The sequence below is a fragment of the Bradyrhizobium sp. cf659 genome (assembly GCF_900113725.1).
GTDB lineage: Bacteria > Pseudomonadota > Alphaproteobacteria > Rhizobiales > Xanthobacteraceae > Bradyrhizobium.
This window is the reverse complement of sequence record NZ_FOQJ01000008.1, coordinates 56,928-170,226: the sequence shown is the minus strand read 5'-3', so window position 1 is coordinate 170,226 and position 113,299 is coordinate 56,928. Positions and strand designations below refer to the sequence as shown.

Sequence of the window (113,299 nt, the reverse complement as noted above, 5' to 3'; positions counted from 1 at the left end):
CCGACGAGGTCGCCACCGCCTGATGAATTGGGCGACCGTAAAAGGTCATCAGCAGGTTGGAGAACAGGCCGCCACCGATGCCCATCAGCGTCGACAGGATGCCGACGCAGAAGCCGTAGACGCGCATCAACGGGCCCCTCGGCAGATCGTCGCCGAGCTTCCAGGTCTCGCGCGCGAAGATGAGCCGCACGGCAGCCGACCAGGCGACACAGACGAACACGATCTTGAACAGCCGCTCCGGCGCGTAGCGCGCGACCACGCTGCCGGCGGCGACGCCGATCACGATCGGCAGCCACCAGACGCGCAGGATCGCCATGTCGACGGCGCCGCGCCTGTAGTGCGCCTGGAACGAACGGATCGAGGTCGGGATGATCACCGCGAGCGAGGTGCCGACGCAGAACGGCATGCGTACCTCGAGCGGCACGCCGGCAATTCGGAAGCACTCGTAGAACACGGGCACGAGAATCGCGCCGCCGCCGATGCCGAACACACCGGCCAGGAATCCCGAGAGCGCGCCGGTTGCGATCAGCAGCAGCGCGAGTTCGACGATCTCCTTGATATCAAGTCCCGCCATCAGCACGTCCAAAGCCTGGTCTCGAGGACAGCGATAGACCCTTTCGTATTGCGCTACTATCGGCGAAGCTGGGCAGAGTATCTTGCTGAAAACGGAAGGATGGCCATGGACCAGCTCGCGGCAATGGCGACCTTTATCCGGGCTGTCGACACCGGCAGCCTGTCCGCGGCGGCGCGGTCATTGCCGAGCTCGCTGACGGCGGTGAGCCGGCAGATTTCGGCGCTCGAGCAGCACTTCGGCACGCGCCTGCTGGTACGTACGACGCGGCAGTTGGCGCTCACGGACGACGGCCGCATGCTCTACGAACGCGCCAGATCGATCCTCGGCGAGGTCAAGGAGATCGAGGAGGCGCTGGCGGGAAGCCGCCGCGAGCCGTCGGGACGCCTGCGCGTGAGTGCGCCGACATTGATGGGGCGCCTGCTGATCGCACCGCTGCTGGGCGACTTCCTGCGCGCCTGTCCTTCGCTGTCAGTCGATCTGCTGCTGGTCGATCGCAACGTCAACTTGATCGAGGAAGACATTCATCTGGCGCTTCGCGTCGGGCGCATTCCCGATTCCCAGATGGTGACGCGGAAACTCGCGGAGGTGCAGATGATCCATTGCGCCTCGCCTGGCTACCTCGCACAGCGCGGCGAGCCGCAGAGCCCGTCCGATCTGCCGCAGCATGATTGCCTGGTGTTCTCCGATGCGCCCGGCGCAGCGACCTGGCGATTCGGCCGCGACGCGAAGGGCGGATCGAGAATCCGGATAGCGGGACGGCTCTGGATCAACAGTCTCGACGCGCTCGCCACCGCCGCAGAGAACGGCGCCGGCATCGTCCGCGTGCCGTCATGGCAGGTCGAAAGGCAACTTGCCGAGGGGCGCTTGCGTCGTCTGCTGCGTGAGCATGAACCTGCCCCGGCTCCGCTCCATGCGCTCTATCAGCCGTCGCGCCTGGGGTCGGCGAAAATTCGCGCTTTCATCGATTTCCTGGTCGAGCGGTGGCGCGGGAGCGATCCCCTCGGCCGGTGATTCCTCCGGCGGGGTGGGATGCAGGCCGCGCATATCCACCCGTCATGCGAAAAATCGGTGCGCGTGGCGGAAATTGGAAGTGGCTCGTCGGCCATGCGAGCCGGCTCGGGGCGTCATGAACTGACTGGTTCGAACCGTGGCTGGCCCGCGACGGCCTAGAGCCGTTCCAATAGTAATTTCAATGCGCCTCAGGCGCCGCCGCAAAGGGTGAACTTATATTCTATTCTTGGTCGGCACACCATCGCTCTGGTATACCAAGCCCCTGATTGGCCTTGTTTCATCAACGCTGTAGCGCTGAACCACGGTTCGATTTATGGCGATTTGGTGATTGCGCAGGCCAAATCGACTCCGTAAATAGAGCCGACCTTTCGCGATCCCCGCGCGCCCCCTGCTGGGCCGCTACACAACATCAAAGCCCATGACCGCACGGATCGAACGACCGCTTTCACCACACATGCAAGTCTACCGCTGGACGTTGACGATGGCGCTGTCCATCGTCCATCGCGCCACCGGTATCGCCCTCTATGTCGGAACCCTGCTGCTGGCCTGGTGGCTGATCGCAGCGGCCTCCGGCCCCGCCGCCTATTCCCATGTCCAGGCCTTCACCGGCAGCATCATCGGCCGGCTGATCGTGTTCGGCTACACCTGGGCGCTGATGCACCATATGCTGAGTGGCATCCGGCACTTCATCTGGGACCTCGGCTACGGCTTCAAGGCCAATGAGCGCGAGGCCCTGACCTGGGGCGCGCTGATCGGCGGCATCGTGCTGACGGTGCTGATCTGGATCATCGCCATCGCGATCGGAGGTGGACGATGAACGCATCCGATACGCCGAAGCGCAGCATGCGCACCCCGCTTGGCCGCGTCCGCAATCTCGGCGCCGCCCATTCCGGCACGTCCGACTTCTGGCGCCAGCGCATCACCGCCGTCGCCATGACGCTGCTGATGATCCCGGCGCTGGTGATCGTCATGATGCTGCTCCGCAGCAACCATGCCGGCGCCGCGCAGATTCTCGGCTCGCTGCCAATCGCCGTGGTCCTGCTGCTCTTCATCTTCGCCAGCACCTGGCACATGAAGATCGGCATGCAGGTGGTGATCGAAGACTACGTCCACAACGAGAAGCTGAAGCTCACGGCGATCATGCTCAACAACTTCTTCTCGATCGCCGTGGCACTCGCCTCGACCTACGCGATCCTGAAACTTTCATCCGGAGTGTAACCCATGGCCAACGAGACGAATGGCAAGGGCAACGGCGCTCCCGCCACCAACGGAAAAGCCTACCCCATCGAAGACCACACCTATGACGTCGTCGTGGTCGGCGCCGGCGGCGCGGGCCTGCGTGCCGTGGTCGGCTGCAGCGAGGCGGGCCTGCGCACGGCCTGCATCACCAAGGTGTTTCCGACCCGCTCGCATACGGTCGCGGCGCAAGGCGGCATCTCCGCCTCGCTCGGCAACATGCACAAGGACGACTGGCGCTGGCACATGTACGACACCGTGAAGGGGTCGGACTGGCTCGGCGACCAGGACGCGATCGAATACATGGTGCGCAACGCGCCCGAAGCCGTCTACGAGCTCGAGCATTGGGGCGTACCGTTCTCGCGCACCGAGGACGGCAAGATCTACCAGCGTCCGTTCGGCGGCATGACCATGGACTTCGGCAAGGGCCAGGCGCAGCGCACCTGCGCGGCCGCCGACCGTACCGGTCACGCCATGCTGCACACGATGTACGGCCAGTCGCTGCGCCATGCGGCAGAATTCTTCATCGAGTTCTTTGCCATCGACCTGATCATGGACGACCAGGGCGCCTGCCGCGGTGTGATCGCGCTGAAGCTCGATGACGGCACGCTGCATCGCTTCCGCGCCCAGACCACGATTCTCGCGACCGGCGGCTATGGCCGCGCCTACGCCTCCTGCACCTCGGCGCACACCTGCACCGGCGACGGCGGCGGCATGGTGCTGCGTGCCGGCCTGCCGCTCCAGGACATGGAGTTCGTGCAGTTCCACCCGACCGGCATCTACGGCGCGGGCTGCCTCGTCACCGAGGGTGCGCGCGGCGAAGGCGGCTATCTGGTCAATTCCGAGGGTGAGCGCTTCATGGAGCGTTACGCACCGTCCGCCAAGGATCTCGCCTCGCGCGACGTCGTCTCGCGCGCGATGACCATCGAGATCCGCGAAGGCCGCGGCGTCGGCAAGAAGAAGGACCACATCTTCCTGCATCTCGACCATCTCGATCCCGCGGTGCTGGCCGAGCGGCTGCCCGGCATCTCCGAGTCCGCAAAGATCTTCGCCAATGTCGACGTGACGCGCGAGCCGATCCCGATCGTGCCGACCACGCACTATAACATGGGCGGCATCCCGACGAACTATCACGGCGAAGTGCTGACCAAGAGGAATGGCGACGACAATGCCGTGGTTCCCGGCCTGATGGCGCTGGGCGAAGCAGCCTGCGTCTCCGTGCATGGCGCCAACCGCCTCGGCTCCAACTCGCTGATCGACCTCGTGGTGTTCGGCCGCGCCGCGGCGCTGCGCTGCGCCGAGAAGCTGACGCCCAACGCCGAGCAGCCGGAGCTGCCGGCGAACTCGGCGGAAAAGGCGCTCGGCCGTCTCGACCATTACCGCTACGCCTCCGGCGGCACGCCGACCGCAAAGCTGCGCGAAGGCATGCAGCACGTGATGCAGAATAACTGCGCTGTGTTCCGCACCGGCGAAGTCCTGAGCGAAGGCCAGAACCTGATCGAGAAGGTCCACAGCGGCATCACCGACATCGCAGTGTCCGACCGTTCGCTGGTGTGGAATTCGGACCTCGTCGAGACGCTGGAGTTCGACAATCTGATCGCGCAGGCGGTGGTGACGATGAACTCGGCCGCCAACCGCACCGAGAGCCGCGGCGCCCACGCCCGCGAGGATTTTTCCGAGCGCGACGACAAGAACTGGATGAAGCACACGCTGGCCTGGCTGGACGATGCCGGCAAGGTCAAGATCGAGTACCGCCCGGTTCACGACTACACCATGACCAACGACGTGCAATACATCCCGCCCAAGGCGCGCGTGTATTGATCGAACAGTAGCCGTCATTCCGGGGCGATGCGCAGCATCGAACCCGGAATCTCGAGATTCCGGGCCTGGTCCTTCGGACCATCCCGGAACGACGAAAGGTTAGAGAAATGGTTGAATTCGCACTTCCGAAGAACTCCAAGATCACCGGCGGCAAGACCTGGCCGAAGCCCGCGGGCGCGACCGAGATTCGCGAGTTTCGCGTCTATCGCTGGAATCCTGACGACGGCAAGAATCCGAGCGTCGACACCTATTACGTCGACACCAATGATTGCGGTCCGATGGTGCTGGACGGCCTGATCTGGATCAAGAACAACATCGACCCGTCGCTGACCTTCCGCCGCTCCTGCCGCGAAGGCGTCTGCGGCTCCTGCGCCATGAACATCGACGGCCAGAACACCCTGGCCTGCACCCGCTCGATGCACGACGTGAAGGACGGCGCGGTGAAGATCAATCCGCTGCCGCACCAGCCGGTCGTGAAGGATCTCGTCCCCGACCTCACCAATTTCTACGCGCAGTACGCCTCGGTCGAGCCGTGGCTGAAGACGACCTCGCCGACGCCGCAGAAGGAATGGCGCCAGAGCCACGAGGACCGCGAGAAGCTCGACGGCCTCTACGAGTGCATCCTCTGCGCCTGCTGCTCGACCTCGTGCCCGAGCTATTGGTGGAATAGCGAGCGCTATCTCGGCCCCGCCGCGCTGCTCCAGGCCAACCGCTGGGTCTCCGATTCGCGGGACGAAGCGACCGGCGAGCGGCTCGACAATCTCGAGGACCCGTTCCGGCTCTACCGCTGCCACACCATCATGAACTGCGCCAAGGCCTGCCCGAAGGGCCTCAACCCGGCGGAAGCCATCGCCGAGCTCAAGCTCAAGATGGTCGAGCGGCAGATCTAGACGCCATTCACGCTTCGATCCCCGGCCGAGATGGCCGGGGCCTTCTGCGGCCTGCGTCAATTTGAGTAGATTTTTTTACCACCCCGCGCCGCGGGCGATTCCCGGGGAATACAACCACCGGTTCCCGTCATAAGCGACTTCCTTCCCAGCGGGAAATTCAGTTAAGCTCAGGTCCGGGGACCGGAGCGACTGTGCAGGGTGCGCAACGCAATTCGCTGAAGCTGTTGCAGTGGATGATGGCGGCATCCCTGGCATTGCCGATTGCTCTGTTCGCGATCGCCGCCACGATCTCCTACACATCGACAAAAGATATCGCCGACCGGGAGATCGAGCGCACGCTCGATGTTGCGCATGAGCATGCGCTCAAAGTGTTCGAGACGATCGACCGGAGTCTTGCCGAGCTCAACGAGGTCGTGCGCGGCCTCCCCGACGACCTCATCCGCACGCGCGAACCGGCGCTGCACCGCCGCCTGAAGCGGCTGGCCGATTCGCTGCCGCAGCTCAAATCGGCCTGGATCTTCGATGCGGACGGAAAGGCGCTGGTCAACAGCCTCGTCTCGCCGCCGCCGGAGCTGAGCTTTACGGACCGCGACTACTACTACGCCCATGTCGACCAGACCATCGGCACGTTCATCGGCACGCCCCTGACGCCGCGTCCGCCGTATCAGGGCGCCCGCTTCTTCGGCGTGAGCCGCCGCCGCGACTCCGACGACGGCAGCTTCATCGGCGTGATCCAGGCCTCCGTCCTGCCGGAATATTTCGAGAGTTTTTACGCCAGGATCGGCTCCGATCCCGGCAGCTTCTTCGCGATGGGCCGCGCCGACGGCGTGGTGCTGGCGCATTTTCCGCGGCTCGACCGCGACCTCCGGCTCGATCCAGGCGGGCCGGTCGGCCGCCAGATCGCCGCTCACCCCGCGCACGGACTCATGACCATCGCCTGGCCGTCGGACGGGATCGAGCGGCGCGTCGGCTACAAGCGCATCGCCGAATATCCGATCTATGTCAGCGCGGGGTTCGAGACCTCGGCGATCCGCGCGCGCTGGTTCGCCACCATGGGCCAGCATCTGGTGTTCGGCATTCCCGCGACCGCACTGCTGTTTCTGCTGCTCGCTTTCGCCTTCCGGCGCACCCAGCATCTCCAGACGGAGGCAGCAAAGCGGCGCGAGGCCGAGGAGGCGCTCAAGCACAGCCAGCGCCTGGAGGCGCTGGGCCAGCTCACCGGCGGCGTTGCGCACGACTTCAACAACCTGCTGACCGTGATCCGCGCCTCCGTCGACCTGCTGAACCGGCCGCAACTGACGGAGGAGCGGCGGCAGCGCTACATGACCGCGATCGCGGATGCGGTCGCGCGCGCCGCCAGGCTGACGTCGCAGCTCCTCGCCTTCGCGCGGCGCCAGACCCTGAAACCGGAGGTGTTCGACGTCGGCGAGCGGATGCAGTCGCTGCACGACATGCTCGCCACGCTGCTGGGCCCCGCGATCGAGATCACGACGCGGCTGCCGGCGGAGCCGTGCCTCGTCAATGCCGATGCCAGCCAGTTCGAGACGGCGCTGATCAACATGGCGACCAATGCGCGCGATGCCATGCAGGGCAAGGGCCGGATCAGCTTCAAGGTCGAGGCGGCGACGACCGTTCCGGACACGCTGGCGTATCTTCCGGGCAGTCGTGGCTTCGTCAGCGTCGTCGTCAGCGATACCGGAATCGGCATTCCGGCCGCGCGACTCGGGCGCGTCTTCGAGCCGTTCTTCACCACCAAGCAGGTCGGCCATGGCACTGGTCTTGGCCTTTCCCAGGTGTTTGGCTTTGCCCGGCAATCCGGCGGCGAGGTGACGGTCACGAGCGAAGTCGGCCAGGGCAGCACCTTCTCGCTCTATCTGCCGCGCGTGCCGGCGAACCTGCTGCCGCAGCAGCAGGCACCGAACACGGCACCGGCGGTGCCGGGCAGCGGCATGTCGGTGCTGGTAGTCGAGGACAATATCGAGCTCGCCAATTTCGCCGCCGATGGACTCACCGAGCTCGGCTACAGCATCACCCTGGTCGACAATGCCGCCGACGCGCTCGCCGAGCTGGTCGTGGATACGGATCGCTTCGACGTCGTGTTCTCCGACGTGGTCATGCCCGGAATGACCGGGCTCGAACTGGCGCGGGCGGTCCGCGATCGCGACATCGGTGTGCCGGTCGTGCTGACCACCGGCTACAGCGAGGCGCTGACGCAGGAAGGCAGCCACGGTTTCGATCTCGTGCAGAAGCCCTATTCGATCGAGGAGCTGTCGCAGATCCTCCACAGAGCCGCGCGGGTGCGCGATGGCGCGGCCGAATAGCCCAGTCCCGGAACCGCAGGGAACCGACTGATTTCCCTTGCGTTGTCCGGCCATGCAGAAACCGGCCGGGAAGCGCGAGCAGGGCAAGAAGCCGCCCATCGTCGAAATCGAGGGCGAGACTGGCGAGGAAGTGGCTCCGCCGCCGCCCGAAGTGCTCGAACCCGATCCCGAGCTGTCACCTGAAGAGGCCGAGCAGGCCCGCAAGGATTATCTGCTGACCCGCTTCTGGATCAGCGCGCGTGGCTTCTGGGGCCGCAAGGGTGACCGCCTCGCCTGGCCGTTCTCGATCGGCCTCGGCATGCTGATCGTCCTCACCGTCGGCTTCCAGTACGGCATCAATGTCTGGAATCGCGCGATCTTCGACGCGATCGAGAAGCGCGATGCGACCAGCGTGTTTCATCTCACCGCGGTGTTCTTTCCGCTTGCGATCGGCAGCATCGCGCTCGGCGTGGCGCAGGTGTTCGCCCGCATGGGCATCCAGCGGCGCTGGCGGGCATGGCTCACGGCGAGCGTGCTGACGCGGTGGCTCGCCAACGGCCGCTACTACCAGCTCAACCTCGTCGGCGGCGACCACCAGAATCCCGAATACCGGATCGCGGAGGATCTGCGCGTCGCGACCGATTCGCCGGTCGATTTCCTCGCCGGCGTCACCTCGGCACTGCTGTCGGCAGTGACCTTCATCGTCGTGCTCTGGACCATCGGCGGCGCGCTCACGATCGCGCTCGGTGGATCGACCATCACCATTCCCGGCTTCCTCGTGATCGCCGCGATGCTCTACGCCGCGATCGCATCGAGCTCGATCCTGGTGATCGGCCGGCGCTTCGTGCAGGTCTCCGAGGACAAGAACCAGGCCGAGGCCGATCTCCGCTACACCCTGACGCGCGTGCGCGAGAACGGCGAAAGCATCGCGCTGCTCGGCGGCGAGGAGGAGGAGCGCGGCGGCATCGACCGCAACTTCACCAACGTGCTGCGGCAATGGGCGCGGCTCGCCGGCCAGCACATGCGCACCACGCTGGTGTCACAGGGATCGAACCTCGTTGCACCGGTCGTGCCTCTGCTACTCTGCGCGCCCAAATTCCTCGACGGCAGCATGACACTCGGACAGGTGATGCAGGCGGCGTCCGCCTTCACCATCGTGCAGAGCGCGTTCGGCTGGCTGGTCGACAATTATCCGCGGCTCGCCGACTGGAATGCCTGCGCGCGCCGCATTGCCGCGCTGATGATGTCGCTCGACGGTCTCGAGCGCGCCGAGCAGGGCGATGGCCTCGGCCGCATCAAGCGCGGCGAGACCAGCAACGAGGCGATGCTGGAGCTGAACGACCTCTCGGTCACGCTCGACGACGGCACTGCCGTGGTCGGCGAGACCGAGGTGGAGATCGAGCCCGGCGAACGCCTGCTGGTCGCCGGCGAATCCGGTACCGGCAAGAGCACGCTGGTGCGCGCCATCGCGGGGCTGTGGCCGTGGGGCGGCGGCAGCGTCAATCTACACCCCGACCGGCGGCTGTTCATGCTGCCGCAGCGGCCTTACGTGCCCTCCGGATCCCTGCGCCGCGCGGTCGCCTATCCCGGGGCCGAAGACGACTGGACCCTCGAAGAAATTGGCGAAGCCCTGCGCAAGGTCGGCCTCGACCATCTCAAGGAGAAGATCGAGGAAGAGGGACCGTGGGACCAGACGTTGTCCGGCGGCGAGAAGCAGCGCCTCGCCTTCGCGCGGCTTTTGCTGCACAGCCCCGACATCGTCGTCCTTGACGAGGCGACCTCGGCGCTCGACGAGAAGAGCCAGGACAAGATGATGAAGATGGTCACCGACGCGCTGCCGAAGGCGACCATCGTCAGCGTCGCGCACCGCGTCGAGCTGGAAGCCTTCCACAGCCGCAAGATCGTGCTGGAGCGGCGCAAGGGCGGCGCGAAACTCGTCAGCGACATCGACCTCATCCCGCGCAAAGGCAGGCGCAGGCTGCTCGGCCGCTTCCTGCGCCCGCGCAAGGCTCCGCCAAGCAAGGCGGCGTGAGGCACTTCTCTCTCCCTCGTCGTCCCGGCCTAGTGCGCAATTGCGCACGGGGGGCCGGGACGACACTGAGATTGGAGTCCCCGGCAAAACCGGCTATGCATGCGCCGCTTGCAACGAGGACCACCTGCTTGACGCCCGACAACGCCCCTTCGTCCGCGCCATTCGGCGCGTTTGCGCCGAATGCGGCGCAGGCCGCGATCATTCGCCTCGCGAAGCAATCGGGGCTGAAGCGCGGCGCGTTCCGGCCCTGGCTGTCGCGGCTGGTCAATCTGCTGCGCGGCGGTCCGGTCGACGTGCAGTATCAGGGCGCCTCGTTCCGCTTCTACCACCAGGGCAGCGCGACCGAGCGCGGCGCGCTGTTCAACCCCGACTACAATCTCGACGAGCTCGACTTCCTGCGCCAGCACACCCCGGCGGGTGGCGTGTTCGTGGACGTCGGCGCCAATGTCGGCACGTTTGCCCTGGTGATGGCGCGGCAGGTCGGGCCCGCGGGCAAGGTGATCGCGATCGAGCCGCATCCGCTGACCTTCGGACGCCTCTCCTTCAACCATGCCGCGTCGAAAGCGACGCAGGTCCGCCTGGTGCAGGCCGCAGCAGGCGACAGCGACGGCGAGCTGATGATCGAGAGCGGCGGCGGCAATCTCGGCGCGACCCACGTCGTCACCGGCACGGCCAGCGCCGATGCGATCAAGGTCCCGTCGCTGCGGCTGACACGCATTCTCGACGAGGCCGGCGTCACGCAGGTCGATGCGCTCAAGATCGACGTCGAAGGCTTCGAGGACCGCGTGCTGATCGGCTTCTTCCGCGACGCGCCGCAGTCGCTGTGGCCACGCGCGGTGGTGATCGAGCATCTGTCACAAAAGGAATGGCAGCAGGATTGTATTGCCGACATGGTCGCGCGCGGCTTTGCGATCGCACGCAAAACACGAAGCAATACGTTCCTGTCACGCTGATGGGGACGAACAACGGAGGTTGCGATGATCGACCATTTGGGTTTCTCCGTCTCCGACTATGAGCGCGCGAAAGCGTTCTATGCGAAGGCGCTGGCGCCGCTCGGCTACAGCCTGATCATGGAGGTCACGGCGGAGCAGACCGGCCACGATCCGGCCGCCGGCTTCGGCGCCGACGGCAAGCCGGATTTCTGGATTGGCGGCGAAGGGGCCATGAACAAGCCGGTGCATGTCGCGATCGCGGCCAAGGACCGCGCCACGGTCGACGCCTTTTACAAGGCGGCAATCGCGGCCGGTGGACGCGACAACGGACCGCCCGGCATCCGTCCGCACTATCATCCGAATTATTACGGCGCCTTCGTGCTGGACCCCGACGGCCACAACATCGAGGCCGTCTGTCACGCGCCCGAATAGACGCGCGTTCCGAGACGACGCGGCAGGGAACATCGGCGCGGCATCATCGTTGTCATTCTCTGGACAACCGAACTCGATGATGCCGATGCCGATCGAACCGCCCGAGATTCCACCGGCAACACCCGGGACTCCCACGGAGCCGCCGCCGGCAATTCCGCCGGGCAATCCGCAGCCTGAAATCACGCCGCCGATGCGCGAGCCCGGCGAATCACCGCGGCCCGACGAATTGCCGGGTCACGTACCTGAAGAGATTCCATCGCACGGGCCGAACGGTCCGCTCACGCCCAATCCCGCGACGGACGCAATGCCGCCGCGAGATCATAGATGAGGCGAAGCATCACATGTGAGGCAATTGAAACCTGCGTCTGAATGCGCAATGAACGTCACCATAGTGAGTCGATTTGCGTGCAGAAATAAATCGGGCCGCGACCGCTTCGCCCGCCACAATGCGGCCTAACGCGTAGCTGTTCATCCCAACACTTCGTCAAAGAACCTTCCGGGGAAGTTCACCACCATGACCAACCTTCGTTTCGTGCTGCTTGCGACGACGGCTCTCACCGCGATGCAATTGGCAAACACCGCATCGCATGCGCAAGGCGCGCCGCTCGTGGTCGCGCAGGCCCAGCCGCAAGAGACGGGCCCTGACGGAAAACCGAAGCAGCCGCCGAAGGGACCGCCTGCGGCCGCGCCGCCTGCAGCGCCCGCACGCCCGGCCGCACCGCCGCCCGCGGCTGCGCCGCCCCACCCGCCCGCGCCTCCGCCGGCTGCCGCACCGCCGCGCCCTGCAGCGCCGCCTCCGCCACCGCCTCCCCCTGCGGCACGCCCCGCGCCGCCGCCACCACCGCCGCCGCCTGCTGCTCCGAAGCAGCCGTCGCCGCCTCCGGCCGCGGCCCCGCAGCAGCACGCCCCGACACCACCGCCTCCGGCACCACCTGCGGCACGTCCGGCTCCCACTCCGCCAGCACCGCCTCCCGCCGCGGCTCCGCAGCACGCGCCGACGACACCGCCTCCCACGGCCCGTCCGGCTCCGACACCTCCGCCGCCGCCTCCAGCGGGCGCCGCGGGGCGGCCCACGCCTGCGCCCACAGCGACGCCGACGCCCCCGCCCCCTCCTTCATCCGCAGCGCCTGCGGCGAGGCCCGGCGCGGCTGCGCCGGCAGCCACTCCCGCTCCGACGGCGACACCGACGACAACACCTGCGCCGACCGCAACGCCGGCGCCCGGCAGCACACCTGGCGCACCGCCGCCCGGCGTACGTCCCGGCGCGCCTCCGGCTGCAGGATCGCCGACGCCGGCTCCCGGTGCCACACCTGCTCCAATGGCCACGCCGGCCCCCGGTGCCGCTCCGACGCCGCCACCCCCCGGACGCCCGGGTGCGGCAGCGACGCCCGCCCCCGGCGCAACCCCGGCTCCCACAGCGCCGCCGCCCGGACCTCAGGGTGGAACGCCTCCTGCTGGCGCGCCCGCTGCCGGAACGCCGGCTGCGCCGCCCCAGGCCGGCGCCCTCCCGACCCGGCCCGCGGCTCCCGCCGGCGTCGCAGCGCCGAGCATAGTCCCGGGCTCTGCGGCCGCGACGCCGCCGCCCAACAGGGCGCAATACGCTGCGCCGACGGTTGCCCCGGCCTTCCGCGCCGCGCCGACGGTCGTGGCACCGCTGCCGCCAGCGCCGCGCCCGCCGCAGCGTGACCTGACGCCGCTCGCGATCGGTGCAGGTGTCGTGGCTGGCGCCGTGATCGGCGCGACCATCGCCGACTACCGCAACCAGCGACACGAGAGCATCGAGGGTGGCCGCACCGTCTACACCGAACCGGATCGCATCATCATCCGCGATCCGGGCGGGCAGGCCTACGTCCGCGGCAACGATCTCTATCGCTTCCGCTACGGCGCCCGAGATATCCGCACCGATACCGTCGGCGGCGATACACGCACCGTCGTGATCCGTCCCGATGGCAGTGAGATCGTCACGGTGGTCGGTCCGGACGGTCGGTTGCTGCGGCGAATCCGCAGGGACCCCGGCGGGCGCGAGATCATCATCATCGACAACAGCTACCGCGATCCGCGGTCGGTTGGCGGTTTCTATGTCGATGCGCCGCCGCCGGTCGTGAACATTCCCTACGATCGCTACATCGTCGACGCCCAGGAAGCATCGCCGGACGTGATCTACCAGACGATGGTGGCACCGCCGGTGCAACGGATCGATCGCCGCTACACGCTCGACGAGATCCGCTACAGCCCCAATGTTCGCATGCAGATGCCGAGCATCGACGTCAACACGATCAACTTCGAAACAGGATCGTGGACGATCCCGCCGGATCAGGCGGAGAAGCTGCAGTCGATCGCCGACGGTCTCAACCGTGCGATCCAGGCCAACCCGCGCGCGGTGTTCCTGATCGAAGGTCACACCGACGCGGTCGGCAACGAGGTCGACAATCTGTCATTGTCGGACCGTCGTGCGCAGTCCGCGGCCGAATTGCTGACCCAGCAGTTCAACGTGCCCGCGGAGAACCTGACGTCGCAGGGCTATGGCGAGCAGTATCTGAAGGAGCAGACGCAAGGGCCGAGCCTGATCAACCGGCGCGTCACCATCCGCAACATCACGCCGCTGCTCAACGGCGGGCAGGCGTCGCTGCCGCCGCCCCCGCCCGGCACCGCGCCGCCGCGGTAAGGCGATCCACGAATGCAAAATGGCCGGGAGCAATCCCGGCCATTTCTGTTTGAGTCGCGCGGGGCGGCTACTGCCCGGCGGCCAGACCGAGCGCTTCGACCATGACGCGAAAGACTTCGGTATTGTCCATCGAGCCGTGCACGCGCTCGCTGCCCGGCCCGGTCGCCGTCAGGATGACATCCTCGCCCGAATGCACGCTGGCACCGATCATCGCCGACAGATTGCCGGGACGCAGCACTGCTCCCGGGACATCCTTGTATTTGTCGTTGGCCTTGAAGGTCCCGTCGTCACCGGCCTTGACGGTCGGCTCGTTGGGATTGTCGAGCTTGGGGCGGAAGGTCTCATAGTGGTCCGGCAGGCTGGCCGAGAAGATGGCGAGCCGGCGGCTCACATCGACGCGTGACGGATAGCCCTCGGCATCCGGAGCCGGATAATTCGGGAATCCGGCCTGCTCGTAGACGCCGACGCGCTCGCGCAGCGGCACGTTGGGCGTCGTGCCCATGTCGTCATTGACCGTTCCGACAAGGCTGTTGGGATGATTGTGGTCCGCCAGCACCAGGATGAGGGTGTCGTCGCCGCGCGCCCGCGCCCATTCGCGCGTCTGACGCACCGCATTGTCGAGCATGATCGTGTCGTAGACCGCCCGCTCCATGTCGAGCAGGTGAGCATATTTGTCGATCAGTCCGGATTCGACCATCAGGAAGAAGCCGGTCTCGTTCTTCGAGAGGATGTTGAGCGCGGCCTGCACCTGCTCGGTCAAATCAGGCTGCTCGGGAAATTTCTTCACGCCGCCACCCCTGAGGAATTTGCGGTCGAGCACACCATCCATGTTGCCGGTCGCGAACAGGCCGAGCAGCCTGCCTGTCTCCGGCTTTGCGACAGACGCGCCGAGCTCGCGCGCGGTCGTCGCGACCGGATAGCCTGCGTCGCGAAACTTCGCGATGTAGTCGGCCTCGTCCTTGCGTTTGGAGCCGGCGGTCGACTTCGGCAGGAAATTCGCACTGCCGCCGCCCAGCAGCACTTCCGGCTTCGCGGCGAAAAACTGCTCGACGATCTCGTCATAGGCGGCGCGCCGGCGCGTGTGCGCAACCATCGCAGCCGGCGTCGCGTCTTCGATCTCGGTGTTGGTGACGATGCCGATCGCCATGCCGTTGCGTCTCCGGGCAAGGCTGGTGATGGTTTCGACCCTGGGATCGTCGAACGGGCTCGCGGTGCGGTCCGCATAGACGCCCAGCGCGTTGACGGCGCTCTTGTGGCCGGTCGCATAAGCACTGGCCGAGTTCGCGGAATCGGTGATGATGGAGTCCGAGCCAGCGGTCGCCACCAGCGCCATGTGGGGCATGTCGTCGATCGCGAGCTTGCCGCGGCTCTTGCCCTCCGCAATCCCCTTGGACAGGATTCGCGCTGCGACCCGATGCGCCGGCGACATGCCGTCGCCGATGAACAGGATGACGTTCTTCGCCTTGCGCGGACCGGTCTCGTAAACTGTCCACGCGATGCTGCGCTGATGCGTGCCGTCGCTCACGTCCACCGTGACACTGCCCGGCCTGGTCAGCGCGACGTCGCGCAGGATCAGCGCCGACTGGTCCTTGCCGTCCTCGCGCTCGACGAAGGTCCCGGCGCGACCGAACATCTCGGCATAGTCCGCACCGTTCACCGTCACCTTCAGCCTGGCCGGATCGACAGGCCCGGGAAATTCAACCTTGAAGTCGAATTGGGCGCCGGCCAGAATCTCGGCGCGATCGATCGGATAGATCGTCTGCGCCGACAATGACGACGTCCAACAAAGGACGATGAGAGAGGCTAGTGCCGATCCCTTGACCATGCTCGATGCTCCGCGATTCCGTTCCAGGCAGGAGCAGGAAGCCTAGCGATCGCGCATGACACCGTCATTAAGCCGTGCGTCGCCCGGTCGGGCGACCAAAGGCCTCAGCCCTTGTCGTTCTCGAGCCGGAAGATCTGCGAGCCTTCGCTGCCCGAGAGCAGGCCGGTGTCGCTGTAGAGCTTCAGCTTGGTGCGCGTATCGGCGATGTCGAGATTGCGCATGGTGAGCTGACCGATGCGGTCGGCCGGCGAGAAGGCGGCGTCCTCGACCTTCTCCATGCTGAGCCGCTCCGGCGCGTAGGTGAGGTTCGGGCTCTCGGTGTTGAGGATCGAATAGTCGTTGCCGCGGCGCAGCTCCAGTGTCACCTCGCCGGTGACGGCGCGCGCGACCCAGCGCTGCGCGGTCTCGCGCAGCATCAGGGCCTGCGAATCGAACCAGCGGCCCTGATAGAGCAGACGACCGAGACGCATGCCGCTGATGCGGTACTGCTCGATCGTGTCCTCGTTGTGGATGCCGGTGACGAGGCGCTCATAGGCGATGTGCAAGAGCGCCATGCCGGGCGCTTCATAGATGCCGCGGCTCTTGGCCTCGATGATGCGGTTCTCGATCTGGTCGCTCATGCCGAGGCCGTGACGGCCGCCGATGGCATTGGCTTCGAGGAACAGCGCGACGGGATCGCTGAAGGTCTGGCCGTTCAGCGCCGTCGGCTGACCTTCCTCGAAGCGCACCACGACCTTCTCGGCCTTGACGTTGCAGTCGTCGCGCCAGAACGGCACGCCCATGATCGGGTTGACGATCTTGATGCCGCTGTCGAGGCTCTCGAGATCCTTGGCTTCATGCGTGGCGCCGAGCAGATTGCTGTCGGTCGAATACGCCTTCTCGGCGCTCATCTTGTACGCGAAACCCTGGGCGGTCATGAACGCCGACATCTCGGCGCGGCCGCCGAGCTCGTCGATGAACTGCTGGTCGAGCCAGGGCTTGTAGATGCGCAGGCTCGGATTGGTGAGCAGGCCGTAGCGATAGAAGCGCTCGATGTCGTTGCCCTTGAAGGTCGAGCCGTCGCCCCAGATGTTGACGCCGTCCTCCTTCATCGCCGCGACCAGCATCGTGCCGGTGACGGCGCGGCCGAGCGGCGTGGTGTTGAAATAGGTGATGCCGCCGGTCGAGATGTGGAAAGCGCCGGCCTGGATCGCGGCGATGCCTTCGTGGACGAGCTGCGTGCGGCAATCGACGAGTACGGCCTTCTCGGCACCGAATTCCTGCGCCTTGCGCGGGATCTCGTTGTAGTCGGCTTCATCGGGCTGGCCGAGATTGGCGGTATAGGCGTAGCAGCGCGCGCCCTTCTGCTTCATCCAGAGCAGTGCCGCGCTGGTGTCGAGGCCGCCCGAAAACGCGATGCCGACTTTCTCACCCTTGGGCAGGCTTTTCAGGATCGTGGTCATGGGGCTTCCAATCGGGTCTCAGGGGGCTGATGGCGGTTGCGGGTTGACCGGGCGAATATCAAATTTCGCAGGGCTCGGCACGCATTTAATGGCTCAAACTGACGGCTCTGGCCCCGTCTTGCGGCCGAACAGGCGCTGGCGGAGCCGGTAGCCAGGCGAGGCCAGCCGGGTCAGGGCGGCATCGACCGCTGCGTCCGAGAACCGGGTCCGCGGCCAGCGGTAGATCATGGCGTAGGCGAACCAGATCACGACGAAGGTGACGAGGCCGGCGATCGAGACGTCGGTGAAGAAGTGCCCACCGAAGGCCATGCGCAGCCCTGACGTCACGAGGCCGAACACCACGGCGCCGGCATAGGCTAGCGGCCGCCATGCCGGCGGGGCCAGCGCGGCAGGAGCCAGCGTCCAGAACGCTGTCGCGCCCTCGCCCGAGAAGAACGAGCAGTTGCGCGCGCAGCCGCCGCGCGGATCCCACCACGGCACAAACTGCTGGTCGCCGGCAAACTGCGTCACCACCACCGGGCGCGGACGGCCCCAATAGGTCTTGAAGGTGAGGTTGGTGAGGATTCCGGCCGACAGCGTGATCGTCACCAGCAGGAAGATCACCGCGCGCCCCGACACCATCAGCGGCCGGTCCGGGCGGAACAGCTTGACCACGAGCGCCACCAGCGAGGGCAGCACGAACGCCCAGGCGATCCACATCGCCGCATCACGCGCGACGCCGGCCCAACCGCTCGATTTGAGCGGAAAGGTCCTGGTTGCGGGATCGAAGAACAGCGCGGCGAGCTTGAGATCGAGTTCGGGATAGAGGCCGAAAACGACGCCAATCAAGAGCCACAGCGCCAGGGCGATGAAGAGTCCGGTCCGGTTCATGCCGCGCGGTTTAGCGGAGTGGGGAGGGGATGAAAACCCCGGAATCGGTCGCGGCAGGCGACGCCGAGCGATCATGATGTTGTCAAAGCGCAATGCTTCAACAACGTCGTCCCGGCGAAGGCCGGGACCCATACCGCGAGGTCTATCCGGAGAGGCTCGATAGCGGTACCGGACGACGAATCTTCGTCAAACTCCTCCCTGGGGTTATGGGTCCCGGCCTTCGCCGGGACGACACTGAATATGTGGCGCACAGCTTCGTATCGCGACGAAACAACTGCGAACCTCACCTTGCATCCGGCCTTGAATTCGACGGCAGGGGCGGAGGCGGCTTGTGCGGGGGCGGCGGATTGCGCCAGGCGCCGGCGTTGCGGCCGGCGATCAGCCAGTAGACCACGCCGGCGACGATGCCGGCGCCGGTCATGATCTCGAGGTGGCGCCGCACGACCCCTTCGAACTGCAACGTGTCGGAGTGAAAGGGAACGAGGCCGAGGTAGCAGGCGAGCCCCACGACGCCGCCGCCGACGGCGTAGGCCAGCGCGCTGCGGATGTAGAGCGCTTCGGTGATCGCGACGATCACCGCCGCCGGCACCAGCGCAAAGCCGGAGACGAAGATGAAACCGAATCCGAGCAGGATGTCGATCGTGCCTTGATCGACGGGACCTGCGCCAAGATCGGCGAACTCCGGAAACAGCAGCGCGACGACCACGATCATGCCGCCGACGAAGCAGGCGGCGAGAAAGCCGATGAAGATGACGACGAGGCGGCCGATCAGGGACATCTGAGGGATCTGTCGATTATCAGTGTCATTCCGGGACGGTGCGCAGCACCGAACTCCGGTGCGCCCTTGCGCACCTGAGAATCTCGAGATTCCGGGTTCGCGCTTCGCGCGCCCCGGAATGACAGCCCACAACGTGGATGGCCGGGTCAAGCCCGGCCATGACGAGCGCTGAGAACGCCGCCACCATCAATCCGTCATCGCCATGGCGCGCAGCGTCTGGCGTTCGCGGGCCGACAGCTTTTCGGTCTCCGACTTGAGCTGGCCGCAGGCGGCGAGGATGTCGCGGCCGCGCGGGGTGCGCACCGGCGAGGAATAGCCTGCGTTGAAGATGTATTCGGAGAACTTCTCGATCTGGTCCCAGTCCGAGCACTCATAGGCGGTGCCGGGCCACGGATTGAACGGAATCAGGTTGATCTTGGCGTGAATGCCCTTGAGCAGCTTCACCAGCAGCTTTGCATCGTCGAGCGAATCGTTGACGCCCTTGAGCATCACATACTCGAAGGTGATGCGGCGCGCGTTCGAGGCGCCGGGATAGTCGCGGCAGGCCTGGAGCAGCTCCTTGATCGGGTACTTGCGGTTGAGCGGCACGAGCTCGTTGCGCAATTCGTCGCGCACCGCGTGCAGCGAGATCGCGAGCATGACGCCGATCTCGTCGCCGGCGCGCACGATGTTCGGCACCACGCCCGAAGTCGACAGCGTGATGCGGCGGCGGGAGATGCCGATGCCTTCATTGTCGCCGACGATGAGCAGCGCGTCGCGCACGGCATCGAAATTGTAGAGCGGCTCGCCCATGCCCATCATCACGATGTTGGTGACGCGGCGCGTGCCGTCCTCGCGATCGGCCCAATCATTGAGGCGATCCCGTGCGACCATCACCTGTCCGACGATCTCGCCGGCGGTGAGGTTGCGCACCAGGCGCTGCGTGCCGGTGTGGCAGAAGGAACAATTCAGCGTGCAGCCGACCTGCGAGGACACACACAGCGTGCCGCGATCGGTCTCGGGGATGTAGACGCACTCGACTTCATGCGCCTTCTCGACATTGTCGCCGCTCGGCAACCGCAGCAGCCATTTGCGGGTGCCGTCGTTGGAGATCTGCTCGGCCACGACTTCGGGCCGGTCGACGGTGAAATGCTGTGCGAGCTCGGCGCGAATGCCCTTCGAGATCGACGTCATCTCCTCGAAATTCTGGGCGCCGCGGAAATACATCCAGTGCCACAGTTGCTGCACGCGCATCTTGCGCTGCGCGGGTGCGACGCCGATCTCGCCGAGGCGATCGGCAAGCTCGGTGCGCGACAGGCCGATGAGCGACGGCCTCGCCGGCGGCACATAGGTTTCGAGCGGAGTCTTCTCCACCAATGTTGCGTTGTGCGGCTCGGTCGTCGTTTGCATCGGTTGCCTGAGATTGCTGCTGTCTCGTCATGCCCGGGCTCGTCCCGGGCATCCACGCTCTTTTCCGCCTGCGGCTAGCACGTGGATGGCCGGGTCAAGCCCGGCCATGACGGCTGTACCTTTGGGATACCCCTATATAGCAACCGGAACGGCCGATTGCGACCGTGATGCCGCCTGCAGCCTTAACGTCTGCAATATTACCGCCTGCAGTCTTACCGCCTGCAGTCCTGGGCGATCCGGTCGAGCGCCTGGGCGAGGCCCTTCAGCGAAAACGTGTCGGTCGTCTCAGTTCCCTTGGCCGAGACGCCTTTGACCACGAGATCGGCGGATTTGCGCATGGCTTCGACCATCCGCTCCTCCTCGGCCGCGTTCTTGATCCAGAGGCCGTCGCCCTGCGTGTACATGGCGAAAGCGGCGCCGCCGACCTCGGCCGACGATTCCGATCCCGGCTTCAGCGCGTAGCCGATCATCACCGAGATTTCGTTGTTCACCTTCTCGGCCGGCCGGGTCGAGACGAAGGCATAGGCGGGATCACGCGGCCGGTTCGGCGGATTGGTCTTCGACGATGACGGCTTGGCCAGCGCAAAGCAGACCTTCTTGCCGTTGGGCGTGGCCGAATAGGCGCCCCAGGTGCCGAACTGGCCGATCAGGGTCGGCTCCGCGCCGCCCGCAACCCCCGGGGGCGGGGTCACCGGCTTGCTCTCGGGTTTCGCTGCCGTCTTTGCGGTCGTATTGGGCGCCGGCGTAGCCGCTTTCGGTGCGGCCTCTTTGGGTGCAGACTTGGGCGCCGGTTGCGCCGTCTGAGCCCGCGCGGAATCAGTGATTCCCCACGCCGTCACGCCGGCCATCAAAGCCAAAAATAGCACCCGCCACATGCTGGAGTGGTTCCCTCAATATTGTGACTGGAAGATGGCCCGGCCGCGCATTGTCCCCGCGGCAGGGATAACCGGGAAAGTTCAATTTGGGAAGGCAGTTAGCGGGTTAGCAACAGCTAGCCCCGGGATCGCGCGGCGCGCTGGTCGGCCCATTGCGCGTCGGTCCAGCCGAGCAGGTCCTCGGCACCGGAACTGCGCAAATGCGCGCCACCGTCGATCACCACCATCTCGCCGTTGATGTAGCCGGCACGGTCGGAGACCAGGAAGCTGGCGAGATCGGCGAGCTCGCTGTGGTCCCCGGTCCGGCCAAGCGGGTTGCGCGCGGTCCAGCCGTCGTCGCGACCCTCGGGGCGGAGCTGTCCGGATGCTCCGGCGGTCGGGAACGGACCCGGCGCGATTGCGACAGTGCGGATGCCCTTCGGGCCCCACTCCACTGCAAGGCTCTTGGTCATCGCCAGCAGCGCCGACTTCGCCATCGCGGACGGCACGGTAAAGGCGCGGCCGGTGATGGTCGAGGTCGAGAGGATCGAGAGCACGACGCCGCCATGCTTGCCGTCGATCCAGCGTTTGCCGGCAGCGAGCGTGCAATACATCGCGCCATGCAGCGTCGGCGCCAGGATGGCATCCGCGGCGCGGAAGGAGAGATGCTCGCTCTGGGCGATGAAGGTCGCTGCGGCATTGTTGACGAGAATGTCGAGCGGCGCTTCGCGCCAGATCGCGTCCATCATGCTCTCGACGGCGGCACCGTCGCGGATATCGCAGGCGATGGTCGTGACCTTGCCATTGGCCTGCGCGCGCATCTCGGCTGCGGTTGCATCAAGCCGGTCGAGCTTGCGGCCGCAGATCACGAGCTCGGCGCCGAGCGCGAGGAACCGGCGTCCCATCGCGGCGCCGAGGCCTGAGCCGCCCCCGGTGACGAAAATGCGCTTGCCCCTCAGCAGACCCGTTTCAAACATCGTTTGAATCCTCCCTTTCGTCTTGCTCCGTCATTGCGAGCGCAGCGAAGCAATCCAGAATCCGTCCTGCGGAAATAGTCTGGATTGCTTCGCTGCGCTCGCAATGACGTGAGGATAGGCTGGCGCATCGCTTTGGCAAAGAATCCGGATTGTCGCCCGTGCCTAAATCCGGCAGAAACGAGCCAACTATAATTCCACCTCGAAACGCCTGGGTGCCGCCATGAAAGCCATTCTCTGCTCGCAATATTGCCAGCCCGACGACCTCGTGCTCGCTGACGTGCCGGATCCGGTGGCAGGTCCCGGCGAGGCCGTGATCGCGATCAAGGCGGCGGCGCTGAACTTCTTCGACCTCCTGATGATTCAGGGCAAGTACCAGATCAAGCCGCCGTTCCCGTTCTCGCCGGCCGCCGAAGTCGCCGGCGTGATCGAGAGCATCGGCCCCGGCGTGACCGATCTGAAGGTCGGCGATCGCGTGGTCGCCTCCTGCGGCCACAACGGCGCGCGCGAGAAGATCGCGCTGCCGGCGGCATCGATCGTGAAGATCCCCGACAATCTCGACTACGACCGCGCGGCCGGCATCATCATCATCTACGGCACCGCGCTGCATGCGCTGGAAGATCGCGCCAGCCCCAAGCCCGGCGAGACGCTCGCGGTGCTCGGCGCGGCCGGCGGCACGGGCCTCGCCGCCTGCGAGCTCGGCAAGCTGATGGGCCTCAAGGTAATCGCCTGCGCCTCGTCGGACGAGAAGCTCGCATTCGCCAAAGCCCATGGCGCCGAGCTCACGCTGAACTACGGCAAGGAAGATTTGAAGGAAGGCTTGCGCAAGCTCACTGATGGCAAGGGCGTCGACATCATCTTCGATCCGGTTGGTGGTGCGTATGCCGAACAGGCGCTGCGCTCGATCGCCTGGGAAGGCCGCTTCCTTGTGATCGGCTTTGCCGCCGGCGACATTCCGAAGATGCCGCTGAACCTCGCGCTGCTGAAGGGCTGCGACATCCGCGGCGTGTTCTGGGGCGCCTGGACCCGGCTCAATCCCGCCAAGAACCGCGCCAATCTCGAGAAGCTCGTGAAGTGGACCGCGGAAGGCAAGATCTCATCGCATGTCGATCGCACCTTCCCGCTGGCACAGACCGCGGACGCGCTGAAGGTGCTCGCGGGACGCCAGGCCATGGGCAAGGTGATCTTGCATCCGTGACGGTGCAGGCGACGGCGCGACGCTGTCGCTGCGCACGCACCTGTCACCGCGGCCCTTGTGCACACTTGCGCACTGGGGCGGGCGATCCAGTATTCCAAAGACGTCGTGATTGAACCGAGAGGCCGCAGCGTCCCGGATGCCGCGGTCAAGCCGGGGCATGACGACGGAGTGCGTGGCAGGCAGCGTGAACAGCCCTGACTTCGCGCAAAGTTGCGCGCCACCGCATGGTAGCGCCTTCTCAACCACCATCGCCAAAATTGTGGTGCACTCCCTCGCGCCGCCCGAATCAAACCCAAATTTTTCCCGATTCGCCCCAACCGTTGTCGCTTTTTGGGCTGATTCAAATTGCGATTTACCGGTTCCAGTCTGCAGGGCGCTCCTGGACAAAAACAAGAAAACTAAAACCGGCATTGCCCCGCGTTGTGTCAGTATTTGGGGGAAGCATCACCATGGAGACGACGGCATCCCGTCCGTCCTGGGGGTCGAGGGCGCTCGACTCCGAACAAGCGGCATCACATCCGTCCACCGTATCCTACATTCGTGCGCGCGCTGAACGGATCGATCCTTCATCGCACGATCCCATGCCACTGTTCTTGTCCGATCCGCTCAGCGCGCCGGATCCACGGGAATTCGCGCCATTGGCCGTGCGCACCCGGGCCAGAATCGTCCGGCGCATTCTCGCTGCCGTCCTCGCCGCGTCGGTCATCGCGGTCCCGATCGCGCTGTTTTGGCCCGACATCAACCGGCTGCTCACCATCAACGGCGCGTCGTGGATCGGCGCGGCCGCGAACGAGGCCGCGGCTGCCGCCAATCCGCCCGCCGCACGGCAGGGTCCGGTCAAGGATGCCGCGCGTGTGACCAACGCGATGCTGGCGAGCGCTGACGCACAGGATGTTGCTGCACCGGCAGCGCCGAGCCGCGAGGCGATCGCAACCGCCTATCAGAGCGCGCTCCAGGCTCAGGCACCCGCGCCTGTACCGACACAAGTCGCCGCCGCACCGCCTGCGCCACCGCCGCCAGCCAAGAGCCTCGACGCCGACACGTTGGCTGGCTTGATGACGCGCGCCAGGAGCCTGTTGACCATCGGCGACATCGCCGCGGCGCGGCTGCTGCTCGAGCGCGCGGCGAATGCGCAGGATGCCACGGCGGCGTTCCTGCTGGCGCAGACCTACGATCCAGCCGTTCTGGGCACCAAGGACACGCGGAGCATCACCGCCGACGCCGTCGCCGCACGCGACTGGTACCAGCGCGCCGCCAGCCTCGGATCGACGGAAGCGCGAAAGCGCCTCACCCAGCTCTCGAACTAGAACTCTTCAGGGGACATCATGCGTAACGCTTTGGGAATGGCGCTTGCCGCCATCATGACCATCTGTGCCTTCACGGCTCGCGCCGAGCAGGCCGAATACGATCCGGCCAAGGTCTCGGACAGCCTGAAGGCGATCTTCCAGTTCGGCTCGAACTCGACCAAGCAGGCGCTCAACGCCAACACCGTCACGCTGATAACAGGCACGATCGGCGGCACCTATGTGCAGTTCGGCGCCGACCTCGCCTCCGTGCTCGACGACGGCAACAAGATCCGCGTGCTGCCGATCGTCGGCCGCGGCTCGGTGCAGAGCGTCGCCGACATCCTGTTCCTGCAAGGCGTCGATCTCGGCATCGTGCGCGCCGACACGCTCGACTATCTCGAGCGCAAGGGCTTTGCCAAGGACATCAAGCGGCAGTTCACCTATGTGACCAAGCTCTACAACGAAGAGATGCAGGTGATCGCGCCGAAATCGGTCGCGACGCTGAAGGACCTCGAAGGCAAGACGGTGAGCGTCGACCTGCCGAACGGCGGCACCTTCGTCACCGCGCTCACCGTGTTCGAGCGGCTCGGGATCAAGGCGAAATTCGTCTATGTCGAGCAGCGCATCGCGATGGAGAAGCTGAAGGCCGGCGAGATCGACGCCGTCATCGTGGTCGGCGGCAAGCCGTACAAATCGGTCTCGACCTTCGGCAATGACGGCCGCTTTCATCTCGCGAAGGTCGACTATGCAAAGCCGCTCCAAATCGACTATCTGCCGGCGACGCTGACCGCAAAGGACTATCCGAACCTGATCAAGGAGGGCGAGAGCGTGGACACGATCGCGGTGCCTGCGGTGCTCGCGGCCTATAACTGGGCGCCCAACACCGAACGCTATCGCAAGCTCGCGCTGTTCGTGGACGCGTTCTTCACGAAATTCCCCGCGCTCCAGAACCCACCCTTCCATCCCAAGTGGAAGGAGGTCTCGCTCGCGGCGCCCCTGTCCGGCTGGAACAGGCTGCCGGTGGCGCAGCAATGGCTCGACGGGCACGGCGTCGAGCCGGTGACACGCCAGCGCTTCGAGGCGTTCCTGAAGCAGAGCCCCGCGGCCGCGAAGGTGTCCGACGCGGACAAGGAGACCTTGTTCAAGCAATTCCAGGCGTGGGATGCGGAGAAGGCGCGGGCGGGGAGCGAGAAGAAGTAACTCTCTCGGCGTCGTCCTGGCGAAAGCCAGGACCCATTACCACCGAGAGGAGTTTGGCGAAGACTCTGAGCGAGCACCGCCCGCAACCATCACCAGACGGGATAATGGGTCCTGGCTTTCGCCAGGACGACACGGAGGATGTGGCGATGAGGCGTTGCGAGCAACTACTCTCCCGCTTCCGCCTCGTCCACGCCCCGCTTCAGCGCGGCGCGGGCGGCTTCGCGGTGCTCCGTCGTGATGTGGCTGGCGACCATGCGGATGGCGGTGGCGAGCACGGCGGCATCGTCGGTGAAGCCGAGGATCGGCATCACGTCGGGGACGAAATCGAACGGCAGGATGAAATAGGCGATCGCCCCCAGCAACGACGCCTGGACATGGCGCGGGGTCTGCCGGTCGAACGCGCAGTAGTAGGCCGCGAGCAGGTCTTCGGCGAACGGCAGATGCGCGGCGACACGCTTCAGCTTGCGCCAGAAGCGGCGTCGAACGCTTTCACGATCTTCCGCGAGCCGATCGGCCGGCTCGAAGCCGACGCTGTGTTCGGCAGCCATGCTCCAAAACTCCCCGTTCAGGCAGGAGCGGCGGATCGCCGCATCCCCTGCTGATCACAAGATGGGGATGCGGCCTCCGCCTGCAAGACGTCAGCCCGGTGTAAGCTTGGCGATGGCGTTCATCGCCCTGGCGAGCTCGATGTCGAGCGCTGTGACGCCGCCGGCGTCATGGGTCGACAGCACCACCTCCACGGTCTTGTAGACATTGCGCCATTCGGGGTGATGATCCATCTTCTCGGCGACCAGCGCCGCGCGGGTCATGAAACCGAAGGCTTCGTTGAAATCCTTGAAGACAAAGGTTTTCCCGATCGCGTCGCGGCCCTGAACTTCGGTCCAGCCCGGTATTCCGCCCAGCGCCTGCTTGCGCGCCTCCGTCGTCAGCCGTTCTGCCATGGTCGTCTCCGTGCTTTCAGGGGAACTTTACCCTAACACCGTGCTTACGACCGGGTTCATGCGGGATTTGCCCCATCCGCTAACCATGACGGAGATGTAACCCCGCCAGACAAGAAATTTGCTACAATTGCGGGCGTAAATCGCCGGCCAAGATGAAATTGAGCCTCAAGCGCCTGTTTGGGAGATCGATGACCGGGGGATTGGACCTGGCCGAAACGCCCTCTCCGCCTTCGCCGCGATCAGCGGCGCGGAAGACGGCGCTCGTGTCTCTGGCGCTGGTGCTCGCAATCGTCGGCGCGCTCGCCGGCGGCTATTATTTCGCGATGCGGCCGGTGACGCTGAAGATCGCGGTCGGTCCCGCCAACAGCGATGACATCAAGGTCGTGCAGGCGCTGACGCAGGCCTTCTCGCAGAACAAGAGCTATGTGCGGCTGCGCCCGATCCAGACCGACGGTGCCACCGCCAGTGCCGAAGCAATCGCCGAAGGCAAGGCCGATCTTGCCATCGTGCGCGGCGACGTCGACGTGCCGAAGAACGCGCAAGCGGTCGCGACCCTGCGCAAGAACGTCGTGGTGCTGTGGTCCGTACAGGGCAAGGGCAAGAAGAAGGGCGCCAAGATCACCAAGATCGCGCAGCTCGCCGGCCATCGCGTCGGCGTGGTCGGCCGCACGCAGGCCAACGTCAATCTGCTCAAGGTGATCCTCCAGCAATACGGCGTCGATCCCGCCAAGGTCGAGATCATACAATTCCCGGCCAATGAGGCCGCCGAGGCGATCAAGGCCCAGAAGGCCGATGCCTATCTCGCGGCCGGCCCCGTCAACAGCAAGATCACGTCGGATGCGATCGCCGCCTCCACCAAGGATTTCGGCACGCCGACTTTCCTCGCGATCGATTCGGCGGACGCGATCGCGCAGAACCATCCGGTCTATGAAGCGTCGGAGATCCCCGCCGGCACCTATGGCGGCTCGCCCGATCGTCCCGAGGACGAGGTCAAGACCATCAGCTTCTCGCACCACATCGTGTCGCGCAAAGGTGTCTCCGAAACCACCATCGCGGCGTTCACGCGCCAGCTGTTCGCGGTGCGCCAGCAACTGGTGACGGAATTCCCGCTGGCGGCGAAGATCGAGACGCCGGACACTGACAAGGATGCGGTGATCCCCGTGCATCCGGGTGCCGCCGCCTTCGTCGACGGCGAGGAAAAGACCTTCCTCGACAAATACAGCGATTACATCTGGTGGACGCTGATGGCGCTCTCCGCCATGGGTTCGCTCGGCGCGTGGTTTGCGGGCTATCTGAAAAAGGACGAGCGCGACAACAACAGCCATCTGCGCGAACGCCTGCTCGACATGATCGCTGCGGCGCGCAAGAGCGAGACCGCCGAAGAGCTCGATCAGATGCAGGCCGAGGCCGACGAGATCCTGCGCGATACGCTGCGCTGCTTCGATCACGGCGCGATCGAAGAGGGCGGGCTCACCGCCTTCAACATCGTGCTCGACCAGTTCCACGCCGCGGTTGCCGACCGCAAGGCCGTGCTGTTCAGCATGCCGCTCCCGCCACGCGCCGGCGCGCAATTCCGGGCCGCCGGCAACGCGTAAACGCTTCCCCGCGTAATCGCTGCGTCACATTGTCTCAATATAGACTTTACCGTCATTCCGGAGCGCGCGAAGCGCGAATCCGGTATCTCGCGATTCCGGGTCCGGCCCTTCGGACCGTCCCGGAATGACGACGCTAGATGCGCCTAAGACAACCAGCGAATCCATCATGAAGATCAAATTCTCCCGCCGCCGTTTCCTCGCCACCAGTGCCGGTGCGCTCGGCGCAGTCGCAATGCCCTATCTCTCGCGCGCGGCCGACCGGCCGGCGGTCACCCATGGCGTGCAGTCGGGCGACGTCACCGTCGACGGCGGCGTGGTCTGGGCGCGCGCCGATCGTCCGTCGCAGATGCTGGTCGAGGTGGCGACGACGGAGTCGTTCAAGGACGCGCGTGCGCTGCCGCCGATCGCGGCGCTGCCCGAGAGCGACTTCACTGCAAAAATGCTGATCGAGAACCTGCCGGGCGGACAGGACATCTTCTACCGCGTTCGCTTCCGCGATCTCTCGCACAGCGCGATCGAGGGCGAGCCGGTAGCCGGCCGCTTCCGCACCGCGCCAGCCGACCGCCGCGACGTCAGCTTCGTCTGGGGCGGCGACGTCGCCGGCCAGGGCTGGGGCATCAATCCCGATGACGGCGGCATGTTCACCTTCTCGACGATGCGCAAGCATCGTCCGGATTTCTTCCTGCACTCGGGCGATACGATCTATGCCGACGGCCCTATCCAATCCGAGGTGAAGCTCGCCGACGGCAAGACCTGGAAGAACGTCACCATCCCCGAAAAGGCCAAGGTCGCCGAGACGCTGGACGAGTACCGCGCCGCGCACAAATACAATTTCACTGACGACAATGTCCGCGCCTTCAATGCCGAAGTGCCGATCTTCGTGCAATGGGACGACCACGAGGTGACCAACAACTGGTCGCTGTCGAAGGATCTGCCGGCGGCCTACAAGGTGCGCGACATCACGCTGCTCGCAGCGCGCGCGGGCCGCGCCTTCCACGAGATGTATCCGATGCGCGAGAGCATCAACGAGCCGGGCCGCGTCTATCGCCAGATCTCCTACGGCCCGCATCTCGACGTGTTCGTGCTCGACGAGCGCAGCTATCGCGGCCCCAACGGCGCCAATCTCGAAACCGCTTACGGCCCCGCCAGCTACTTCCTCGGCCCGGACCAGATCGCCTGGCTCAAGCGCGGCCTCCTCAACTCGCGTGCGACATGGAAGGTGATCGCCTCCGACATGCCGCTCAGCCTCGTCGTCTCGGACACCCCGAAGGGCGGATCGGAGGCGATTGCGCAGGGCGACGGCCCGGTGCGTGGCCGCGAGTTCGAGATCGCCGACATCCTGCGCTTCATCAAGATGGCGCCGATCAGCAACACGGTGTGGCTGACCGCGGACGTGCACTACGCCGCCGCGCATTACTACGACCCGAACAAGGCGCAATTCCAGGATTTCGAGCCGTTCTGGGAATTCGTCTCGGGCCCGCTGCACGCAGGCACTTTCGGTCCGAACGCGCTCGACAACACGTTTGGGCCGGAGGTGCGCTTCGTCAAGGCGCCGGACAAGGACAGCCAGAACCTGCCGCCGTCGGCCGGCATGCAGTTCTTCGGTCACGTCAAGATCGACGGCGCCTCCGGCCAGATGACGGTGACCTTGCGCGACCGCGCCGACGTCGCGCTGTGGTCGACGACGCTCGATCCGAAGCTCGCCTGAGCCGCTTCAGCCAGAGCGGACCATCATGAGCCGCGCGACCGCAGCGCGGCCTCGAGCGCATCGCTCGAGCATGGCTTTTGCAAACGCGGCCGGTTGACGAAATCGGGAGCGATCCGCGTCTCGGCGCCGTAGCCGGTGACGAACACGAAGGGAATTTTCAGGGCCGCCAGGCGCTCGGCGACGGCAAAGCTTTTCTCGCAGCCGAGCTCGACGTCGAGCAGTGCGAAGTCGGGCGCGCGCGCCACGATCGCGGCCAGCGCCTGCGCCACCGACCCCACGGTGCGCACGCTCGTCACGCCAAATCCGAGCAGGCGATCCTCGAAATCGATCGCAATGATCGGATCGTCCTCGACGATCAGGACATCGGTGGGCACGTCGGACGAGTCGTCCGGGGAAGCAGGTATCATGATCCCAGCTATTGAGGGCTGCATGTTCTTACCGATCAAGGACAGCCTCATCCCGACGCCTGCGCCCAGCGGATCAGAGGGTTCCCGGAACGAAACTCACCACAGAACAGTTCTTACGTCTGTCCACTTGTGCACACAGCCGGCGATCGAGACTGGCTAGTGTTGAAAGGAGAGCAGGGGATTTACGATGGACGCGCGTATCGGGAAGGCGACGGAGGTCGGCAGCCGGCCGGCCAACAATCTGCTGCGACGCTTGAGCCCGGCCGACTATGCGCTGCTCGCGCCACACGTCACCGTTGACGACGCCGCGGCCAACGAGCTGCTCTACAGTCCCGGCGACGATGTCCAGGTCGTGCATTTTCCGTGCGGGCCGTCGCTCGCGACCTTTCTCGTTCCCAACGAAGACGGCCGCGACGTCGAGACCATCCTGGTCGGCCGCGAAGGCGCGGTCGGCGGCATCGTCAGCGAGGGATTTCTGCCGGCCTACACCCGCATCTGCGTGAAATTCGGCGGGCCGTTTGCACGCATCCACGTCGGCAAGCTGGAGACGGCCAAGCTGCGCTCGCCCTCGCTGCGCAACATCTTCGCCCGCTATGCCGATTGCATGCTGGCACAGATCTTCCAGTCGACCGCCTGCAACGCGATCCACTCGATCGAGCAGCGCACGGCGAAATGGATCCTGGCGGCGATGGAGCGCACCGGCGACGAGAGCAGCGTGCCGCTGACGCATGAGCAGCTCGCGACGCTGCTCGGGGTCGGGCGCAGCTATGCGAGTCGCGTGCTCCAGTCGTTCAGGACCGAAGGCATCCTCGACACGCGGCGCGGCTCGATCCTGGTCCGCAACCGCGACGGCCTGCGCCAGCGCGCCTGCCTCTGCAACGAGGCGGTGAAGACCCATTTCGAGGAAGTGCTGCGCGGCGTCTACCCGACGGAGGAGGCGAGCAGCAGCGCGGGGTGATCTCCCTTCTCCCCTTGTGGGACAAGGTGGCATAAGGCCGCCTTCGGCGGCCGTCCTTAAGGGGACGCCGAAGCGAAGCTTCGGCTACGGCGCCGGATGACCGGATGAGGGGTCCTCTCCGCAGACTCATCTGTGGAGAGAGACCCCTCACCCGAACGAGGTTTTGGCTTATGGCGGAGCTGCCCTCTCCCACAAGGGGGGAGGGCACAACAATGCGCGCCGCCCTATTGAATCTTATCGTGCTATACTCGCTCCCGCATGAGCGGGGCATTCCTTCACACTGTCTTCGATGTTGCGGCGTGGCTGGCGGCGGGTGCGGCGGTTTACTGGCTGTCGCGACAAGGCTTGCGGTTTCCGGCGCAATCCTTCGAGCTGCCCTACATCGCCGCGCTGGTGTTCGGCGCCGGCCTTGGCGCCTATCTGTTCGGGTCCGCCAATCTGTGGCTGTCGGGCGAGAGCGGCATTGCGCGCTCGGTCGAGGGCGCGCTTGCCGGCGGCATCGTGGCGGTCGAGCTCTATAAATGGACCGCCGGCATCGCCTTGCGCACAGGCGCCCGGTTTGCGCTGCCGCTGGCTCTCGGCATCGCGATCGGGCGGCTCGGCTGCTATTTTGCGGGCCTCGACGATTTCACCTACGGCACGCCGACGGCATTACCCTGGGGCCATGATTTCGGCGACGGCGTTCTCCGCCATCCCGTACAGCTCTACGAGAGCGCCGCGATGGGCGGCTTCGCGCTGCTCTATGTGCTGGCGGTCTTGAACCGGAACGCGTTCGCGATCACCAATGGTTTCTACCTGGTTCTGCTCTACTATGGAGCGCAGCGCTTCCTGTGGGAATTCCTCAAGCCCTATGGCGCGCTGATCGGCCCCCTCACGCTGTTTCACCTGCTGTCGCTGTCCATCCTGCTCTACGCCGCAATCATGCTGGCGACGGCGCCCAAAGCGAGACCTGTGCATGAACGCGCCGTTGCGTAAGTCGCGCCCCTACATCTTCTGGGGCCAGACCCAATCCCTTTGCGAAATCTGCCTGAAGCTGGTGCCGACCAAGATCCAGATCCTCGACAACGAGGTCTGGTACGAAAAGCGTTGCAGGGAGCACGGCGTCCAGTCGACTCTCGTCTCCACCGACGCGGCCTATTGGCGTCTGTGCAAGGATTTCATCAAGCCGGGCGACCGGCCGCTGCAATTCCAACACCGCACCGAATTCGGCTGCCCCTATGATTGCGGCCTCTGTCCCGACCACGAGCAGCATTCCTGCCTCGCGCTGATCGAGATTACCGAGCACTGCAATCTCACCTGCCCGGTCTGCTTCGCCGAATCCGCGCCAACGCGAACCAAATTCACCCCGCTCGCGACGGTCGAGAAAATGCTCGACGCGCTGGTTGCCAGCGAGGGCGAACCCGACCTCGTGCAGATTTCCGGCGGCGAGCCGACATTGCATCCGGACTTCTTCGAGATCCTGGGCGCCGTGCGCGCCCGCCCGATCCGCCATGTCATGATCAACACCAACGGCCTGCGCATCGCCCGCGAAAAGGATTTCGTGGCACGGCTCGCCGAGAACAAGCGCGGTCTCGAGGTCTATCTCCAGTTCGATTCGCTCCAGCGCGATGCATTGGTCAATCTGCGCGGCGCGGACCTGCGCAAGATCCGCCAGCAAGCGCTGGAGAATCTCGAGCATTACGGCGTGTCGACCACGCTGGTGGCGACCATCAAGCGCGGCGTCAATGATGCCGAGATCGGCGACATCGTGCGTCACGCGCTTACCTGGAAATGCGTTCGCGGCGTCACGCTTCAGCCGGTGCAGGATGCCGGCCGCAACGAGAATTTCGACAAGACCACCGACCGCATCATGCTGTCGGAGATTCGCAACCGCGTGGTCGAGACCGGCGTGTTCGGCGACAAGGACATGATCCCGCTGCCCTGCAACCCCGAGAGCATCTCGATCGGCTATGGCCTGCGCAATGGCGAGAAAGTGCTGCCGCTGACCTCGCTGATCCCGCAGGAGCAGCTGGTTGCGGTGATGCCCAACACCATCAGCCCGGAAAAATATCCGATGCTGCGGGAGAAGTTCGTCGACCTGTTCTCGCTGTCGTCGGGGCCGCTCAACACCTCCGAGCGCGTCTGCGAATTGCTGTGCTGCCTGCCGAGCTTCGAGGTGCCGGATGGGCTCTCCTACGAGAACGTTTTCCGCGTCACCATCGTGCAATTTCTCGACCGCTTCAATTTCTGCGTCGGCAACGTCAAGCGGTCCTGCATCCATTTCGTGACGGAGCAGGGCGCGATCATTCCGTTCGACACCTACAATCTGTTCTACCGCAACGGACAGATCGACGGCATCCGCGCTGCACTGGCTGGCCAGACCTATCGCGAGGCGCGCCAAAGCGAGGAGGTCCCGCGGTGAGCGACACTGGCACGCCTCCTCCGACTCCGAAGCCGCCGCTTCAAGAGGACACGTCTCCGGTAGCGCCGCTACGGCGCGACGGTTGCCTGACCGCTTTCATGGTGGGCGCCGGCGTGGTGCTGCTTTTCCCCGGCCTATGCTTCCTGGCATTCGGCGGCCAAGGCGCCCCCTTTGTCCTGATTGGGTTTGTCCTGATCGGAATTGCGATCTTCCTCTTCATCCGCGCGGCGACCCCGCCGAAGCCCCCGCAGTAGCGTCGCATCATCATGAGCAACATCGAATCCCTGCCATCGCCTCCTCCCCCGCCCGCGCCACGCAGCGGCTGCCTGACTGCGATCATGGCGATCGCAGGGGTCATCCTGCTGCTGCCGGGTTTCTGTGCGCTGCTGTTCGGCGGAATGTCGGTGGTCGAGGATGGCCGGATCGCCGCCGACATGGCGCCGCTGGTTTTCCTGGGTGTGGTGATCGGTATCGGAGGGGTTGCCCTGATCTGGGCGGCCATCAAGGGACGAAAGGCCCCCGCGCATCCCGGGACCCGGCCGTAACCCCCGGAGATTCCCGGACAAAATTCAGTCAACCAACCGGCAAAGAACACATTGTTTTTTGGCGGTTTTTGCATATATTGCGCCGCAACGCGCAGGGTGCCCGGTTGATATGGCCAGGCTTCCCTTTTTGGGCGGAAAGCGCCCGTTTCCAGTCTTCCAGCGTTGTTTCGAGAAGAGGTCCCGGTCTGGCCGGCGAGATCGCGCTTAACCCATTGTTCGAACGCAAAGAAGCTTACTCATGAACCTCCGAAACGTCGCCATCATCGCCCACGTCGACCACGGCAAGACGACCCTGGTCGACAAACTCCTCCAGCAGTCCGGCACGTTCCGCGAGAACCAGAAGGTGACCGATCGCGCCATGGACTCCAACGACCTGGAGCGTGAGCGCGGCATCACCATTCTGGCCAAGGCGGCCTCGGTGCAGTGGAAGGACACCCGCGTCAACATCGTCGACACCCCCGGCCACGCCGACTTCGGCGGCGAGGTCGAGCGCATCCTGAACATGGTGGACGGCGCGCTGGTGCTGGTGGACGCCGCTGAAGGCCCGCTGCCGCAGACCAAGTTCGTGGTCTCCAAGGCGCTGAAGGTCGGCCTCAAGCCGATCGTCGTCATCAACAAGGTCGACCGCCCCGACGCGCGCCCGACCGAAGTCATCAACGAGGTGTTCGACCTGTTCGCGGCGCTCGACGCCAGCGAGGAGCAGCTCGACTTCCCGATCCTCTACGGGTCGGCCAAGCAGGGCTGGATGGCCGAGAGCCCGGAGGGTCCGAAGGACAAGGGCATGGAGCCGCTGTTCGACCTGATCCTGCGCCACGTCGCGCCGCCGAAGGTCGAAGAGGGCCCGTTCCGGATGATCGGCACGATCCTCGAAGCCAATCCCTATCTCGGCCGCATCATCACCGGCCGCATCTCCTCCGGAGTGCTCAAGCCGAACCAGCAGGTCAAGGTGCTGAACGCCGACGGCAAGCTGGTGGAGACCGGCCGCATCACCAAGATCCTGGCGTTCCGCGGCCTCGAGCGCACGCCGCTCGATGAAGCCGAAGCCGGCGACATCGTCGCCATCGCGGGCCTGACCAAGGGCACCGTCGCCGACACCTTCTGCGATCCGACCGTCGAGGTGCCGCTGCCGGCACAGCCGATCGATCCGCCGACCGTGTCGATGTCCTTCATCGTCAACAACTCCCCGCTCGCCGGCACCGAAGGCGACAAGGTGACGAGCCGCATGATCCGCGACCGTCTGCTGCGCGAAGCCGAAGGCAACGTCGCGCTGCGTGTCGTCGAAGCCGCCGACAAGGACGCGATGGAAGTCTCGGGCCGCGGCGAATTGCAGCTCGCGATCCTGATCGAGACCATGCGCCGCGAGGGCTTTGAGCTCTCGGTGTCGCGCCCGCGCGTCGTGTTCCAGAAGGACGAAGCCACCGGCGCCACCATGGAGCCGGTCGAGGAGGTCGTGATCGACGTCGACGAGGAGCATTCCGGCGTCGTCGTGCAGAAGATGAGCGAGCGCAAGGCCGAGCTGATCGAGATGAAGCCGTCCGGCGGCAACCGCCTGCGCCTGGTGTTCTACGCGCCGACCCGCGGCCTGATCGGCTACCAGGGCGAGCTGCTCACCGATACCCGCGGCACCGCGATCATGAACCGCCTGTTCCACGGCTATGCGCCGTACAAGGGCGAGATCCAGGGCCGCCGCAACGGCGTCTTGATCTCCAACGACCAGGGCGAGGCCGTGGCCTACGCCATGTTCAAGCTGGAAGACCGCGGCCCGATGATGATCGAGCCGGGCTGGAAGGTCTATCGCGGCATGATCGTCGGCGAGCACACCCGCGACAACGATCTCGAGATCAACGTGCTCAAGGGCAAGCAGCTCACCAACATCCGCACGACGTCGAAGGACGAAGCCGTGCGCCTGACCCCGCCGATCCGCATGACGCTGGAAAAGGCGCTCGCCTATATCGAGGACGACGAGCTCGTCGAGGTCACCCCGAAGTCGATCCGCCTGCGCAAGAAGCACCTCGACCCGAACGAGCGCAAGCGCGCGGAGAAGTCCAAGGAAGCGGTGGCGTAAAGCCACTCTTCTCGCTGTCATTCCCCGCGAAGGCGGGGAATCCAGTACGCCGCGGCCTCTCGGCTCCATAACAACTGCCTCTGGAATACTGGATCGCCCGCCCCAGTGCGCAAGCGCGCACAAGGCGGGCGATGACAGTCATGCTTGTGGCGGCTTCAGCACCCCCAGCGAACGTGCTAGAGCCCGCCTATGAGCTCCCTTCCCTCCTCCGTTGATGTCGCAATCATCGGCGCCGGTGCCGCCGGGCTTGGCGCAGCGCACGCGCTGGCGGGCTCCGGCCTCTCCGCCATCGTGCTGGAGGCGCGGGACCGGCTCGGCGGCCGCGCCTGGACCGTGCAGGCCTCGCCCGAGGTGACGTTCGACGTTGGCTGCGGCTGGCTGCATTCGGCGGACCAAAACTCCTTCGTCGCAATCGCGAAGCAACTCGATTTCGAGGTCAACAAGGACCTGCCGCCCTGGCGCGAGCGCGCCTTCAGCAACGCGTTTCCGCAAAACCAGCGCGACGAATTCACGCGCGCGATGGACGCGTTCTATGAGCGCCTGTGGCAGGCCGCGCAAAAGGGCAAGGACGAGCCCGCGAGCCTGAGCCTCGACCCCGGCAATCGCTGGAACCCGATGATCGACGCGATCTCGACCTACATCAACGGCTGCGAGCTGAAGGACATGTCGACGCTCGACTGGGATGCCTATGAGGACACCGACCTCAACTGGCGCATCCGCCGCGGCTATGGCGCGCTGGTCGCGGCCTATGGCGCGCCCTGCCCGGTGGCACTGAACTGCATGGTCACGCTGATCGATCATTCCGGCCAGCGCATCCGCCTCGAGACCTCGCAGGGCACGCTGACCGCCGGCAAGGTGATCGTCACCGTCCCGACCAATCTGATCGCCGATGAGGCGATCCGCTTCTCGCCACAGCTCCCGGCCAAGGTCGATGCCGCAGCCGGCCTGCCGCTCGGCGTCGACGACAAGGTGACGCTGGCGCTTGGCGATGCCGAAGCCTTCCCGAAGGAAGGCAATCTGCGCGGCGCCACCATGCGCACCGCGATGGGCACCTACCACATCCGCCCGTTCGGCCAGCCCTGCATCGAAGGCTTTTTCGGCGGCAGTTTCGCGAGAGAACTGGAGGACGCCGGCGAGGGCGCGATTGCCGCGCAGAGCATCAACGAGATCGCGAGCCTTCTCGGCAACGACATCCGCCGCAAGCTGAAGCCGCTTTACGAATCGCGCTGGGGACACGACCCCTTTGCGCGAGGCTCCTACTCGCACGCGCTGCCCGGCCATGCCGGCGACCGTGCGGTGCTGGCCGCGCCGGTGGACGGGCGATTGTTCTTCTCGGGAGAAGCGACGTCACCGACCTTCTTCACGACGGCGCATGGCGCGCGGGACAGCGGCGAGCGAGCGGCAACGGAAGTGCTGGCGGCGATTGGGTAAGCCGTAACTAAACGCCGTCGCTGCGGCGTCATACTCCCGCGTCGCCCCGGCCTAGTGCGCAATTGCGCACGGGGGCCGGGACCCATACCGCGTGATTTCTCGATGAACCGCGGTGCTCGTACCGCGGATTGATCCCCTCACTTCCGGTCTTCGCCAAACTACGCCCTGTGGTTATGGGTCCCGGCCTACGCCGGGACGACACCGAATTCGTGGAGCCGCCGTCGCGTCACTCGATCACCCGCGCCCGCAACTCCGCATCGGGCACGAAGCAGGCGTCGTACTTCCCGAAGATGCGATAGCGGTTGCGCGCGATGAGGCTGTACACCGCATCCCGCAGCGGCTTCGGCACGGCGAATAGCATGCGCACCCAGCCCCATCCCGGCAATTGCGACAGCACGGTCAGAGCAGCATCCGACTTCGTAAACGCCTCGCCGCCATGGACCACCGCATTGGTGTCGGGATCATCGGGATCGATGCCGAACGTTCGTGCGAGCCGCGTTCCATAATCCGACTGGATCGGCGTGAAGCGAAACCGCCCCGCCGTGTCGCGCGCAGCGACGAACCGAACCCAGCGCGAGCAGAAGATGCAGACGCCGTCGAACAGGATCACATCGTCGTCGGGCCATTTGGGCATCGGATTCTCTTTTTGACGCGTTTTCTTCACGCGAACCGGGAGCCACTTCGCTCGAAAACGCTATCGATTATCCAACATCAGCAATGCGACGAGCATCAGCACGATCGCCGGCCCCGTCTTGACCAGCGCGCCGAGCGGCTCGATCCAGAGATCGGGTGTCAGGATCGCTGCGCCGAACATGTAACCGAGCGAGGCGACGATGCCTGCAACCAAGCCGATCGCCGCGGTGCGGCGAAAGGCGATCAGCACGCCGATGCTCATGTCCATCAGGCTGGTGCCGATGGTGATGGGATCGACCAGCGCCGGCGGAAAGTTGTGCGCGCTCAGGATGCCGGCGGCGGCGCGATAGGAGACGAACAGCGCGATGAAGCCGGAGACGACCCAGAACGCGACCAGGCTCGCGAAGATCAGCGCCTTGACCAGGAACAGCCGCGCGAACCATTTGTCCTGGATAGTGGCGGGGTGGCGCCCGATCGTCTCGGTCAGCGTCTTCGGCACGATGCCCGTGGCGGCAATCCACGCCGAGGGATCACCTCGCACGCCGCGGCGCAGCTCGGCGATGGCGGTGGAGCGCATCGGCGGCATCCAGCCGAGATAATTGACGAAATCGCCGATTTTCGCGCCGAGATCGAGCATGGAAGACGGCATCGCGACGCGCGGCCAACCGGCCGTGCCGAACGCGAGACGAAAATGCTTGATGACACCGGCCATGGTGACCGGCTCTGATAGCATCAGGTCCCAGCTCACGGCCTTCACGGATGCATCGTCGATATCGCGCGCGGCGAGCCAGGCGATGGTGGCAGCGATATCCTCGACCGCGACGGGCTGGAACGGCGTCGCCATCTCCGCGCTCGGCAAGTCGAGTGGGAAGGCGGCCAGTGCGCGCAGCATGGCGCTGCCGCCATAGGCTGACGGCGCGACCACGAAGCCGGGCCGCAGGATGGCATGGGCGATGCCGGAGGCCGCGATCAACCGCTCGGCCTCGCGCTTGGTCGTCGCGAAGGCGGTACGGTCGGCTTCGGCCGTTCCCGGAATCGAAATGTGCACCAGGCGGATTGTGCGGCCGCTGCCGCCGATCGCCTGAAGCAGACGCGCGACGAAACCGCGATGCACCGCATTGGTGTCGCTGCCGGGGCCGTCCTGGAGCACGCCGAGGCAATTCACGACGACATCCACGGCCTGCTCGCGCAACAGACGCGTCAGCGCGTCTGCATCGAGCGAAAGGATCGGCAGCTCAATGTCCAGCGCGCTCATCCTCTGCGCTTGCGACAGGCTGCGCGCCACGCCGACGACGCGAAAGCCTCGTGCGCGCAGATCGTCGGTGACGAAGCGGCCGATCAGGCCGGAGGCACCGAGCACCAGGATGGTTCGCTGATTCATCATTCCCTCAAAACGGCTTGGCGACCATCAGCCAGAGGATCAGCATCGTCGCGCCGAAGCCGGGGAAGCCGAACGCGCACCAGCGGCGGAACAGGACGAAGTAACGCTCCGGCAGAGCGGCGCGCTGCTCGGAAGCCTTGCGCGCGAGATCGCGCATCTCGATCTGCATGAAGACGACGGGGATCCAGAACAGGCCTGCGATCGCATAGAGCGCGAGCGAAGCGAGCAGCCAACGCTCGGTGAACGAGGTGGCCGAGAGCATCATCAGCAGGCCGCCGCTGACCGGCTGCAAGATCACGGCTGACAGCGTGAAGATCGCGTCGGCAATCACCACCACCGAGGCGGTGCGCGCAATGAAGTCCACATCGTGCGTGCGATGCGCCATCAGCATGAAGAAGGCGATGCCGGTTCCGGTACCGAGGATAATGATGGCGCCGAGCACGTGCAGGTATTTGACCAGGAAATACAGCGTCATGGTTTCTTCGCCAGTGCCGGCTTCAGCGCGCGCTCGAGCTCGCTGCTGGCGGCTTTGACGCCGGCCTCAAGCTCGATCATCCAGTGCCCCTCGCTGCCCACTGCGGGCAGTACGCGGAAATCGACCTTGCCGCCACCGCCGCGAAATGCATCTGCCAGCGACTTCGAAAATGCCGGCGGGAAATAGCTGTCATTGCTCGCAACGAGCCATGTGACGGGAATGCGCGCCGCCTTGCCGAACTCGGCGGCTGCCGCGAGAAGCGTATGTGGCGCACAGATCCGGTTCGGCTCGTCATTGGCATGGCCGCCGCGCCCCGGCGCAAACACTGTGATCGCGGAGATCGTCTTCGGATCGGCATTGGCGAGAGCCAGCGCGCCCCAGCCACCGGCGGAATGGCCGACCACGACCGCGGCATCCTGGCGGATGAAATCCTGCTTTCGCAAATGGTCCAGTGCCAGCGAAATTTCTCCGGCCGTCGCACGACCCGCGCGCGCGTAGTCCGCTTCGTCGCAGCCGCCCTGGTCCTCGACATAGCGACCACCGGTTGCGCCATGGCCGAGCCGTTCGGGCACCAGCACGGCAAAGCCGCGCGCGACAAGGAAGGCTGTGAGCGCGCGGTATTCGGGCTGCGGCATTTGTGCGCGACGCAAGCCGTTCTGCGTCGAGGCATGTGCGATGACCGCAAGCCGAAATGGGCCGGCTCCGAACGGGCGAAACAGCAGCGCATGCGCGGCAATGTCGCTATCCGGCGATGGCACACGCCATTCCTGCCGGCGAAACGGCTCGCCTTCCTCGCCCGATGCACCGAACGTGACCTGAGCGCACAGAGGCGGCGCGGTCAGCAAGGCCAGCAGAGGCAGGAGCGCAAGGATGTTGAAAAGCCGCATGAATTGCCGGAGGCGAACACGGACAGCGAAGGCCAGACTAACGGGAACGAATCATCCTGGGCGGACTTTCTGCGTTGCCATCGCCGTTCATTGGTTGCCACAGCGGAGTTTTGCACCGACACATGGCAGTTCGTTGCCGTTCAAGGCAGCGCCTTGTCCTCTTTCGGTACAATATCGATAAAATACTGATGCAGAAAGTCCACAGGTTAACCGATAATTAACGTTAGGTCTTGCCGCCGACGCGGCGACTTGGTTTGATCGTATCCATGAGCACAACCCTGATCGAGGTCCGGCCGGCCAAAGCCGCAGATGCAACTGCGGTGGCGTCAACCCATGACGAAGCTTGGCGCTCGGCCTATCAGGGCATCATTCCCGGCGCCGAGCTGGAGAAGCTGATCAACCGCCGCGGTCCGCAGTGGTGGGACAGCGCGATCCGCAAGGGCAGCCGCGTCAGCGTATTGGTGTTCGGCGACAAGATCGCAGGCTATGCCAATTACGGCCGCAACCGCGCCCGCAGCCTGCACTTCGACGGCGAGATCTACGAGCTCTATCTGCGCCCGGAATTCCAGGGCCTCGGCTTTGGCCGTCGCCTGTTCGCCGCCGCCCGCCGCGACCTGATGCAGAGCGGGCTGAAGAGCATGGTGGTGTGGGCGCTCTCGGACAACGATCCGGCCACCGAGTTCTACCGGGCCCTGGGCGGCCGCATGGTGGCGCGTTCCTCGGAACGATTCGGGCCGAAGTCGCTCGACAAGGTTGCCTTCGCTTGGACCAATTGAGCTGCTGAAGTCTAGCCGGCAGCTTTTCCCATCCGTCGATACCGTTGCCTCTTGAGCCGGTGGTCGCTGGATTCATTATTTCACAAAAACACGATGGATTGGGGGGCCAAGCCCGCGTATGACAGCGCCAAAATCGCTGCCGGGCGCGATTTAACCTCGGCAACAACGGAGCCTTGAATGCGTATCGATGCGGTCTCGATCGGGAAAAACGTCCCACAGGACGTCAATGTCATCATCGAAGTCCCCGTGGGCGGTGAACCGATCAAATACGAGATGGACAAGGAGGCCGGCACGCTGGTGGTCGACCGCTTCCTCTACACGCCGATGCGTTACCCCGGTAACTACGGCTTCATCCCGCACACGTTGTCGGACGACGGCGATCCCTGCGACGTCCTGATCGTCAACACCCGCGCCATCATCCCCGGCGCCGTCATGAGCGTGCGCCCGGTCGGCGTGCTGTTCATGGAAGACGAAGCCGGCGGCGACGAGAAGATTCTCGCCGTGCCCTCATCGAAGCTGACGCAGCGCTACGACAAGGTGAAGACCTATTCCGACCTGCCGGACATTACGCTCCAGCAGATCCAGCACTTCTTCGAGCACTACAAGGATCTCGAGAAGGGCAAGTGGGTGAAGATCTTGCGCTGGGGCGGCCCGGAGGACGCGCACAAGCTGATTCTCGAAGGCATGGACCGCGAGAAGAAGAAGAAGGGCTGAGATCTGCTCCCTCGCCCCGCTTGCGGGGAGAGGGTCGGGGTGAGGGGGAGTCTCCGCAAGGACGGTGAGAATTGGACTCGCGGAGAGTCCCCCTCACCCGGAATTCAAGCTACGCTTGAATTCCGACCTCTCCCCGCAAGCGGGGCGAGGTGAAGAAAACCTACACCGCCGGCTTCGCCAGCCCCGCGATCGCGCAAGCCGCGCGTAGCGTATTCACCAGCAAGCACGCGACCGTCATCTGCCCGACGCCGCCCGGCACGGGCGTGATGGCGCCGGCCACGGCGAGCGCTTCCTGATAGGCAACGTCACCGACGAGACGTGTCTTGCCGTCGTCCTTCGGGATCCGGTTGATGCCGACGTCGATCACGGTCGCGCCGGGCTTCAGCCAGTCGCCGCGCACCATCTCAGCTCTGCCGACCGCGGCGTAGACGAGATCGGCGCGCCTCACGAGGCCGGGCAGGTCGCGCGAGCGCGAATGCGCGATCGTCACCGTGGCGTTCTCGTTGAGCAACAACTGCACCAGCGGGCGGCCGACCAGGTTGGAACGGCCGATGACGATGGCGTTCATACCCTCGAGCGAGGCGTGCACGCTCTTGGTCAGGATAATGCAGCCGAGCGGCGTGCAGGGCGACAGCGCCTCGAACCCACCCGCAAGCCGGCCGGCATTGTTCGGATGCAGGCCATCGACGTCCTTGGCGGGATCGATGGCGTTGATGACGGCCTCGGTGTTCAGACCCTTCGGCAGCGGCAGCTGCACCAGAATGCCGTGCACGGCCGGATCGCGATTGAGTTTTGCGACCAGCGCCAGCAGATCGCCTTGCGACACATCGGCCGGAAGCTTGTGCTCGAACGAAGCCATGCCGGCGGCCTGGGTCTGGGTCTGCTTGGAGCGGACATAGACTTCGCTCGCCGGGTCGTTGCCGACCAGGACCACCGCAAGGCCCGGCACCAGATTGTGCTCGCGCTTGACGCGGGCAACCTCGTCGGCCACGCGCGCCCGGAGTTCCGCGGCAATGACTTTTCCATCGATGATCTTGGCCGTCATGTCAGTTCCCTTGGTCTGTCGATTTGGCCGAAGCAAGCCGGCGCAGGGCTTCGCCAAGTCGCGCCGGATCGCCGTCGACCGCGATCTGCTTCAGCCGCGAGGTCGCTCCGGACAGGAGTTTTACACTGGACTTGGGGACGCCCAGCGATTTCGCCAGCAGGACCAAGACGGCCTTGTTGGCCTCGCCACCATCGGCGATCGCGCGCACCCGCACCTTGAGCACGCTGCGGCCATCCGAGAGTTGCTCGATCCCGTCGATGTCGTCGCGGCCGCCGCGCGGCGTCACCCGCAGCGCGATGCTGATTCCCGAGGCCGAATAACGCCAGGGTTCCTTGCCAGCCTCTTTCGCGACCAAGGCGCTCCAGCCTGCTCAGATCACGTTCGGGTAGATGTAGTATAGGATCACCCGCTCGATGAACATGATGATCAGGATCAGGATGATCGGCGAGATGTCGAGCCCGCCGAGACTGGGCAGGAAATTGCGAATCGGCGCCAGCAACGGCTCGGTGATCCGGTAGAGGAACTCCGCCACCGCCGAAACGAACTGGTTGCGGGTGTTCACCACGTTGAAAGCGATCAGCCAGGACAGGATCGCGGAGGCGATCAGCAGCCAGACGTAGAGGTCGAGCACGATGATGACGATGTCGAGAACGGCACGCATGGCTTTTGAAGACTCTGGCTTTTGAAAACTCTGGCTGCGGTCGGGATTGACGCCTTTTGCTAGATATCGGTTCCCCCCCGCCCAAACAAGTGAAGTTCGGGCGCCGGAATGGCTAAAACCGGATTACGCCCGTCCTTGACTTGACCTTGGCAGGGACTTAAATGGCGCCCGGTTGTCGGCCGCGTTTACCAGAGCGGCCAGCAAAGGGGCCATAGCTCAGCTGGGAGAGCGCGTCGTTCGCAATGACGAGGTCGGCGGTTCGATCCCGCCTGGCTCCACCAGCCTTCGCAGGCTGCGCCTGCTTCGGCTCGGCAAGCCGCTTCGTAGCGAAGGCTGCCGCGCCATAGCCCGAAGGGCGACGGCGGGCTCCTTCCGAAAATCTCCCCCTACCTCCCCGTAAACCTCGGCGGCCGCTTCTCCATGAAGCTCGCCACGCCCTCGCGGAAATCGCTGCCACCCAGCGCCACCATCATCTCCCGGTTGGCCTCGATCGTGGCCTCGGCCAGCGTCTGGAACGGCACCTCGTAGAGTTGGCGCTTGATCACGGCCATCGCGCTCGGCGAGACGAAATCGGCGAGGTCGCGCGCATAGGCGTAGGTTTCCTCGCGAAGCTTCTCCGGCGAGCACAGACGGTTGACCAGCCCGATCCGCAGCGCCTCGTCGCTCGAAACGCGGCGCGCCGAGAGCAACAGATCCATCGCGTTGGCATGGCCGACGATGCGCGGCAGCATCCAGCTGATGCCGTGCTCGGCGATGAGTCCACGGCGCGCGAAGGCGGTGGTGAACACGGTATTGTCGGCGGCAAAGCGCAGGTCGCAATAGAGCGCGTGGACGAGGCCGATGCCCGCGGTCGCGCCGTTGAGCATGGCGATGACGGGCTTGCCGATCGACGGATAGAAGCCGTAGCGCGTCTGCCAATCGGGCCGGCGATTCATGTCGAAGGGCGGCAGGTTCGATGCGCGCCTGACGTCATCAGGATCGAGCCCTTTCAGCGCATCCATGTCGGCGCCGGCGCAGAAGGCGCGGCCCGCGCCGGTGAGCACGATGACGCGGACATTGTCGTCGGCGCTCGATGCTTCCATCGCATGGCGCACGTCGCGCTCCATTGTCGGCGTCCACGCGTTCATGCGGTCCGGGCGATTGAGCGTGATGGTCGCGACCTTGTCGCTCACCTCATAGAGAATGTGTTCATAGGCCATGACGCTCTCCCTTTGTCTGCCGGCGCAATTTCGCGCGCGCTCGTTGGGAGCGAGCCTAGCATATTCAGGGATGAAGCAAGGGCCAGTGCGCCGTCTGCGCGATCACTCGGCGGCTTGCGCCAGCAGCGGCCGGCGCGCCAGCCAGCCATTGATGAAGTGATCGAGCCAGACGCGTTCTGCGACATCGTACACGGCACGGTCCGCGAAATGATGATGCCGCTCGCGCGCACCGGGCGCACTGAACCCGTCATAGCCGCGCGTGGTCCAGCGATGCATCATGGCGTAGGTCACGTCAGGATGAAACTGCACGCCGAAGGCGTTGCCGGCGCGGAACGCCTGCACCGGAAAATCATCGCCCTCCGCAAGCAGCTCGGTGCCGGCCGGCAGTTCGAAGCCCTCGCGGTGCCAGTGATAGACCTGCGCCGGCCAGGCCGGGCAGAGCGCGTGGCCCGCGGCCGTCGGGCGGACCGGGTAGTAGCCGATCTGGGTCAGCGCCTCCGCATGCGGCGCGACGCGGGCGCCGAGCTGCATCGCCAGCATCTGCGCACCGAGACAGATGCCGAGGAACGGCCGCTGTTCGCGGAGCGGAATTTCGATCCAGTCGATCTCGCGGCGGATGTAGTCGTCGGGATCGTTGGCGCTCATGGGGCCGCCGAAGACCACGGCGCCGGCATGCTGATCGAGCGTCTCCGGAAGGGGATCGCCAAAGCGGGGACGGCGGATGTCGAGGCGGTGACGGAGCGCGCGCAGCGCATTGCCGACACGGCCGGGCGTCGAGGATTCCTGGTGCAGGACAATCAGAACCGGCAACCTGGCTTCAGGACGAGCAGCAGATGCGCCAACGGCCCTTCTCTTCGGGAAGGGCACCAATTCCGCGCCACCAAACCTGTCCGTCCGGAACGACATTGCCTTTCCAAATGCTATCGGTTCAGACCGCCAGCATAGCTAAGCGATGGTTAACATCGTGTGAGTTCGCGCACACACGACACCGATTAAGGAAGCAAGCTCCGGGCCACGGCAGGCGCTTCGAGCGTTCTTTAGTGCCTCTGCCGCTGGAAGCGACTGGTGGCGGACAAAATGAAGCCGCGCGGAAAGAAACGCAGCGCGAACGGCACAATCTTGATGCCGAGACCGGGCAGCACTGCCCGTTTATTTGCCATCAGCCCACGATAGGCTTCGCGTGCAACATCGGAGGCAGGAACATTGAGAAGGGCCGTATTATGTCCGGATCCAACGCCGGCGCGCGCCTGGAATTCGGTAGGCACCGGACCCGGGCAAAGTACGGTGACGCGGACGCCGCGCGGCGCGAGCTCCGCCCGCAAGGCCTCGGTGAGAGAAATCACATAGGCCTTGGACGCGTAATAGACCGCCATGCCGGGGCCGGGCAGAAAGCCGGCGATCGAGCCGACATTGAGAAGACCGCCCTTGTTCCTGACGAGCTGATCGGCAAATCGCAGCGACAGATCCGTCAGCGCCCGGACGTTGACATCGACGATGCCAACCTGCTCGTCGCGATCGCACTCGATTGCATCGCCGAACACGCCGAAGCCGGCATTGTTGACGAGATGGTCGAGCTCGACACCTTCGGCGGCGAGCGCTGCCGCGATCTTTTCTCCGGCGTCTGCTTCCTGAAGATCGCAGGCGATGACGATCGGCTTCTTGCCGCCATTGGCGGAGAGCTCGTTCGCGAGCGCCTCGAGCCGGTCCGCGCGCCGCGCCGTCAGCGCGAGACGGTGTCCATTCGCGGCGAACACCCGCGCCAGCTCCGTGCCGATGCCCGCCGAGGCACCGGTGATCAACGTTACCCGCTCAGTCACGATCGAAGTCTCTTGAATTGAAGTTTTTTAGTCCTGCAATGGCGGAACGAGAGCATAGGCCGTACGCGACAGGCAAGCGGCGCTGACCGCATGGCCGCTTGAGTGGGCACCAGAGAGGGCAGAAAACCCGCAGATTTACGGGCAAATCCGGGACAAGCCGGCCGGGGGCTACATTAAAGTTTCGTCATGTGATCTGCACAACCGGCAATCTGCCGTGTTGGGCGAAATCAGCCGCCGACGGCGCCGTCCTTCACCTGGCTACCGGTACGGTCCGCCACGGCATGCTTCAGGTCGATCCGGTCGCGCTGGGAAATCCCGAGCAGGTCGGAAGCGCGCCAGACCACGTTGTCCTCGAACTCGGAGACCTGGCCGTCGGCATAGACCAGCTCCCACATCATCTGGACGATGCGCTTGCGGCCCGCTTCGTCGAGCGAGCGCATGATGACGCTGGTGAAGTGATAGAGGTCGACCGCCTCGCCCTCGACCTGGGTTGCATCGGCGATCAAACGATCGGCGGTGCCGCGATCGAGCCCGAAATGGCTTTCGATCAGGCTGTGCAGCTTGCGCTGCTCGGCCGCCGTCGGCTGGCCGTCCAGCGAGACCACGTGAACCAGCAACGCGGTCCCCGCCAGCCGATAATCGCTGTCGCCGAATGCGCGGTCCTGGGCTTGGGGGGCCACAATGTCGGCGATGAATTGACGCAAGCCGTCGAGCATGGAGTCCTACCGAAATCGATGACGCCGCGAGGACGCGGCGGCTACCAGCCTTATATGAGCGGGAAACTCAACCGGCGCAACGTGTGTCAGTTCCGCGCGCTGCATTACGTTTCGGCAATCTAAAGGCAGTGATTTCTGGAGGGCGGCGAAATCGACTCTCCGACGTCGTCCTGGCGAAAGCCAGGACCCATTACCCCAGGGAGACGTTTGGCGAAGACTGGTTGTCGTCCGGTACTACGACCATCCGCAATCGATAAATTCCGCGGTATGGGTCCTGGCTTACGCCAGGACGACGTTGGAGAGATTTGGTGCTTTGCTTGTAAATGACGGAGCCCGCGGACTCCGCCACCGCGCCCTCACGGTATCTCGTACACCACCATCTTGTCGGCGATGCCGCGCAATGCGGCCTGCTTCTGGATCGGCTTGATCGCGCGCTGCTCCAGCACTTGCGCCACGGCCGGCGCATCCAGCACCGGCCCGGTGATGTGCATCTCCTGCGCAGTCGACAGGCTCTGCACGCGCGCGGCGATGTTGACGGTCTGGCCGAAATAATCCTGACGCTCGTTGAGCATCACCGCGAGGCACGGCCCCTCATGGATGCCGATCTTGACGATGAGATCGGCGGTGCCGCGCTGCTTGTTGAGCTCGTCCATCGCCGCGCGCATCCGCAGGCCCGCGACGATCGCGTGCTCGGGACGGACGAAGGTCGCCATCACGGCGTCGCCGATGGTCTTCACCACCGCGCCCTTCTCGGAGGAGATGATCTCGAGCAGCGCATGGAAATGCGCGCGCACGAGATCGAACGCCGCGAGATCGCCGACCCGCTCGTAGAGCGCGGTCGATCCCTTCAGATCCGTGAACAGAAATGTCAGGGACGTGATCTGGAGCCGCTGGTCGACACTGAGATTGTCCGCCTTGAACACGTCGCGGAACGTCTGGTTCGACAGCATGCGCTTGGCGGTGAGGAACGGCTTGCGCTTGCCGATGAGGTGATGAAGCGCCTCGGCCGCGATGAACACCGACGGCAGCACGCGCACGCCGGCCTGGTTCTCCAGCGACAGCCGCAGCGGGCCCGGCCGCATGGTCGTGGTCCCCGTCGGCGCCTGCACCCTGTTGTACATGATGGCGAGCTGCTGGCGGTCCTTGGTCGGCTCGCCCTGCACGTCAATGAAATGGGCAGCGTGCGTCACCGGCTCGAAGATGATGATGAAGTCGTTCGGCAGTTGCAGCGACATGGTCGCCTTCTCGCCGGCCGGCAGCTCCAGCGTGTCCAGCGTGACCTCGTTGGCCAGCGTCGCGAAGGATTCCTTGTTGAAGTCGACGCCGGAGCTCCAGAACACCTGCTTGAAATATTCCCACACCGGAAGCGAGTTGGGGTCATGCGCCGCGATGCGCCGGACGCGCGGATTCACCGTGAAGGAAACCTCGACCTGGTCGTCCACGGAGGCCTTGTAGCCACAGGCACAGAGCGCGCAGTGATAGTCGTCGGGCTTGAGCGCCTTCAGGGTCGCGTGAGCGCCGAGCACGCCGCCGCAGCCCGGACACAGCACGTTCCAGCCGAGATCGAACAGCCCGAGCCGCGCCGAATGCAGGAAGGCGGAGATCGCGCGCTCTTCGTCGACGTCGTGCTGCCTGGCGAAATCGAGGACATTGACGCGGTTGAGCTCGTGATCCTCGCCGTCCTCGATGAGGCGCGCAATCGCATCGACCACCTTCGCATCGGCGGTCTGCTTCAGAACGGAAAACTGGGCCTGGATGTCGCTCATGGCGCAACTCTATCTAGTGTGGATCACGCCATCGGCCAGGCGATCGCCTGTCACCGACGCGTGATGCGGAACATGGGTGAACGGTCCGGCTGGGTCGTGACGACGCCATGCGGGATCACGGGAGCCGTATCGACCAGCTCGACGCGGAACGCACCGATCAGCCGGGCCAGCGCCAGCACGGATTCGGCTTGCGCAAACGGCGCGCCGACGCACACGCGCGGACCCGCGCCGAACGGCAAATAAGCGAAACGGTCTGGGGCTTCAGTCGACATGAAACGCTTTGGAACGAACGCGTTCGGCTGATCCCACAGCTTTTCGTGCCGGTGCAGCAGCCAGGGCGCGATCATGATGATGTCGCCCTTGCCGATCTCGATTCCGGCCACACTGTCCTTCTCGCGCGCGGCACGCGCGATGAGGAAGGCGGGCGGATAGAGCCGCATGGTTTCTTCGATCACCGCGCGGGTGAATTTCTGGCGATCGATATCGGCCATGCTGTCGAGATGTTCGCCGCGGGTCTCGGACGCCACCTCCTCCTGCGTGTCAGGATCGAGCGCGAGCAGATAGAGCGCCCAGAACAGCGCGGTCGCCGTGGTTTCGTGACCGGCGAGGATCATGGTCGCGACCTCGTCGATGAGCTGCGCGTCGGAAAAGCCCTTGCCCGTCTCAGGATCGCGCGCCTCGTCCATGAGGTCGAACAGGTCGCGCGGCGGCGCACCGTCCTTTTTCCCGGCGGCGCGCCGCTCGGCGATCAGCATCGCGACGAATTCGGTCCAGCGCTTGCGGAATCGGGCGCGGGCAAAATCCATCGGGCTCGGCCAGGACACCGGCAGCAGCATGTCGAGGAAATAGGGCCGTCCCAGCCGCTCGCCATATTCCATGACGAAGTTGCGCAAGGTGGGGCCATGCCGGTCCATGCCGAAGGAGAACATCGTGCGCCCGGCGATCTCGAGCGTCATGCGCTGCATGGTCTCGCGCAGATCAACGATCTCGCCGTTGCGCGCATCCAGCTTCGCGATGGTCTCGTCGAGCACCGCAGTCATGTGCGGAACGAGATTTGCGGTGGCGCGCGGCGTGAAGGCCGGCGCGAGCGTGCGGCGCTGAAACGTCCAGGAATGACCTTCCGCAATCAGAAGGCCTTCACCGAGCACGGGACGCAGCATGCGGATGCCGGCCGGCGTGCGCGTGTAGTTCTCGTAATTGCTGAGCAGGATATGCCGGATCGCGTCCGGACGGTTCAGGATGAAGCTCTTGTGGAGGAAGAAGCGGCCCTCGAGGACGTCTTCCTCATAGGCGCGCTGCCCCCAGGTGGCGATCATGTTCTGCCTGATCACCGCGACCCGGCCGAGGAACGACATGCCCTCCGGCGCACGCGGCGGCGTCGGAGGGACGATGGGCCGACGCACACTGGCGATGTTCATGGCTCTCTCCCGCAGATGTGACGCAGGCAAATAGCTAGTAAGTCAGCTCGGCAACCGCAATCCTGTTCTCGGAGGCAGGCCAGAGGCGCGCCACAATCCGTTCTTCGCCGAACTGGGCCACGATGTTACGCCCGATCTCGCTGGCCGGAAGCCGCAATGTTGCTGCCGCATCCGTGGGTACGCCCGGCTTGACGTCGGCCGGCTCCTTGCCGTCGAGCAGAACGACATCCCGCGGCAGGCCGAAATAGCCGCGCGGACGTGACATGATCACGACAGCGCCGGCGTCCTTGTCCGCCGGCCCGAGCGGGCGCGCGGCGCGCAGGTGGACGACGTCGGACGAGCGCGGAAAGGGCGAGCGGTAGATGTGCGTGGTTGGCGCATCCGGCGACGCGAGGGCGAATTCGAGCGGCCAGGAGGATTCGACCTGCGCCGGTCCCCAGCGGCCGTCGGCGCCGGTCTTCGAGCTGTGCACGGCATTGCCCTTGCGCTCACCGGTATCAGGATCGACGCGGAAGATATCGACGGTTGCGCCCGCCACCGGACGATTGGTCGACACGCCCCCCGGCGTTCCCGTGACGAGGCCACTCAGCCTGACGCTTGGTTCCGGCACAATCGCGATGCGCGCGGGCTCGCGGCCGGCGATGAACTTGTAGATCTCGCGGAAGGCGCGCGGGTGAAACGCCACCTCGCGATGATCGAGCGTACCGAGCACGAGATTGGTGGCCCCCTGCAGCTCCGGCCCCTCGGTGGTGACACCGGTCGGCGTGCCGGGCTTGCCGATGAAGCGGCCGTCGGCTTGCGCGTACTTGTCCATGCCATCGCTGCGCAAGGTGAGGAAAGCCGTGCCCGGCGTCACCTCGCTCTCGCCCCCGTTCAGCCCGCGCAGGAACGTGCCGCGGCCGTTGAACTCGCTATTGGGCTGGTCGTCGGTCGCGAACACGCCGTGATTGGGCGTGCCGCACAGGACGGCGTGGCTGACGTCGGCCACACCGCCGTTCCTGATGACATTGCGGATGGCATTGCCGCCGCGCGAGCTGCCGACCAGCGCCACGCGCGCCGCACCGGTACGGCGCTTCAGCTCGGCGATGGCGGCGGCAAGCTCGCGGCGCTGGTCCTCGGTCGAGGAGCGGTTCGCCTGCTCGACCTTGTCGTCGCTCCGCGCCAGGGGATCGGTGAAGTTGATCGCCAGCATGCGATCGCGCGCGATGCCATTGGATTCCATCCGCCACATCGTGGTCATCCAGAGCGCGTCGTAGTCGCCATTGCCGTGGACGAACAGGATCGGCGGCACTTCGGCACCCTGCGCCGCGGGCGTAGTTTGTGCGAAAGCGTCGATCCGGACGCTCGCAACCGCGAAAGGCAACGTGCCGGCACCCAGCAGGATCGTCCGTCGCGACAGCTTCATCTGTTCCTCCCCGGCAAAACCATCTCTTCGCACCGCTTATAGCGTCCTAACCACTGGACAGCGAAGGACTTTCGCGGGCATCACTGAATTTGCCGAAATCACCAGGACCACTTCTGCCAGCCCTTTTGGAAGGGGATATGACCGAGCAGCCGAACCGTCAGAAATTCGCCGGCGACGGCATCGCCGCGCCGCTGCGGTACACCGTATTCCGGCGCATCTGGCTCGCCAGCCTGCTCTCCAATCTCGGCCTGCTGATCCAGGGCGTGGGCGCCGCCTGGGCGATGACGCAGATGGCGGCCTCGGCCGACAAGGTGGCGCTGGTGCAGACCGCGCTGATGCTGCCGATCATGCTCATTTCGATGCCGGCCGGCGCCATCGCCGACATGTATGACCGCCGCATCGTCACGCTGGTCTCGCTCATGATCGCGCTGACCGGCGCGACTGCGCTCACGATCCTGGCCGGGCTTAAGCTGATCACGCCGGAAACGCTGCTCGCCTTCTGCTTCGTCGTGGGCAGCGGCAACGCGCTGTTCGGCCCGGCCTGGCAATCCTCGGTCAGCGAGCAGGTGCCGCCCGAAGCACTGCCGTCGGCCGTCGCGCTGAACGGCATCAGCTACAACATCGCGCGCAGCTTCGGTCCCGCGGTCGGCGGTGTCATCGTCGCCGCGCTCGGCGCGGTGGCGGCGTTCGCCTGCAACGCGATCCTCTATCTGCCGCTGCTGGTCGTGCTGCTGCTGTGGCGGCGCAGCACCGAGCCCTCGCGCCTGCCCCGGGAGAAGCTCAACCGCGCCATGGTCTCGGGCTTCCGCTACATCACCAATTCGCCGCCGATCAAGATCGTGCTGCTGCGCACGCTGGTGATGGGCCTGATCGGCGGCGCCGTGATGGCGCTGATGCCGCTGGTCGCGCGCGACCTGCTGCATGGCGGCGCGCAGACCTACGGCATCATGCTCGGCGCCTTCGGCATGGGCGCGGTCGTCGGCGCACTCAACATCCACGAACTGCGCAAGCGCATGAGCGGCGAGTCCGCGATCCGGGCCTGCACCATCTCGATGGCCTTTGCGATGGCCGCCCTTGCCGTGAGCACGGAACCGGTGCTGACGGCGGCCGCACTGGTGCTGGCCGGCGCGGTCTGGATGGCCGCCGTCGCGCTGTTCAATATCGGCGTGCAGCTCTCGGCACCGCGCTGGGTCGCAGGCCGGTCGCTGGCGGCGTTCCAGGCCTCGATTTCCGGCGGCATCGCGATCGGCGCCTGGGGCTGGGGCCATCTCACCGACTATGCCGGCGTCGAGGTCGCGCTTCTGGTCGCGGCAGGCCTGATGCTGATCTCGCCGCTGCTGGGAATCTGGCTCACGATGCCGCGCGTCGGTGCCCGCAACGAGGACGCCGAGGTGCTGGCCGATCCCGAGGTCAGGCTGTCGCTCACCGGCCGCAGCGGACCACTGGTGGTCGAGATCGAATACCGGGTCGCCCAGGAGAACGCGCGCGCCTTCCACAATGTGATGCAGGACGTGCAGCTCTCAAGGCAGCGCAACGGCGCCTATGGCTGGTCGATCGCGCGCGACATCGCCGATCCCGAATTGTGGACCGAGCGCTATCACTGCCCGACCTGGTTCGACTATCTGCGCCAGCGCAACCGTTCGACCCAATCGGAGCGCGCGCTGCATCAGCAGGCGATCGACTTCCACGTCGGTCCCGACCCGGTGCGGATCCGCCGCATGCTGGAGCGCCCGTTCGGCTCGGTGCGCTGGAAGGAAGAGACGCCGGACCAGGGAGCAAGCGAGGTGCTGCCCGTGGTTGCGACTGCGGCAGGGAGCAGCACGTAGGTCTCTGGTCATTCCGGGGCGCGCCGTCAGGCGCGAACTCGGAATCCATTTCTCTCAGGAGATTGCCGCTCGATGGATTCCGAGTTCGCGCTTCGCGCGCCCCGGAATGACAATCACTGCCCGTGTTCCGTCAGCACCTTGTCGCAGCCTTTGCTGAGCCGCGTGCGATTCTGCTTGAGGCAGGCGAGCACAGCCTGGTCGCCATTGTTCATCACGGCGCGGCAGAAGCGCGAGACGTCGCGCGCGCAGGCGTCGTGTCCGGGCTGCTGTTGCGCTGATGCGCTCGATGCGCACAGGAGAAAAGGAACGATCAAAAGAAATCTGGTCATCGCGTAATGCCTCTTACCCGGAAGAAAGTGCGGGCGAAGCTAGTGCGACGATCTCTGAGCCGCAACGGCTTTATTGGCAGGAGGCGTCTTCGCCGCCGCGTGGCCCCGGCTTGACGCCGGGGCACTGCGCGAGGGGAGCTAACCGACGCAACGACGCTGTGTTGCTCTTACTGCTTGTCCTGGGCGTCAGCGACCTTGCGTGAGGCGCCCTTGGCGAGGTCCTTGTCCATCACCGCGCGGCAGCCGGCGCTCAGGTCCGAACGATGCTTCATCATGCACGCGGTGATCTTCGGGATGTTGGGGATCTCCGACGAGCACAGGCGGAAGGCATCGCCGGTGCACATCTGCTGCGCTTCGGACGAGAAGGCGAAGCTCGACGTCGTCGAAACGATCGAGACGATGGCGGCGAAGCCCAGGGCCAGGCTGGTACCTCGGATCTTGCTACTCAAGGACTTGGCGGTAAACGACTTGGTCATCTGAAGCTCCCACTGGCACCGCAGGAAGCGGGCCCGTTGTTGATGGGAACTACGATGCTCCAGCAAAACAGTTTCCACTGTGATGACGGTCACGGGGCGCACCCCAACTGTGACTTCAATCACATTGGCGCACCCCGCTGAAAATCCGGCGCAAACGCCGTCGTGTTGGTGTCACGTTAACTGTTCCTTCGCATTAATGGCTCGTCGCGCGGGAAATTCCGCAGGTTTGGTTGCGTAATTGGAAAGAGTAGCGATGCGTAATGCGTTGGGCCTGATGCTGGCCAGTGTAGTTGCGGCGGTCGTGATTGCCGCCGGAGGTTGGTTTTATTATTCCTCGCGCGCCGATCAGGCCGCTCCCAAGACAATGGCCGCCCGTGCCGCCGATCAATTGCCGGCACAGGCGAAGCTCGCCGCCAAGGATGACGTCGAGACCACCGCGGCACTCGCGGGCAAGCCGGCGGCAGCCGCCCCGGCGCCAGCGCCCGCTCCGGCCATGCCGGTTCAGCAGAGATCGACCTGCGCCAATCCGAACGCCCTCGGCGTTTCCCGCGTGGTCGAGATCGACACCACCGGCGGTCCCGGCTTCGGCTTCGAGCACTTCAAGCAGTTCGATTTCCTGACCGACAAGGAGGTCGTGCTGACCTTCGACGACGGTCCGTGGCCGGTCAACACGCCCGCGGTGCTGAAGGCGCTCGCGGATGAATGCACCAAGGGCCTGTTCTTCTCGGTCGGCAAGCACGCGACCTACCACCCGGAAATCCTGCGCCAGGTCCTGGCCCAGGGCCACACGGTCGGCACGCACACCTGGTCGCATGTCAACCTGAACAGCAAGAAGATGACGGAGCAACAGGTCAAGGACGAGGTCGAGAAGGGCTTCAGCGCAGTGAGGTTCGCGCTCGGCACCAACCCGGCGCCGTTCTTCCGCTTCCCGCAGCTTCAGCACAATCCGGCGATGGTGACCTATTTCGGCACCCGCAACGTCGCGATGTTCTCGACCGACATCGATTCCTTCGACTTCAGGAAGGGCGCCACGCCGGAGAAGATCGTCGAGACCGTGATGACCAGGCTCGACAAGCTCGGCAAGGGCATCATCCTGATGCACGACTTCCAGAAGCACACCGGCGAAGCGATGCCGGCGCTGCTCGCGCGGCTCAAGGCCGGCGGCTACAAGATCGTGCAGATGAAGGCCAAGACGACCTTCCAGACGCTGCCGGAATATGACGAGGCGCTGTTGAAGGATCTGAAGGTGCCGACCTCGAGCGCACGTCCGATCGGAAGCGTGGTGCAGACGGTTTCGCAGTAAGCGCGGATCAAATCGCTATCTCAATACGCGTCATGGCCGGGCTCTTGCCCGGCCATTGACGTTTCGGGGAAGGCAAGTCGCCGCTTACCAGTAGATGCCGTGGCGATGCAGCTCGCTGATGATCCGGTGTTCGGTCCAGCTATGCTTGTGCTTCGGCTTGTTGGCTTTCGCCGTGGTCTTCGGCGCAGGCTGAGTTGCGGTCGCGGCGGGCGCTGAAGTCGTCGTGGTGACGGCGGGAGCGGGTGCCGCGGCAGGCGCAGGGGCGGAGATCGCCGGCGGACGGTCGACATATTTCGGAGCTTCGGTGGCGGGTGCGACTTCGCTCACCTGCGTGGCCGTGGTTGTCGCTGTCGCTTGTGGAGCCGAGGCCTGTTCGCTCGCCGTGGCCAGCGAGAGGCTGCGTGGGCCGTCCGCCTGGGCAGATGCGGAAGCCAGGACAATGGCGGCAACCAGAATGATCTTGCGCATGTGAAGTCTCCCCGTGTTGGCGTGACGGGGACGCTACGCGAGATGCGCGCGACATTATGTGATCACAATCACGCAGGCGACCGGACGATCTTGAACCCGCGCACGCTCATGCGAGCTGGATGGGTCGATTAAGACGCTTGTCTGCGGCGATCGGATGAATTCGGGGCGCTGGTGCCGCAAGAGGGATTCGAACCCCCGACCCCGTCATTACGAATGACGTGCTCTACCGACTGAGCTATTGCGGCGAACCCTGCCGGGGCCCGGGCGATGCCGGCCCCGATACGCGCGCTCCTGATATCGGGCATGGCCCGAATTGGCAAGAACAAGCGGGGCGCGAAATGCGGCTTAGGCGCCCCAACGGGACCAGAATCCGCGCCAGCCGCCGGCCTGGGCCTTGGGCGTGCCGATTTGTTCCGTAAATTCATCGCTTGGGCCCTCGTCATCGATGCCGGGATCATCCGGGGCACGGACGATCGGGATGACAGCGGGGATCGGGGCAGGTGCCGGCTTGCCGAGGTCGGCGCGGGTCCGGAACACGGGCGTTGCCGCCACCGGCGATGATTCGGCCGGCTCGGGGGCCGGTTCGACCGGCTCGGTGGGCGTGACGACGGACTCTGCCTTCGGCTCGTCCTTGGCCGCCGGAGGTGAATTGTCCTGCTCGGCCGGGGCCGCTGCAGCCGGAGCCGGTTCCATCGGGGTGTCGTTCGCAGGCGCCGCGACCCGTTTCGGCCGCGGGGCCGCCAGCATAGCTTCCTCGAAGGCTGAGGACTCGATCAAGTCGCCCTTGTCGGAGGGAAGGCTCGCGACCGGCGTCTGCCACTGGAAGGCGTCGAGGCGGCCGGTGACCGGGGAGACGGGACGCCAGCGATCACTGACATAGCCGTCGGCGGTCCAGGCCGGATCGTGGCGAGCACGCACCGCGCGCAAGGTCCAGGCGCGGGCGCGGCCGCCGTCGCCGTGCTCGGTGCGCTCGATCTCGGCCATCAGCAGTGCGACGCGCTGGGTCGGATCGTTGACATAAGGCGCCAGCACCGCGCGGGCGCGGGCGAACTCGGAGGCATCGATCGCGGCACGTGCGAGCGCGAGCTGGCCTTCAATATGGCCGGCTTTATCGGCAGGCGTCTTGGCCGCAAGCGTCTCGACCCGCTGCAAGCGCTGCCGTGCGGAATCGCCGATCCTCACATGTGCATAGGCCTCGGCCAGATCGGGATGCGGATTGGCGAGCCAGGCGGTCTCGACCAGCTTCATGGCGCGGCGCACCTGATGCGCCTCGCTCTCGAATTTTGCGGCGAGCACCGCGGCCGGCACCAGGGTCGGCGCGAGCTTGATCGCCTCCATCACGCTCTCGCGTGCGACGTCGCGGTCCATGGTCTCCAATTCCAGCGCGCGTGCGGTGAGCAGCACGCCGCGCTGGCGGCGATAGGCCGGCTTGTCGATCAGGCCCGCGGACAGGTTCGAATCGAGGATCGCGAGCGCGCCGCTCCAGTCGCCGCGCGCGCAGCGGAAGCCGAGCACAGCATGCGAGGCCCAGGTCGACGACGGCGACAGCTTGATCGCTTCCTCCGCGATCATGACGGCGCCGACCGCGTCGTCGGCGCGCTGCGCCTCGATGAACAGGCCGCGCAGGCCGAGCAGACGCGTATCGTCGCGCTCGGCCATGGCGCGGAAGGCGCGCTGCGCCTCGCCGCGATTACCTTCGAGCTGCGCCGACTGCGCGTGCAGCAGCAGCGCGAGCGGATCGTTCGGCGCATGCCGCCGCGCCGTCTCGGCGTGACGGCGGGCGAGCGCGGTATCGCCATGGCCGATCGCGAGCAGGCCGTGGGTGATGGCGTGGCGGCCGCGGGCGTGGCGCTTGTCATGGCGGCGGCGGCGCAAACGCCCCGGCGTCCGCCAGATCGTCGTCAGGATGCTCCAGACCAGCACGACTGCCGCGGCAAAGAGGCCAAGCAAGAACACGAACCTCGGCAACGTCGTTGAGGCGCGGAAACCGCCCGCGGTCAGGACGAGATCGCCGGGCTGATCGGCAACCCAGGCCGCACCGGCCGCCGCCAGCGCAATCAAGACGAGAAAAAGGACGATGCGAAGCATGGCGATCCCTATACGCGCTGATTATTGCGCGAAGCTTTATTGAGCAGGCTTGACGAGATCCGCCATGGCATCGTCGGCGAACTTGCGGGACGCGGCGAGCGCGGCATCGCGGGCATTGGCCTTGTCGAGCCAGGCCTGCGCCGGCGCGCGATCGGCATCGGGCAGCGTCTTCAACTCGCGCCGCGCCTCGACGAAATCATTGCGGAGCGCAGCAGCCGTCACCCGCGCCACGATGGCGCCGCGGTCGTTGCCGACCCCGTCGGTCCGCTCGATGCGGACGAGCTTTGACGCGCCGGCCTGGAGACGCTCGACGATGCCGGTGCCGCTGGACTGGGCATCCGCCGGCGGCGACAGCTTTGACACGATGGTGAGGAGCTCGCGGCTCAGCGCGACCGGCGTCGGAATGCCCGACGATGCAAAGGAGTCGAGCGGCTTCAGCATGTCGGGCTTGGCCGCCAGCAACCGCGCCGCGGCAAGCTGCGCCTCATAGGGATCGCCATGGCGCACGGCGACGTCGAGCAGGGCCGCCGCGACCACATGGCGCAGCGGCTTGTCGTCCATCGTCCTGGCGGCGGCGATCTTCTCGCCCTGCTGCGCGAGCTCGGCCCGCTCCGTCTTGCTGGCGCGCTCGAGCTGCGCGATGCGATCGTTGAGAGCGGCAAGATCCGGCGAAGCGGCGCCCGGCGTAGATTTCGCATCGTTCAGAGCGCTCGCGGTCTTGTCGGACTGGGCGCGCAGATTGGCGATGTCGCTGCGCAGGCTGCCTGCGGATTTTTCCAGCGCATCGATCCGCGCCACCATGGCCGGATCGGCGGCGGGCTTGCCAGCCTTGGCTTCGACTGCGGCAACACGACCGTTCAGAGCGTCGACCGTCGCGCTTGTCACTTGTGGCGCGGCAGGCGGCGCCTGCACGGCGGGCCAGCCCAGCATCCAGCCGACCGCGATCACGACGGCCGCCGCCACCGCACCGGAGAACGGTGCAATGACCCAGGGCGAAACCGGAACCGACGCCGGAGCGGGCGCAACCGCGGCCTGCGCCTCGGCGCGCTCCGGCTCGGCGTCGGCCTGCTCGGATTTTGCCTGCTCGGGCTCGGTGTGCTCGCTCGCCGGCGAAGCCTCGGGCTCGCCCGCCACCTCCTGCGGCTGGGTCGAGACTTCGGTCGCCTCGAGGTCGATGGTGGGCGGGGTGCGCTTGGCACGACCGGACTCGGGGGCCAATCCTGCGTCTTCAGGCTTGTCGTCGGCCATCGTGACGGTTCCTCACACTTCCATACCTTGCACAGATCCCTGGCAAATATCCTTGGACGGACCCGATTGCGTCGGATTCGGCCCGACCTCTTACGCCAAACGGGTACGCAAAGCACGCTCCAAGGTGTCAAATAAGGCACTTTCGTCCGGCTTCGCGGCCACCAGAACCTGCGACGCACCGGCATCACGCAGCACGCTGGCGACCGTCTCGGACAGGCAGCATTGCGGTATAGCCAGCGCCGAGATTTCGACGCCTTCGTCCCGCGCTGCATCCAGGAAGGCCCGCGCGCTGCGCCTTGAATAATGCAGCACCGCCTCGATCCCATGCGCGGCGAAGCCCTCGCAGACATCGCGCGGGAGAATCTTGACCGGCGCCATGCGATAGGTGGTCTGCGTAACCACGTTGAATCCCTCGGCGCCGAGTTCGCCGCCGAGATCGCGCGACAGATCCGCGCCGGCGAGATAAAGCAGCGTGCTTTTCTTCTTCAGCACCTTGTCGCGCGCGCTTTGAACGACCCTGTCGCGCAGGGCTGCGGAATCGCCGCCAGCGATGATCACCTCGGCAAAGCCGGCGTCTCGCGCGGCAGTCGCGGTGTGCTCGCCGACCGCGAACAGCGGCAGCTCCAACAGGCCGAGATCCTGCAATTGCGGCGCGACGGCACGGATCGCATTGGCCGATGTGACGATGATGGCGCTATAGTTCGCCTCGCTCTCGTCGTGGAACGCGACCGGCTCGAACTTGAGCACCGGCGCGAGCAGCACCACATGACCCCGCGCACGCAAATTGTCCGCCGTCGCCTCATTGTCGGGATGCGGCCGTGTGACAAGAATGGACATCGCTTGTGTTCCCGAACCGCGTGACGGTGACGCATTCGCGAGGACGGCTGCGCGTGACGATTGCGCAGGCCGACCCCGGAATGCTACCGGACGTACCAGAACTCTGCTTTCCGGATGAGCGCAAGGGCGCAAATTGGATAACAATTCGCCAATGCTGGTATTGGGCATCGAAACCACCTGCGACGAGACCGCCGCGGCCGTGATCGAGCGCGCGCCTGACGGCAGCGGCAAGATCTTGTCCAACATCGTGCGGTCGCAGGTCGAGGAGCACGCCCGTTTTGGCGGCGTGGTACCGGAGATTGCCGCCCGCGCACATGTCGACCTGCTCGACGGCATCATCGACCACGCCATGCGCGAGGCCGGCATCGGCTTCGCCCAGCTCAATGGCGTCGCGGCGGCTGCGGGACCGGGCCTGATCGGCGGTGTCATCGTCGGGCTCACCACCGCGAAGGCGATCGCGTTGGTGCACGACACGCCGCTGGTCGCGGTGAACCATCTGGAGGCACATGCGCTGACGCCGCGCCTCACCGACGGAATCGAATTTCCGTATTGCCTGTTCCTCGCCTCCGGCGGCCATACCCAGATCGTCGCGGTCACCGGCGTCGGCCAATATGTGCGGCTCGGCACCACGGTCGACGACGCCATCGGCGAAGCCTTCGACAAGGTCGCGAAGATGCTGGGCCTGCCCTATCCCGGCGGCCCGCAGGTCGAGCGCGCGGCAGCAAGCGGCGATGCCGCGCGCTTTGCCTTTCCGCGGCCGATGCAGGGCAGGCCAGATGCCAACTTCTCGCTGTCGGGATTGAAGACCGCGGTGCGCAACGAAGCGAGCCGCATCGCCGAGATCACGCCGCAGGACATCAGCGATCTCTGTGCAAGCTTCCAGGCGGCCGTGCTGGATTCGACGGCGGACCGGCTGAGTGTCGGCTTGAGACTTTTCCACGAGCGGTTCGGCGCACCGCGTGCGCTCGTGGCCGCCGGCGGCGTCGCCGCCAACCAGGCGATCCGCGGCGCCCTGCATGACGTCGCGCGGCAGGCCAAGACGCAACTGATCATGCCGCCGCCCGCGCTCTGCACCGACAACGGCGCGATGATCGCCTGGGCCGGCGCCGAACGGCTCGCGCTCGGCCTGACCGACACGATGGAAGCACAGCCCCGCGCCCGCTGGCTGCTCGATGCCAATGCGACGGCGCCGGCCGGCTACGGCAACACGCGCGCGGGATTCTAATGCACACGCGTTGCCACGAGCTCTCTTTCACCTCGCCCCGCTTGCGGGGAGAGGTCGGATTGCATCGGAGATGCAATCCGGGTGAGGGGGACTCTCCGCGAGTCTCTCTCTCACCGTCCGTGCGGAGACTCCCCCTCACCCCGACCCTCTCCCCGCAAGCGGGGCGAGGGAGTAGAGGGATCGAGCCATGACCGCGTTTCACTCCGTTGCGGTGATCGGAGCAGGCGCCTGGGGCACGGCGCTGGCAATGGTGGCCGCGCGGGCCGGGCGGAGCGTCACGCTCTGGGCGCGCAATGCCGAGCATGCGACGCGCATCGCTTCGACCCGCGACAATCCACGGCTGCCCGGCGTGCGGCTTGCTCCTGAGATTGTCGTGACGAGCGAGCTGGCGCTCGCCGCGCGCGCGGACATGCTGCTGATCGCAACGCCGGCGCAGCATCTGCGCGGCGCCGTCAACATGCTGGCCTCGCATCTGACGACGCAGACGCCTGTCGTCGCCTGCGCCAAGGGCATCGAGCACGGCACCCACAAATTCATGACCGAGGTGATCGCTGAAACCGCGCTGCACGCGCAGCCGGCGATCCTGTCGGGCCCGAGCTTTGCCGACGACGTCGCGCGCGGCCTGCCGACGGCGGTGACGCTGGCGGCGAAGGAGGAAGAGCTGGCCAGCAGCCTGGTGCAGGCGTTGGGCTCGCCGACGTTCCGGCCCTATCACTCCACCGACGTCCGCGGCGTCGAGATCGGCGGCGCCGCCAAGAACGTGCTGGCGATCGCCGCCGGCATCGTGGTCGGCCGCAACCTCGGGGCCTCCGCGCTCGCCGCGCTGACCACGCGCGGCTTCAGCGAGCTGGCACGGCTCGGCCGCGCTTGCGGCGCGCGCACGGAAACGCTCTCGGGCCTCTCCGGCCTCGGCGATCTGCTCCTGAGCTGTTCGACCGCGCAATCGCGCAATTTTGCGCTCGGCATTGCGCTCGGCCGCGGCGAGGCGGCGCCGGCGGGCAAGCTTGCGGAAGGCGCATTCACTGCGCCGGTGCTGGTCGAGCTCGCGGCCGCACGGAACGTCGACATGCCGGTCTCGCAAGCGGTCGCGGCCATCCTCGACGACAAATTGACGATCGACGCAGCGATCGAAGGGCTGCTGACGCGGCCGTTCAAGGCCGAGGAATGACATCTTCCGTCATGCCGCGCTTGTCGCGGGCATCCACGTCTTGATATTGAACACGGAAGCAGAGACGTGAATGGCCGGGAAAGCCCGGCCATGACGAACGGATAGGGCGCGCGATGAACTACTGGCTGGTGAAATCCGAACCGTCGGTGTGGTCCTGGGACCAGCAGGTGGCGAAGGGCGCCAAGGGCGAAGCCTGGACGGGGGTGCGCAATTACACCGCGCGCCAGAACCTCGTGAACATGAAGAAGGGCGACAAGGCGTTCTTCTATCATTCCAACGAGGGCAAGGAGATCGTCGGCATCGCGGAAATTATCAAGGAGGCCTATCCCGATCCGACCGACAAGACCGAAAAATTCGTCTGCGTCGATATCAAGGCCGACAAGCCGCTGAAGACGCCGGTGACGATGGCCGCGGTCAAGGCCGAAAAGAAGCTCGCCGACATGGCGCTGGTGAAATATTCGCGCCTGTCGGTGCAGCCGGTGACGGCGGAGGAATGGAAGCTCGTCTGCAAGATGGGCGGGATTTAGTCGAAGCTGCCGTAGCCCGGATGAGCGCAGCGACATCCGGGTCCCGCATATCGCTATGCTCATGCGGGCTACGCTATCCGACTCAAGTCTCCGGCAGCGCGAAGACCTCGCATGGCGCGGCGATCCCGCGCAGCGGATGCGGTCCGAGCGCAACGAGAGGCATGTCCGTCTCCGCGGCGAGCGCGCCCGACACCAGCACGGTCTCGCGAAGCGGCTTGCACAATCCCTCGAGCCGGCTGGCGAGATTGACGGCGGGACCGATCGCCGTGAAATCGAGCCGGTTGGCGGCGCCGATATTGCCCCACAGCATCTCGCCGAGATGGAGCGCCGCGCCGAACGACAGCGGCGGCAGACCCTGGTTGCGGCGCTCATTGTTGAGATGAGCCATCCCGGCCCTGGCCGCGCCTGCGGCGCGCAAGGCCGCATCGCACGCGCGGCGCGGTGATGCCTCGACCACCGGAAAGATCGCGAGCACGCCGTCGCCGATGAATTTCAGCACCTCGCCGCCGAAGGCGTGAACGGCACCGGCGATGCGGTCGAACCAGGCGTCGAGCGCCGCGATGACCTGGGCCGGCGGTGTGGTTTCCGAGAGGATCGTGAAGTTGCGCAAATCGGCATAGAGCAGCGCGGCCTGAATGGTTTCGCCGAGATCGCGCCGCAGCGGTGCCGCCAGCACCCGCGCCGCGCTGCGCTTGCCAAGATAGGCATCCAGCGTCGCCCGCAACGTGGCGCGCGCAGCGAGCACGGCAAGGGGCGTCGCGGCAAAACGCGCGGCCTGGCGCAGTTGCTCGATTTCATCCGCGGTGAACGGACGCGGGCCGATCCAGCCGAGCAACGGCCCATCGGACCGTCCGACGACATCCTCGTGCACCTCGCCGTCCGCGATGCCGCGGAGCCAGCGGCGACCGGCATCGTTGGGCGGGTCGGGCGCCAATCCGCCTGGTGCAAAGCCGAGCGCTTCGATCACCGTGCCGTTCTCGGCTCGCCACAGCCAGGTCCGCTTCGCGATCAGCGGGTGTGGAACCTCCAGCGTCAGGGCGCCGGCCGCAAGCGGCACGCCGTCGGCAACCAGATGCGCGCCGAGTTCCGCAAGCAGGCGGTCGGCTCCGGGACTATCTGAGGCGGCATCAACGAGCCAGGCGAGGGTCGGAGCGAGATGCATGGCCCGATCATGGCGAAGGCAGGCCGTCTTTGTCACGAGGCAATCCTTGACGGGCCGCTCGGCCGCCGCCATGTCCCAATGTCAGCCCAGGGATGATCGCCAATGACCGAACCGTTCATAGTGCGACGCGAGACCCAGATCGCAGCCCCACGTGCGACCGTCTTCGCCTATTTGACCGATCCCGAGAAGATTTTGAGCTGGATGGGCTCCGACGCGACCACGGAGCCGCATCCCGGCGGGCTCTATCTGCTCAAGGGCGTCGGCCCGCGCGGCGGCGTCGCCCGCGGCGCCTTCCGCGAGGTCGTGCCGGTGCATCGTCTGGCCTACACATTTGGCTGGGAGGGCGGCCAGGAGGTGCCGCCCGGCTCGAGCCTGATCGAGATCGACCTGATCGAGCGCGATGGCGGCACGCTGCTGCGCATGACCCATAGCGGGCTGCCGACCGAGGAACAGGCCGCCGCACACGCCAAGGGCTGGGCGCACTATCTGGAACGGCTCACGGCCGCAGCCGCGGGCAACGATCCCGGTCCCGACAAGGGTGTTTCAGACAAGGCGTAGCGAGGAGCGGCTTAAACCGCCGCGGTCGCAACCACCTGCGCCAGAAGCTGCTCGCGCCTCGCCTGCGAGCGCTGGCCCTTCATGGTCGCAGCGAAACGCTCGAGGATGCCGTCCTCGAAGGCGGTGACGATGGTGTCGTGGACGTAGCTCTTGCGGCAGATCGCCGGCGTGTTGGAGAGCTTGTCCGCCGCGGCGCGGATCGCGTCCAGCACCTGCTTCTTGCGGCCGCGCTGGCTGGTCGCCGGCGTGATCCGCGACAAGGATTCGACGACGACGGCGGAGGCCATCAGCGTGCGAAAATCCTTCAGCGAGATCTTGATGCCGGCGATCTCGCGCAAGAACGCGTTCACCTGCGTGGTGTTGACCGCGCGCACGGTACCGTAAGCATCGCGATACTGGAACATGCGCTTGCCGGGAACCCCGCGCAGGATGCCGATGGCGCGCACCAGCTTGGCCGCGTCGCATTCCTTGCGCACTGCCTTGCCGCCCTTCGCCTTGAAGGTCAGCACGAAGCAATCGTCTTCCAGCGTCACGTTCGACTTCAGCAGCGTGGTCGCGCCGCGGGTGCCGTTGAGGCGGGCATAGGATTCGTTGCCGGGACGGATCGCGGTGCGCGCGATCAATTCGATCACGGCCGAGAGCGCGAACTCGCGCGTCGGCTCGTCGCCCGACAGGAACGCCGAGACCTTGCGGCGGATCTTTGGCAGCGCGCCGACGAGCTTCTCCAGGCGATGCGCCTTGCGGTGCTCGCGGACCTTCTCCCAGTCGGCGTGATAGCGATATTGCAGCCGGCCCGCGGCATCGCGTCCCACGGCCTGGAGATGCGTGCTCGGATCGGCCGAGTAGCGCACCTCGCGATAGGCCGGCGGCACCGCCATGGCGTGCAGCCGGCGGATGGTGCGGGCGTCGCGGATATGCGCGCCGTTGGGGCGGACGAAGGAATAGCCCTTGCCGCGCTTGATCCGGCGGATGGTCAGCTCGTTCTGGTCGCCGAGCCGCAGGCCGAGCTCCCTGGCGAGCGCCTCGACCGTCGCCGCGGGCGCCGTGTCGAAGACTTTCTTCGGGCTGAGACGCCCCGAAACGGCCGGTTTCGGCCATTGTCCGAGGGCTTTGGCCAGCGCAACAGCGGCAGGATCGGCTGAAGCGGGCCGCATCGTCCCGAGATTCTGCTGATCCATCATAGTGTTACGCCTTAACCCTGCCTGTTATCGGTCAATGCCGCTGTTCTGATTTTTGTTCCAAGGGGTCTCTTTGGACCCGGGTTGGCCATTTAGGGTGTTCCGAACCGTATTGCGAGTCCCGAATCAGTGAGAGGCGGTTTCCAAATACCTCCGAGCGCTGCATGGGGCTCTGCGTGGGTCCGTTCCGGAGATTTCGGTAAAGAGCCGAAAGGCGCCTCCCGGCCTGTTTCAGATTTGCGACAGCCGGCCCGCGCACCTTGATCCTCCGCATGGCCGGTCGCTCGCCGAAGGTCCAGCTTGTGCACCTTGTCGGGGCCGGTTAGCCCGACGCATAATCGGTTCAACGATCAAGTCGGCTTGCCCGTCGCTTGTGCTCGGCTTGCCGCATGTGGAGGGAAAATATGTCCGAGAAGATTTACGACGTCCCGTCGGAGTGGGCAAAGCGCGCCTGGGTCGACCAGACCAAGTACAAGGAAATGTACGCCCGCTCGATCTCGGACCCGAACGGTTTCTGGGCCGAACAGGCCAAGCGCCTCGACTGGATGAAGGTGCCGACGAAAATCGAGAACGTCTCGTTCGCGCCCGGCAACATCTCGATCAAATGGTTCGAGGACGGCGTCCTCAACGTCGCCCATAACTGCATCGACCGTCATCTGCACAAGCGCGCCAACCAGACCGCGATCATCTGGGAAGGCGACGATCCCTCGCAGTCCAAACACATCACCTACAAGGAGTTGCACGACGAGGTCTGCCGGATGGCCAACATCCTGCGCACCCGCAACGTCAAGAAGGGCGATCGCGTCACCATCTACCTGCCGATGATCCCGGAAGCGGCCTATGCGATGCTGGCCTGCGCGCGGATCGGCGCGATCCACTCCGTGGTGTTCGCGGGCTTCTCGCCCGACAGCCTCGCCCAGCGCATCAACGACTGCCAATCCAAGGTGATCATCACCGCGGACGAAGGCCTGCGCGGCGGCAAGAAAGTGCCGCTGAAGGCCAATGTCGACGCTGCGCTCGCCAAGGCCGACGGCGTCGACTGGGTCGTCGTGGTCAAGCGCACCGGCGGCAAGATCGACATGAACCCGACCCGCGACCTCTGGTATCACGACGCCGCAGCGATGGTGACGACGGAGTGCCCGGCCGAGCATATGCACGCCGAGGATCCACTGTTCATTCTCTATACGTCGGGCTCGACCGGCCAGCCCAAGGGCGTGCTGCACACCAGCGCGGGCTATCTCGTCTACGCGGCGATGACGCATCAATACGTCTTCGACTATCACGACGGCGACGTCTACTGGTGCACCGCCGACGTCGGTTGGGTTACCGGCCACAGCTACATTCTCTACGGGCCGCTCGCCAACGGCGCGACCACGCTGATGTTCGAAGGCGTGCCGAACTATCCGGACAATTCCCGCTTCTGGAATGTGATCGACAAGCACAAGGTCAACACCTTCTATACCGCGCCGACCGCGATCCGCGCGCTGATGCAGGGTGGCGACGCGCCGGTGACGAAGACGTCGCGCGCCTCGCTCCGCCTGCTCGGCTCTGTCGGCGAGCCCATCAATCCCGAGGCCTGGGAGTGGTATCACCGCGTCGTCGGCGAGGACCGCTGCCCGATCGTCGATACCTGGTGGCAGACCGAGACCGGCGGCATCCTGATCACGCCGCTGCCGGGCGCGACCAAACTCAAGCCTGGCTCGGCAACGCTGCCGTTCTTCGGCGTGGCGCCGGAAATCGTCGATGCCGATGGCAAGGTGCTGGACGGCGAGACATCAGGCAATCTGTGCCTGACGCGGGCATGGCCGGGCATGATGCGCACGGTCTATGGCGACCACGCCCGGTTCGAGCAGACCTATTTCTCGACCTACAAGGGCAAGTACTTCACCGGCGACGGCTGCCGGCGCGACGCCGACGGCTATTACTGGATCACCGGCCGCGTCGACGACGTCATCAACGTCTCCGGCCACCGCATGGGCACCGCGGAGGTCGAGAGCGCGCTGGTTGCGCATGAGAAGGTGTCCGAAGCTGCCGTGGTCGGCTTCCCGCACGACATCAAGGGCCAGGGCATCTACGCCTATGTCACCCTGATGGCCGGCGTCCAGCCGTCCGAGGATCTGCGCAAGGAGCTCGTGACCTGGGTGCGCAAGGAGATCGGCCCGATCGCCTCGCCCGACCAGATCCAGTTCGCGCCGGGCCTGCCCAAGACCCGCTCGGGCAAGATCATGCGCCGCATCCTGCGCAAGATCGCCGAGGACGAGCCGGGCAGCCTGGGCGACACCTCGACCCTGGCCGATCCCGCCGTGGTCGACGACCTCGTCAAGAATCGGCAGAACAAGAAGTCGGCGTAAGCCAAGGCCTCGTGCCCCGGACGCTGCGCAGCGCACACTTCGCGGTGCGCTGCTGAGCCGGGGCCCATCCAGCGGCGTACCGTGTGGCCTCTTGGGTCCCGGCTCTGCGCAGCAGCGCCAAGGCGCTGCAGCGCGTCCGGGACACGGAGACAATCTGCCCCCCGAAAGAACAGCCGTTCATACCCTCACGCTCTTGTCAGGGCGCGTGCCGGCATGGCCGCATGTTTCCCGCCAAGTGTTGTTTTCAGGTCATTTACTTTATTTTGAACATTTCCTTTGTTCCCCTGCTGGCTGGCCCTCGGCGGCCGCGCGTGGAAACCATCCGGTTAACGGGCGCGGTTAATACTGTGTGGGCGAGCGGGCAATTGCCGGGTTTGCGTAGATTTGGACGACCCGTTCGGGGCAACGGAAGGGAAGCATCGATGTCGATGAGGATTGCGGTGGCGTTGGCCGCCACCATCGGGGCAGGGATCTTGATGTCAACGGCGGCGGAGGCGCGGCCGGAAATGGTGGGAGCGCACCTGGCCGACTATTCGCCGGGCACCATCGTGGTCAAGACCAACGAGCGGCGGCTCTATCTCATTCTCGATAACGGCCACGCCGTGCGCTATCCGGTCGGCGTCGGCAAGTCCGGCAAGCAGTGGGCCGGCACGACCCGTATCGACGGCAAATATCGCAATCCGGCCTGGTCGCCGCCCGCCGAGGTGAAGCGCGACAAGCCGCAGCTTCCCGACGTCATTCCCGGCGGATCGCCGCGCAACCCGATGGGCGTTGCGGCGATGACGCTCGCCGGCGGTGAATATGCGATCCACGGCACCAACGTGCCGGGCTCGGTCGGCGGTTTCGTCTCCTATGGCTGTATCCGCATGCTCAACGACGACATCACCGATCTCTACGGCCGTGTCTCCGTCGGCACGACGGTGGTCGTGACGCGCTGATCGCCGGGATCGGAGAGAATTGAAAGAGCCGCGTCCTCGACGCGGCTTTTTTGTTACCAGAAGCGCCAGCTGCGCGCGCACCAGCCGTCGCGATGGCCGCCATTGTAACTGCGCGCATAACCACCCGCGAGCAGCACGGCCGAGACGTTGGCGGTGCGTTTGGTCGCAACGTCGGCGAGAACACGCCCGTACTTGTCGGGGCCGAGATTGGTGATCGTGACGCCACCCTGGCCGAGCAGATTGCGCAGCGCGTCCGTGGCGGCTTCCGCCTTGTCCAGTTCCTCCCGGCAGGACGCCTTCATCTCGGGCGCGTCGATGCCGCGCAGGCGAACGCGCACGACGAGATCGCGGCCATCGCGCTGATGCACGCGCGCGAGGAAGGTGTCGCCGTCAATGGTGCGAATGACGTCGACCGGCTCGCGACTGTCGGGATGGCCGGCCTGCTGGAGAACGATCTCGGCGTCGCGCGTGCGACCGTCGTCCGCATGCGGAACAGGCCAGTTCGTTCCGTGCCGGAAAAACAGCACGGCCACCACCGCGACGCCGACCACGAACATCCACGGCAACAGCCCCGAGAAGCGGCGGCCGAACGGTGAACCGCCGAACTGCGGCCGATAGGCATTGGGGCGATCGTGGAAGCGCATCAACTCACGCTAGGACTGAGTCGGGGAAACCGGCAAGGCACGATCGGCACCCGGGACTGATGGATGATCGCTTGATCGCCCGGATCGTTGCCCGATGGAGAATCGTACCCATGCGCGTCGCGCTGTTCCAAACGCTCTCCATCCGATACTTCCTGTAGTTGTACGGAGTTTAACATTCACGCGTTGTTTAGTAATAGGGCGGCGTACTCGGTTTGCGTGTGGGGGAGCGGTAAGCATGGCATCGATCAAGGTTCGCATCGGTACAAAACTCGGATTGACTGCGAGTGCGGGGGTCCTTCTCGTCGGCGGCATGCTCGCCAACCAGCTCGTTCGCAACGAACAGATCGCGGAGCTGAGCCGGCTGGTGGTGATCAACACCGCGAACAAGGCCAACGCTCAGGACGCCGAACTCGCAGTGACCCGGGCACGCCTCGCCATAGCGGAAATCGGATCCGCATCCTCCGCCGACGGTCTCGCCAAACATCTCGAAACATTGCGTGGCTCCATCGCCGGTGCCACGACCGAAATCAACGCCGCATTGGATCGCTCCAGGCGCGCGGAAGCCAAAGAGCTCTGTCGCGAGGTGAAGATCCTGCTCGACGCCTCTCTGAAGGCCGGTAACGATCTCGGCGAGGCTCGTGGCACCGCCGTCGCCGAATTCGCCGCGGCAAGCCAGATCGAGGAGGCCTGGAACAAGGCGCTCGAGACACTGCTGGCGTCGCCCGCAATCGCCGCATCGCAGAACCGGCTCAACATCGAGGTCGAGTTGCGCGAAGCCGACGCCTTGTTCAAGGCGGTCAGCGCGGCCGACTGGCATTTCACGGCGACGGGCGACGCCGAGCAGAAGGACCGCATCGCCGGACGCGCTGACGCCATGATCCGCGTTCTGAAACAGGCCCGTCAGTCCGCCGGCGACAAGACTATCGCCGACGGCATCGACGCGCTCGCCGCGCTCGCCGGACGCTTCAAGGCGGCAACCGGCGCAGCCATGAAGGCGGAGGAAGCCAAGAGACGCATTTTCGACGAGCGCGTGCTTCCGGCCGCCAAGGAAATCACGACGCGCGTCGACAAGCTGGTCGCCGCCAACAACGAATTCATGGCTCTGCGGCAGAGCCAGCTCATGACCGCGCTGGAGCAGGCGACCCAGGTCAGCCTGGCCGTCGGCGTCCTCGTGATCCTGGTCCTGGCCGGCTCCGCGCTGTTTTCGGTGCTGAGCATCGCCCGGCCGATCCGTCGCATCGGCGATGTGCTGCTGCAACTCGCCGGCGGCAACAAGGCCGTCGAGATTCCCTACACCGCCCGCGGGGACGAAGTCGGCGACAACGCCCGTGCCGCCCGTACGTTCAGGGACAATTTGCTCCGCATCGAGCAGATGGAGGCCGAACAGAAGGATCAGGAGGCCGCAGCCGCTGCGCGGCGCAAGCAGGAGATGATCCGGCTGGCCGGTGCGTTCGAGGACGCGGTCGGCGGCATCATCAACTCGGTTTCGGTCGCCTCGCAGCAGCTCGAATCCGCCGCCGGCACGCTGTCGGGAACAGCGGAGGAGACCGAGCAGCTTTCCGGAATGGTGGCCGCGGCGTCCGAAGAAGCCTCCGCCAATGTCGGAGCCGTGGCGTCCGCCGCCGAGGAGATGAGCGCATCGGTCGTCGAGATCGGCCGTCAGGTCCATGATTCCAGCCGCATCGCCGGCGAGGCGGTGAAGCAGGCCGAGCGTACCGACGTCCGGATCAATGAATTGCTCAAGGCCGCGGGCCGGATCGGCGACGTCGTCAAGTTGATCACCGCAATCGCGGAGCAGACCAACCTGCTGGCCTTGAACGCCACCATCGAAGCGGCGCGCGCCGGCGAGTCGGGCCGCGGATTTGCCGTGGTGGCGAGCGAGGTCAAGGCGCTCGCAGCCCAGACCGCGCGGGCAACCGACGAGATCGGCGCACAGATCGCCGACATGCAGACGGCGACGGAAGACTCCGTCGGTGCCATCAAGGAGATCGGCACGACCATCTCCAGGATTTCGGACATCTCGACCACCATTGCCGCGACCATCGAGGAGCAGGGGGCTGCAACGGCCGAGATCGCACGCAATGTCAGCGAAGCGGCCAAGGGAACGGTCGAGGTCGCCGACAAGATCGCCCAGGTCAGTCACGGTGCCAGCGCCACCGGTTCGGCGTCGACGCAGGTGCTGGCATCCGCGCGCTCACTCTCGACCGAGAGTGGCCGCCTCAAGAACGAGGTTACGAAATTCCTCGATACGGTGCGGGCCGCCTGAGGCCCCGCGCCTCGTGCGGCCGACCTGAGGCCGGCCGCAATCCTTCTTTCTGACGCTTCGATTTTACCAACGGCTTTGGGAGGTCCCCACGCCGAGCGGCTGCTCGCGCCTGGGTCAGACAGGGAGTGGAGCGATGATCATCAGCATTGTCGGCGGCGGCGCGACAGGAATCACCATCTTGCGACACCTTGCGGAACTCGCCGCATCCGAGCGCTACAAGGGCGCGATCGGTGGGATCCAGCTGTTCGACAAGTCGGGCTTCGACGGCGGGATCGCCTACCGCACCCAAAGCGACCGCCATCTGCTCAACATGAAGGCCGCAAAAATGTCGATCCGCCCGGGCGACGCGGAGGAGTTTCTGCGCTGGGCCTGGGCTCGCGGCCTCGACTGTGGCCGCAACGACCATCTGCCGCGGATGGTCTACCGGGATTACCTGGACAGTGTTCGCATCAAGGCGATCGAGCAATGCCGCCACGCCGGCGTGCCGGTTCATGTCGAGCATGCCGAAGTGATCCGCATGCGATTCTCGACGGATCACAATGTCCTGCTGACGACGGACGGCAACATCACGCATATCTCGTCCGTGCTGATCCTCTGCACCGGCCACAATGCACCGGAGGATCATTATGGTCTTGCCAGCCACCCGAACTACATTCGCGATCCCTATGCCCAGTTCAGCTTCACGGACCGCAGCGACACCGAGATCGGCATCCTCGGGAGCGGGCTGAGCGCCGTCGACACCGCAACGGCGCTGGCCAAGACCCACCGCCACGTCAGGATGACCTGCTTCTCCAGAAGCGGCCTGTTCCCCACGGTCCAGCCGATCGCGATCCCTGCGATCACGGACGATTTCCGCGACGCCCTGCATCGCTATGTCGTCGGTCGCGAACGGGTCGGGGCGGACGCGTTTGCCTACCGGCTCTCGGACCTGCTGGTCGAGATCACCGGCCTCGACTGCGACCTGTCGTGCCGGGACGTCGCGAGCGACGCGCTGGCCGACCTCGAGCTCAACATCGCGCAGGCCGAAAGCAGCGAACCCAACGTCCATTGCTACCTCGCCAGCATCGCCAACGTGGTGTGCGACGCCTGGAGCCGGATGAACGACGTCGAAAAGGCGCGGTTCATGGAGGTCTACAATTCCGGCTGGCTGCGCAACCGCTCGGCCATGCCGCTGGAGAACGCGATTCGGATCCGTGACCTGATGCGGTCGGGGAGGCTGTCGACGCGCGCCCGCCTGCGCAATGTGACCGAGGTCGACGGCCGGTTTCGCGCGCATCTCGGCGACGGCGATCATCGCGACGTCGACTGCATCATCGACGCGACGGGGCCGTCCTACCGGCTCGACAGCAGCCCGCTCTACCAAGACATGCAGCGGCAGGGCCTCGTTGCGCTCGATGCGCTCGGCGGCATTCGCTGCGGATACGACGACAGCCGCGTCCACGACCGGCACGGCAATCCCTATCCGAACGTCTATGCGGTCGGCGGTCCCACCAAGGGCGCGCACTTCTTCGCCGGCGCCGTCGACATCAACATGCACCGCGCCGAAGCCGTGATCGAATCCATCCTCAACCCGAGAGAATCGCAGATGAGCAGCCTCAACACGTCCGTCGACGAAACCGACCGCCTCGCCGATCTCGTGCGCCGCGACCATCCCGCGCTCGACACGATGGCACTCGCACCGGACGGCAAGTACCAGACCAGGCCGGCGGCGCTCGACGAGCTGATGTGGGAGATGAAGGACTGCCTCGGCGAAGCATTCCGGAACTGGGCTCCCGAAGACTTCCCGACGCTCTACTGCGCGTGGGGGCGCTGCCGCGTGGGCTCGACCGCGCTCACCAATCTCTTCGGCGTCGCCGGCATGCCCTCCTACTTCCAGCCGGTGAAGGTCATCCTGCGCCATCGGCTGCTTGGAAATGCGGGCCAGCCCTGGGCCGTGCCGCAGGCATCGGAGCAGCCGCACATCTTCAGCAAGGAGATGGCCGGACCCTACGTGCTGGCCGAAAGCCTGTTCCTGCCGCTCCAACCGCTGATCGAGGCCGGCTGGCCGGCCGAGAAGCTTCACATGATCATGCTCGACCGCGATCCCGCGAGTTCTCTCGCATCGTGGCTCGAGAAATGGTCGGACCGCGTTCCCGAGGATCGCCTGATCCAGAACTACGTGATCTCCTCGCTGAACGCGCTTCGCGTCGAGAGCTATGCCACGCGGCACGGCGTGCCGGTAACGCACTACGTCTACGAAGCCAGCAAGGATGCAACGGGATCGGTGCGAAAGCTGTTCGACCGGCTCGGCCTCGGCACACGCTTCACCGAAGGCGCCGTCACCGACTGGAAGGAACGCGGACAGATCGAATCGAAGGGCTCGGGCGTCACCTTCCTCAGCGAGCCCAAGATCTACACCGTGGTCGGCCTGCATGGCCCGGACACCGCCTACCGTTATCGCAGCCGCAAGACGGCGTCGCTGACCGATGCCCAGCTCGAGGTGCTGGAGCGCTATCGCATTCACGACATGTACCGCGCCTCGGTCGATGCCTGCATCCGCGATCTCTCGCTCGATACCGATACCGCCGCGCGCCTGTTCGGCGATTGCCTGGGCACTGCCGCATGACCGGCCAGATCGCTCGAACGACGGCGACACGCGCCGCGCCCGACGAAGCGGCCCTGCGCCACAATGCCACCAGCCATCTCCAACGCCTCGAGGCGGAGAGCATCCATATCCTGCGGGAGACCGCGGCCGAGTTTCGCAAGCCGGTCATGCTCTATTCGATCGGCAAGGACTCCTCGGTGCTGCTGCATCTGGCGATGAAGGCATTTCATCCCGGCAAGCCGCCGTTCCCGCTGCTGCATGTCGATACGACATGGAAGTTCCGCGAGATGATCGCATTTCGCGACCGCCGGGCGCGCGAGCTCGGCCTCGATCTGATCGTCCATACCAACAATGACGGCCTGAGCCAGGGCATCGACCCGTTCAGCCACGGCTCGGCCCGCTACACCGACGTCATGAAGACGCAGGCCTTGCGGCAGGCACTGGACCTTCACGGCTTCGACGCCGCGATCGGAGGCGCACGGCGCGACGAGGAGAAGTCGCGCGCCAAGGAACGCATCTTCTCGCATCGGAGCGCGGCACATCGCTGGGATCCGAAGAACCAGCGGCCGGAATTGTGGAGCCTGTACAACACGCTGCTCGCGCCCGGCGAAAGCATGCGGGTGTTTCCGCTGTCGAACTGGACCGAGCTCGACATCTGGGACTACATCCTGGTCGAGAACATCCCGATCGTACCGCTCTATCTCGCTGCGCCGCGTCCGGTGGTGGAACGCGACGGCGCGTTGATCATGGTGGACGACGAGCGGATGCCGCTGCGCCCGGATGAAGCGCCCCGCATGCGCTCCGTCAGATTCCGCACCCTCGGCTGCTATCCCCTCACCGGCGCAACGACGTCGAGCGCGGCAACCCTGCCGGAGATCGTGCGGGAGATGACGGCCTCGCGCACCTCCGAACGGCAAGGACGCGTGATCGACCGGGACAGTCCCGCGTCGATGGAGCGCAAGAAGGCGGAAGGCTATTTCTGATGTCCTATCACGAGGCACCCACGATCGCTCCCTCCGATGCGCCGCGGCTGAACCGGGAGGATCGGCCGACGCTGCGGATCGTCACCTGCGGCAGCGTCGACGACGGCAAGAGCACGCTGGTCGGCCGGCTGCTCTACGATTCGAAGACGCTGCTCGACGACCAGCTCGACGCGCTCGCTTCCGAGAGCAAGACCGCCGGCACCACCGGCGGCGATCTCGATTTCGCGCTTCTGGTCGACGGCTTGCAGGCCGAGCGCGAGCAGGGCATCACGATCGACGTGGCCTACCGGTTCTTCGCCACGAAGCTGCGACGCTTCATCGTCGCCGACACGCCGGGGCATGCCCAATACACCCGCAACATGGCGACCGGCGCCTCCAACGCCGACCTCGCCGTGGTGCTGGTCGACGCGCGCAAGGGCGTCATCACGCAGACCCGGCGCCACAGCCACATCCTGTCGCTGCTCGGCATCCGCCACGTCGTGCTCGCCGTGAACAAGATGGATCTGATCGGATTCGACGGAGACCGCTTCGCGGCGATCACCGCCGAATATCTGACCATGGCCGGCCAACTCGGGATCTCCCAGGTCCAGTGCATCCCGGTCGTGGCGCCCGACGGCGACAATATCGTCGCTGCGAGCACGCGCATGTCCTGGTACACGGGGCCGACGGTGACGGCCTATCTGGAATCCGTGGACGTGGCCGGCAACGTCTCGCAGCGGCCGTTTCGGCTGCCCGTGCAATGGGTCAACCGGCCGCATGCGGATTTCCGCGGCTTCTGCGGACGGATCGCGAGCGGAACGATCGCGACCGGAGAGACCGTCGCCGTGCAGCCATCTGGCCTTCGCACCCGCGTTGCGCGCATTCTCACGCCCGGCGGCGAGCGCGATCGGGCTGCGGCGGGCGAATCGGTGACGCTCGCACTCACCGACGAGATCGACGTCAGCCGCGGCGACGTGCTGACGGCCGGCCCCGCGCCGCTCGTCTCGGATCAGCTGGCGGCCCATCTCGTCTGGTTCGATGACGAGGCCATGGCCGCGGGCCGGCGCTACGTGCTCAAATGCGGCACGGCCTCGACCGGCGCGGTGATCACGACGCTCAAGCACCGCATCGCCATCGACACCATGGCACAGGAAAGCGCCACCACGCTCGACGCCAACCAGATCGGCTACGTCCATCTCAATCTCGACCGCCCACTGGTCTTCGAGGCCTATCGCGACGACCGCGACATGGGCAGCTTCATTCTCGTCGATCCGATCAGCCATCGCACGGCCGCGGCGGGAATGATCGACCTTTCGCTGCGCCGCGCCACCAACATTCATTGGCAACACCTCGCAGTCGACAAATCGGTGCGGGCACGGCTGAAGCAGCAGCGGCCCTGCGTGCTCTGGTTCACCGGCCTGAGCGGCGCCGGCAAATCGACGATCGCCGATATCGTCGACCGGCGGCTTGCCGAACTCGGACGCCATGCCGCGTTGCTCGACGGCGACAATCTCCGCCACGGCATCAATCGCGACCTCGGCTTTTCCAGCGCAGAGAGGATGGAGAACGTCCGGCGCGTCGCGGAGATCGCGGCCCTGTTCGTCGACGCCGGCATGATCGCGCTGGTCGCGCTGATCTCACCGTTCCGCAGTGAGCGCGACATGGCGCGCCACCGCCTCGAGGCAGGCGAGTTCATCGAAATCCATGTCGCGACCCCGCTCGCCGAATGCGAGCGGCGCGATCCCAAGGGGCTCTATCGCAAGGCACGGGCGGGCGAGTTGCCGGCGTTCACCGGCATCGACCAGCCCTATGAGGCACCGCGATCGCCGGAGATCACCATCGACACGTCGGAACTGTCGACCGAGGCGGCCTGCGAGCGCATCATCCGCTACCTCCGGGAGCACCATTACCTCTAGCGGCCGGGATGAGCTTGCCCACATCGTCAGCCGATCCGGCTGACGGTTCAGAAGTCGGAAGCGATGCCCTTGCGCTCCCAATCTCCGTAGCGGGTCGGCTCGGGTCCCTTTGGCCCCTGCAGCTCCTTCGGCGTCGCCTTGGCGTCGTCCTTGGCTTGGACCGCCGCAGCCTGCCGGCGCGCTTCGGCCTCGGCCAGCGCGCGCTGGGCTGCCGGCGACAAAGGCTTGCGATCGGGAACGGGAGGCTGGTCACTCATCGCCGCGCTTTCTAGCGCAGAACGAGCCGCAACGCGATGTCCAATAACGCATTCCTGAAATCGGGCCCGGAGGGCTGAAAAAGCCGGAAGCGATTCTTACATTTGGCATATTCGCGTGCCAGAGATCGCTTTCTCAAGGCATGCGCCTATATCGGCGGAACTGCCGCTCGCTCAGAACCTTGCTTCCGCATGCCATCTCAACGTTTCGCCCCACCATCCGAAGTGCCTGGTCTTGCGGCACGGCGGATTGCCGCCGACATCGTCGACGGCGTGCTGCACAAGCACCGCACGCTTGACGACCAGCTCGACGGCGGCGGCGCCCATCCCGGACTGAAGACGCTGGCCGACCGCGACCGCGCGCTGATGCGCCGCCTGGTCGCGACCGTGCTGCGCCGGCTCGGCACGCTCGGCCATGTGCTGTCCCGCCTGCTCGACAAGGGCATTCCCTCCGACGCACCGCGCGCGCAGAGCGCGCTGCTGATCGGCGCCGCCCAGATCCTCTGGATGGACGTGCCCGATCATGCCGCCGTCGATCTCTCCGTCCGCCTCGTGCAATCCGACCGGCGCGCGGCGCGCTATGCCGGCCTCGTCAACGCCGTGCTGCGCCGCTGTGCGCGCGAGGGCCAGGCGCTGGTCGAGGAAGTCGCCACGCAATCGCTGGACCTGCCGCCATGGCTGCTGGCGCGCTGGAGCGCACATTATGGCGAGGCCACCGCAAGAGACATGGCACTGGCGCTCGGCCATGAGCCGTCGCTCGATCTGACCGTGAAGTCGGACGCCGAACAATGGGCGAGCCGCCTGCATGGCGAGACGCTGCCGACGGGAACGGTGCGGATGCTGCTGCACGGCTCGGTGACCATGCTGCCCGGCTTCGCCGAGGGACAATGGTGGGTGCAGGATGCCGCCGCCGCGCTGCCGGCCCGGCTGTTCGGCGACATCAAGGGCAAGTCCATTGCCGATCTCTGCGCCGCCCCGGGCGGCAAGACCGCGCAACTGGCGCACGCGGGCGCGCATGTCACGGCGATCGACCGCTCGCCTGCCCGGGTGGCACGGCTGCGCGAGAATCTGGCGCGGCTGTCGCTCCAGGCCGAGACCGTCGTCGCTGACGCCGCGGAATGGGCCGGCCCTGCCGAAGGTTTTGACGGTATCCTGATCGACGCGCCCTGCACCTCGACCGGCACGATCCGCCGTCATCCCGACGTGGCCTGGCTCCGGCAGGAGTCCGACATCGCCGCCCTGACCGCACTCCAGCAGCGGCTGCTGCGAAAATCGGTCTCGCTGCTCAAGCCGGGCGGGACGCTGGTCTATTGCACCTGTTCGCTGGAACCCGAAGAGGGCGAGCAGGCCATCGCCGCGCTGCTGGCCGCAGAGCCTGCGCTTCGCCGCGTCCCGATCGAGGCATCGGAGGTCTCAGGGCTGTCCGAGATCATCACCGCCGAGGGTGACCTGCGCACCCTGCCCAGCCATCTGCCGAACGCCGATCCCAAGCTCGGCGGGCTCGACGGATTCTTCGCAGCCCGGCTCGTTAAATCCTGATTTTGCACTGGTTTTTACAACCCCGACGTTGATTCCCACCGTTCAAGGTGGTGTCAGACGGCCGATTTTGGGATTAATAAGGATTCGTCGGAATCCTCCTCTCCCCCTTCAAGGCAAGGCGTGTCGGTCGCTCAACGCAGACGTATCTCGACGCTGGTGATGAACCGCTTCGCGCGGAACATGCTCGCGCGCGCGAGCGGCGGTTCCGTTGCGCTGTCGCGGGTCTGGCCCGGCCGCACCGACCGCCTGATCATCGCGCCGCACGACCTGCGCACCGCGGACGCCACCCGCGCCGCCGAGATCTATGCCGGCCGTTTCGTCTTCGCCGGCAAGATCGTCAATTGCCACGGCCGTTCGATCTTCGATCTCGAGTCGCCGTCGGAGGATTGGGAGGTTGCGCTGCTCGGCTTCGGCTGGCTGCGCCATCTGCGCGCCGCCGACACCGCACTGACGCGCGCCAATGCGCGCGCGCTGGTCGAGGACTGGATCGCCAACCCCGCCAACAAGCGCCGCCCCGTCGCGCGGCGCGCCGACGTGCTGGCGCGGCGCGTGATCTCGCTGTTGTCGCAGGCGCCCTTGGTGCTCAACGACACCGACAACAAATTCTACCGCCGCTATCTGCGCGCGCTGGCTCGCGAGATCCGCTTCCTGCGCTACACCATGATCAACATCCCGGACGGGGTGCCGAAGCTCCAGGTGCTGATCGCGCTGTGCTACACGACGCTCTGTCTCGCCAACCAGGCGCGACACATCCGCAGTGCCTCGAAAAAACTTTCGGACGAGTTGCAGCGGCAGATCCTGCCCGACGGCGGACACATCTCCCGCAATCCGGGCGCGCTGATCGAGCTCCTGATCGACCTGCTGCCGCTGCGGCAGACCTTCGCCGCGCGCAACATCGCGCCGCCGCCGGCGCTGCTGAACGCGATCGACCGCATGATGCCGATGCTGCGCTTCTTCCGGCACGGCGACGGTAATTTCGCGCTGTTCAACGGCATGAGCGCGACGCCCTCGGACCTGCTCGCGACGCTGCTCGCCTATGACGACACCCACGGCGCGCCGATGTCGAACATGCCGCATACCGGCTTCCAGCGCCTCGATGCCGGCCAGACCACGCTGATCATCGACACCGGCCCGCCGCCGCCGGCCGGCGTCAGCCACGACGCCCATGCCGGCTGCCTGTCGTTCGAATTGTCCTCCGGCATCAGCCGCATCGTCACCAATTGCGGCATGCCGACCACGGGGCGCGACAATTGGCGACCGTTCGCGCGCGGCACGGCGGCGCATTCGACGCTGACCTATCACGAGACCTCCTCATGCCAGTTCGTCGAGATGTCGGCGATGAAGCGGCTGTTGCATGGTGCGCCTGTCACCAGCGGCCCCGTCGAGGTCGAGAGCTATCGCGAAATCGTGCAGAACGGCACGCTGCTCACGGCCTCGCATGACGGCTATCTCGCCAAGTTCGGCGCGATCCATCGCCGCGTCCTGATGATCGCCAATGACGGCGCGCGCATCGACGGCGAGGACACGTTGTCGCCGCCACAAGGCGGACGTTTCAAGGGCGCGGATGCCGATTTCGCGGTCCGCTTCCATCTGCATCCGGCGGTGAAGGCGAGCCGGCTGTCGGATGCCCGCGGCGTCATGCTGGTGCTGCCGAACCGCGACGTCTGGACCTTCGAGGCGCTCGACGACAAGGTCGATCTCGAGGACAGCGTGTTCCTGGCCGGCAATGACGGCCCCCGCCGCACCGCGCAGATCGTGATCCGGCAGGATGCCCGCCAGGCGCCCTCGATCCGCTGGAGTTTCGTCCGCTCCACCGCTTCGCCCGCGATCACCAATGCCCGCCGCAACGCCCGCCGCGAGCCGGAACTTCCGCTGTAGATGCGCACGATTCGGCCCCATCTCGTCGTTGTGAAAACGGCCGAAAGCTGCTATCGAGCGCTCGCTCGCGCGACTGGCGACCTTGGATGGAGCACCATCGGGAAGCGCGGGACATAGACGCCGCGCGCCTGGGCATAGACACTCCTAAGACAGAGGATCTTGCTCATGACTGACCATCCCCGCCGCGTCACCCGCGCCCTGCTTTCCGTGTCCGACAAGACCGGCCTGATCGAATTCGCCAAGGCGCTTGCCGGCCATGACGTCGAACTGGTTTCAACCGGCGGCACCGCGAAAGCGATCGCCGCGGCCGGCCTCAAGGTGAAGGACGTCTCCGAGCTGACCGGCTTTCCTGAAATGATGGACGGCCGCGTCAAGACGCTGCATCCGAAGGTGCATGGCGGCCTGCTCGCGATCCGCGACAACAAGGAACATGCGGACGCGATGAAGGCGCACGGCATCGCGCCGATCGACCTGCTCGTCGTCAACCTCTATCCGTTCGAAGCGACCGTGGACAAAGGCGCGGGCTTCGAGGATTGCATCGAGAACATCGACATCGGCGGCCCCGCGATGATCCGCGCCGCCGCCAAGAACCATGACGACGTCGCCGTGGTGGTCGAGGCCGAGGACTACAAGGCGGTGCTCGACGAGCTCGCCGCCAACAACGGTGCGACCACGCTGAAACTGCGCCGGCGGCTTGCCGCAAAGGCCTATGCGCGCACCGCGGCCTACGACGCTGCGATATCGAACTGGTTCAACCGGCAGCTCGAGATCGACGCACCCGATTTCCGCGCCTTCGGCGGCAAATTGATCCAGTCGCTGCGCTATGGCGAGAACCCGCACCAGACCGCGGCATTCTACGCGACGCCCGACAAGCGCCCGGGCGTCTCGACCGCGCGGCAGCTCCAGGGCAAGGAGCTCTCCTACAACAACATCAACGACACCGATGCGGCCTATGAATGCATCGGCGAGTTCGACGCCAAGCGCACCGCGGCCTGCGTCATCGTCAAGCACGCCAATCCCTGCGGCGTCGCTGAGGGCTCCGACCTCGTCAGCGCCTATCGCAAGGCGCTCGCCTGCGATTCCACCTCGGCGTTCGGCGGCATCATCGCGATGAACCGCGCGCTCGACGCCGACACCGCGCGCGAGATCACGAAGATCTTCACCGAGGTGATCATCGCACCCGATGCCAGCGAGGAAGCGATCGCCATCATCGGCGCGCGCAAGAACCTTCGCCTGCTGCTCGCCGGCAGCCTGCCCGACCCGCGCGCGCCCGGCCTCACCGCCAAGACGGTGGCCGGCGGCCTTCTCGTGCAGAGCCGCGACAACGCCGTAGTCGACGACATGACGTTCAGGGTCGTGACCAAGCGTGCGCCGACCGATGCGGAGATGCGCGACCTCAAGTTCGCGTTCCGCGTCGCCAAGCACGTCAAGTCCAACACCATCATCTACGCCAAGGATCTCGCCACCGTCGGCATCGGCGCGGGCCAGATGAGCCGGGTCGATTCAGCCCGCATCGCGGCGCGCAAGGCGCAAGATGCGGCGGCTGAGCTGAAGCTCGCCGAGCCGCTCACCAAGGGCTCGGTGGTGGCCTCGGACGCGTTCTTCCCGTTCGCCGACGGCATGCTCGCCTGCATCGAGGCCGGCGCCACCGCCGTGGTGCAGCCCGGCGGCTCGATGCGCGACGACGAGGTGATCAAGGCCGCCGACGAGAACGGCATTGCCATGGTGTTCACGGGAACGCGGCACTTCAGGCACTGAGCCTCACCACGAGCATAGCCCGGATAGAGCGCAGCGAAATCCGGGCTACGGCACTAATCCGGCGGATGCCGCCAGACGTAGGTCGCGTTCGCAAGCAACAATGCGAGTACGGATGTGACGTAGACGGCAGCCTCCGTCGGAAAGCGATGGGCGCCGCGAAGCGCCCACGCGAACGCAGCCGCGATGACGAACGCCGCTCCGATATCGATGATCAGGAGGACGACCCTCGCCGACCTCATTACGCTTCCCGCACCCGCATCAACAGCCCCAGTCCCGCGACGAAGAACACCACCAGCACGGCCATGCCGGCCTTCTGGCTCGCGGTCGCCGCGGTGATCGTGCCGATTAGCAGCGGGCCGATGAAGGACGTCACTTTCCCGGTCAGCGCGAACAGGCCGAAATACTGCGCGATGCGATCCTTTGGTGCGAGGTGGATCAGCAGCGTGCGCGAGGCGGCCTGAAGCGGTCCGCCGGCAGCGCCGATCAGGCAGCCCAGCACGAGATAGGCGCGCTCGGCGGCGCTTGAGAACAGGGGCGCGCCGGGCTGGGGGGCTGCGACCTTGACGAACAGCACGCTGTCCTTGTCGACCAGAAGGATCGCCGCCACCGACAGCAGCAGGACCAGCAAGCTGCCGGCGATGACGCGCCTCGGCCCGAGACGATCGTCGAGCTTGCCGCCGAGCCAGGCGCCAAACGCGCCGGCGATCGCGAGCATGATGCCGAAGGTGCCGATCTGGATCGTGTGCCAGCCGAAGGTGCCGGCGGCGTAGATGCCGCCGAATGCGAACAGCGACACCAGGCCGTCGGTGTAGATCATGTTGGCGAGCAGGAACGCTGCGAGCGATTTCTGCTGCGGCAAACTCCTGATCGATTGCTTCAGCTCCGACAGGCCTTCGCGCAGCGCCTCGCGCACCGGGCGCTTCGCCGGATAATCCGGCGTGAACAGGAACATCGGCGTCACGAAGATGATGAACCACAACCCGGTCAGCGGTCCGGCGGCGCGATCTCCCTGATGGCTGGCGGGATCAAGCCCGAATAGCGGCGTGAGACCGAGCAGCGTGCGTCCGGTCTCGGGATTCGCCGCGAGCAGGCCGAGCACGATGATCAGGCTGACGATGCCGCCGATGTAACCCGTGGCCCAGCCGGTGCCGGAGAGCCGGCCGATCCGCTCCGGCGGCACCAGGGTCGGCATCATCGCGTTGTTGAAGACGGTGGCGAATTCCGCGCCGACGCTGGCGAGCGCGACCGCGGTGAGCAGGGGCGGAATGACCGAGGGATCGCCGGGCTTGCCGATCCACAGCGTGCAGGACGCCAGCACCAGCAGCGCGCCGAACCCCGCGATCCATGGCTTCCTGCGGCCCGAGGCATCCGCGATGGCTCCCAGCACCGGCGACATCAGCGCGATGGCGAGGCCCGCAGCCGCCATCGCAAAGCCCCACAACGATTGGCCGGTGGCAGGATCTGGCGCAATGCTGGTGGCGAAATAGGGTGCGAACACGAAGGTCGTGATCAGCGTGAAGTAAGGCTGCGCGGCCCAGTCGAAAAAGATCCAGCTGATGACGGCAGCGCGCGGCGGATAGGTCCGCTGCACGCCGGCCATGCGCGCATCCGAGGCGATCGTCGTCATCACGCAGTCCTCATCACGAACAGTTTTGCCTGTCTTGGGGCAACCGTATAGCATTGCAGCGACGCGTGTGAACTGTCCCGAGGGCCCGGCGGAAATTTGATGATGACGTCATTTTCGACACGGCGGACGTTTTTCGCCTTGTTTGCCGCTCTGGCGGTCGGTCTGGCGCCTGCGACCGCGCAGGACGCGCGACGGGCCTATGTCCCGCCCGCGCTCGACACGGTGCATGCCGTTGCAGCCGAGCACGGCATGGTGGTGGCGCAGGAAAGGATCTCGGCGCAGGTCGGCGCAGATATCCTGCGACGGGGCGGCAATGCCGTCGATGCCGCGGTCGCGACCGGCTTTGCGATGGCCGTGACCTATCCACGCGCCGGCAATATCGGCGGCGGCGGCTTCATGGTGATCCATTCCGCTGAGCGCAACGAGGACATCACGATCGACTATCGCGAGACCGCGCCGGCAGCGACCACGCCGCAGATCTTCCTCGGTCCCGACGGCAAGCCCGACACCGCCAAGTCGCGCGATTCCGCGCTCGGCATCGGCGTGCCCGGCACCGTCGCAGGACTCGCGCTGGCGCTGGAGAAATACGGCTCGGGCCAGTTCACGCTGGCGCAATTGCTCGAGCCCGCGATCGCGCTCGCCCGCGACGGATTCATCGTCAGCGACGATATCGCCGACAGCCTGCCGGGTTGGCACCGGCGCCTCATGCGCTGGCCTTCTTCGGCCAGGATTTTTTCGCGGCCTGATGGCACCTCACTCGGCGAAGGGGATCGACTGGTACAGAGCGATCTCGCCGAAACGCTCTCGACCGTCGCCGCGCAAGGTCCGCGCGGCTTCTATGAGGGCCCGGTTGCGGAAAAACTCGCCAAAGCCCTGTCCGACGCCGGGGGCATCATGACGGCTGCCGACCTGAAGGCCTATCAGCCGGTCATCCGCGCGCCCGTGCGCGGCACCTATCGCGGCTACGACATCGTGTCGATGCCGCTGCCTTCTTCCGGTGGCGTGGTGCTGGTGGAGACGCTCAACATCCTCGAAGGCTTTCAGCTCGCGGAGCTGAAGCAGGGCTCGCCGGCGTCGCTGCATCTCCTGATCGAGGCCATGAAGCGCGCCTATGCGGACCGCGCGCGCTATCTCGGCGACCCCGCCTTCGTCAACGCACCGATCGAGATCCTCACGGCAAAGGACTACGCGGCCAAGCTGCGCGCGGGCATCTCCACCAGCCGCGCCACGCCGTCGAAACAGCTGGTGTCCGCCGCGACCGCGCCGCGTGAGGGCAGCAACACCACGCATTTCTCCGTCGTCGATAGCCGTGGCAATGCCGTCAGCAACACATACACGCTGAACTTCAGCTATGGCGTCGGCCTCGTCGCTGATGGCACCGGCGTGCTGCTCAACAACGAGCTCGACGATTTCACCGCGGCGGTCGGCGCTTCCAACGCCTATGGCCTCGTCGGCTTCGAGGCCAATTTGCCAGGTCCCGGCAAGCGGCCGCTGTCGTCGATGTCGCCGACCATCGTGCTGAAGGACGGCAAGCCTGTGCTGGTGACGGGCTCGCCCGGCGGCAGCCGGATCATCTCCGCGGTGCTCCAGGTGATCGTGAACGTGCTCGATTACAAAATGGATGTGGCCGCCGCCGTTGCCGCACCGCGGCTGCACCATCAATGGCTGCCGGACGAGGTGCGCATCGAGCGCGGTTTTCCGGAGGATGTCCTGTTCGAGCTGAAGGCGATGGACCATCTCATCGTCGAGCCGATGGGACAGACCTCCGCCAATTCGATCGCGGTGACACCGAACGGCCCCCTCGGCGCACCTGATCCGCGCACGCGCGGCGCGGAAGCAGCGGGCCAGTAACTCGTCCGCTGCATGGCACCGAAGCGGGCGCTCGCTTGCGCCCGCTGCCACGCGTGCTACCACCGCGCGGCTTCAAGAAACTGCCGGGGAAACGTACATGACCACAGCCGATCCGAACCAGCGCATCGAACGCGCCGAGATCGAGGACACCAGCCTTCTCGCCTTCTATCGCGACATGAACACGCCGGAGCGCCGGACGTTCTGGGCCTGCGCGGCGGGCTGGGCGCTCGACGGCATGGACTTCATGATCTATCCGCTGGTGATCGGCACCATCATCGCGCTGTGGAAGGTCGACGCGGCCTCGGCAGGTCTCGCCGGCACGGTGACGCTGCTGGCCTCTGCGATCGGCGGCTGGCTTGGCGGCTACCTCTCCGACCATATCGGGCGGGTCAGGACGCTCCAGATCACCATCATCTGGTTCTCGTTCTTCTCGCTGGTCTGTGCGGTCGTGCAGAATTTCGAACAGCTCCTGATTGCACGCGCCGTGCTCGGCCTCGGCTTCGGCGGCGAGTGGGCGGCGGGCGCCGTGCTGATGGGCGAGGCGATCCGGCCGCAATATCGCGGGCGCGCCGTCGGCTCGGTGCAATCGGGCTGGGCGGTCGGCTGGGGTCTCGCCGTGCTGTCGCAGGCGATCCTGTTCTCGGTCTTGCCGGCCGAGACGGCATGGCGCTGGATGTTCGTGATCGGCGCGCTGCCGGCGCTGCTGGTGTTCTACATCCGCCGCTCCGTCACCGAGCCGGAGATCGCAGCCGAGGCCCGCGCCAGGCATGCGGAAACGGGCAGTCATCCGAAGCTTTGGGAGATCTTTACCTTTCCGATCGTGAAGACCACGATCCTGGCGTCGCTGATGGCAACGGGTTGCCAGGGCGGCTACTACGCCGTCACCTTCTGGGTGCCGCAGTTCCTGACCAAGGAGCGGCATCTGTCGATCGTCGGCTCGACCGGCTATCTCTCGACGCTGATCATCGGCTCCTTCATCGGCTATCTCACCGGCGCCTGGCTCGCCGACCGGATCGGACGGCGCAATCTGTTCCTGATCTTCTCGCTCGGGGCCATGGCGGTGGTGCTGCTCTATACGCAGCTGCCGCTGACCAACGAGATCCTGTGGGTGCTCGGCTTTCCGCTCGGCTTCTTTGCCTCGGGCTATTTCTCCGGCATCGGCGCGTTTCTCACCGAGCTCTATCCGACGCGGCTGCGCGGCTCCGGCCAGGGCTTTTGCTACAATTTCGGCCGCGGCATCGGCGCGCTGTTTCCGTTCCTCGTCGGTGCGCTGTCGGCGACGACGTCGCTCGCGAACGCAATCGCGATGTTTGCGGTGGTGGCCTACGCGCTGTTCTTCATCGCCGCCTTCGCGCTGCCGGAGACGCGCGGTCGCGTGCTGCACGCGGATTAGGGGTAAGCTGTCATTCCGGGGCACGCGAAGCGTGAACTATGGTGCGCAATTGCGCACCTGAGAATCTCGAGATTCCGGGTCTGGTGCTTCGCACCATCCCGGAATGACAGAAACTAACTACCGCCCCACCTGGTATGGCCCGCCTTTTTCCAGCGCTCTGGCGTAGGCCGGCCGCGCATGGATGCGCTCCAGGAACGCCATCGCCTTGGGATGGCCCTGCTCCAGCCCGCCGCGCGCTTGCGCGGCTTCGAGCGGGAAGCTCATCTGGATGTCGGCTGCGGTGAACTCGTTGCCGGCGAACCACTCGCTCTTCGCAAGCTCGCCTTCCCAGTAATCCATGTGCTGCTTGAGCTGCGGATTGACCAGCGCGGTCAGCGCCTGGTTGCAGACCTTGCGCACCAGCGGGCGAAGCAGCGCCGGTGCGCGCTTCGGCATCAGCGTGAACAGCAGCTTGAGCAGCAGCGGCTGCATCGCCGAGCCTTCCGCATAGTGCAGCCAGTAGGTGAAGCGCAGCCGCTCCGGCGTGTTCGGCGGCGGGATCAGCCGGCCGTTACCGTAGGTGGCGATGAGATATTCGATGATCGCGCCTGACTCCGCGACGGTGTTGCCGTTGTCGGTGATGACGGGCGACTTGCCGAGCGGATGGATGGCGCGCAGCTCCTTCGGCGCGCGCATGTCCGGCTGGCGCTGATAGCGCACGATCTCGTAGGGCACGCCCAATTCCTCGAGCAGCCACAGCACGCGCTGCGAGCGGGAATTGTTGAGGTGATGGACGGTCAGCATCGGCGGGATCCCTAGACTAGGCGTGGTCGGTTGGTCGCGTTCGTGCCAGCCCGGGAACGCAATGTCGAGCCGTCCGGACGGATATTTTCACCCGGGTATATTGACGCAAGTAATTTACCCGGGTATTAAAAGGCCAACGTCATCAATTATGGCAATGATTCCGATGCAAAGGACTTTCACAGCTTTCCAGGGCCAGCGCCGCCTGGCGTCCGGGCCGGCCGGAGAGGTCGCGCTGGTCGTCAAGCGGATGGCGCCGCCGCCGGACGAGCCCATCATCATCTTCGAGGACTCTACGGGCCGATCGATCGACTTCGATCTGCGCGGCGGGGATCGCGAGGTGCTGGCGCGGGTGACGAAGCTCGTCCCGCCCCCGGTTGAGGAGACCGCACCACCGAGCGAGCCGCGCGGGCGCGGCCGGCCGAAGCTCGGCGTGGTCGCGCGCGAGGTGACGCTGCTGCCGCGGCACTGGGAGTGGCTCAACGCGCAGGCGGGCGGCGCCTCGGTCGCGCTGCGGAAACTCGTCGACGAGGCAAGGCGTGCCAGCGGCGACAAGGACCGCGAGCGGCAGGCGCGCGATGCGGCCTATCACTTCATGTCGACCATGGCGGGCAACCTGCCGCAATTCGAGGAAGCCTCGCGGGCATTGTTCGCGGATGACCGGCGGCGCTTCACCGGGCTGATCGCGGACTGGCCCACTGACATCCGCGACCACATCGTCAAGCTCGCCTACAGCGACCGCGCGTAAACCGCGCGGCGCTTTCTCTCAACCCCTATCGACGGCCCAAGCCGCGCCTCGCGCGGCAACGGCTTCGCACGCCCTGATGAAAGGCCAATCCATGTCCGCCGCTACGCCGCTCTGGACGACATTCCTCCGCTTCCTCGCGCCCCTGATGCTGAGCAACGCGCTGCAATCGTTGTTCGGCACCGTCAGCAACGTCTATCTCGGCCAGATGATCGGCGTCGATGCGCTCGCGGCGGTCTCGGCGTTCTTCCCGGTGATGTTCTTCCTGTTCGCCTTCGTCATGGGCCTGAGCACCGGCGCCACTGTGCTGATCGGCCAGGCTTTCGGCGCCGGTGAACATGGCCGGATCAAAATCGTTGTCGGCACGACGCTCGCGGTCGGCCTGCTGCTCTCGATCTCGATTGCACTGGTCGGCGGCCTGTTCAGCCGGCCATTGATGATGGCGCTCGCGACGCCCTCGGATATTCTCGATCAGGCCTCCGCCTATGCGCGCATCATGCTGCTGACGATGCCGCTCGGCTTCGTCTTCCTGCTGATGACGGCGATGATCCGCGGTGTCGGCGACGGACTGACGCCTCTGCTGGCGCTGGCGTTGTCGACCGCGATCGGCCTGATCCTGACGCCGATGCTGATCCGCGGCGCGTTCGGATTGCCGACGGCCGGCATCGCCAGCCCGGCATGGGCGGCCGCGATCGCCAACGCGCTGACGCTGATCGCGCTGGCCGTCTATCTGCGGCGAAAGCAACATGCGCTCGCTCCCGATGCCGCGTTGCTGCGTCATCTGCGGCTCAACGGATCGGTGCTCGGCAAGATTCTCGGCATCGGACTGCCGAGCGCGATCGGCATGGTGGTGATGGCGATCGCTGAGCTGGTGCTGCTCGGCCTCGTCAACGGCTTTGGCTCCGACGCCACCGCCGCCTATGGCGCCGTCAACCAGGTGATGGGCTATACGCAGTTCACGGCGATGTCGATCTCGATCGCGGTCTCGATCCTCGGCGCGCAGGCCGTCGGCGGCGGCGACAGGGGCCGGCTCGACGGCATCGTGCGCACCGGCCTCGCGTTCAACCTGGTCCTGACCGGCGGGCTCGTGGCGCTGATCTATCTCGCGCCACGCACCGTGCTCGGCATCTTCATCACCGACGGCGCCGTGCTCGATCTCGCCAAGGAACTGCTCATCATTGCCTTGTGGAGCTCGGTGCCGTTCGGCCTGGCAACGGTGTTTTCGGGCGCCATGCGCGCCGCCGGCGTGGCGCTGACGCCGATGCTGCTCTCGATCTTCGCGATTCTCGCGATCGAGCTGCCGGCTGCGGTCATCCTGAGCCGCACGATTGGCCTGAAGGGCGTATGGGCCGCCTATCCGATCGTGTTCTGCGCCATGTTCGTTTTGCAGATGGGCTATTACATCTTGGTGTGGCGCAGGCGGGCAATCCGGCGTCTGATCTGACCGGATCAGCAAGGTATTATGACCATCATTAGACGGTGGACCTGTGGCGCACGCTGCGGCACAATGAATGAAACAGCGACGTCAGGGAGAACGATTTGACCCGCACAGCCCCGCAATTCCTGTTCGATTTCGGCAGCCCGAACGCCTATCTCAGCCATCTGGCGATCCCGGCGATCGAACAGCGCATCGGCGTCAAGTTCGAATATGTGCCGATCCTGCTCGGCGGCATCTTCAAGTCGACCAACAACAGGTCGCCGGCCGAGACGCTCGCCGGCATCAAGAACAAGCGCGAATTCCAGGCGATCGAGACCGAACGCTTCATCAAGCGCTTCAAGGTCCAGCCTTACGTCTTCAACCCGCACTTCCCCGTCAACACGCTGAACCTGATGCGCACCGCCATCGCAGCGCAGCTCGAGGGCGTATTCGAGACATATGTCGAGGCCGCCTTCCACCACATGTGGCGCGAACCGAAGAAGATGGACGATCCTGAAATCGCGGCGAAGGCGCTGACGTCCTCCGGCCTCGATGCGCAAAAGCTGTTCGCGCGCGCCCAGGAGCCCGAGGTGAAGGGCAAGCTGATCAAGAACACCGAAGAGGCGGTCGCGCGCGGCGCATTCGGCTCGCCGACCTTCTTCGTCGGCAACGAGATGTTTTTTGGCAAGGAGCAGCTGCGTGAAGTCGAGGAGATGGTGTCGGGGAAGTGATTTTCGCATCTTCTGGAAAGCTAGCAATCTCCTCGACGCCGTCCTGGCCCAGTGCGCAATTGCGCGCTAGGCCAGGACGACGGCAAGAAAAAAACAAGGACAATCCCATGCGTATCCTCGTGGTCGGCGCTGGCGCCATTGGCGGCTATTTTGGTGGCAGGCTGTTGCAGGCCGGCCGCGACGTCACCTTCCTGGTCCGGCCGCGCCGCGCCGCCGAGCTGGCGAGCGCCGGCCTCGTCATCAAGAGCCCGAACGGCGACGTGACGCTGAAGGCTCCGCCGACGGTCGAGGCCGACAAGCTCAAGGACAAGTTCGACGTCGTGCTCTTGAGCTGCAAGGCGTTCGATCTCGACGATGCCATCAAGTCGTTCGCGGCGGCGGTCGGACCTGATACGGCGATCATTCCGATGCTGAACGGCATGAAGCATCTCGATACGCTCGATGCAAAGTTCGGCAAGGAGCGCGTGCTTGGCGGGCTCTGCGCCATCGCCGCAACGCTGAACGAGAAGCGCGAGGTGGTGCAGCTCCAGCCGATGCAGGCAATCAGCTACGGCGAGCGCGACGGCAAGCTGTCCGACCGGGTCAAGGCGATCGACGAAGCCTTCAAGAGTGGCATCGTTGGTGCCACCGCCAGCCAGAACATCATGCAGGACATGTGGGAGAAATGGGTGTTCCTCTCCTCGCTCGCGGCCTCCACCAGCCTGATGCGCGCCTCCATCGGCAACATCCTCGCTGCTCCCGGCGGCAGGGATTTCCTGCTCGGCATGTTAGATGAGACCAGTGAGATTGCCACCGCGTCAGGCTATCCGCCAGGCGGTCCGTTCTTCGAGCGGGTGAAGGGCAACCTCACCACCGAGGGCTCGCCGATGACGGCGTCGATGTTCCGCGACATCAAGGCCGGCCTGCCGGTCGAGGCCGATCACGTCATCGGCGATCTCATCGCACGCGGCGATGCCGCCAAGGTGCCGGTGCCGAAGCTGCGCATCGCGTATACGCATTTGAAAGCGTATGAGAAGCAGCGGGCGGGGTAGCGGCCAGCCACACACTCGGTGTCGTCCCGGCGAAGGCCGGGACCCATGCCGCGGAATCTATCCGTCGTGGATGGTGGCAGTCCCATCACGACGAATCTTCGCCAAACTACTCCCTGTGGTTATGGGTCCCGGCCTTCGCCGGGACGACGGCAGTGCTTGCAGCTACACTTTCCACTACTGCAAATGCGCCAGATAATGCGCGACCGCCGTAATCTCTTCTTCGCTCATCCCGTAGGCGACATCGGCCATCGCGGCGACGCCGCCGCCGACGCGCTGGCCGGCCTTGTAGTCGTGCAGCGCCTTCACGAGATATTCCTCGCGCTGGCCGGCGAGGCGCGCGACGGCTTTGGTGCCCGCGTAGCTGTCCGTGTGGCATGAGGCACAGCGGCGACCGTTGGCGACTTGTGCGCCTTTCCTCGACAGATCGGGGTCCTTGTCCTCCGGACCCTTCGGCGGCGCGAGCTGCGAAAAGTAAGCCCCCAGACTGCGGATGTCCTCGTTGCCGATCTCCTCGACGATCGGCTGCATCTGGTCGTTCTTGCGCGAGCCGGCGCGGAAGAACACGAGCTGCCATTGCAGGAATTGATCGGGCTGGCCGGCGAGCGAGGGGATGTTCTCGGTCTGCGAGATACCGTTCTCGCCGTGACAGCCGGCGCAGGCGGCGGCCTTCTCCTTGATCGCCGCATTGTCGGCGGCGCTTGCGGAGAGGGCGCCGAGCGCGATGAGCGCAACCGTGCTGATTGCGTGCGAGATGAACTGCCGGCGCATGATGGGGATTCCGATCTATCGAAGTCGTCATTCCGGGGCGCGCCGCCTGGCGCGAGCCCGGAATCCATAACCACGAATCGGGGTTATGGGTTCCGGACTTGCGCGCAAGCGGCGCGCAATCCGGAACGACAGCATTGGACTATGAAAAATGAACGAGGCTGCGGCCGTCACCCGGTCGCAGCCTCGTTATCGTGTCGCGCTACTTCTTGCTGTAGCTGATGCGATAGATCGCGCCGGCCCAGTCGTCGGCGACGAGGATCGAACCGTCCTTGGCGAGGATGATGTCGCTGGGACGGCCGAGATAGCCCTGGTCACCCTCGATCCAGCCGGAGGCGAACACCTCCTGCTTGGCGTTCTTGCCGTCGGGCCCGACGATCACGCGCATGATGCGGCCGCCCTGGTACTTGTGACGATTCCAGGAGCCGTGCTCGGCGATCAGGATGTTGTTCTTGTACTCGGCGGGGAATTGATCGCCGGTGTAGAACTTCATGCCGAGCGGAGCGACGTGCGCGCCGAGGTTCAGCACGGGCGGCGTGAACTCGGAGCACTTGTGACCCATCGCGAACTTCGGATCCGGCAGGTCACCCTGATGGCAATAGGGATAGCCGAAATGCTCGCCGAGCTTCGAGATCATGTTCAGCTTGTCGCTGGGCAGATCGTCGCTGACCCAGTCGCGCGCGTTCTCGGTGAACCAGTATTTGCCGGTACGCGGATCGACGTCGCCGCCGACCGAGTTGCGAACGCCGAGCGCATAGACTTCGGCGTTGCCGGTCTTGGGATCGACGCGCCGGATCTGCGAGACGCTGGTCGGGGGAACGCCGACGTTGAAGGGCGGTCCGAACGGAATGTAGAACCAGCCTTCCTTGTCGACCGCGATGTACTTCCAGCCATGCGCGGCATAGGAGGGCATGTCGTCATAGACGACCTTGCCGTCGCCGAGCTTGTCCAGATTGGCCTCCGCGTTGTCGTAGCGGATCAGCTTGTCGACCGCGATGACGTAGAGCGCGCCGTCCCTGAAGGCGAGACCGGTGGGCATGTTCAGCCCCTTCAGGATGGTCTTGACCTCCTTCTTGCCGTTGTTGTCCTTGATGGCATAAACGTTGCCGAGGCCGAACGAGCCGACGAACAGCGTGCCCTTGTCACCCCAGGCCATCTGCCGCGCGGCGAGCACGCCGGGTGCATAGACCTCGATCTTGAAGCCCGCCGGCAGCTTGATCTTCTTCATCATCGCCGCGAGCTCGGCCTCCGATGCGCCGGTCGGCGGACCCGACGGCGGCGCCAGGCCCTTCTGCGCCTCGGTCTCGTCGCCCAGGAACCAGTCGTCCGGCGGATGGGTCCAGAATTCCTTGGTGCCGGATTCGTATTTCTTCAGCGACCGATTCTTGTCCTGCTGTTGCGCATTGCCGACGCTGGTCCCCGCAAGAAGCGCAACCGCTGCAAGCGCCAGGACGGACTGATAGACGGATTGATGGAATTTCATCGCGTCACTCCCCTAAGGCAGCCGTCAGGGCTGCACATTATTTTGTTTTGCTAGTCGAGAGGCGAAGTTTGGAGCCTGTCGAGCGACAGACGCAAAAAGGTTAGCACATCTGCGAGCGGTGAGAAGCGCGTGGCGTGCACTGCGGTTGCGCTCAATAAGAATTGAGACGGATTGTCTTCGGACGCTGGCACAGCAGCCGCAATGATCTCGCTGCAACGCGGAATCAAGATCGCGCGCGGCTGATTTTCAGGCAGCCGAAGGGGCCGTCACACAAAAAACGCGAAAACAACCCCATGCACAGTAGAACGGCAAAGATCATGTTGCGCCCGGTGACGGCACGCAGACATTTGATGCATCGAGCAAAACAGCAACAGCGGCGCTTACGAGGCGACGGGGTAAGGCCCGTCGTCGAACACCGTGCCATGATAGCCTTTCGACCCGACCTCGCGCGCCAGCGTGCTGCGAAAATCCTGTCCCGCAACGAGGCTGTGCAGCACATGCGCGAAGCCGAATTCGGGCCGCCAGCCCAATTCGCGCCGCGCACGATCGTTGACGTAGACGCGGTCGATCTGCGGGAACAGGCGCCAGCTGTGCGCCGCATAGAGCTGCGCACAATCCGGATAGAGCTCGCGCACGACACCCGCCGCGTTGCGCGCGAGCGCCGCGAGATGGTGCGGCTCGAACGGACTCGTGGCCGACACGATGTAGCGGGCGAAGCCAATGTCGGGCGCGCGTTCGACGGCGAGCAGATGGGCGCTCACAGCGTCCGCTATATCCAGCCGGCGATAGAGCAGCTCGTTGGCCTGTGCGTTCTCCAACGTGTAGGCCGCGCGCATCGCCGGATCGTCGTCGTCTTCCGGAAAGAAGCGCGAGGTTCGCAAGGTGAGGACGGGCAGCCCGCGCTCGCGAAAGAACAGCTCGCACAAGCTCTCCGCCATCAGCTTGGTCGTGCCGTAGATGTTCTTCGGCACCGGCGGCAGGTCCTCGGTGACCCACACCGCGGCCTGTCCCGCCTCCGGCCGGAGCTGCGAGCCGAACGCGCTGGTGGTGCTGGTGAAGACGAAGCTGCGCACGCCGGCGGCGGCCGCCGCCTCGAGCAGATTGAGCGTGCCTGTCACGTTGGTGTCGACGAAATCCTGCCTGCTGTGGGTCGCCACATGCGGCTTGTGCAGCGTCGCGGTGTGGATCACGGCGGTGACGCCGTCCATCTGGCGCCGCACGAAATCGGGATCGACGATGGAGCCGACGGCATCGGTGAAGGGCGACGGCTTCAGATCGACCCCGCGCACAGGTGACCCGCGCCCGCGGAGCGTGCGGAGAAGGGCCTCCCCGAGATGGCCCGCGCTGCCGGTGATCAGAATTGTCATGTGAGACCCGATACAGCCGCCAGCGGCGTGGAAAACCACGATTCCGTCCGGTTTGGCTGGATGCTCTGGGAAAAATTGGAGCGGGCGAAGGGGCTCGAACCCTCGACCCCGACCTTGGCAAGGTCGTGCTCTACCACTGAGCTACACCCGCATCCTGTGTCGGTCGCATGACGCGCCGGCAACGGCTGTCGTATGCCAAAAGCGGGAGGGGAATGCAACAGCTACCGGCGGCATAGATTGGTATCTTCGGGCCTATATGGACCCCGAAAGCGGCCAAATCGACCGAAAATGCCCTGGAACCGCCGAATCAGCTTTGATGGATTGAAATTCGGCCGTCCCGGCCCAATTTAGGAGCCGACAACGAAGCATATGCATTGGCGACGTGCTAAAGACCCGCCATTCCAGACATCAGACGAGGGGATCCCGTGACGATCATCGACCAGGGTAACGGAGCGGCGGGCCCGGCTGCGGCCGACCTGATCAAGGACACCACCACCCAGACCTTCGTGAAGGACGTCATCGAGGAATCGAAGCGCCAGCCGGTGCTGATCGATTTCTGGGCGGAGTGGTGCGGGCCCTGCAAGCAGCTCACCCCCGTGCTGGAAAAGGCGGTGAAGGCGGCCAAGGGCAAGGTCAAGCTGGTCAAGATGAACATCGACCAGCACCCGGCGATCCCGGGCCAGATGGGCATCCAGTCGATCCCGGCCGTGATCGCCTTCGTCAACGGCCAGCCGGCCGACGGCTTCATGGGCGCGGTGCCGGAGAGCCAGCTCAACGCCTTCATCGAAAAGCTGACCAAGGGCGTGACGGCGCCGGGCGAGCCCAATATCGCCGAAATCCTGCAAGAGGCCGAGGCGGTGCTCGCCGAGGGCGACGCCGCCGCCGCGGCGCAGATCTACGCCGAGGTGCTGCAGCACGATTCGACCAACATCGCGGCGCTGGCGGGCCTCGCCAAGTGCTACGCCGTCTCCGGTGCGATGGAGCAGGCCAAGCAGACGCTGGCCATGGTGCCGGAATCCAAGCGCAACGACCCCGCCGTGAAGGCCGTGCAGACCGCGATTGATCTCGCCGAACAGGCGGAGCAGCTGGGGCCGGTGACGGAGCTGGAACAGAAAGTCGCCGCAAACCCGCTCGATCATCAGGCACGATTTGACCTTGCGACCGCGCTCAACGCACAAGGCAACCGGGCGGCGGCGACCGAACAGCTGCTCGCGATCATCAAGCGCGACCGCAAATGGAACGACGACGGCGCCCGCAAGCAGCTCATACAGTTCTTCGAGGCCTGGGGCGGCACGGATGATGCAACGATCGAGGGGCGCAAGCGCTTGTCGACGATCCTGTTTTCGTGAGGGCGGTTATTTTTTGAGCATGATCCTGTCGGAAAACCGCTTCGCACTTTTCCGGATCATGCTCTAGCGCTAACACCGGCAACGGGGACCAGATGCCGATCAACATCGAATATCGCGGGCCCGCCGACCTTCCGGAAATCATTCCGGTATTTCCATTGCCGGGTGCGCTCTTGCTGCCGCGCGGCCAGATGCCGCTCAACATCTTCGAGCCGCGCTACCTTGCGATGGTCGACGACTCTTTCCGCGACGGCCATCGCCTGATCGGCATGATCCAGCCCGATGTGGCGCATTCGCCGAAGAATTCCGACAAGCCGTCACTGTTCCGCGTCGGCTGCGTCGGCCGCATCACCCAGCTCGCCGAATCCGGCGACGGCCGCTACATCCTGGAGCTCACCGGCGTCTCGCGCTTCAAGATCGTCGAGGAGCTCGAGGTGCTTACCGCCTACCGGCAGTGCAAGGTGGATTTCTTCACCTATGTCGACGACTTCACCGCGCGGATGGGCGAGGACGAGGTCGATCGCGAAGCGCTGCTGGCGGTGCTGGCGGACTTCTTGAAGGCCAACAATCTCAAGGTCGACTGGGAAGGCGTCGAGAGCGCGCCCAACGAAGCGCTGGTCAACGCGCTGGCAATGATGTCGCCCTATGGCCCGGCGGAGAAGCAGGCCATGCTGGAAGCCCCAGACCTGAAGACCCGCGCCGAGATCCTGATCGCGGTGACCGAGATGGACCTCGCCAAGAAGCGCACCAGCGGCGATCCGCCGCTGCAGTGAGGGTCTCGAGCATGATCGGTTCTGATTGAATCAGAACCGCAGCTGCGCCAACCGGTATCCGCCTCGCTCGAAATGCTCCAAATGCCTACGCGGCATACTCGGCTGCTTCGGCCTTTCGCTGCGCCAGTTGCGGGATCCTGGAGGCCTGCATCGGCCGGCTGAAATAGTAGCCCTGCGCCTCGACACAGCCCTCTTCGCGCAGAATGTCCAACTGCTCGGCGGTTTCGACGCCTTCGGCGGTCGTCGTCTTGCCAAGACTGACCGCGAACGCAACCACGGCACGGGCGATCCGGCGCGCCTCTTCCCTGTTGCTGGACAGCTCGCTGACGAAGCTGCGGTCGATCTTGACCTTGTCGAATGCAAATCTCTGGAGAAAACTCAGCGACGAATAGCCCGTGCCGAAATCGTCGAGGGCAATCCGCACGCCGAGCTCACGCAGCTGTCCGAGGGCTGCGAACACCGCTTCGCTGTCGTGCATGATCACGGTCTCGGTCACCTCGAGCTCAAGCCTTTGCGGCGCTATCCCGGAAGTTGCCAGGGCGCCGACAATGACGGAGACGAGCTCCTTGCTCCTGAACTGAGCGGGCGACAGGTTGATTGCGATGGTCAGATCGGTCGGCCACCTGGCCGCCTCGGCGCAGGCCGCTCTCAACACCCATTCCCCCAGCGGCAGGATCAAGCCGGTTTCCTCGGCAAGGGGAATGAATTCGGCAGGCGAGACCAGGCCTCGCTCGGGATGATGCCACCGCAACAACGCCTCAAAGCCGCAGGTTCGTCCGCTCTCCACACTCACGAGCAGCTGGTAGTGAAGCTCGAATTCGCACCGCGCAAGCGCCTTCCGCATGTCCTTTTCCAGGTTGCGACGGTCATGCATGAGCTGGTCCAGCTCCGGCTCGAAGAAGCGGAATGCACCGCGTCCGCCGCTCTTGGCCGAGTAGAGGGCGAGATCCGCGCTCTTCATGATCACGTCGGAATCGTTGCCATCGCGCGGCGCGATGGCGATGCCGATGCTGGTGCCCACCGTGACCCGGTGATCGCCGAGATCGAACGGTTCGCAAAGCGCCTTTCTGATGTTCTCGGCAAGCGCCGCGGCCTCCACGGCCGGGTTGGTCACGTAATCGATCACGGCGAACTCGTCGCCGCCCAGTCGGGCGATCAACGCGGTTTCCGTGGTGCATTCGCGCAAACGCGCAGCGACGGCGCGCAACAGGGAATCACCCGCCGGATGTCCCAGCGTGTCGTTGACTTCCTTGAAGCGGTCGAGATCGAGCATGAGCACGGCCAGATCGAGGCCGCCATTGCGCGTAACTGCAATGGCATGCTCCATCCGCTCTCTGAGCAGCACGCGATTTGGCAAATCGGTCAACGCATCGTGTTGTGCCATATGCGCGATCTTGGCCTCGGACCGGCGTTGCTCGGTGACGTCAAGATGCGTGGCCACCCACCCGCCGCCGGCCATTGGCTGCCGGGTCACGCAGATCAACCGACCATCCGCGAACTCGTCGATTCTGCTCGAGACCGCATCGAACGGCAACGCGGCCAGTTTCGAGATGAATTGCTCGGCAGCGCCCTCGCTGGTGTCGCTCTTGAGGATGCCGGTCACGACGCGATGCCTGATGATGTCGGTGTGCGGTGTTCCGGTCCTCAGCAGGTCCGGCGGCAGCCGATAGAGTCCGGCATAGCGCTCGTTGCAGACGACAAGGCGCTTCTCGGCGTCGAACATGCAAAGGCCCTCGACCATGTGGTCGATCGCGGTGTCCAGCCTCAGTTTCTGCTCTCGCAGTTCCAGCTGCGAGTCTTCGAGCTGCTGACGGGCGACCGAAAGCTGGTTGATGATCTCCTCGAACCTGGCGGTTCTGCTTGCCAGGCGACGATCGGCCAGCACACCGATCAGGCTCATCCCCAGCACGGATAGCGCCACGCCGGCGATGGCGAGCGCGAGCACGGCCGGAGAAAGCGACAGGGCCCCCGTCGCACGCGTCGGATCCGGCGTGATCTGCACGGCGCCCATGGCCGTGAAGTGATGCGATACGATGGCGAGCGTCAGGAGAACCGCCGCTGCGAGGGTGCCGCGGTAGTCCCGGTACCTGATCGCGACAGCCAGGGCGGCATAGCCGAGGCACATGCCCAGAATGATCGAGACGAGCACGAGGTCCAGCGACCAGGCGACGCGACCCGGGACTTCAAGTGCCCACATTCCGAGATAGTGCATGCTGGCAATGCCGCCGCCGATGATGACGCCGCCTGCCGCCGCGCGCCACCGGCCGCTGTCGCGGACCGCAACGCCGAAGCCCCCCGACGTCAGAAGCATTGCCGCAGCAAGCGAAAGCGCCGTCAGCACGATTCCGTAGCCGGTCGTGACGCCGGGCTCATAGGCGAGCATCGCGACGAAATGCGTTGCCCAGATTCCGTAGCCGATGGCAGCGCCGGCAATCGCGATCCAGATCAACCGTGTTCTTGCGCGCGCCGCGATCGCACGATGAAAGATGCTGACCGCAACAATGCTGGCAACGAAGCAGACCAGGCCAGCAAGCACGACGAGACGCCAATCGTGCTCGGCCGTAAGGCAGGAAAAAACGCGGAACATCCAATACCGCTCCCCTCGTCAATATCGCCGATGGTGGATGGGCTAAACGTTCTTCGCGTTAATTTTGTGCAACGCCCGATTGCATGCTTACCGCCACGTTAACGCTGCCCGCACAATTTGAGGTTGCCAGACGTTTGCGCATGACGATGGTGCGCCATCGGCTCCACAGCCGACCGAGAGTGCGCAGTGATCGGCAACGAACGTCTAGAGGCGATTGCGAATCCGCTTGCGTCCCGTGAACATCGCGCGCACGAGATTCTCGCGCTGGAGAATCCCCATCAGCACGACGCCGAGCACATGCAGCACGACAAGGACGATGACCGCGTCCGATGAATAGTGGTGGGTGTCCTCGACCCACCACACGCCGAAGAAGGTGACGGTGACCGACATCACGCCGGTGATCGTCGAGACGGCGAGCGAGGCCAGCAGCGCCACCAGCATCAAGGTGCCGGCCGGATTGAGCCCGATATAGCGGCCGGTGATGCCGCGGCGCAGATTCAGGAGATAGTGCGGCGCGGCGCGAAGCCTGACACCGACCATGCGGAAGCGCGAATAGCGGCTCCCCCAAAAACCCCAGACCAGGCGGAACGCCAGCAGCCCAAGCACCGTATAGCCGACGATGCGATGAAGGCGGTCATAGACGGTGGGGGTGAACCACGCGGCCAGAACACAGATCGCAAGGGCCCAGTGCCAGAGGCGCAGCGGGAGGTCCCAGACCGCGATCGTCCGCGGAGCGGTTCGATCCGCGGGGGTCCTGTCGGACGCCCCGCGCGCTTCTGGTACCGCTTTTTCGATCAAGCGAAGACCACCCTCAAGCCTTACTTTGCGCGGATCGCTTCGCGCAGGTTATTTCGCGCAAGTTATTTTGCGATCGTGTGCTTCAGGCTGAGATCTTCGGGGCTGTAGAACAGCTCGTAGAGCTTGCCTTCCTTGACGCCATAGACCTCATAGCACGAGCCTTCGATCTTGGAGCGCCGCACCTCGTAACCGAGCGCCTTGGCCTTGGCTTCGGCTTCGCTCGCCGGCTTCCACGACGCCTTGTCGAGCTTGGTGCAGTCCTTGAAACCGTCGGCCATGGCCGTCGATCCCGCGCCAATCCCGATCGTCAGTGCCATGGCAACAACACGAATGACCTTCACGAACCTCTCCTCCTCTGTCGTGGACGCTGCGCGGGAAACCGCGGAGCGAGACCGAAGGAAGCAAAGGAGGAGGTGAAGTCAATCCGGTTCGGGCATGGATCGCTTTAGATAAGTTCTAACGTCGGCCAAAAGCTGAGTGCTCTCCGTGCGCAGTGCGTTTTTGGCGGGCCTCTGCGGCCTTACGTCTCACGGGCCGCGGGCGCGCCGCCGGTCAGGCCGGTCATCCTGGGCCGCGCTTGGCGCAACGGGATCGTTGCGTTGCAGCCAGTCCGCCCAGGAGAGCCGTCCGCGAACACCGTGGCTGACGACGAAGCCCATCCCGCGCGCCTTCGCGTCCGAAAGGTTGATCGGCAGGATTTTTCGATGCAGCCCCCGGGCGTCCTGATACCGGCGGGCCAGGGAGACAAGCTCGAGATCTTCGGGACCGCCAATCTCCGCGCGCTCGCCACGCATCCCGTCGAAGGCGCAGGCCACGACGTGGTCGGCGACATCCGACGTGTCGACGGGATTGAACAGGGTGGTCGGCACCGGCCACACCGGAAGCCAGGCGAGGCCCGAGAGCAGCCTGTCGAGCAGATAGTAGAACGGCATCGCGCGGACCACCGACCAGGACAGAGCCGACGCACGTACCAGCCGTTCGCCGGCAAGCTTGACGCGCGCGTAGGGCAGGGTTGCCTCATCGAGGCCGACGATCGAGACGTGGAGAAGGTGCCGCACCCCGGCCTCCCCGCATGACGACAGCAGCCGCCCGGTGCCCTCGACGTCCACGGCGGAGGGCGACGTGAAGAAGTCTGTCGGGCGAATGCCGCCGCGCCGCGCGATCGGCGAATAGGTCGCCGCATTGATGACCGTATCGACATCATGCAACGCTTCCCGCAACCCTGCGCCTGTCGCGAGATCGCCGGTCGCCCATTCGACGTCCGATCGCGTGCCCGGCGATCGCGCAAACACCCGGACGTGACGCCCGTCGCGAACGAGACGATCGACGATATCCCGGCCAAGATGGCCTGTGCCCCCGGTGACGAGTGTCAGAGCCATGCTTGAAGCTCCATCTGTAACGGCTCGCCGCTGGCCGTGGCGCGACGGCGATTGTTCGCGAGGCTCAATAGCCCGCAACCGCCATCGCGACGACCGCGCTGAGCGCCATCCAGCCGAAATGCCGGCCGCGCGTGGCCCAGGCATTGGCGAAGGCCGCAAATCCGAACACGCAAGCCATGGTGACGACGATCCAGTGGCGCGCCGGCTCCGAGGCCATCCAGGGCGTTGCCAGCAGGAGCACGCCGCCGCCGATCCAGGCGACGGTCGAGGTTTGCCAGACCAGACGGATCAGGGTGCGTAGCCGCTCCGGCTCGATATGAGCCCGGGCGAAGACTTTGGTCTCGCCGAGAACGCCGTGGATGGCGGCAACGGCGATGGTGGCCAGTCCGGCGCATTGGAGCAGAAGATCGCGCATCACGGCTCTCCATACAGTTGTGTATGGATAGATAGGCGCTGGCCTGCCGCCTGTCAATACAGTACTGTATGGTCCGATTCCGGAACCCGACATGACCGAACAGCTCTCCGCCGACGACTGGACCAGCCAGGGCCTGAAGGCGCTCGCGAAAAGCGGTTTCACCGCGCTGAAGGCCGATCCGCTCGCCAAGGCCATGGGCGTCTCGCGCGGCAGCTTCTATTGGCATTTCGCCGATCTCGGCGCGTTCCACGCCGCTGTGCTGAAGCGCTGGCGCGAGATCGCCGCCGAGCAGATCATCGCCGATGTCGAAGCCGCCAGCGACGAGCCGCTGAAGGCGCTGCTGCGCAGGTCCTTCGGCGCGCGGCTCGATCTCGAACGGGCGGTCCGCAACTGGGCGGCATTCGATGCCGCCGCGCAAGCCGCGGTGCGCGCGATCGACCGCCGCAGGCTCGACTATATCGAGCAGCTCCTGGACAAGCACGGGCTTGACCCGGCGACGGCGCAGGCGCGCGCGCAGATCCTCTATTGGACCTTTCTCGGCTTCGCCCTGTCGGGCCAGCCGGTGCCGGCGGCAAGGCTCCAGGGCCTGCTCGACGAGCTGCTGCGGATGATCTCTGCCGAGTGATCCGTTCCAATGGAACGGGTCACTCGATTTTCATTTTGACGCGTTTTCTTGACGCTAACCGGTACCCACTTCGCTCGAAAACGCTCTGGCCGGCGCGATGGGCGGACGCGAATTTCTGTGCTAGAGGCAGCCAATCGCCGGAGACCCCAATGAACGCGCCCACCGAACGCCCCGAAACCAGCGTCGATCCCAAATTGCTGGAGATTCTGGTCTGCCCGCTGACCAAGGGCCCGCTCGAGTTCGATTCCGCAAAGCAGGAACTGATCTCGCGCAGCGCCAAGCTCGCTTATCCGATCCGCGACGGCATCCCGATCATGCTGCCGGAAGAGGCGCGCAAGATCGATTGATCTTGGCGCGATGGCTGCGCCAAAGGCTCAGTGTCGTCCTGGCGAAAGCCAGGACCCATAACCACAGGGAAAGGTTGTGGCGCGAAGCTGACAACCCCGAGTCTTCGCAAAACTATTGCTGCGGCGTATGGATCCCGGATCTGCGCGCGCTTGGGGTGCGCTTGTCCGGGACGACGGGGAGAGAGTGAGGCGCGAGCGCTCTCTAAACGTACGCCTTACAAAGCCTCGCCCTTCAACAACCTTGGCACCTCGCCCGTCAGCCCCGCGGCCTGGCGGATGAAGAGATTCTTCAGCGGCGGAGCGCGGTCGACGAGGCCGAGGCCGATGTCGCGCACGGTGCGCAGCAGCGTCGAGTGGTTGGAGAACAGGAAGTTCAGCGAGTTGGTGGCAACGCCCATCGCCATGGTGTCGAAGCGGCGCCAGCGCTGGTAGCGCTCGAGCACGTCGGCCGCGCCGAGATCCATGCCGAGCCGCGCCGCATCGACCACGACCTCGGCCAGCGCCGCGACATCCTTCAGCCCCATGTTGAGGCCCTGGCCCGCGATCGGGTGGATGACATGGGCGGCATCGCCGACCAGCGCGAGGCGCTCGGCGATGAAGGAGCGCGCCACGAAATAGGACAGCGGAAACGCGCGCGGCTTGTCGAGCGCGTTCACCTCGCCGAGATGCAGGCCGAAGCGCTGCTCGAGCTCGCTGTGAAATTCCTCGTCACTGAGCGCAATGATGCGCGCGGCCTCGACCCGGCGCTCGGTCCAGACCAGCGAGGAGCGCTTTCCGGAGAGCGGCAGGATCGCGAAGGGACCTGCGGGCAAGAAGTGCTCTTCGGCGCGGCCTTCGTGATCGCGCTCATGGCCGACGGTGACGACGATGCCGGACTGGTCATACTCCCAGCCATGGGTGACGATGCCGGCGCGCTCGCGCAGCTTCGACCTCGCACCATCGGCGGCGACCAGCAGGCTGGCCGCGATCACGCTGCCGTCGCCAAGCGTCACGTCGATGCCGTCGGAACGCGCGTCGTAGGAGGCAACCGTGGTGGCGCGAAGATCGATGCCCTCGGCCTCGGCACGCACCACCAGCGCGTCGATCAGGCGGCGGTTCTCGACCATGTGCGCAAAGGGCTCGCCCGGCGCGACGTCGCCGGCGAAGTTCAGGAACACCGGACGCGTGGCGTCTTCGAGTTTGGAATCGGTGACGACCATGTCGAGGATCGGCTGCGCCTCGCCCCTGACGTCGTCCCAGGCGCCGATCGCCTCGAACAGGCGGCGGCAGGCGGCCACGATCGCGGTGGCACGCGGATCGCGGCTCGGACGCGTGCTGAGGGCCGGGTCGGCGACGATGACGGGAATCTCCGGCCCGAGCCCCTGACGCAGCGCGAGCGCCAGCGCGAGGCCCGCAAACGCGCCGCCGCCAATGACAATGCTACCCTGTACTGACATACCCGAATTCCCGGCTAACTCTTGGTCTTGCTAGCAGACTTGAGGTGGGCGAAACAGTGCGGTGAAACAAGGGCGGAACGGCCCAATTCCGTCATCCCGGGGCGCGCGGAAGCGCGAACCCGGAATCCAGAGGTTATCGCTCGGGATTCCGGGTTCATCGCTGGCGCGATGCTCCGGAATGACGAGGCATTTGAAAGCACCACCATGTCCAAGAGCCTGATCGACCTCATTTCGATCCTCGACCTCGAACAGCTCGAGGTGAACCTGTTCCGCGGCAACAGTCCGAAGACGAGCTGGCAGCGGGTGTTCGGGGGGCAGGTGATCGGGCAGGCGATGGTTGCGGCCTGCCGCACCGTCGAGGGCCGGCTGCCGCATTCGCTGCATTGCTATTTCATCCTGCCGGGCGATCCGCAGATCCCGATCATCTACCAGGTCGAGCGCCTGCGCGACGGCAAGAGCTACTCGACCCGCCGCGTCACCGCGATCCAGCACGGCAACGCGATCTTCTCGATCATGGTGTCGTTCCATGCCGAGGAGGAGAGCGCGTTCGATCACCAGGACAAGATGCCGGATGTGCCGCCGCCGGAAAAGCTGACGGCGGAGGAGGTGGCGAAGCAGCCGCTGTTCAAGGAGATGCCGGAGTTCATTCGCCGCTACTACGAATCCGACCGTCCGATCGAGCTGCGCCCGGTCGAGCTCGGCCGCTACTTCGGCCAGAAGATCGAGGACGGTCGCATCCACGTCTGGATCAAGACCGCGGCGAAGCTGCCCGACGATCCGGCGCTGCACATGTGCGCGCTGGCCTACGCATCGGACTTTTCGCTGCTCGATGCGATCATGGCGCGCTACGGCCGCACGCTGTTCGACAAGCGCATGATGCCGGCGAGCCTTGACCACGCGATGTGGTTTCACCGCCCGTTCCGCGCCGACGAATGGCTGCTCTACGCCCAGGATTCGCCGAGTGCACGAAGCGGCCGCGGCTTGACCCGCGGCTCGATCTTCAAGCCCGACGGCACGCTGGTCGCCTCCGTCGCGCAGGAAGGCTCCGTGCGCGAGCGGAGGGCGTAACGCCTAGAGGGAGCCGCGGGGGGCGAGCTCGGTCTGCGACGCAAACCAGTTCATAATCCAGCGATACACCCACGGGATCGGGATGATGAGGCTGAACAGGATTGCGGCCACGATTCCGCGCCAGAGAATCTCAAGACCGCTGCCCTTGAAGACGATCTCGCGCCGCGTGCCTTCAATGCTGCGGCAGAACCAGCGCATTTGAGCCGCGGCAACCCAGGCCCAGCCGATGATGGTAATGATCGAGATCGCGAACAGCAGATTCCAGCCGACATAGGCCCAGACCGAGCCGGTGAAGCTGAGGCCGAGCGGCTGCCCATTGGAGGCGAGGTTCGCGACGATCCATTTGATGAGGAGCCAGTAGAGAACGATCTGCACGAGGAACAGCAGGTTGCTCAGCAACTGGCTGCCGATGAAGCCGATCGCGATCGCCAGAACGATGAAGCCGAAAAACCAGGGCACCAGCGCCATCGCATTGCCGGTAAAGCTGAGGTTCGGGCGTCCCGGGACCTTCACGCAAGGCACGATCCATTTTGTGTACCAGACGAAGACCCACGGCGCCGGGATGACAAAGCACATGCCGATCAGCATCACGATGCTGCGCCAGGTGAATTCGAGGATGCCAAAATCGACCGACAGTGATCCGCCGCCGGCGCCACCATTGCCACGGCCGCCCATCGTCGGCGGCCCACCGGCCGGGATCATCGGCGGCGCGCCGCCGCCGACCAGGCCGGGGATTTCGGCGGCCTTCTGCCAGCCGGCCATGCCTTCGGTCCACACCAGCGTATCCGGACGCACGATGCCCTGGGCGATGAGGTCGCGGAATTGCCCGTCCGGAAAGGGCCCCTGCTGCTTGCCCTCGGATGCGTAGAACCAGCTCGCCATGAAGCGTCCCCCCTTAAACATACTTATGTACCGGCTGGGACGCTTCGGTTCACCGCATCCATGCCAAAAATGCATTGTGAAGGATGAACGGCTGCCCTGTACAGAGGCGGCCGTTCACAACGCCAAACGTTTTTCCGCTTCAATCTGCAACTTTTTTATGCCATTTGCCCGGAAAGATGCCAGATTGACGCTGCGCCGGGGACATGCGGCGCGGCGCATCCCGGGGAATAGGCCTGACCATGAAACTCGTCGTCGCGATCATCAAACCCTTCAAGCTCGATGAGGTCCGCCAGGCCCTGACGGCGATCGGCGTCCACGGCATGACCGTGACCGAGGTGAAGGGTTATGGCCGCCAGAAGGGCCACACCGAGATATATCGCGGCGCGGAATATGTCGTGAATTTCCTGCCGAAGCTGCGCATCGAGATCGCGGTCGCCTCCGATGTCGCCGACAAGGCGGTCGCCGTGATCACCGCGACCGCGCGCACTGGGCAGATCGGCGACGGCAAGATCTTCGTCACGCCGATCGACCATGCGCTGCGCATCCGCACCGGCGAAACCGACAGCGACGCGCTGTAAAGAACGACTCCTTCTTCGATCGCACCGGGCAACGGCGCCACAGCGTGCGACGTCATCACTGTGCTGGGGGAAACGACATGGCGGGATTGTTGCGCCGCGCGGCTGCTATGGCCGCGCCGATCGGGTTTGCGTCGGTCATTGCGTCGCCGGCGCACGCTGCAGGCGCCGAGATCAACACCGCCGACACCGCCTGGATGATCGTCGCCACCGCGCTGGTGCTGATGATGACGATCCCCGGCCTTGCGCTGTTCTATTCCGGCATGGTGCGCAAGAAGAACGTGCTGGCGACGATGGCGCAGAGCCTTTCCGCGGTGACGCTGATCTCCATTCTCTGGGTCGCGTTCGGCTATTCGCTCTGCTTCGTCGGCGACGGCCCATGGATCGGCACGCTCGATCGCTGGTTCCTGGCGGGCATGACGCTCGACAGCGTCAACCCGGCGGCGAAGGCGATCCCGGAATCGCTGTTCATGCTGTACCAGATGACGTTTGCGATCATCACGGTGGCGCTGGTCGCGGGCTCGGTCGCCGACCGGATGCGGTTCTCCGCCTATCTCTTGTTCTCCGTCGCCTGGTTCGTCTTCGTCTACATTCCACTGGCGCATTGGGTATGGGGCGGCGGCTTCCTCGCCAGCATGGGCGTGCTGGATTTCGCCGGCGGCCTCGTCGTGCATCTGTCGGCCGGCACCGGCGGCCTCGTCGCGGCGAAGGTGATGGGACGCCGTCACGGCTACGGCACCGAGAATCTCTCGCCCTTCGACCTCTCGCTCGCCGTGATGGGCACCGGCCTGTTGTGGGTCGGCTGGTTCGGCTTCAACGGCGGCTCGGCGCTCGCGGCCAACTCGCGCGCGGTGATGGCGATTATCGCGACGCATCTGGCCGCCTGCGCCGGCGCGCTGACCTGGGGCGCGATCGAATGGTCGACGCGGCGCAAGCCCTCGGTGCTCAGCATGATCTCCGGCGCGGTGGCGGGCCTCGGCACCATCACGCCGGCCTCGGGCTTCGTCGCGCCGTGGCATGGCATCGTCATCGGCATCATCGCCGGGGCGGTTTGCTACTGGGCCTGCACCTGGCTGAAGCACCGCTTCGACTATGACGATTCGCTCGACGTGTTCGGCGTCCACGGCGTCGGCGGGCTGACCGGCACCCTGCTCGCCGGCGTGTTCGCAACCAGCGCCATCGGCGGCACCGCCGGCCTGATCGAGGGCCATCCGCAGCAGCTTCTGATCCAGCTTTATGGGGTCGCCGTCACCTTCGTCTGGTCGGCGGGGGTCAGCTTCATCCTGCTCAAGCTGGTCGGCCTTTTCGTGCCCTTGCGCGTATCCCGTGAGCACGAGCTCGAGGGACTGGATATTTCGCAGCACGGTGAGGCGTTGCAGTAGGCTGCCGGCGGCCGGTTCGCAGCACTGGGCGGCCTGAGGTCACTCGGGACTTGCGCAACACATAAGTGTGTGCTTATGTGTTGTCATGATCGAAGCCGACATCTTCAAGGCGCTGGCCGACCCGACGCGTCGAAAGGTCTTTGAGAAGCTCGCTGGCGGAAGCCTGAATGCGAGCGCCTTGCGCGACGGGTTGGAGATCAGCCAACCGGCGATATCGCAGCATCTCGCGGTGCTGCGCGCGGCAGGCCTGGTGCGTGAGCAGCGGCAGGGCCGCTTTGTGAACTACGAAGTCGACCCGGACGGAATCGTCGCCATCGGGGCATGGCTTGCGCGCTACCGCGCCTACTGGCCGAAGCGCATGGAAGCGCTCGCCGATCTCCTGAAGGACATGGATCAATAAGGACCTGGATCGATGAGCGACGCAGTGAAGCCTAATCCCGCCGACGCAGCCCTGGTGCTCGAATACGACCTCGATGCGCCGCCGGCAAAGGTCTGGCGCGCCGTGACCATTCCAGCCCTGCGCGAGCGCTGGCTGCCGAATTCCGACCTTGCGGGCGCCGAGCCGGAATCATCGATCGCGGGCGAAGAGGTGCGGTACAGGCTACGCGATTCCGAACCGCCGTTTCGTGAAAGCCACGTCATCTTCCGGATCGAACCGAACGAGGTCGGCGGCACCCGCTTTCGCATCATTCAGCGAGCCTGCGACGATCGATCAAAGCTGCCACAGGCGGCCAACACCAATTGCTGCCTGATGCGCGCGGCCTGACGGCAAACAGACTTCATCCTCATCTGCAAAAGTGGAGGTCGCCGATGCGCGACATGCTGCAACTCGTCCCTATGGTCGTCGAACAATCCACCCGCGGCGAGCGATCCTTCGACATCTATTCGCGGCTCTTGCGCGAGCGCATCATCTTCCTCAACGGCGAGGTCAATGATGCGATGTCCGGACTGGTCTGCGCACAACTCCTGTTCCTGGAGGCGGAGAATCCGAACAAGCCGATCAATCTCTACATCAATTCCTATGGCGGCGTGATCACCAGTGGACTGGCGATGTACGACACCATGCAGTTCATCAAGGCGCCGGTCCATACGCTGTGCATGGGCACCGCACGCTCCATGGGTTCGTTCCTGCTGATGGCCGGCGAACCCGGTCACCGCGCCGCCCTGCCCAATGCCAGCCTTCACGTGCATCAGCCACTCGGCGGCTTTCAAGGCCAGGCGTCCGACATCCTGATCCATGCCGCCGAGATGCAGGACACCAAGCGGCGCATCATCCGGCTCTATGCGCAACATTGCAGGCGTCCCGTGGAGGAGGTGGAACGGACCCTGGACCGCGACCACTTCATGACCGCGCAGCAGGGGGTCGAGTGGGGATTGATCGACAGGGTTTTTGCGGAGCGCGACGCCGCCTGATGGTCCGACGCGGCCCTGAGCCGGATACCCCATCCGGCAAGCTTCGCCTGCTCATGCCGACCGGTCTGTTGCGCGTATCCCGTGGGCACGAGCTCGAGGGACTGGATATTTCGCAGCACGGCGAAGCCCTTCAGCGAGCTTTCCCTGTAATAAAATACCTTTTGGCTGCCCGACACATGAGCAACATTGTGTCGGCAGCCTGTCGTGCACTTATTTTAAGCAGTAGTGACCAGCTTTTGAGCGCGACGTAATAGCGCACTGCACCGCAATACCCGTCAAACGCGAAAACCCCCGCTTTCATAGTCCGTTAGGCAACACGCCCGTTCTGGCACGGCATTTGATTCTAGGGGTCCGGCTGTGCCCGCGTAGTGAAACTTCTCCCTCGTGGCGAACCAGTCGAGAAACGCCCGGCCACGTCCGGACCGGGCCCAAGCGGGGATAGGACCCATGAAAATTGTTATGGCGATTATCAAGCCATTCAAGCTGGAAGAAGTCCGTGACGCCCTGACCGCCATCGGCGTTCACGGTCTCACGGTGACGGAAGTCAAGGGATATGGCCGCCAGAAGGGCCATACGGAAATCTATCGCGGCGCTGAATACGCCGTGAGTTTCCTGCCCAAGATCAAGATCGAGGTCGCTGTCGCCTCCGACCAGGTCGACAAGACCATCGACGCCATCACGTCCGCTGCGAAAACGGGACAGATCGGCGACGGCAAGATCTTCGTCATCAACCTCGACCATGCGGTTCGTATCCGCACCGGCGAGGCCGATGCCGCGGCCCTCTGATTTCGCGCTCAACCTTATCCAATCAGGAGTAAATAATATGACGTTTAAGCGTCCCTATGGCGCGGGATTGGCGGCTCTCGCAGTCGGCCTGTTCGCTGCGACCGCAGCCTATGCCGAGCCAACGGTCAACAAGGGAGACAACGCCTGGATGCTGACATCGA

General features: G+C 65.4%; 106 protein-coding genes, 3 tRNA genes and 1 riboswitch (2 of these 110 only partly in view). Of the genes, 59 read left to right on the top strand and 50 right to left on the bottom strand.

Annotated features, from left to right (window positions below):
• Positions 1–577: the 5' portion of a sulfite exporter TauE/SafE family protein gene (locus tag BM118_RS28225; RefSeq protein WP_177234786.1), read on the bottom strand. 284 nt of this gene lie to the left of the window's left edge; only the first 577 of its 861 coding nucleotides appear in the window; its start codon is at positions 575–577; its stop codon lies beyond the left edge, outside the window.
• Between the two features lie 102 nt (positions 578–679).
• On the opposite strand from BM118_RS28225, the gene BM118_RS28220 reads away from it, so the two are divergent.
• The 11 genes from BM118_RS28220 (at position 680) to BM118_RS28170 (ending at position 13,893) form a co-directional block, all read left to right on the top strand.
• Positions 680–1,585 (top strand): LysR family transcriptional regulator, encoded by a 906-nt coding sequence (locus BM118_RS28220; RefSeq protein WP_177234763.1) that lies wholly within the window; start codon positions 680–682, stop codon positions 1,583–1,585.
• Between the two features lie 418 nt (positions 1,586–2,003).
• On the top strand, positions 2,004–2,402 hold the full coding sequence (gene sdhC, locus BM118_RS28215; RefSeq protein ID WP_092189463.1) for a succinate dehydrogenase, cytochrome b556 subunit: 399 nt from the start codon (positions 2,004–2,006) through the stop codon (positions 2,400–2,402).
• Complete coding sequence (sdhD, locus tag BM118_RS28210) at positions 2,399–2,803, top strand: succinate dehydrogenase, hydrophobic membrane anchor protein (RefSeq protein ID WP_092189461.1); 405 nt, start codon at positions 2,399–2,401, stop codon at positions 2,801–2,803. The genes sdhC and sdhD overlap by 4 nt, the downstream gene beginning before the upstream one ends.
• A 3-nt stretch (positions 2,804–2,806) precedes the next feature.
• Positions 2,807–4,642, top strand: a complete 1,836-nt coding sequence (gene sdhA / locus BM118_RS28205; protein WP_092189459.1) for a succinate dehydrogenase flavoprotein subunit — start codon at positions 2,807–2,809, stop codon at positions 4,640–4,642.
• A 107-nt stretch (positions 4,643–4,749) separates the two neighbouring features.
• A complete protein-coding gene (locus tag BM118_RS28200) occupies positions 4,750–5,532 on the top strand; it encodes a succinate dehydrogenase iron-sulfur subunit (RefSeq protein WP_092189457.1) in 783 nt (260 codons plus the stop codon).
• Between the two features lie 191 nt (positions 5,533–5,723).
• Positions 5,724–7,853 carry a hybrid sensor histidine kinase/response regulator gene (locus BM118_RS28195; RefSeq protein ID WP_092189455.1) on the top strand — a complete coding sequence of 710 codons (2,130 nt, stop codon included), beginning with the start codon at positions 5,724–5,726 and terminating at the stop codon, positions 7,851–7,853.
• A 52-nt stretch (positions 7,854–7,905) separates the two neighbouring features.
• Positions 7,906–9,864 carry an ABC transporter ATP-binding protein/permease gene (locus BM118_RS28190; RefSeq protein WP_092189453.1) on the top strand — a complete coding sequence of 653 codons (1,959 nt, stop codon included), beginning with the start codon at positions 7,906–7,908 and terminating at the stop codon, positions 9,862–9,864.
• Between the two features lie 128 nt (positions 9,865–9,992).
• Positions 9,993–10,817 (top strand): FkbM family methyltransferase, encoded by an 825-nt coding sequence (locus BM118_RS28185; protein ID WP_177234762.1) that lies wholly within the window; start codon positions 9,993–9,995, stop codon positions 10,815–10,817.
• 24 nt (positions 10,818–10,841) lie between these two features.
• A complete protein-coding gene (locus BM118_RS28180; protein WP_092189449.1) occupies positions 10,842–11,228 on the top strand; it encodes a VOC family protein in 387 nt (128 codons plus the stop codon).
• 85 nt (positions 11,229–11,313) lie between these two features.
• On the top strand, positions 11,314–11,556 hold the full coding sequence (locus BM118_RS42445; RefSeq protein ID WP_244550262.1) for a hypothetical protein: 243 nt from the start codon (positions 11,314–11,316) through the stop codon (positions 11,554–11,556).
• Positions 11,557–11,742: 186 nt separating this feature from the next.
• Complete coding sequence (locus BM118_RS28170; protein WP_092189445.1) at positions 11,743–13,893, top strand: OmpA family protein; 2,151 nt, start codon at positions 11,743–11,745, stop codon at positions 13,891–13,893.
• A gap of 67 nt (positions 13,894–13,960) precedes the next feature.
• Here the strand turns inward: BM118_RS28170 and BM118_RS28165 are convergent, their stop codons facing one another.
• The 7 genes from BM118_RS28165 to BM118_RS28135 all read right to left on the bottom strand — a co-directional run bounded on the left by BM118_RS28165 (position 13,961) and on the right by BM118_RS28135 (position 22,028).
• Positions 13,961–15,718 carry an alkaline phosphatase gene (locus BM118_RS28165; RefSeq protein ID WP_092189443.1) on the bottom strand — a complete coding sequence of 586 codons (1,758 nt, stop codon included), beginning with the start codon at positions 15,716–15,718 and terminating at the stop codon, positions 13,961–13,963.
• Between the two features lie 104 nt (positions 15,719–15,822).
• Positions 15,823–17,160, bottom strand: a complete 1,338-nt coding sequence (argG, locus tag BM118_RS28160; RefSeq protein WP_092189441.1) for an argininosuccinate synthase — start codon at positions 17,158–17,160, stop codon at positions 15,823–15,825.
• A gap of 93 nt (positions 17,161–17,253) precedes the next feature.
• The gene (locus BM118_RS28155) at positions 17,254–18,030 is read right to left on the bottom strand and encodes a phosphatase PAP2 family protein (protein ID WP_092189439.1); all 777 of its coding nucleotides are present in this window, start codon (positions 18,028–18,030) and stop codon (positions 17,254–17,256) included.
• Positions 18,031–18,313: 283 nt separating this feature from the next.
• Positions 18,314–18,808, bottom strand: coding sequence for a hypothetical protein (locus BM118_RS28150; RefSeq protein ID WP_092189437.1), 495 nt, complete (start codon positions 18,806–18,808; stop codon positions 18,314–18,316).
• Between the two features lie 186 nt (positions 18,809–18,994).
• Positions 18,995–20,197: a dual-specificity RNA methyltransferase RlmN gene (rlmN, locus tag BM118_RS28145; RefSeq protein WP_092189435.1), complete on the bottom strand. Its 1,203-nt coding sequence runs from the start codon at positions 20,195–20,197 to the stop codon at positions 18,995–18,997.
• A gap of 212 nt (positions 20,198–20,409) precedes the next feature.
• A complete protein-coding gene (locus BM118_RS28140; RefSeq protein WP_092189433.1) occupies positions 20,410–21,072 on the bottom strand; it encodes an invasion associated locus B family protein in 663 nt (220 codons plus the stop codon).
• Between the two features lie 116 nt (positions 21,073–21,188).
• Complete coding sequence (locus BM118_RS28135) at positions 21,189–22,028, bottom strand: SDR family oxidoreductase (protein ID WP_092189431.1); 840 nt, start codon at positions 22,026–22,028, stop codon at positions 21,189–21,191.
• 220 nt (positions 22,029–22,248) lie between these two features.
• Here BM118_RS28135 and BM118_RS28130 point away from each other — a divergent pair, with 220 nt between their 5' ends.
• From BM118_RS28130 to BM118_RS28120, 3 genes are all read left to right on the top strand, one after another.
• Complete coding sequence (locus BM118_RS28130; RefSeq protein WP_092189429.1) at positions 22,249–23,223, top strand: NADPH:quinone oxidoreductase family protein; 975 nt, start codon at positions 22,249–22,251, stop codon at positions 23,221–23,223.
• A 644-nt stretch (positions 23,224–23,867) separates the two neighbouring features.
• Positions 23,868–24,530, top strand: coding sequence for a hypothetical protein (locus BM118_RS28125; protein ID WP_441299765.1), 663 nt, complete (start codon positions 23,868–23,870; stop codon positions 24,528–24,530).
• 18 nt (positions 24,531–24,548) lie between these two features.
• Complete coding sequence (locus BM118_RS28120; protein ID WP_092189427.1) at positions 24,549–25,709, top strand: TAXI family TRAP transporter solute-binding subunit; 1,161 nt, start codon at positions 24,549–24,551, stop codon at positions 25,707–25,709.
• 164 nt (positions 25,710–25,873) lie between these two features.
• On the opposite strand, the gene BM118_RS28115 is transcribed toward BM118_RS28120, so the two are convergent.
• A complete protein-coding gene (locus BM118_RS28115) occupies positions 25,874–26,257 on the bottom strand; it encodes a YkvA family protein (protein ID WP_092189425.1) in 384 nt (127 codons plus the stop codon).
• A gap of 90 nt (positions 26,258–26,347) precedes the next feature.
• A complete protein-coding gene (locus BM118_RS28110) occupies positions 26,348–26,650 on the bottom strand; it encodes a 4a-hydroxytetrahydrobiopterin dehydratase (RefSeq protein ID WP_092189423.1) in 303 nt (100 codons plus the stop codon).
• A 152-nt stretch (positions 26,651–26,802) separates the two neighbouring features.
• Here BM118_RS28110 and BM118_RS28105 point away from each other — a divergent pair, with 152 nt between their 5' ends.
• Both BM118_RS28105 and BM118_RS28100 read left to right on the top strand, forming a co-directional pair.
• A complete protein-coding gene (locus tag BM118_RS28105; RefSeq protein ID WP_092189421.1) occupies positions 26,803–28,245 on the top strand; it encodes a TAXI family TRAP transporter solute-binding subunit in 1,443 nt (480 codons plus the stop codon).
• Positions 28,246–28,411: 166 nt separating this feature from the next.
• Positions 28,412–29,953 (top strand): alkaline phosphatase D family protein, encoded by a 1,542-nt coding sequence (locus tag BM118_RS28100; protein ID WP_177234760.1) that lies wholly within the window; start codon positions 28,412–28,414, stop codon positions 29,951–29,953.
• A gap of 23 nt (positions 29,954–29,976) precedes the next feature.
• On the opposite strand, the gene BM118_RS28095 is transcribed toward BM118_RS28100, so the two are convergent.
• Complete coding sequence (locus BM118_RS28095; RefSeq protein WP_177234759.1) at positions 29,977–30,360, bottom strand: response regulator; 384 nt, start codon at positions 30,358–30,360, stop codon at positions 29,977–29,979.
• Positions 30,361–30,547: 187 nt separating this feature from the next.
• Here BM118_RS28095 and BM118_RS28090 point away from each other — a divergent pair, with 187 nt between their 5' ends.
• The 7 genes from BM118_RS28090 (at position 30,548) to BM118_RS28060 (ending at position 37,760) form a co-directional block, all read left to right on the top strand.
• Positions 30,548–31,318: a Crp/Fnr family transcriptional regulator gene (locus BM118_RS28090; protein ID WP_092189415.1), complete on the top strand. Its 771-nt coding sequence runs from the start codon at positions 30,548–30,550 to the stop codon at positions 31,316–31,318.
• 258 nt (positions 31,319–31,576) lie between these two features.
• Positions 31,577–32,293, top strand: a complete 717-nt coding sequence (locus BM118_RS28085; protein ID WP_092189413.1) for a prolipoprotein diacylglyceryl transferase — start codon at positions 31,577–31,579, stop codon at positions 32,291–32,293.
• Entirely contained in the window at positions 32,274–33,719 is a 1,446-nt protein-coding gene (locus tag BM118_RS28080) for a radical SAM protein (RefSeq protein WP_092189411.1), read from the top strand. Before BM118_RS28085 ends, BM118_RS28080 begins: the two co-directional genes overlap by 20 nt.
• Positions 33,716–33,973 (top strand): hypothetical protein, encoded by a 258-nt coding sequence (locus BM118_RS28075; protein ID WP_092189409.1) that lies wholly within the window; start codon positions 33,716–33,718, stop codon positions 33,971–33,973. Before BM118_RS28080 ends, BM118_RS28075 begins: the two co-directional genes overlap by 4 nt.
• A gap of 12 nt (positions 33,974–33,985) precedes the next feature.
• Entirely contained in the window at positions 33,986–34,264 is a 279-nt protein-coding gene (locus BM118_RS28070) for a hypothetical protein (RefSeq protein ID WP_092189407.1), read from the top strand.
• A 238-nt stretch (positions 34,265–34,502) separates the two neighbouring features.
• Positions 34,503–36,329: a translational GTPase TypA gene (typA, locus tag BM118_RS28065; RefSeq protein ID WP_092189405.1), complete on the top strand. Its 1,827-nt coding sequence runs from the start codon at positions 34,503–34,505 to the stop codon at positions 36,327–36,329.
• A 189-nt stretch (positions 36,330–36,518) separates the two neighbouring features.
• On the top strand, positions 36,519–37,760 hold the full coding sequence (locus tag BM118_RS28060; protein WP_092189403.1) for a flavin monoamine oxidase family protein: 1,242 nt from the start codon (positions 36,519–36,521) through the stop codon (positions 37,758–37,760).
• Between the two features lie 226 nt (positions 37,761–37,986).
• Here the strand turns inward: BM118_RS28060 and BM118_RS28055 are convergent, their stop codons facing one another.
• From BM118_RS28055 to BM118_RS28040, 4 genes are read right to left on the bottom strand one after another with little or no spacing between them, the layout of a single operon-like run.
• Positions 37,987–38,394 (bottom strand): thiol-disulfide oxidoreductase DCC family protein, encoded by a 408-nt coding sequence (locus BM118_RS28055; RefSeq protein ID WP_092189401.1) that lies wholly within the window; start codon positions 38,392–38,394, stop codon positions 37,987–37,989.
• A gap of 60 nt (positions 38,395–38,454) precedes the next feature.
• Positions 38,455–39,774, bottom strand: a complete 1,320-nt coding sequence (locus BM118_RS28050; RefSeq protein ID WP_177234758.1) for an SDR family oxidoreductase — start codon at positions 39,772–39,774, stop codon at positions 38,455–38,457.
• Positions 39,775–39,781: 7 nt separating this feature from the next.
• The gene (locus BM118_RS28045) at positions 39,782–40,249 is read right to left on the bottom strand and encodes a DUF2269 family protein (RefSeq protein ID WP_092189397.1); all 468 of its coding nucleotides are present in this window, start codon (positions 40,247–40,249) and stop codon (positions 39,782–39,784) included.
• On the bottom strand, positions 40,246–41,136 hold the full coding sequence (locus BM118_RS28040; RefSeq protein ID WP_092189395.1) for a dienelactone hydrolase family protein: 891 nt from the start codon (positions 41,134–41,136) through the stop codon (positions 40,246–40,248). Before BM118_RS28040 ends, BM118_RS28045 begins: the two co-directional genes overlap by 4 nt.
• Positions 41,137–41,402: 266 nt before the next feature.
• On the opposite strand from BM118_RS28040, the gene BM118_RS28035 reads away from it, so the two are divergent.
• Both BM118_RS28035 and ppa read left to right on the top strand, forming a co-directional pair.
• On the top strand, positions 41,403–41,912 hold the full coding sequence (locus BM118_RS28035) for a GNAT family N-acetyltransferase (RefSeq protein WP_008136728.1): 510 nt from the start codon (positions 41,403–41,405) through the stop codon (positions 41,910–41,912).
• Between the two features lie 177 nt (positions 41,913–42,089).
• Positions 42,090–42,626 carry an inorganic diphosphatase gene (gene ppa, locus BM118_RS28030; RefSeq protein WP_092189393.1) on the top strand — a complete coding sequence of 179 codons (537 nt, stop codon included), beginning with the start codon at positions 42,090–42,092 and terminating at the stop codon, positions 42,624–42,626.
• A gap of 160 nt (positions 42,627–42,786) precedes the next feature.
• On the opposite strand, the gene folD is transcribed toward ppa, so the two are convergent.
• The 3 genes from folD to BM118_RS28015 are packed head-to-tail and all read right to left on the bottom strand — an operon-like array spanning position 42,787 to position 44,332.
• Positions 42,787–43,671 (bottom strand): bifunctional methylenetetrahydrofolate dehydrogenase/methenyltetrahydrofolate cyclohydrolase FolD, encoded by an 885-nt coding sequence (gene folD, locus BM118_RS28025; protein WP_092189391.1) that lies wholly within the window; start codon positions 43,669–43,671, stop codon positions 42,787–42,789.
• Between the two features lies 1 nt (position 43,672).
• Positions 43,673–44,026 (bottom strand): DUF167 domain-containing protein, encoded by a 354-nt coding sequence (locus BM118_RS28020; protein ID WP_092189389.1) that lies wholly within the window; start codon positions 44,024–44,026, stop codon positions 43,673–43,675.
• Positions 44,027–44,041: 15 nt separating this feature from the next.
• Positions 44,042–44,332 (bottom strand): YggT family protein, encoded by a 291-nt coding sequence (locus BM118_RS28015; RefSeq protein WP_018645113.1) that lies wholly within the window; start codon positions 44,330–44,332, stop codon positions 44,042–44,044.
• A 205-nt stretch (positions 44,333–44,537) separates the two neighbouring features.
• Here BM118_RS28015 and BM118_RS28010 point away from each other — a divergent pair.
• Positions 44,538–44,613, top strand: a tRNA-Ala gene (locus BM118_RS28010).
• A gap of 105 nt (positions 44,614–44,718) precedes the next feature.
• Here BM118_RS28010 and BM118_RS28005 read toward each other — a convergent pair.
• From BM118_RS28005 to BM118_RS27975, 7 genes are all read right to left on the bottom strand, one after another.
• The gene (locus BM118_RS28005; RefSeq protein ID WP_092189387.1) at positions 44,719–45,531 is read right to left on the bottom strand and encodes an enoyl-CoA hydratase; all 813 of its coding nucleotides are present in this window, start codon (positions 45,529–45,531) and stop codon (positions 44,719–44,721) included.
• Positions 45,532–45,633: 102 nt separating this feature from the next.
• A complete protein-coding gene (locus tag BM118_RS28000) occupies positions 45,634–46,437 on the bottom strand; it encodes a glutamine amidotransferase (RefSeq protein WP_092189385.1) in 804 nt (267 codons plus the stop codon).
• Positions 46,438–46,568: 131 nt separating this feature from the next.
• Positions 46,569–47,348 (bottom strand): SDR family NAD(P)-dependent oxidoreductase, encoded by a 780-nt coding sequence (locus BM118_RS27995; protein ID WP_092189383.1) that lies wholly within the window; start codon positions 47,346–47,348, stop codon positions 46,569–46,571.
• Between the two features lie 227 nt (positions 47,349–47,575).
• Positions 47,576–48,064, bottom strand: coding sequence for a tellurite resistance TerB family protein (locus BM118_RS27990; RefSeq protein WP_092189381.1), 489 nt, complete (start codon positions 48,062–48,064; stop codon positions 47,576–47,578).
• 356 nt (positions 48,065–48,420) lie between these two features.
• A complete protein-coding gene (locus tag BM118_RS27985) occupies positions 48,421–49,830 on the bottom strand; it encodes an adenylate/guanylate cyclase domain-containing protein (protein WP_092189379.1) in 1,410 nt (469 codons plus the stop codon).
• A 50-nt stretch (positions 49,831–49,880) separates the two neighbouring features.
• The gene (locus BM118_RS27980; protein WP_092189377.1) at positions 49,881–51,248 is read right to left on the bottom strand and encodes a cytochrome P450; all 1,368 of its coding nucleotides are present in this window, start codon (positions 51,246–51,248) and stop codon (positions 49,881–49,883) included.
• A 34-nt stretch (positions 51,249–51,282) separates the two neighbouring features.
• Positions 51,283–52,653 carry a hydrolase gene (locus tag BM118_RS27975; RefSeq protein WP_177234757.1) on the bottom strand — a complete coding sequence of 457 codons (1,371 nt, stop codon included), beginning with the start codon at positions 52,651–52,653 and terminating at the stop codon, positions 51,283–51,285.
• A gap of 137 nt (positions 52,654–52,790) precedes the next feature.
• Here BM118_RS27975 and BM118_RS27970 point away from each other — a divergent pair, with 137 nt between their 5' ends.
• Entirely contained in the window at positions 52,791–54,479 is a 1,689-nt protein-coding gene (locus BM118_RS27970) for an MFS transporter (RefSeq protein ID WP_092189373.1), read from the top strand.
• A gap of 113 nt (positions 54,480–54,592) precedes the next feature.
• On the opposite strand, the gene BM118_RS27965 is transcribed toward BM118_RS27970, so the two are convergent.
• Both BM118_RS27965 and BM118_RS27960 read right to left on the bottom strand, forming a co-directional pair.
• Positions 54,593–54,808, bottom strand: a complete 216-nt coding sequence (locus tag BM118_RS27965; RefSeq protein WP_092189371.1) for a hypothetical protein — start codon at positions 54,806–54,808, stop codon at positions 54,593–54,595.
• A 167-nt stretch (positions 54,809–54,975) separates the two neighbouring features.
• Positions 54,976–55,284, bottom strand: a complete 309-nt coding sequence (locus BM118_RS27960; protein WP_092189369.1) for a hypothetical protein — start codon at positions 55,282–55,284, stop codon at positions 54,976–54,978.
• Between the two features lie 253 nt (positions 55,285–55,537).
• Between BM118_RS27960 and BM118_RS27955 the strand changes: the two genes are divergently transcribed.
• Positions 55,538–56,587, top strand: coding sequence for a polysaccharide deacetylase family protein (locus tag BM118_RS27955; protein WP_092189367.1), 1,050 nt, complete (start codon positions 55,538–55,540; stop codon positions 56,585–56,587).
• An 84-nt stretch (positions 56,588–56,671) separates the two neighbouring features.
• Here BM118_RS27955 and BM118_RS27950 read toward each other — a convergent pair whose 3' ends face one another.
• The 5 genes from BM118_RS27950 to BM118_RS27930 form a co-directional block, all read right to left on the bottom strand.
• The gene (locus BM118_RS27950) at positions 56,672–57,055 is read right to left on the bottom strand and encodes a hypothetical protein (RefSeq protein ID WP_092189365.1); all 384 of its coding nucleotides are present in this window, start codon (positions 57,053–57,055) and stop codon (positions 56,672–56,674) included.
• Positions 57,056–57,224: 169 nt separating this feature from the next.
• Positions 57,225–57,300: transfer RNA gene (locus BM118_RS27945), tRNA-Thr, on the bottom strand.
• Positions 57,301–57,400: 100 nt separating this feature from the next.
• On the bottom strand, positions 57,401–59,143 hold the full coding sequence (locus BM118_RS27940; protein ID WP_092189363.1) for a heme biosynthesis HemY N-terminal domain-containing protein: 1,743 nt from the start codon (positions 59,141–59,143) through the stop codon (positions 57,401–57,403).
• A 36-nt stretch (positions 59,144–59,179) separates the two neighbouring features.
• Entirely contained in the window at positions 59,180–60,391 is a 1,212-nt protein-coding gene (locus tag BM118_RS27935) for a COG4223 family protein (RefSeq protein WP_092189361.1), read from the bottom strand.
• A 90-nt stretch (positions 60,392–60,481) separates the two neighbouring features.
• Positions 60,482–61,228 carry a uroporphyrinogen-III synthase gene (locus BM118_RS27930; RefSeq protein ID WP_092189359.1) on the bottom strand — a complete coding sequence of 249 codons (747 nt, stop codon included), beginning with the start codon at positions 61,226–61,228 and terminating at the stop codon, positions 60,482–60,484.
• A gap of 151 nt (positions 61,229–61,379) precedes the next feature.
• On the opposite strand from BM118_RS27930, the gene tsaD reads away from it, so the two are divergent.
• The 3 genes from tsaD to BM118_RS27915 all read left to right on the top strand — a co-directional run bounded on the left by tsaD (position 61,380) and on the right by BM118_RS27915 (position 64,148).
• Positions 61,380–62,453: a tRNA (adenosine(37)-N6)-threonylcarbamoyltransferase complex transferase subunit TsaD gene (tsaD, locus tag BM118_RS27925; protein WP_092189356.1), complete on the top strand. Its 1,074-nt coding sequence runs from the start codon at positions 61,380–61,382 to the stop codon at positions 62,451–62,453.
• A 187-nt stretch (positions 62,454–62,640) separates the two neighbouring features.
• On the top strand, positions 62,641–63,621 hold the full coding sequence (locus tag BM118_RS27920) for an NAD(P)H-dependent glycerol-3-phosphate dehydrogenase (protein ID WP_092189354.1): 981 nt from the start codon (positions 62,641–62,643) through the stop codon (positions 63,619–63,621).
• Between the two features lie 113 nt (positions 63,622–63,734).
• A complete protein-coding gene (locus BM118_RS27915) occupies positions 63,735–64,148 on the top strand; it encodes an EVE domain-containing protein (protein ID WP_092189352.1) in 414 nt (137 codons plus the stop codon).
• 82 nt (positions 64,149–64,230) lie between these two features.
• Here the strand turns inward: BM118_RS27915 and BM118_RS27910 are convergent, their stop codons facing one another.
• Positions 64,231–65,310, bottom strand: a complete 1,080-nt coding sequence (locus BM118_RS27910) for an adenylate/guanylate cyclase domain-containing protein (protein WP_177234756.1) — start codon at positions 65,308–65,310, stop codon at positions 64,231–64,233.
• Positions 65,311–65,412: 102 nt separating this feature from the next.
• Between BM118_RS27910 and BM118_RS27905 the strand changes: the two genes are divergently transcribed.
• Complete coding sequence (locus BM118_RS27905) at positions 65,413–65,868, top strand: SRPBCC family protein (RefSeq protein ID WP_092189350.1); 456 nt, start codon at positions 65,413–65,415, stop codon at positions 65,866–65,868.
• Between the two features lie 11 nt (positions 65,869–65,879).
• Here BM118_RS27905 and BM118_RS27900 read toward each other — a convergent pair whose 3' ends face one another.
• Positions 65,880–67,049 (bottom strand): DNA topoisomerase IB, encoded by a 1,170-nt coding sequence (locus BM118_RS27900; protein WP_092189348.1) that lies wholly within the window; start codon positions 67,047–67,049, stop codon positions 65,880–65,882.
• Between the two features lie 401 nt (positions 67,050–67,450).
• On the opposite strand from BM118_RS27900, the gene acs reads away from it, so the two are divergent.
• A complete protein-coding gene (acs, locus tag BM118_RS27895) occupies positions 67,451–69,397 on the top strand; it encodes an acetate--CoA ligase (protein ID WP_092189346.1) in 1,947 nt (648 codons plus the stop codon).
• A gap of 422 nt (positions 69,398–69,819) precedes the next feature.
• Complete coding sequence (locus tag BM118_RS27885) at positions 69,820–70,335, top strand: L,D-transpeptidase (RefSeq protein WP_092189342.1); 516 nt, start codon at positions 69,820–69,822, stop codon at positions 70,333–70,335.
• A 53-nt stretch (positions 70,336–70,388) separates the two neighbouring features.
• On the opposite strand, the gene BM118_RS27880 is transcribed toward BM118_RS27885, so the two are convergent.
• The gene (locus BM118_RS27880) at positions 70,389–70,979 is read right to left on the bottom strand and encodes a thermonuclease family protein (protein WP_092189340.1); all 591 of its coding nucleotides are present in this window, start codon (positions 70,977–70,979) and stop codon (positions 70,389–70,391) included.
• Between the two features lie 235 nt (positions 70,980–71,214).
• On the opposite strand from BM118_RS27880, the gene BM118_RS27875 reads away from it, so the two are divergent.
• From BM118_RS27875 to cysN, 4 genes are all read left to right on the top strand, one after another.
• Positions 71,215–73,245: a methyl-accepting chemotaxis protein gene (locus tag BM118_RS27875; protein WP_092189338.1), complete on the top strand. Its 2,031-nt coding sequence runs from the start codon at positions 71,215–71,217 to the stop codon at positions 73,243–73,245.
• A gap of 133 nt (positions 73,246–73,378) precedes the next feature.
• The gene (locus BM118_RS42680; RefSeq protein ID WP_177234755.1) at positions 73,379–75,850 is read left to right on the top strand and encodes an FAD/NAD(P)-binding protein; all 2,472 of its coding nucleotides are present in this window, start codon (positions 73,379–73,381) and stop codon (positions 75,848–75,850) included.
• The gene (cysD, locus tag BM118_RS27860; RefSeq protein ID WP_092189336.1) at positions 75,847–76,812 is read left to right on the top strand and encodes a sulfate adenylyltransferase subunit CysD; all 966 of its coding nucleotides are present in this window, start codon (positions 75,847–75,849) and stop codon (positions 76,810–76,812) included. Before BM118_RS42680 ends, cysD begins: the two co-directional genes overlap by 4 nt.
• Positions 76,812–78,707, top strand: coding sequence for a sulfate adenylyltransferase subunit CysN (gene cysN, locus BM118_RS27855; protein ID WP_092189334.1), 1,896 nt, complete (start codon positions 76,812–76,814; stop codon positions 78,705–78,707). The genes cysD and cysN overlap by 1 nt, the downstream gene beginning before the upstream one ends.
• A 47-nt stretch (positions 78,708–78,754) precedes the next feature.
• On the opposite strand, the gene BM118_RS27850 is transcribed toward cysN, so the two are convergent.
• Entirely contained in the window at positions 78,755–78,964 is a 210-nt protein-coding gene (locus BM118_RS27850; protein WP_092189332.1) for a DUF1674 domain-containing protein, read from the bottom strand.
• 189 nt (positions 78,965–79,153) lie between these two features.
• Between BM118_RS27850 and BM118_RS27845 the strand changes: the two genes are divergently transcribed.
• From BM118_RS27845 to purH, 3 genes are all read left to right on the top strand, one after another.
• A complete protein-coding gene (locus BM118_RS27845; protein WP_092189330.1) occupies positions 79,154–80,500 on the top strand; it encodes an RsmB/NOP family class I SAM-dependent RNA methyltransferase in 1,347 nt (448 codons plus the stop codon).
• Between the two features lie 159 nt (positions 80,501–80,659).
• Positions 80,660–82,378 (top strand): heparinase II/III family protein, encoded by a 1,719-nt coding sequence (locus tag BM118_RS27840; RefSeq protein WP_177234785.1) that lies wholly within the window; start codon positions 80,660–80,662, stop codon positions 82,376–82,378.
• A gap of 59 nt (positions 82,379–82,437) precedes the next feature.
• A riboswitch (ZMP/ZTP riboswitch) is annotated at positions 82,438–82,519 on the top strand.
• Positions 82,520–82,543: 24 nt separating this feature from the next.
• Positions 82,544–84,136: a bifunctional phosphoribosylaminoimidazolecarboxamide formyltransferase/IMP cyclohydrolase gene (gene purH, locus BM118_RS27835; RefSeq protein ID WP_092189326.1), complete on the top strand. Its 1,593-nt coding sequence runs from the start codon at positions 82,544–82,546 to the stop codon at positions 84,134–84,136.
• 53 nt (positions 84,137–84,189) lie between these two features.
• Here the strand turns inward: purH and BM118_RS27830 are convergent, their stop codons facing one another.
• On the bottom strand, positions 84,190–84,375 hold the full coding sequence (locus BM118_RS27830) for a hypothetical protein (RefSeq protein WP_092189324.1): 186 nt from the start codon (positions 84,373–84,375) through the stop codon (positions 84,190–84,192).
• Complete coding sequence (locus BM118_RS27825) at positions 84,375–85,763, bottom strand: MFS transporter (RefSeq protein WP_092189322.1); 1,389 nt, start codon at positions 85,761–85,763, stop codon at positions 84,375–84,377. The genes BM118_RS27830 and BM118_RS27825 overlap by 1 nt, the downstream gene beginning before the upstream one ends.
• 99 nt (positions 85,764–85,862) lie before the next feature.
• Here BM118_RS27825 and ggt point away from each other — a divergent pair, with 99 nt between their 5' ends.
• Both ggt and BM118_RS27815 read left to right on the top strand, forming a co-directional pair.
• A complete protein-coding gene (ggt, locus tag BM118_RS27820; protein ID WP_092189320.1) occupies positions 85,863–87,614 on the top strand; it encodes a gamma-glutamyltransferase in 1,752 nt (583 codons plus the stop codon).
• Between the two features lie 97 nt (positions 87,615–87,711).
• Positions 87,712–89,007 (top strand): MFS transporter, encoded by a 1,296-nt coding sequence (locus BM118_RS27815; protein ID WP_092189318.1) that lies wholly within the window; start codon positions 87,712–87,714, stop codon positions 89,005–89,007.
• A 117-nt stretch (positions 89,008–89,124) separates the two neighbouring features.
• On the opposite strand, the gene BM118_RS27810 is transcribed toward BM118_RS27815, so the two are convergent.
• Positions 89,125–89,790, bottom strand: coding sequence for a glutathione S-transferase family protein (locus BM118_RS27810; protein ID WP_092189317.1), 666 nt, complete (start codon positions 89,788–89,790; stop codon positions 89,125–89,127).
• Between the two features lie 148 nt (positions 89,791–89,938).
• On the opposite strand from BM118_RS27810, the gene BM118_RS27805 reads away from it, so the two are divergent.
• The 4 genes from BM118_RS27805 to panE all read left to right on the top strand — a co-directional run bounded on the left by BM118_RS27805 (position 89,939) and on the right by panE (position 93,711).
• Positions 89,939–90,535, top strand: a complete 597-nt coding sequence (locus tag BM118_RS27805; RefSeq protein ID WP_092189315.1) for a DUF2239 family protein — start codon at positions 89,939–89,941, stop codon at positions 90,533–90,535.
• Between the two features lie 91 nt (positions 90,536–90,626).
• Entirely contained in the window at positions 90,627–91,976 is a 1,350-nt protein-coding gene (locus BM118_RS27800; protein ID WP_177234754.1) for an MATE family efflux transporter, read from the top strand.
• A 95-nt stretch (positions 91,977–92,071) separates the two neighbouring features.
• The gene (locus tag BM118_RS27795; RefSeq protein ID WP_092189311.1) at positions 92,072–92,680 is read left to right on the top strand and encodes a 2-hydroxychromene-2-carboxylate isomerase; all 609 of its coding nucleotides are present in this window, start codon (positions 92,072–92,074) and stop codon (positions 92,678–92,680) included.
• A 107-nt stretch (positions 92,681–92,787) separates the two neighbouring features.
• Entirely contained in the window at positions 92,788–93,711 is a 924-nt protein-coding gene (gene panE, locus BM118_RS27790; RefSeq protein WP_092189309.1) for a 2-dehydropantoate 2-reductase, read from the top strand.
• A 174-nt stretch (positions 93,712–93,885) separates the two neighbouring features.
• Here the strand turns inward: panE and BM118_RS27785 are convergent, their stop codons facing one another.
• The 4 genes from BM118_RS27785 to BM118_RS27765 form a co-directional block, all read right to left on the bottom strand.
• Positions 93,886–94,479, bottom strand: coding sequence for a c-type cytochrome (locus BM118_RS27785; protein ID WP_092189307.1), 594 nt, complete (start codon positions 94,477–94,479; stop codon positions 93,886–93,888).
• 199 nt (positions 94,480–94,678) lie between these two features.
• The gene (locus BM118_RS27780) at positions 94,679–95,959 is read right to left on the bottom strand and encodes a PQQ-dependent sugar dehydrogenase (protein WP_092189305.1); all 1,281 of its coding nucleotides are present in this window, start codon (positions 95,957–95,959) and stop codon (positions 94,679–94,681) included.
• A 380-nt stretch (positions 95,960–96,339) separates the two neighbouring features.
• Complete coding sequence (locus tag BM118_RS27770; RefSeq protein ID WP_177234753.1) at positions 96,340–97,326, bottom strand: NAD-dependent epimerase/dehydratase family protein; 987 nt, start codon at positions 97,324–97,326, stop codon at positions 96,340–96,342.
• A 76-nt stretch (positions 97,327–97,402) separates the two neighbouring features.
• Positions 97,403–97,477, bottom strand: a tRNA-Gly gene (locus BM118_RS27765).
• 274 nt (positions 97,478–97,751) lie between these two features.
• On the opposite strand from BM118_RS27765, the gene trxA reads away from it, so the two are divergent.
• Complete coding sequence (trxA, locus tag BM118_RS27760; protein WP_177234752.1) at positions 97,752–98,675, top strand: thioredoxin; 924 nt, start codon at positions 97,752–97,754, stop codon at positions 98,673–98,675.
• 92 nt (positions 98,676–98,767) lie between these two features.
• Complete coding sequence (locus BM118_RS27755; RefSeq protein ID WP_092189299.1) at positions 98,768–99,445, top strand: LON peptidase substrate-binding domain-containing protein; 678 nt, start codon at positions 98,768–98,770, stop codon at positions 99,443–99,445.
• A gap of 85 nt (positions 99,446–99,530) precedes the next feature.
• On the opposite strand, the gene BM118_RS27750 is transcribed toward BM118_RS27755, so the two are convergent.
• From BM118_RS27750 to BM118_RS27730, 5 genes are all read right to left on the bottom strand, one after another.
• Positions 99,531–102,032: a bifunctional diguanylate cyclase/phosphodiesterase gene (locus tag BM118_RS27750; protein ID WP_092189297.1), complete on the bottom strand. Its 2,502-nt coding sequence runs from the start codon at positions 102,030–102,032 to the stop codon at positions 99,531–99,533.
• Positions 102,033–102,236: 204 nt separating this feature from the next.
• On the bottom strand, positions 102,237–102,830 hold the full coding sequence (locus tag BM118_RS27745) for a cytochrome b/b6 domain-containing protein (RefSeq protein WP_092189295.1): 594 nt from the start codon (positions 102,828–102,830) through the stop codon (positions 102,237–102,239).
• A 62-nt stretch (positions 102,831–102,892) separates the two neighbouring features.
• Positions 102,893–103,171: a PepSY domain-containing protein gene (locus BM118_RS27740; protein WP_092189293.1), complete on the bottom strand. Its 279-nt coding sequence runs from the start codon at positions 103,169–103,171 to the stop codon at positions 102,893–102,895.
• A gap of 186 nt (positions 103,172–103,357) precedes the next feature.
• The gene (locus BM118_RS27735; protein ID WP_092189291.1) at positions 103,358–104,209 is read right to left on the bottom strand and encodes an SDR family oxidoreductase; all 852 of its coding nucleotides are present in this window, start codon (positions 104,207–104,209) and stop codon (positions 103,358–103,360) included.
• Between the two features lie 64 nt (positions 104,210–104,273).
• Positions 104,274–104,624, bottom strand: coding sequence for a hypothetical protein (locus BM118_RS27730; protein WP_092189289.1), 351 nt, complete (start codon positions 104,622–104,624; stop codon positions 104,274–104,276).
• Between the two features lie 91 nt (positions 104,625–104,715).
• On the opposite strand from BM118_RS27730, the gene BM118_RS27725 reads away from it, so the two are divergent.
• Together BM118_RS27725 and BM118_RS27720 are read left to right on the top strand one after the other, a co-directional pair.
• On the top strand, positions 104,716–105,249 hold the full coding sequence (locus tag BM118_RS27725; protein ID WP_092189287.1) for a TetR/AcrR family transcriptional regulator: 534 nt from the start codon (positions 104,716–104,718) through the stop codon (positions 105,247–105,249).
• A 149-nt stretch (positions 105,250–105,398) separates the two neighbouring features.
• Entirely contained in the window at positions 105,399–105,596 is a 198-nt protein-coding gene (locus tag BM118_RS27720; RefSeq protein WP_011083431.1) for a Trm112 family protein, read from the top strand.
• A 215-nt stretch (positions 105,597–105,811) separates the two neighbouring features.
• On the opposite strand, the gene BM118_RS27715 is transcribed toward BM118_RS27720, so the two are convergent.
• The gene (locus BM118_RS27715; RefSeq protein ID WP_092189285.1) at positions 105,812–107,032 is read right to left on the bottom strand and encodes a ubiquinone biosynthesis hydroxylase; all 1,221 of its coding nucleotides are present in this window, start codon (positions 107,030–107,032) and stop codon (positions 105,812–105,814) included.
• Between the two features lie 204 nt (positions 107,033–107,236).
• On the opposite strand from BM118_RS27715, the gene tesB reads away from it, so the two are divergent.
• Entirely contained in the window at positions 107,237–108,100 is an 864-nt protein-coding gene (tesB, locus tag BM118_RS27710; RefSeq protein WP_177234751.1) for an acyl-CoA thioesterase II, read from the top strand.
• A gap of 3 nt (positions 108,101–108,103) precedes the next feature.
• Here the strand turns inward: tesB and BM118_RS27705 are convergent, their stop codons facing one another.
• Positions 108,104–108,982, bottom strand: a complete 879-nt coding sequence (locus BM118_RS27705; protein ID WP_092189281.1) for a DUF4339 domain-containing protein — start codon at positions 108,980–108,982, stop codon at positions 108,104–108,106.
• 239 nt (positions 108,983–109,221) lie between these two features.
• Between BM118_RS27705 and BM118_RS27700 the strand changes: the two genes are divergently transcribed.
• The 7 genes from BM118_RS27700 to BM118_RS27670 all read left to right on the top strand — a co-directional run.
• A complete protein-coding gene (locus tag BM118_RS27700; RefSeq protein WP_008142802.1) occupies positions 109,222–109,560 on the top strand; it encodes a P-II family nitrogen regulator in 339 nt (112 codons plus the stop codon).
• A 77-nt stretch (positions 109,561–109,637) separates the two neighbouring features.
• Entirely contained in the window at positions 109,638–110,939 is a 1,302-nt protein-coding gene (locus tag BM118_RS27695; RefSeq protein ID WP_092189279.1) for an ammonium transporter, read from the top strand.
• An 85-nt stretch (positions 110,940–111,024) separates the two neighbouring features.
• On the top strand, positions 111,025–111,339 hold the full coding sequence (locus BM118_RS27690) for an ArsR/SmtB family transcription factor (protein WP_092189277.1): 315 nt from the start codon (positions 111,025–111,027) through the stop codon (positions 111,337–111,339).
• 12 nt (positions 111,340–111,351) lie between these two features.
• A complete protein-coding gene (locus tag BM118_RS27685) occupies positions 111,352–111,705 on the top strand; it encodes an SRPBCC family protein (protein WP_092189275.1) in 354 nt (117 codons plus the stop codon).
• Between the two features lie 44 nt (positions 111,706–111,749).
• Positions 111,750–112,352, top strand: a complete 603-nt coding sequence (locus BM118_RS27680; RefSeq protein WP_092189273.1) for an ATP-dependent Clp protease proteolytic subunit — start codon at positions 111,750–111,752, stop codon at positions 112,350–112,352.
• 447 nt (positions 112,353–112,799) lie between these two features.
• Entirely contained in the window at positions 112,800–113,138 is a 339-nt protein-coding gene (locus BM118_RS27675; RefSeq protein ID WP_008142813.1) for a P-II family nitrogen regulator, read from the top strand.
• 37 nt (positions 113,139–113,175) lie between these two features.
• On the top strand, positions 113,176–113,299 hold the beginning of the coding sequence (locus BM118_RS27670) for an ammonium transporter (protein WP_092189271.1). The gene runs 1,325 nt beyond the window's last position; the window shows 124 of its 1,449 coding nt (coding positions 1–124); the start codon lies at positions 113,176–113,178; its stop codon lies beyond the right edge, outside the window.

What these genes read in the sequence shown, in the direction of transcription:
- BM118_RS28220 (WP_177234763.1), top strand. Translation starts at nt 680, where the DNA reads ATGGACCAGCTCGCGGCAATGGCGACCTTTATCCGGGCTGTCGACACC.
- sdhC (WP_092189463.1), top strand. Translation starts at nt 2,004, where the DNA reads ATGACCGCACGGATCGAACGACCGCTTTCACCACACATGCAAGTCTAC.
- sdhD (WP_092189461.1), top strand. Translation starts at nt 2,399, where the DNA reads ATGAACGCATCCGATACGCCGAAGCGCAGCATGCGCACCCCGCTTGGC.
- sdhA (WP_092189459.1), top strand. Translation starts at nt 2,807, where the DNA reads ATGGCCAACGAGACGAATGGCAAGGGCAACGGCGCTCCCGCCACCAAC.
- BM118_RS28200 (WP_092189457.1), top strand. Translation starts at nt 4,750, where the DNA reads ATGGTTGAATTCGCACTTCCGAAGAACTCCAAGATCACCGGCGGCAAG.
- BM118_RS28190 (WP_092189453.1), top strand. Translation starts at nt 7,906, where the DNA reads ATGCAGAAACCGGCCGGGAAGCGCGAGCAGGGCAAGAAGCCGCCCATC.
- BM118_RS28180 (WP_092189449.1), top strand. Translation starts at nt 10,842, where the DNA reads ATGATCGACCATTTGGGTTTCTCCGTCTCCGACTATGAGCGCGCGAAA.
- BM118_RS42445 (WP_244550262.1), top strand. Translation starts at nt 11,314, where the DNA reads ATGCCGATCGAACCGCCCGAGATTCCACCGGCAACACCCGGGACTCCC.
- BM118_RS28170 (WP_092189445.1), top strand. Translation starts at nt 11,743, where the DNA reads ATGACCAACCTTCGTTTCGTGCTGCTTGCGACGACGGCTCTCACCGCG.
- BM118_RS28165 (WP_092189443.1), bottom strand. Translation starts at nt 15,718, where the DNA reads ATGGTCAAGGGATCGGCACTAGCCTCTCTCATCGTCCTTTGTTGGACG.
- argG (WP_092189441.1), bottom strand. Translation starts at nt 17,160, where the DNA reads ATGACCACGATCCTGAAAAGCCTGCCCAAGGGTGAGAAAGTCGGCATC.
- BM118_RS28155 (WP_092189439.1), bottom strand. Translation starts at nt 18,030, where the DNA reads ATGAACCGGACCGGACTCTTCATCGCCCTGGCGCTGTGGCTCTTGATT.
- BM118_RS28150 (WP_092189437.1), bottom strand. Translation starts at nt 18,808, where the DNA reads ATGTCCCTGATCGGCCGCCTCGTCGTCATCTTCATCGGCTTTCTCGCC.
- rlmN (WP_092189435.1), bottom strand. Translation starts at nt 20,197, where the DNA reads ATGCAAACGACGACCGAGCCGCACAACGCAACATTGGTGGAGAAGACT.
- BM118_RS28140 (WP_092189433.1), bottom strand. Translation starts at nt 21,072, where the DNA reads ATGTGGCGGGTGCTATTTTTGGCTTTGATGGCCGGCGTGACGGCGTGG.
- BM118_RS28135 (WP_092189431.1), bottom strand. Translation starts at nt 22,028, where the DNA reads ATGTTTGAAACGGGTCTGCTGAGGGGCAAGCGCATTTTCGTCACCGGG.
- BM118_RS28130 (WP_092189429.1), top strand. Translation starts at nt 22,249, where the DNA reads ATGAAAGCCATTCTCTGCTCGCAATATTGCCAGCCCGACGACCTCGTG.
- BM118_RS28120 (WP_092189427.1), top strand. Translation starts at nt 24,549, where the DNA reads ATGCGTAACGCTTTGGGAATGGCGCTTGCCGCCATCATGACCATCTGT.
- BM118_RS28115 (WP_092189425.1), bottom strand. Translation starts at nt 26,257, where the DNA reads ATGGCTGCCGAACACAGCGTCGGCTTCGAGCCGGCCGATCGGCTCGCG.
- BM118_RS28110 (WP_092189423.1), bottom strand. Translation starts at nt 26,650, where the DNA reads ATGGCAGAACGGCTGACGACGGAGGCGCGCAAGCAGGCGCTGGGCGGA.
- BM118_RS28105 (WP_092189421.1), top strand. Translation starts at nt 26,803, where the DNA reads ATGAAATTGAGCCTCAAGCGCCTGTTTGGGAGATCGATGACCGGGGGA.
- BM118_RS28100 (WP_177234760.1), top strand. Translation starts at nt 28,412, where the DNA reads ATGAAGATCAAATTCTCCCGCCGCCGTTTCCTCGCCACCAGTGCCGGT.
- BM118_RS28095 (WP_177234759.1), bottom strand. Translation starts at nt 30,360, where the DNA reads ATGATACCTGCTTCCCCGGACGACTCGTCCGACGTGCCCACCGATGTC.
- BM118_RS28090 (WP_092189415.1), top strand. Translation starts at nt 30,548, where the DNA reads ATGGACGCGCGTATCGGGAAGGCGACGGAGGTCGGCAGCCGGCCGGCC.
- BM118_RS28085 (WP_092189413.1), top strand. Translation starts at nt 31,577, where the DNA reads ATGAGCGGGGCATTCCTTCACACTGTCTTCGATGTTGCGGCGTGGCTG.
- BM118_RS28080 (WP_092189411.1), top strand. Translation starts at nt 32,274, where the DNA reads ATGAACGCGCCGTTGCGTAAGTCGCGCCCCTACATCTTCTGGGGCCAG.
- BM118_RS28070 (WP_092189407.1), top strand. Translation starts at nt 33,986, where the DNA reads ATGAGCAACATCGAATCCCTGCCATCGCCTCCTCCCCCGCCCGCGCCA.
- typA (WP_092189405.1), top strand. Translation starts at nt 34,503, where the DNA reads ATGAACCTCCGAAACGTCGCCATCATCGCCCACGTCGACCACGGCAAG.
- BM118_RS28060 (WP_092189403.1), top strand. Translation starts at nt 36,519, where the DNA reads ATGAGCTCCCTTCCCTCCTCCGTTGATGTCGCAATCATCGGCGCCGGT.
- BM118_RS28055 (WP_092189401.1), bottom strand. Translation starts at nt 38,394, where the DNA reads ATGCCCAAATGGCCCGACGACGATGTGATCCTGTTCGACGGCGTCTGC.
- BM118_RS28050 (WP_177234758.1), bottom strand. Translation starts at nt 39,774, where the DNA reads ATGAATCAGCGAACCATCCTGGTGCTCGGTGCCTCCGGCCTGATCGGC.
- BM118_RS28045 (WP_092189397.1), bottom strand. Translation starts at nt 40,249, where the DNA reads ATGACGCTGTATTTCCTGGTCAAATACCTGCACGTGCTCGGCGCCATC.
- BM118_RS28040 (WP_092189395.1), bottom strand. Translation starts at nt 41,136, where the DNA reads ATGCGGCTTTTCAACATCCTTGCGCTCCTGCCTCTGCTGGCCTTGCTG.
- BM118_RS28035 (WP_008136728.1), top strand. Translation starts at nt 41,403, where the DNA reads ATGAGCACAACCCTGATCGAGGTCCGGCCGGCCAAAGCCGCAGATGCA.
- ppa (WP_092189393.1), top strand. Translation starts at nt 42,090, where the DNA reads ATGCGTATCGATGCGGTCTCGATCGGGAAAAACGTCCCACAGGACGTC.
- folD (WP_092189391.1), bottom strand. Translation starts at nt 43,671, where the DNA reads ATGACGGCCAAGATCATCGATGGAAAAGTCATTGCCGCGGAACTCCGG.
- BM118_RS28015 (WP_018645113.1), bottom strand. Translation starts at nt 44,332, where the DNA reads ATGCGTGCCGTTCTCGACATCGTCATCATCGTGCTCGACCTCTACGTC.
- BM118_RS28005 (WP_092189387.1), bottom strand. Translation starts at nt 45,531, where the DNA reads ATGGCCTATGAACACATTCTCTATGAGGTGAGCGACAAGGTCGCGACC.
- BM118_RS28000 (WP_092189385.1), bottom strand. Translation starts at nt 46,437, where the DNA reads ATGTCGTTCCGGACGGACAGGTTTGGTGGCGCGGAATTGGTGCCCTTC.
- BM118_RS27990 (WP_092189381.1), bottom strand. Translation starts at nt 48,064, where the DNA reads ATGCTCGACGGCTTGCGTCAATTCATCGCCGACATTGTGGCCCCCCAA.
- BM118_RS27985 (WP_092189379.1), bottom strand. Translation starts at nt 49,830, where the DNA reads ATGAGCGACATCCAGGCCCAGTTTTCCGTTCTGAAGCAGACCGCCGAT.
- BM118_RS27980 (WP_092189377.1), bottom strand. Translation starts at nt 51,248, where the DNA reads ATGAACATCGCCAGTGTGCGTCGGCCCATCGTCCCTCCGACGCCGCCG.
- BM118_RS27975 (WP_177234757.1), bottom strand. Translation starts at nt 52,653, where the DNA reads ATGAAGCTGTCGCGACGGACGATCCTGCTGGGTGCCGGCACGTTGCCT.
- BM118_RS27970 (WP_092189373.1), top strand. Translation starts at nt 52,791, where the DNA reads ATGACCGAGCAGCCGAACCGTCAGAAATTCGCCGGCGACGGCATCGCC.
- BM118_RS27965 (WP_092189371.1), bottom strand. Translation starts at nt 54,808, where the DNA reads ATGACCAGATTTCTTTTGATCGTTCCTTTTCTCCTGTGCGCATCGAGC.
- BM118_RS27960 (WP_092189369.1), bottom strand. Translation starts at nt 55,284, where the DNA reads ATGACCAAGTCGTTTACCGCCAAGTCCTTGAGTAGCAAGATCCGAGGT.
- BM118_RS27955 (WP_092189367.1), top strand. Translation starts at nt 55,538, where the DNA reads ATGCGTAATGCGTTGGGCCTGATGCTGGCCAGTGTAGTTGCGGCGGTC.
- BM118_RS27950 (WP_092189365.1), bottom strand. Translation starts at nt 57,055, where the DNA reads ATGCGCAAGATCATTCTGGTTGCCGCCATTGTCCTGGCTTCCGCATCT.
- BM118_RS27940 (WP_092189363.1), bottom strand. Translation starts at nt 59,143, where the DNA reads ATGCTTCGCATCGTCCTTTTTCTCGTCTTGATTGCGCTGGCGGCGGCC.
- BM118_RS27935 (WP_092189361.1), bottom strand. Translation starts at nt 60,391, where the DNA reads ATGGCCGACGACAAGCCTGAAGACGCAGGATTGGCCCCCGAGTCCGGT.
- BM118_RS27930 (WP_092189359.1), bottom strand. Translation starts at nt 61,228, where the DNA reads ATGTCCATTCTTGTCACACGGCCGCATCCCGACAATGAGGCGACGGCG.
- tsaD (WP_092189356.1), top strand. Translation starts at nt 61,380, where the DNA reads ATGCTGGTATTGGGCATCGAAACCACCTGCGACGAGACCGCCGCGGCC.
- BM118_RS27920 (WP_092189354.1), top strand. Translation starts at nt 62,641, where the DNA reads ATGACCGCGTTTCACTCCGTTGCGGTGATCGGAGCAGGCGCCTGGGGC.
- BM118_RS27915 (WP_092189352.1), top strand. Translation starts at nt 63,735, where the DNA reads ATGAACTACTGGCTGGTGAAATCCGAACCGTCGGTGTGGTCCTGGGAC.
- BM118_RS27910 (WP_177234756.1), bottom strand. Translation starts at nt 65,310, where the DNA reads ATGCATCTCGCTCCGACCCTCGCCTGGCTCGTTGATGCCGCCTCAGAT.
- BM118_RS27905 (WP_092189350.1), top strand. Translation starts at nt 65,413, where the DNA reads ATGACCGAACCGTTCATAGTGCGACGCGAGACCCAGATCGCAGCCCCA.
- BM118_RS27900 (WP_092189348.1), bottom strand. Translation starts at nt 67,049, where the DNA reads ATGATGGATCAGCAGAATCTCGGGACGATGCGGCCCGCTTCAGCCGAT.
- acs (WP_092189346.1), top strand. Translation starts at nt 67,451, where the DNA reads ATGTCCGAGAAGATTTACGACGTCCCGTCGGAGTGGGCAAAGCGCGCC.
- BM118_RS27885 (WP_092189342.1), top strand. Translation starts at nt 69,820, where the DNA reads ATGTCGATGAGGATTGCGGTGGCGTTGGCCGCCACCATCGGGGCAGGG.
- BM118_RS27880 (WP_092189340.1), bottom strand. Translation starts at nt 70,979, where the DNA reads ATGCGCTTCCACGATCGCCCCAATGCCTATCGGCCGCAGTTCGGCGGT.
- BM118_RS27875 (WP_092189338.1), top strand. Translation starts at nt 71,215, where the DNA reads ATGGCATCGATCAAGGTTCGCATCGGTACAAAACTCGGATTGACTGCG.
- BM118_RS42680 (WP_177234755.1), top strand. Translation starts at nt 73,379, where the DNA reads ATGATCATCAGCATTGTCGGCGGCGGCGCGACAGGAATCACCATCTTG.
- cysD (WP_092189336.1), top strand. Translation starts at nt 75,847, where the DNA reads ATGACCGGCCAGATCGCTCGAACGACGGCGACACGCGCCGCGCCCGAC.
- cysN (WP_092189334.1), top strand. Translation starts at nt 76,812, where the DNA reads ATGTCCTATCACGAGGCACCCACGATCGCTCCCTCCGATGCGCCGCGG.
- BM118_RS27850 (WP_092189332.1), bottom strand. Translation starts at nt 78,964, where the DNA reads ATGAGTGACCAGCCTCCCGTTCCCGATCGCAAGCCTTTGTCGCCGGCA.
- BM118_RS27845 (WP_092189330.1), top strand. Translation starts at nt 79,154, where the DNA reads ATGCCATCTCAACGTTTCGCCCCACCATCCGAAGTGCCTGGTCTTGCG.
- BM118_RS27840 (WP_177234785.1), top strand. Translation starts at nt 80,660, where the DNA reads ATGAACCGCTTCGCGCGGAACATGCTCGCGCGCGCGAGCGGCGGTTCC.
- purH (WP_092189326.1), top strand. Translation starts at nt 82,544, where the DNA reads ATGACTGACCATCCCCGCCGCGTCACCCGCGCCCTGCTTTCCGTGTCC.
- BM118_RS27830 (WP_092189324.1), bottom strand. Translation starts at nt 84,375, where the DNA reads ATGAGGTCGGCGAGGGTCGTCCTCCTGATCATCGATATCGGAGCGGCG.
- BM118_RS27825 (WP_092189322.1), bottom strand. Translation starts at nt 85,763, where the DNA reads ATGACGACGATCGCCTCGGATGCGCGCATGGCCGGCGTGCAGCGGACC.
- ggt (WP_092189320.1), top strand. Translation starts at nt 85,863, where the DNA reads ATGATGACGTCATTTTCGACACGGCGGACGTTTTTCGCCTTGTTTGCC.
- BM118_RS27815 (WP_092189318.1), top strand. Translation starts at nt 87,712, where the DNA reads ATGACCACAGCCGATCCGAACCAGCGCATCGAACGCGCCGAGATCGAG.
- BM118_RS27810 (WP_092189317.1), bottom strand. Translation starts at nt 89,790, where the DNA reads ATGCTGACCGTCCATCACCTCAACAATTCCCGCTCGCAGCGCGTGCTG.
- BM118_RS27805 (WP_092189315.1), top strand. Translation starts at nt 89,939, where the DNA reads ATGGCAATGATTCCGATGCAAAGGACTTTCACAGCTTTCCAGGGCCAG.
- BM118_RS27800 (WP_177234754.1), top strand. Translation starts at nt 90,627, where the DNA reads ATGTCCGCCGCTACGCCGCTCTGGACGACATTCCTCCGCTTCCTCGCG.
- panE (WP_092189309.1), top strand. Translation starts at nt 92,788, where the DNA reads ATGCGTATCCTCGTGGTCGGCGCTGGCGCCATTGGCGGCTATTTTGGT.
- BM118_RS27785 (WP_092189307.1), bottom strand. Translation starts at nt 94,479, where the DNA reads ATGCGCCGGCAGTTCATCTCGCACGCAATCAGCACGGTTGCGCTCATC.
- BM118_RS27780 (WP_092189305.1), bottom strand. Translation starts at nt 95,959, where the DNA reads ATGAAATTCCATCAATCCGTCTATCAGTCCGTCCTGGCGCTTGCAGCG.
- BM118_RS27770 (WP_177234753.1), bottom strand. Translation starts at nt 97,326, where the DNA reads ATGACAATTCTGATCACCGGCAGCGCGGGCCATCTCGGGGAGGCCCTT.
- BM118_RS27755 (WP_092189299.1), top strand. Translation starts at nt 98,768, where the DNA reads ATGCCGATCAACATCGAATATCGCGGGCCCGCCGACCTTCCGGAAATC.
- BM118_RS27750 (WP_092189297.1), bottom strand. Translation starts at nt 102,032, where the DNA reads ATGTTCCGCGTTTTTTCCTGCCTTACGGCCGAGCACGATTGGCGTCTC.
- BM118_RS27735 (WP_092189291.1), bottom strand. Translation starts at nt 104,209, where the DNA reads ATGGCTCTGACACTCGTCACCGGGGGCACAGGCCATCTTGGCCGGGAT.
- BM118_RS27730 (WP_092189289.1), bottom strand. Translation starts at nt 104,624, where the DNA reads ATGCGCGATCTTCTGCTCCAATGCGCCGGACTGGCCACCATCGCCGTT.
- BM118_RS27725 (WP_092189287.1), top strand. Translation starts at nt 104,716, where the DNA reads ATGACCGAACAGCTCTCCGCCGACGACTGGACCAGCCAGGGCCTGAAG.
- BM118_RS27720 (WP_011083431.1), top strand. Translation starts at nt 105,399, where the DNA reads ATGAACGCGCCCACCGAACGCCCCGAAACCAGCGTCGATCCCAAATTG.
- BM118_RS27715 (WP_092189285.1), bottom strand. Translation starts at nt 107,032, where the DNA reads ATGTCAGTACAGGGTAGCATTGTCATTGGCGGCGGCGCGTTTGCGGGC.
- tesB (WP_177234751.1), top strand. Translation starts at nt 107,237, where the DNA reads ATGTCCAAGAGCCTGATCGACCTCATTTCGATCCTCGACCTCGAACAG.
- BM118_RS27705 (WP_092189281.1), bottom strand. Translation starts at nt 108,982, where the DNA reads ATGGCGAGCTGGTTCTACGCATCCGAGGGCAAGCAGCAGGGGCCCTTT.
- BM118_RS27700 (WP_008142802.1), top strand. Translation starts at nt 109,222, where the DNA reads ATGAAACTCGTCGTCGCGATCATCAAACCCTTCAAGCTCGATGAGGTC.
- BM118_RS27695 (WP_092189279.1), top strand. Translation starts at nt 109,638, where the DNA reads ATGGCGGGATTGTTGCGCCGCGCGGCTGCTATGGCCGCGCCGATCGGG.
- BM118_RS27690 (WP_092189277.1), top strand. Translation starts at nt 111,025, where the DNA reads ATGATCGAAGCCGACATCTTCAAGGCGCTGGCCGACCCGACGCGTCGA.
- BM118_RS27685 (WP_092189275.1), top strand. Translation starts at nt 111,352, where the DNA reads ATGAGCGACGCAGTGAAGCCTAATCCCGCCGACGCAGCCCTGGTGCTC.
- BM118_RS27680 (WP_092189273.1), top strand. Translation starts at nt 111,750, where the DNA reads ATGCGCGACATGCTGCAACTCGTCCCTATGGTCGTCGAACAATCCACC.
- BM118_RS27675 (WP_008142813.1), top strand. Translation starts at nt 112,800, where the DNA reads ATGAAAATTGTTATGGCGATTATCAAGCCATTCAAGCTGGAAGAAGTC.